Here is a 97,573-nt window from a genome sequence, read left to right as displayed (position 1 = left end):
CGTGGCAGATCAGCAGGAACAGGCGGCTTCGCCGTCTGACCTGCAAATCAGCCCTGATTTTCCAGAAGGGGAAGTCAGATCAACGCAACAGGCCGCACGGGTAAAAACGGGAATTGGGTCACGTTATGACACTTGGGTCAGGTTCGTATGACATTCAACAAAAGTTGTGGAACGTCACAAACCTTTGACTCTTTTGGCATCCAAAACATCAGGAAACACGAAAATCACGTCATTCAATATTGACCCAAACGTCAAGCAATTCTGACCCAATACTAAAAGCGGCCTTTAGTGCATAGCGCAGCGAAGGTCCAGAACGAGCCCACAGCCGACATGCCGATTTCTCGCTGCGTGCGCTCGCAGCGGAGAGTATTCTGCAATTGCACAGAATTCCATGACGCAGCGCGGCGGTGGTTCCGGTCATTCGTGCATAGTGTGAAAATTCTGGAGGGGTGAATCTACAGGACTCGCAACTTAGCTGACCTCAGAAATGTGCACCCATGCCCGGATTCAAGGCGCGCTTTGCGCGCCGCCGGTCAGCGCCCGACCGCCCCGATGGCAGGGCGCTTCTGCAACGTATCCGCATTGAACAACCACCCGATGTGGCGGAAAGATTGGAGAGCAAACCATGCCAAGCGTCCAACTTCCCGCTCTCGCCACGAAACGAAGAGCCTGGAACAAGGGGCGGATCATCGGCCAGAAACGGCCTCTGTTACCAAAACAGGTCTGGGCGATCCGCGCGCGGCTCGAACTGGCACGCAACCTGCGCGATCTTGCTCTGTTCAACGTGGCGATTGATAGTAAGATTCACGAATGCGATCTGGTGAAACTGGCCGTCAATGACCTGGTGAGGGACTATTGCATTCGCAAAAGGGTCTCCGTGTTTCGGAGTGAAACACAGCGGCCCGTTCAGTTCGAACTCTCTGAAAACACGCGGGATACCATTGCCGCGTGGATCATGTCGCCTGAAATGCTCGGCTGCCGTATCATGTTTCCCAGCCGGTTTCATGACCGCCCACATATCTCAATGCGCCAAAATGGCCGGCTTGTACGGGATTGGGTGGCCGCTATCGGCCTGAAACCCAGCGGATACGGCACACATTCGCAACGCCGGACCAAGGCGGCGGAGATCTGCCGCAAGACCGGAGATCTCAGAGCTGTTCAACTGCTGCTCGGACACACTAGTTTTGACAGCCCTGTCAGATACCTTGCCGTCGAACATGAAGATGCGCTGAGCATCGCCGGGCAAACCGACATTTGAACCACGATGGCGGGCGGCGCTTGCCGTTCGCCAACCGGACCGGGCCTGAGTTCGCGCCGCAGCGGTAGTTCTGATCGACCCCAAAGCACCGAATGCTGCACTGTTAACACGATTTGACGATCGCCTGTACCGGTCATTGGGCATTGTCGAGACTTTGGAATGGAGGGAACAGACCGGCCGTTCCTTGCGCCTCGCAAGAACGGTGGTTTCGCGCCAGGCACGGATTTTAAAATGGGCGACATGATCTGCTTGTTTGCGAAAGCCAGAATAACAAAATCAAAATGACAGAACTATAAAATTGTTGACTATATGAAATATATCTTTCATTCCTTATGCTACTTATCCACTTGATTCCGAAAGGCCCGCCTTTGTCACTTCCAATAAAGACCCGCCTGTCCAATGCCCTGAAGGAGGGGACGAAAGCGGATAAGGCGATTGCCAGCTACATGAGCGGCGCCTTGGCGGATTTGCCATTCGAAACAGCCGCAAGCATCGCGAAAAAGGTCGGGGTCAGCGAGGCGACAGTCGGGCGGTTCTGCCGCTCCATCGGGTATACAAGCTTCAAGAACCTCAAGGATCACCTGAAGGGTGATATCGCGGACTATCCCTGGCTCATGAGCGACCGGCTGAAGGAATTACAGAAAAGCGCCGCGGCGGGTGACGCGCATCTGACACGTGGGATGGAGTTGGAAATCGCGGCAGTGGTGAGCGTCTATGAATGCGCCCGCATGCCCGAATGGCCTCGGGTGGTCAAACGGCTTGCCAGCGCGAATAACATCCATGTGGCAGGCTTTCAGACAGAACGAGGTATTGCCCAGTACTTCGCGAACCAGATGCAATATGTGCGCGACGGGGTGTCACTGGTCGACCTGGCGGGCGGTAATTTTGCCGAGGTTCTGGCCTCTGGCAAGGACTCTTGCCTCTTGATTTTCGAAGCGCGCCGGTATTCCCGGCTCGCCAAGGTTCTGGCCCAGGAAGCGCAGGCAACCGGTATTCCCGTGACCCTTGTCACCGATCCATTCTGCGATTGGGGCCATGACGTCGCGGACGAAGTTTTCGCTGTGCCGACCCAGTTCAACCAGTTCTGGGATTCCACGGCGCAGATGGCGAGCCTCTGCAATCTGCTGATCAACAGCGTGTTCATGGAGCTTGGAAGTGACGTCGAAGATCGACTGAGCAGATTCGCCGAGCTTTATGGGCGCTTTACCGGCCATGTGGGCGACCCTGTCGCGCAAGTGGCGAAATAACTACAATCAAGAACCAAGAGGAGGAAACTAGATGAAACTCAAGAACAAACTGGCCGCGGTGCTGGCGACGACCGCCATTGCCGCCTCGATGGCGACTTCGGCGTGGGCGCAGTCGCTGCGGCTCGGGACAGAGGGCGCCTACCCCCCGTTCAACTATATCGAAGCGGACGGAAAAATCGCCGGTTTCGACGTGGAAATCGGGCTTGAGCTGTGCAAGCGTATGGAAGTGGAATGCGAGGTTGTCGCGCAGGACTGGGACGGGATCATTCCCGGCCTTCTGGCGAACAAATACGACTTCATCATCGCGTCGATGTTCATCACCGAAGAGCGCCAGAAACAGGTGGACTTCACCGATCCCTATTACCTCGCGGCCATGACCCACGTTGTGCCCGTCGGGTCGGACATCACCGAATTCAGCAACGAGGCGCTGAGCGGCAAGGTCATCGGTGCCCAATCCGGCACCACTCAGGCCGATTTCATTGAAGCCACCTATCCAGACGCCGACATTCGCCTTTACCCGACCCAGGACGAGGTGAACCTCGACATGGCCAGTGGCCGGATCGACATGCAGGTGGGCGACATGCTTCCGATGCTCGATTGGACGACCAAGTCCGATGATGGTGCTTGTTGTGAACTTGCGGGTGACCCGATCACCGACCCGGCATTTGTCGGCGACGGCGTCGGCATCGCGGTGCGTCAGGAAGACGACGAACTGCGCGAAAAACTGAACGCTGCACTGATGGAAATCCGCGCGGATGGCACCTATCAGGCCATCAACGACAAGTATTTCGATATCGACGTCTACACGATGCAATGACGCGATACGTTCCCCCGACCGAAAGACTGACCCATGTTTGAACTCTTCTCATATGGCGATACCGGCTGGGGGGACGAAATCCTGCGGGGGTTGGCGATCACGGTGCAACTCGCGATCGTCACGCTTCCCGTGGGCCTGTTACTTGGATTTCTGGCGGCGTTCGCGTCGATGTCTCGCCTTGGCCCCCTGCGGTTCCTGGGTTTCGGCTACACCACCATCATGCGCGGCCTGCCCGAGATCCTGACGCTCTTCGTTGTCTACAACGGCGTGGGGTTGCTTTTGAACATGGCGCTGCGCTGGTGGAACCCCGAACGCGGGGCGACGGATTTCAGCCCCTTCGCCGCCGGTGTCATTGCGCTTGGCATGGTGTTCGGCGCATTCGCGGGCGAAGTGCTGCGCGGCGCGTTCCAGTCGCTCGACAAGGGCCAGACCGAGGCCGGGCGCGCCATCGGCATGACCCAGGGCCAGATTTTCCGCCGTATCCAGTTGCCGCAGCTTTGGCGGTTCGCGCTGCCGGGGTTGGGCAACCTCTGGATCAACATGCTGAAGGACACTGCTCTTGTTTCAGTTATCGCGCTTGATGACCTGATGCGCATGACCAAGGTCGCCGTCGGCGTCACCAAGCAACCTTTCACGTTCTATCTGCTGGCCTGCCTGATCTACTGGGTCATGTGCGTCTTGTCCGAGCTGGTGCTGTATTGGATGGAACGTCGCGCCAATCGCGGCATCCGGAGGGCCGTGTGATGAACCCGATCGAGATCATCGCCCAATACTGGCCCCGGTTGCTCGACGGCACGCTGATGACGATCAAGCTGACCTTCCTCGGCGCGCTTATTGCCGCGCTCGTATCACCAGGCTTCGCACTGATCCGCACCCATGCCGCGCCACTGGCTCAGGCCCCACTCAGGCTTTACATCTCGTTCATGCGCGGCACGCCGATCCTCGCGCAGCTGTTTCTGATATTCTACGGCTCGGGCCAGTTTCGACCCATCTTGCAGGACTGGGGGCTGTGGACCTTCTTCCGCGACCCGTTCAACTGTGCGCTGCTGGCTTTTGCGCTCAACTCCACCGCCTATCAGACCGAGATCCTGCGCGGCGGCATCATGGGTGTGCCACAAGGTGAAATCGAGGCCGCCAAAGCCATCGGCATGACTCGTTTCAAGACGCTCCGCCGCGTTGTCTTCCCGCACGCCTATCGTATCGCGTGGCCTGCGCTCGGCAACGAGGTGATCCTGTTGATGAAAGCCAGCGCGCTGGCAAGCGTCGTCACCGTTTTCGACATCATGGGCCGAACACGCCAGATCTTTTCGCGCACCTTCGATTTCTCGATCTACCTGTGGGCTGCCCTGATCTATCTCTGCATTACCGCGATCTTCGTCCTGATCTGGCGGCAGGCCGAACGCCGCCTTAGCCGGCACATCGAAGCCCATCACAAACCGCGCGTCGCTGCACAGCCCGCAAAGGAACCCCAGGCATGAGCCAGACGGAAATCATCTTGAAGGCCGAAGGCATCCACAAGTCGTTCGGCAGTGTCGAAGTCCTGAAGGGCATCTCGCTTGAAGCGCGGAAACACGACGTGATCTCGATCCTGGGCTCGTCGGGGTCCGGCAAGTCGACCTTCCTGCGCTGTCTCAACTTCCTTGAAACACCGACATCGGGCAAGGTGACCGTCCATGGCAACGAAATCCTGGTGCGGAATGGCAAGCCCCAGAACGTGCGCCATATCGAGGAAATCCGCGCCCGGCTTGGCATGGTCTTCCAGCAGTTCAACCTCTGGACCCACCGCACCGTGCTGGAAAACGTGATGGAGGGCCCTGTCCAGGTCAAACGTCAACCGAAGGCAGAAGCCCGCGACAAGGCCGAGGCGCTTTTGAAGCGTGTCGGGCTGGAAGAGCGCATGGGCATGTATCCATCGCAGCTTTCCGGCGGCCAGCAGCAGCGTGTGGCCATCGCCCGGGCACTGGCGATGGAGCCCGACGCAATCCTGTTTGACGAGCCAACATCGGCGCTTGACCCGGAACTGGTGGGCGAGGTTCTGAAGGTGATGCAGGATCTTGCCGCCGAAGGTCGGACGATGATCGTCGTGACGCACGAGATGGGTTTTGCCCGCGAGGTCTCCTCCGAAGTCGTCTTCCTGCACGAAGGCCGCATCGCCGAACAGGGCCCGCCCGAAGAGATGTTCACCAACCCCAGGACCGAGGTGTTCGAGCGGTTCATCGCCAAGGTCATGTGATCCACCAAAATCTAGGAAGTTGTCGAAATGCTGGAAAAACCCGAAACGCCGCCCGCCGGGGCGATGCACCAAGGCATCCTGATCGAATCCGCCGAGCTTCGCATCGTCAGCCTGCCACTTCTGACGCCCTTCGTGATCTCGACTGGCACGATGACGGCCAAGACCTTTCCGCTTTTGGTGCTGAAGGGCGAAGGGCTGGAGGGCATCGGCGAAGCGGTGATGGACCCGGCCCCGGACTATCTTGAGGAAACCATCCCCGGCGCGATGGCCTTCCTGCGCGACGTGCTGCTGCCGCAGATCGTCGGCAAACGCTTTGCCTCGCCTTATGAGCTTCAGCCGATCCTCGCCCCGTGGCGCGGCAACCGAATGGCCAAGGCGGTGGTCGAGATGGCATTCTGGGATCTCTGGGCCAAAAGCCTGAACATCCCGCTGAAGGCCGCGCTTGGCGGCGTCGGCGACAGCGTCGATGTGGGCGTCAGCCTTGGCATCGCGCCGGTCGAGAAGACGCTGGAACGCGTCGATGAGGCGGTCGCGAATGGCTACAAGCGCACCAAGCTCAAGATCGCGCAGGGCCATGACGTCAAGATCGTCGAAGCGGTGCGGGCGCGCCACCCCGACATCAAGCTGACCGTGGACGCCAATACCGACTACGGGATGGCCGACTTGCCGGTGTTGCAGGCGCTCGACGACTTCCGCCTCGACTATATCGAGCAGCCGCTGGCCTATGACGACATCCACGACCACGCGAAGGTGCAGGCGGCGCTGAAGACCGCGATCTGCCTTGACGAGAGCATCCGCAGCGCCAAGGACGCCCGCATCGCGCTCGAACTCGGTGCGGCGCGGGTCATCAACATCAAGGTCGGACGCGTGGGCGGGTTTGCCTCGGCCCGTGCCATCCATGACACCTGTGCCGCCTTTGATGCGCCGGTCTGGTGCGGCGGGATGCTGGAAAGCGGCATCGGGCGGGCGCACAACATCCATCTGGCGACGCTCGCGAACTTCACCAAACCCGGCGACACCTCCAGCGCCAGCCGCTACTTCAAGCGCGACATCATCAATGAACCGCTCGAAGCCACGAACGGCGAAATGCCCGTGCCCACGAACGGCCCCGGCATCGGCGTCACGCTCGACCAAGGGTTTCTGAAAACCGTCTCCGATCATGTCGAGGAGATCGGCGCATGAAGGTGGAACAGTCAGGCATCACAATACGCGAGCTGAACTCGGTCACAGAACTCAAACGGTCCGAGCGCTTTCAGAAAGAGGTTTGGGGCGAGGATGACCCGTCCGACAATTCAGACATCATGCTGGCGATCCAGCATGAAGGGGGGCTTGTTGCAGGCGCATTCAAAGACGGGCGCATGCTGGGTTTTCTGTTTGGCTTCCCAACAAGCCAACCCGACGCACAACACTCGCACAGGCTGGCCGTGCATCCCGACAGCCGAGGCATGGGGTTGGGGGCAAAGCTGAAATGGTATCAGCGCGACTGGTGCCTTCAGCGCGGCATAAACGTGGTGCGCTGGACCTATGATCCACTGCGCCGCATCAACGCAAGCCTCAACATAGCAAGGCTTGGCGCGACCGCGGGAATCTACCACGAAGATTATTATGGCGAGATGGAGGGCATCAATGCCGGTGTCCCCTCCGACCGCCTCGTTGCTGAATGGCATCTGAACGCACCTGAAGTCGTGCAGCGGCTTGACCCTTCGGTGGCGCAGCCTCATGTGCCCGAAGGCAGTCTGAAGATCACAATCCCCGCTGATTTCGCAGGCTTGCTGTCACATGACATGGACAAAGCCATATCCGAACGCCTGCGCGTGCGCGAAGAGTTGACCACAGCTTTTAAGGCGGGATATCGGATTGTCGGGTTTGACGTGGACACTTGCGCATATCTTCTGATCCAACAGTGATGCTATTGATCAGCATTTTCAGATTTCTGAACGACCGCCACGCTCAGCGCAACACTCCCTTGCCTTGATCAGAGACCGGATCAGGCTCAAGGACGAAGCCGCTCGCGCGGCAATGGCGCTTGTGGCTGATGTTTCGCATTGTTCCTGAATTACCGGAATGGGGAAATCTGCGATGCTGCCGAACTCTCGGTGCTGCAGATGCGAACTTCGATTTGGACTTTCTGCACGTGCATTCGCTGCTAACGAGCAGGTCCGCAATGTCCGCGTTGCAGTCATCGGCGACAGAAGACTCGAACGGCAGACTTTCGCAACCACTGGTTGATTGGTGGTGGCGTAGCGAACCATGAACTTCGTCTAAGGGGTGTTATGAAAACCGCCCTCTGGCTGTATCACTCCGCATCATCCGGCGCGGACCAATCCTCCAGCAGATCCTGCAATCCGGTCTTCTCCATCCGCCGGATTTCCACCACGCGGGCAAGTGCGTGGTCGATCTCGGACGCAACGCCCGTCGCGTAGGCGTCAGAGATCAGTGTCAGTTGCGCGGATATATCCCCGGCAAGGCGATCATCCCTCATTCTCTGTCTCATGCGTCTTCTCGCTCCTTGTGATGATGATGCGTTTGCAGCCCCTGCTCGCCGGGCAAGACGTCGTCACGCTTATACACCCGCACAAGCTTGCCACCGCAAGCCACCGGCCGGACGTCGTCCTGATCCAAGCGGCGGGCCAGGTGGATCGGGGCCACATTCCCGAGAGCCGCCAATTGGCCCAAGGTGACATAGGTCGCCTCGAAGCCTGCGATGCTGGCCCGGGAGATGTAGCTCTTTCGGTGATTGGTGTCTGGGTTGAGACGCTGGACCTGGCACAGGTATCCGTGATCTCGCAGATGGCGGATCGATCCCAAGCCGATTTTGAGATAGCTGGCCGTTTCCGGCAGCATCAGGTCCCGATCGAGTTGGAGAAGGCCTTTGCCACAAAACGCGTCCCAAGCCACCTCCATCGCTTGCAGCCCCGCCCCGTCGCCGCGACACAGTTTTCCGTCCAGATCGCCTTGGGCCCACAGATCAATCACCTGCTCCAAAGGCACCCCCTTGGCCCGGCAAAACGCCTTGAGTGGCACCACAGATTTTCCGGGCAGCCATTGCGGCAAGGCGTCGAGTTGGGCCAGCAGCGCCCTCACCTCGTCGTGCAGCAAGTAGCGCAAGGATGACGTGATCCTGACCGTCGACAGCACGTCGCGGTTCTGCAGGGCTTTAACCTGTTGGGGAAGGATCCCCAACTGCCCCGCCGCGTCCTTGAGATTGATGAGCGATCTCCAATAGGCCTTGGCCTGTGCAACCTCGTCCACATGCACGTCCGTCCGCTTGAGCGCCTCACCTTCCGGCACGCCCTGCATATGGCCGAGCAGGCGCTTGAGAAACACCGCACCAAAGCCCGAACGTTTGCGCGCATCCTCCATCGTGAGCCAGATCTCCTTGTCCGGCCTCTTCCCGAACACCTCCTTGTCCATCGGCGTCGGATAGGTGGCAAAGACATGTCGGCGCGTGACATCCGTCAGCTCATGCAGTGCCTCGTCGGCATAAACCTCGCGCAGCCAATGATAGAAAGGGCCCATATCCGCGCTGTAATAGGGCCGTTCAGATCGGCTCTGCGCGCGCAGTTTTTCCAACGCGCGGCGATAGGCATCGGGGCCCCCGGAAAGAGCCGCGAACCCCGTGTCGCACAAAGCACTCTGCTGTGCCGCAGGCATGTGTTGCAATGAGGCAGATACTTCCGCGTTGAGCCCTGCGCCCAAGGTGAAACTGGCGCGATGGATGTGGGTCAGATCCCAGGTGCGCAGCCAATCGTCTTGCGGCCCCTTCCAGATACGGCGCCTGACATAGGCCTCATAGCGGGTCCCGGCAATCGGCGTCTCACGGCAACGCGCACGGCGCAGCAGTTTCGCGTGCCGCAGCACCTGCCCCGCGAAATCATAGGTCGCATGTGAGTTTTTCGCAGGCGGCAAGGTGATGAGCGCGCATCCATGCGTGGGGCAGCGATAGAGCGCCAGCACCGACCATTCCAGCATCTGAACCACCCCCGCCGGTCCGCGCGCCTCAAGCGCGGATACGACGCAGCGCGGGCACAGGCGGGTCGCGGTCCGGCGAAACGCGCCGGTGGTCGAGAAAGCCTGCCCCACGCGGTAGCGGCCGATGTCGGATTTCGGGGCCGACCAGCGGGTCAGAGTTTCCAGGGGCGCCCCCGTGATCCAGGACAGTCGTTCGAGTTGATCGGGATGCGCCGAGCATAAGAATGGCCAGCGCATCCCCATATCGGTGCAGAAATCCCGGGGCGTGGTATGATGACGTTGCGCATTGCGGCTGACATAGCCATAGGGCGTCTCCCCCTCGATGAGGGGGAGCGCCAAGACAAGGGGCGCGTTCATTGCGGGTCCTCGTCATCATAGCGGCGATCAAAGATGCTTCGCGGATTGATCCGAACGAAATCCTCCGCAAGGAACGGGTTCAACGCATCCACCGCAGCGCTTCGATCATGGTACACATCGGCAAAACACCTGTGTGCGAGCGTTGCCCCCACACCGCCCTGCATCAATGCCTTGGCCACTGCCTGAACAGTAATCTCGACCATTAGGCCGAACTCGTAATCCGCAGCATGCATCAGGCGCTGCGCGAATTGCTCGGTCAGCAAACCGTCGGCGACCTCGATTTGGCCCCGTCGCGCATAGTTTTTGATGAGATCGAGGACCGGCGCGACGTGTTTGACGGCGTGCAAACGGTCAATCTCGACCGGGAAAAGCCTGCGCGCCAGCTGGGGGTCCTGGTTCACGATCCGCTTCAGGTCCGGCATACCGGTCAGGATCACCCCGGTCGGCCAATGCGAGTTCTCCATCAGGGATTTCAGCGTGTTGACCACGGATTGTCGCTCCTTGTCGGTCTGATAGCGCGCAAGGTCCTGTGCCTCATCAAGATGCAAAAAGAGCGTGCGCCGCAGCTTGAGCTGAACCTTCACCTGGTCCCAGATCACCGAGCCCTGCTTGTCGCCGGACAAGGGATAGCCAAGCGCGCGCAGCGTTGCTGAGCCCACGAATTTCATCGTCGCGGGGCTTGGCACCTGTAGGCTTATGAACTCGCAGTGTTCCTTGTCCGCATCGGTCGCGAGCATATGGGCGTTTTGCCGAACCAACTCACGGATGGCCGTGGTTTTCCCGCTGCCAGATTGCCCGACCAGAACGATGCCGCGCACGTTGCTTCTGACACCGTCCGCCATATCGGCGCGCCGTTGTTCAAGCAGGGACTGAAAATGCCCTTCGAGCTTTTTGTAGGCCGGTGTTGGCGCATAAGCGGCGCGGATATTCTGGATGATCTGCCGGATCTTGGGGTCACGCATCGTCATCGTCCTCCTCCTCGTCGCTGAATTTCCAGAATTCTTCGGGCGCCTCCTCGTCGCGCTGAAGCGGCTGGTCTTCTGGCTGGGACGCCGGGTCGTGTTTGATTTCATCGGAAAGCAAGCCGCCCAAAGTGCCTTCGCTCTCATCCTCTGTCGTCACCTGACGTTCGGGATCGAGCCCCAAAGACAGCCCCCAGAAGGTTTCCCGCTCGGCGCGTTTGATTTGATCGGTGGTCAGGGCAACAGGCCCCAGTTGCCGCATGGCACGTTGCTCGGCGTCGATCTCCTTGATGCGTTTGATCGCGCGATCAACAATGCCTTGGGTCAAGCCAGCAGCATTGCGGTTGGTCTGGCGCAGATCAAAGATCACCTGTTCCCAAGCGGCGAAGGACAGGCCTTCCAGATTGGGAATTTGGGCTTTCAAACTCGCCCATCCCGCGTCTTCACCCCCGTCGAACCAGACCGAGATGTGCCCCATGTCTTCCGGATCAATCCGCACATCGACCGTTTGAGGCCCAAACTTCAGGAAATGTTTGGCAAGCCGTTCCGAATGATAGTTCACGCCTCCCACCAAAACACCGTGCCGGCCTGTTTCACGGCTTAGCGCGACGCCGAGGATGTGGCGCAGCTTGTGGTTGCTGAGGGCAGGCGACCAACCGAACTTCCCGTTGAGGCGCTCCCAAACAATGTTCGGTGTCGCCCAATCAAGCGCTCGGTGTTCGCGGTTGTGATACCGATCAACGGAAAACCGTACCAAAAGCTCAACAATGCTTTCCGCCGTGTGAACGGCATAGTCCTGCGATGGATAGTCGCCCCGCTCCTGAGGATTTGAATGTGTCCGTCCTGTCAGAAAAGGCATGAGCTGTGTTGCCACCGAACGGAAGACCCGCTCAACGCGCCCCCGCAGCTTTGGAACACCTGCTGGAAGAACCGAGTAGTCAATACTCAGGTCCGACAGTGCTGCCTTGAACTCAGCGTTCACAAAAGCCGGGCCATTGTCGACGGTCACGTGATAGATATGGCCGTGTTGCCGCCAATCCGCCTCGCACCCAAGCCGACGGGCAAGGTCAGTCTTGTCCCGCATGGCCATCCACAGCACGGCCTTGGCCTCACCCGATGATGGCTTGCGCGACAGTTTCAGCCCCAGGATACTGCGGCTTGCCGTGTCAAAGGCCACGCAGACCCAATACCGACCTGTCTCGATCTCGCGCAGGCTGCCTGACGTGATGTCGATGTTGGCCGACTTGAGGATCGCCATCAGGTCGATCTCCCATTCATCCATTTCCACTCGGTGCAGCGGCGCCTCAACCTTCAGGCCACCTCCATGTGCGCCAAGCTTGTTTTTCGCAAAGGCAACGCCCTTGCGCGCGGCGAGAACTTCAAATCTGTCCAACTCATTGATCCGGCGCTCGATCGTGCTCTTCGAGACCTCCGCAAGCGGTGGATCGCCTGACAGCGCACGTGCCCGGTTTTTCTCCCGGACCTCTCCATTGACGGCATCCAGAACATGGCTGGGAAGAATTTGGTTCGGGTGCAGGTAGTCTTGAAGGTTGCGCTGGATAATCGCTTCAACCTCGGCACTCACGCGCTTTGCGTTCGACCCGTTGAAAATCGATTTCTTGACGAAGACCATCGGATCCTTGACGCCTTCCCAATCGCGCAACCACGCCATTGCCGATGTGCGGCACGGTGATCGTCGCAAGGAAACGCTATCAAACGCGGCTCCCGGATTGGCTCGTTTCAAGCCCAGTTTGAGCTTTTCGGTCACCCGTCCTTCCAGCTCGGGCAAGAATGCTGGCCATCGTTCGGCGGAACGGTTGAATTTCCCCTCCTGTTCCGCCTCAAGCATCGCTTCGCACCAGCATTCTTTCCAGAAGGCTTCCAGTTGCGACTTGGTCGACAGCCGCGACAGCAGCGATCGCCCGGCACGCGCGCGCCGCGCCACCTGACGGCTTTCGAAGTAACCGTATTCGATTGCATAGCCGCCCCCCGCGACAAGCTCGGACAACTCCTGATGCGTAAGCGAGAGCGGTTCCGCATGACCGTGCAGCGCTCGGATCTGCACGCATAGGTCATTCACTTTTTCGACGGTGTGGATATCGCCGCCCGCGATCACCGCGTCGCAAGGCGTGATACCAAGTCGGATGTTCATCTTGTTCATGGGGTTCCCTTTCGAGGTGAAATGATTGTGTTTGGTGTGATCCGCTCCTGCTTTTCCGCGTTGAAAACGCCCGCATAGATCGCGCGGAACACCGCCCTGAAAGCGCGCGCGCCAAGACCCGATTTCTCGATCAGCTGGTGGATTGGCATCTCACCGGCAAGCCTGCGTCCCAGATCGAGAACAACCTGATCCGCCTCATCATCCGGCGAGCGGCGAAAGAAGTTCAGAAGCTCGGCATTCTGGACCTCTACCCGGTGGCGTTGTCGCTCTGTGACCAGAACAACCTTGTCCGCAAAGCCCTGGGGCAAGTCCCGTTCGATTGCCCGAAGCGTTGCCCGGAAATTGAGCTTCTCCGCGCGCTCCATCGGCTTCACGGCGATGGCCACGCGGCTGCCGTTTCTGAACTCCGCCAGATAGTCGAAACGATGGGAGCGCAGCTTTCCATCGTGATCGACAAAAGAGACCGTTTCCGGCTGATCATGCAGATTCCAGATATCCGGCATTGCAAGGCACAGCAGGCAGGTCTCGCGTTCGCCCTGACTGGCACTGATAATCTGCCGCCAGTGCTCTTCTGCCGGCAGCTTGGCAAAGGTGAACCCACGAACGGTCAACTTGGACCGCGCAGGGAACATCAGCCCAGCCGTGGTCGGCCGCGGCGGACGATAGAAATCGTCGTCAAAGTAGTTGGTCATGATGTTTGCATCAGCCGCCAGGGAACCCGGCGCCGATGACACTCCTTGATGTTGAGACAAACGAGACCCGTCCGCAGAAACGCTCTGCGCGGTTGACGAGTCTCGGAATTTGGGTCATGAAGGGGGTGCAAAGGGCTCCAATCTTTTGCACCAAGGCCTTGTCGGAAGTTTTCAGCTTCCTTCGAGGTCTTTGTCTTTTATGGGATCACTGTTTTTTCCTCCCGTAACTGCGTTCCGGAAAGAGCGCTTCGGGTGTCGTTCCCAAAGCTTCCGCCAGAGCTCTTTCCACTCGTTGGGACCGCCGGTGCCCTTGGCTGACAGCGGTGACACTTCCCGGCGTTATGCCAAGAGCACGTGCGATCTGTGCAAACGAAAGCTGCCTCTGTCGCAATCGGAACTTTAGCAGTTCATGCTTTTCGAGATCCGCGTGCATTGCCCCATCAAACAGTTTTGATTTTGGGAAATCTGTTCTCCCGTTGTGGAAGGGTCAAGAAATTCTTGTTTGTGCGGGTGATTTACTCAACTTTGCTTGAGTAATAGTGCATCAAACTGAGAGTTAACGGAGTTTTCCCACCCCTGCATATCGCGACAGCCGGGAATCGAAGGATCACACCAGAGATAGAGCCAGCTCATGTGTCATCTTACTGAAGCAGAACAACGCCTCTTGTCTGAGGCAGAAGACAACTTGAGGCGTGCTCAAGCCGCCTATGACAAACTTGCTCCACTCCGGCTTAAGGAAACGTTCGATGTAACTTCTCCGCGAAAGCTGGCCCATCGTCAGAAAGGACGTACACTTGCCCCGGTTGAAAGCAATTCACAGCCGAAGGACGTGACGAAAAACCGCGAGACGCGAAAGTTTGAGCAACACAGTACAGCTCGACTTCGCGCCTTGATTTATGGCGAACCATCAAGACCCTCTCCATCGATGGAGCCCGCCGAATTGCTGGAACTCTATCAGAAAGTGGTCTCCATTGATTTGTTTGCAAGTCGGTTGGAGGTTACCCGGCAAACGGCCCTTTCCTTGCTGAAATCTGCAGGAAAGGATGTTGTCGAAGAGATTTCGCAGGAATGGCAAAATGGCAGTTCGCTACGAGATCTGAGCTCTAAACACGGCCCTCTACCCCAAACGATCTCCAGATGGATCAAGTCAACAGGACGCCAGATCAAACCTCGAAACTCTAACCCAAAATATGATCAAAGCCTAGTACTCAAACTAAGTGCGGAAAAATGGTCGATCAACAGAATTGCGACGCATATGGGGATTTCATGGGCGACGGTTAGGCGGACCATTGTTTCAAATATGTAAAGGGGCGGAAAGCTGTCGTTCTCTGCAGTTGAGAAGAATTGATTGGTGTTTCTCAAGAGCGGACTTTCAATAGTTGATCGCTTAGGGACCACCAGCACTACTGAACCACCATTGAACGACGCTTGCCGTTAAGCTTCCGACGATGCCCAGTAAAAGCGCGACCAAAACGTAGATGCCAATGATCATTGAGCTGGTCTTTCTCGTCTGTAGTTTCACGAATGCCGAAAAGCCTTGTAACGCATTTTGCCCATTGCCTTCGAACTCTTTCCGCCAGTGATAAACGACCATGCCGACTTCTAAGCCGTGTGGGACATAGTCCCTCCATATTTGGGTCTCGAGCAAACGGCTCTTGTGCCACTCGGCATGGGATGACGTAATCGACGACGCTACGGGAACCACAGCAAGGAATACAATACGAGAAACATCGGCAAGACCATGTGGTGCGGCATCTGCTGCCGCTTCGACTGATGTTGGAAGCGTGCGTGCCTCGTTTAGGCGACAGTCGATGTATTCTATCTCTTCAAAGCCGCTGGTCCAGGCCCTGTCTTTTGGTTTGATCGCGGTTACAAACGGACGTGCGACGTCCTTTGGCGGCAAGAGACGAAGACGGAAGTAACCAAACTCTGGGTTACCATCGCACTGTCTTGCAAGCGACTCCAATGCTATCGAGGTAATCGAGATCATAGTGCCCCCGTCCTTCTCTATGAGCTCGAGTTCGGAGGGGTCGATTGAACCGTTTTCAGGCGAGAAAAGATGGACGTGGCAGTATGTGTTGGCACCGGCCTTCAGCTCAACCGATTTGCCATTCGGCTTTTTTGTCGACGACAGAATCTCGTTGAAAATACCTTGGGCCAGCTCAGTCGACGCAAACTCGGGCCCAAGGTCTTCAATGTTTTCACGTTGCAACTTGAAGGGAACAAAAATTCGGATCGCCGACAAGGCCGACGGGTCGCTTGGCATCACGCCAATCTCAATGAAGTCGCGGCGTTTCGTGCCCGAAAAATGCCAAAGGTTGACGTGAAATTCCGTCTGGGCTTCTGCGTTGGCGGCTGCGCGTTCGCACCAGAATGCAATGGATTTGTTGTCAGACATCGGTTTCAGCCTCTTGCACCAAGCGCAACACTTTGGCCAGCGCCTCGTCATCGCCACCGTCTACAAAATGAATAGGTATGCTCAAGCTATGTGCGATGTTCTGCGCAGCCTCAATCGCAATCTCTTGCTGGTGGGCTAGAGAACTGACGCTCCGTTCTGGTCTTTCCCGCTTCGCATCGCGTTCACGGTTAAGGTGGATCCTTCGCGGATCATCTTTGATAAATACGATAAAATCAGGATCAATCTCGTCGAAAACGTCTGAGCCGACATGAGCCAACCCATCAGGTGTATCAATGACTACATGTGCATCAAGAATGACAAGGTTCCTATCAGGATCAAGGTGTCGTTTGAACGCTTCAAGCAGAGCAGCTTGGTTGTCGTCAATGCTGCGAGCGCGAAGGTGATCCTGAGACTTTTGTTGTTTCTCGGTCTGGAAGAGTGAGTCTCGGATCAGACTACTTGCAGAGAGAACCTGCATGGGAATGGCTGCGCCTACTTTTTCGAGTAGCCACGTCTTCCCAACTCCGGAAATGCCGGCAACAATCCCAACTTTAGGCGTCAAAGCGGGAACCCAAAGTTGCACCGCTTCAAGGCTTCGCGAAGTCGCTTGCCTCTTAACTCAACGATGGATTGTGGCGGGTGTCCGGAAAAGATCTCTGTATCTTGCAACTCGTCCAGTGAGATCGGCGGATCAATATAATCGACGAGCAGGTAATTGATGACCTTCACAGGATCATCGACTGTAGCTTGATAGTCCTCCAGTTCTTTTTCGCTGTAAACAGACCGTCCACCAGTCAGCTTCATAAGGTCTTTGGTTGACGTTGCGAGTGAGACATCATCAAGAATACCAACCGCCGTCAGTGCTTGCGACGGGTTTTCAATAGATTTGCCTTTGTAAAAGAAAAGGACTGATCCGGGCGCACCAAGGTTGGATGGCGCGCGGCAAAGGTAAACCTTTCGAATGGTGTTACCTGGACGTTTTGGACCGGAGGCATGACTGGTATCGCGAAACATGTCCGGCTGACGCGCATCGCGGAGGTCTGGATAAAGAACGTCGTGGTAGTCTTCTTTGATTGGAATGACAAAACCACGTACGCCCGCATCGGCAACGAAACGCGGATAGCTTTTTCGGTCCGTTTCGTAAACCGAGGTGCCATTGATACGGGTCAATTGTGTATTGGAGAACGAGCGTTCGAGAACAAGTTCGCCATCCGAACCCTTGGTTCCAGTCTTCTCGAACCCATAGAACTCTAACAGCGCGATTAGAGCATCTTGATCCGGGTAGGCCGTCAAATAAGCCAAATCATAATCGTTCTTTTGCGCGAACCACAGTACCTTCTTGAGCAGCAGCTCGCCCAGTTTGATTCCCCTTTTTTCTGGACTGACCTTGAAAGTACAGATTTTCAAGATCTTTTCCGCCTTGTGCGTTGCGTCGGTTTTGGCTCCAGTTTCGTCCTTACGGACAATCAGACCGGCAATCTCATCGTTATCGTAGACCACCCAGCATGGGCGCCGTTCTGCTACACATTTCGTCTTCCACCAGTCATTGAACTCAGGATACCCCTCACGAAGACTGTCGAAAAAACTGTCTGTAATAGGTATCGTGTGTGCAGAAACATCCGCCACGTGCCGGATGGGTACGGCGCGCGGTTCGTAGGTTGTTGTGAGGAGTTGAGCCGCATCGGCAATAAACAACACGCGGTTTGCGAGGTCTGGTGCGTGTTTTTGCGCCCGTTCGTGTAGCCCTTGATCCTCTGTGACAAGAAAGTCTGAGGCATTAATGGAGAGCGCATGCAGCAGGGTGGCATCGACCTCATCATTGTGTTTTCGGATTCTTCCGAAAGCTTGCTGGAGGTCGTCTTTGCTGACGCCCTTAACCTTTTCGAGGATCTGAAACTTGTCGACCTTGCTCAGTGAAATGGCGCGGCGCGCAACATCTTTGTCGCGATTGATATCATCGCGCGCAGCTTCGTGAACCAGAACATCAACTTTGTGCTTTGCCGCCAGCTGAGAAAACTTGGCGTAGGCGGGTTTGACGGTGTGATTGTCTTCAAGGCCGATGATGATGTTCGTATCAATGAGATACGACTGAGTGCTCATCTTTCAGCGCCTTTCTAAGATCGCGTTTCGCATACAAAAATGATTGGGGCGGCTCAAAGCCAAATCGTTCTCTTAGGTCAGTAAGTTCTACAGGTGTTTCGAACGGTCGGGCGTTTGCGAACTCCAGAGCAAAACCCTCATCGAGACCTTCAAAGTAGCGGTCGAATTCCGGCCGCTCGATAAATGCCACATCCGCGTAACGTCGCCAAATCTCTTCGATGGCCAATTTCTTGACAGACGAAATCTCCGCTACGCCAACCATCGCGCGCTCTGGAGATGTCGAGTAAATGTAAGCAACTGTGCCCTTCGGTGCAGACGCAGGGAACCTACGTCGGAGCTCAACAGTCTTCTCACCCGACATGATACGGCTACTAAATTTTGGCCGAATGCTAAGTACCACATCTCTGTGAGGCCGAAACGGCACTTCCGTGAAAATCGGAAGTACAAGTTGGTCTTCATGGTCAAGCTCAACGTCAAATGCCTCGCGCACGTGCAGACACAACGAACTACTGGCATCAAAGGCTGCGCTCACTTGAAGTGTTCCGCCAAGCGCTTCCACATACTTTTGGACTGTAGAGAGCTGCATGTCAGTGCGGCCCTTCTCGAACTTTGATACGGAAGCCTGTCCAACATTTAGCAGTTCGGCCATATCGGCTTGCGTCAAACCAGAGAGTCTCCGAATCTCTTTGAGTGCCTCACCTATCTTCGGCGATTGCTCATCCAGGCTCGATTCACAAACCTCTACGACTTTTCCCTGCAACTTGCCCATTCTGCTCACCTCTCTTTTTCCTCCAGCTTGTAGTAGAAACGAGTATGCCTTACAAGGAATATTCGGGAAAAGCGTCAAGATGTTGTGGGCATCTGCTAAAATGCCAGCACTCCTAGTTGGATTGTGCACAGCTTTGGCTGCTCAACGGCTGCAATGACGGGCCGCCCTGCAGCACTCGAGAGCCTCATCGGAAGGCAGCTTTGGGCCGGGGGGGTCATAGACCACTGGCAGTGCCACCCAGCAGTCGGTTCTGAGCCTCTCAGATACCATCCAGTGTAAACGTGGTGCGAAAAATCGCTGAGAGTGCACTTATGCAAACTCTTCACCTGCGGTTCCGAGCTTTGCGTGCGATCTCCTTGAGGCGGGGCCTCAGCCGATGGCGAACTCCGTCCGGCGCGCATCACGCCGGAATGGGAGCGGCCTTCGCCCTCCCAAACCCTCCTGAACCAACCTGCGCGGAATGACAGTCGCGGGCCTGTCTTTCCTCACCGGGTTTGCCTCCGGCAAACCGCCATTGATCTGCCCCCAAATCCCCAGCCACATGGGGGGCGGGATATGGGGACAGATCAATGGCAAGCCCGTGCCTCAGAGAGCCGTTGGCTCGCTTCGGACGGGCTGTCTTTTCCCCTCCGGCCCCAGCGTTGTGGGGCGCGGGCCGGAAGGAAAAAGACGGCTGACCCGGTGACCCATGTCGGGGCATGGGTCGGGGTCAGCAGCGCGCGTTATGGCCGTCTGCATCACCGGGCGAGGTAGAACGCATGGCCAGCTACCACCTTTCTGTGAAGACGATCAAACGCAGCGCCGGGCGCTCTGCCACGGCGGCGGCAGCCTATCGTGTCGGGGAACGCATTGAGTGCCAGCGAGAAGGTCGTGTCCATGATTACACCCGCAAGCAAGGCATCAAGGAGACCTTCATCGTCACCCCGGAAAATGCCCCGGCCTGGGCGCAGGACCGCTCGAAACTCTGGAACGAGGTTGAGGCCAGTGAGACTCGCCGCAACTCCGTCACTGCCCGCGAATGGGAGCTGGCTCTGCCGTCCGAGATCAGCGACGAAGACCGGTCCCAGATCACCCGCCAGTTTGCCAAGGAGTTGGTCAGCCGCTACGGCGTGGCCGTTGATGTGGCAATCCATGAGCCGCACCATGAGGGCGACCAACGTAACCATCACGCACACGTCCTGGCCTCCACCCGAAAGCTGGAACCGGAAGGATTCACGGCCAAGACTCGGGTTCTCGATGCCAAGCAGACCGGCGGTCCAGAAGTCGATCACATGCGCGAACTTTGGGCCGATTTGCAGAGCCGCGCCCTGGAACGGGCAGGGGTGGCCGAGCGTGTCGATCACCGGTCGCTTGAAGCACAACGGGAAGCGGCGCTGGAGCGAGGCGATCAACTCTCCGCCGAGGAGCTGGACCGCGATCCGGAGCTAAAGCTGGGGCCAGCGGCTAATTCTATGGAGCGCCGGGCCAAGGCGATGGCCGAGCGTCAGGGCCGCGAGTATGAGCCGGTCACGGAGCGCGGGGCCGTGGTCAACGCCGCTCGCCAGGCCCGTGTCGCCTTCCGTGAGATGCGCGAGCGCCTGGATATTGCGCGTGGGACCTATGAGGCCGAGCGTGAGGCGGGGCAGGGACGTGTCTCTGCGGGACTGGCCGCACTCAGGGCCGCGACTGCCAAAGATCGCGACCGCACCCCGGAGGATTTCCGGGAGCGGCTGGCGCGCGTTGTGGGCCGGTCACGGGACCAGGACGCCACGCCAAAGCCGGAAGGCCGCAATTATGCGCGTGAGCGGCTGAAGGAGATCATGGAGAAGGACGCCGGGCGTGATGGTCAGGCAGCGGTTCACAAGCTGGATGGTCACAGCGATTCGGAGCTTGGCGAAGACACCGGGCGCGAGGAACGCAAGCCGTCAGTGAACGAGCGGCTGAAGGACGTGCTGAACAAGCCGCGTGAGAAGCTGGAGATCGAAGAGGAGCGCGACCAGGAAAAGGATCAGGAGGTCGAGAAGGACCACGATATCGACCGGGGGCCGACGCATGGGCTTTAGCCTCATTTCTCGGCGAAAGGTCCAACAAGTAAAGAAACCGCAATCAAGCTCAACTCCCGCACGATTGACACAATATGGGTTGGAAGACTAGCGTGATAGAGATGCCGCGTTTAACAACGCTGGCTGGGGGATTTAAGATAGATTGGTTCAAGCATGAAATTTCGGGTGTTAGCTGCATTCTCGATGATAATCATTCCGTCAATCGCGTCATCTCAAGGAAACAATATTGTTTGGATAGAGTACCCTGAATCTGGGGTTGTTCTAGGGCAGGGATATAACATGCTGGAGCATGAGCCAACGTATGGAACATGTGTTGACTTTGTTCCAGTCCAGGACCCTTCGCAAGAGATATCCTATAAGTTTGAAGAAGTATCTTCGACTACCGACATCAAAAATAAACTAGACATAAGCGCTTCCGGTAGCATGAAGATGGCCATCCTAAAAGCGACTGCACATCTGAATTTTCTAGCGGATGAAAAGTTCAGGCTGGATACAAAAAAGTTCTTTCTCCGAGCAACCGTTACAAACTCAGCATTGTTTACCGCGCCGTCGGTGAGTTTCAAAAAAGGAGCGACAGTACTGGGCAAGGAGGAGATTGAGGCCAATTTTTTGGCGGAAAACCGCGTTGGTGCAATAGAAATTCCTGGGGCAGGGGATCAGTTTAACGTTTCGAAATGTGGACATGGATTTGTTGCCGCAATAATCAGTGGCGCTAGCTTAGACTCGTTCCTGACTTGGAGTAAGAGCGATGCCGAAAGCCTTGCGAAGATCACTGGTGGCTTAGAAGCCAATATTGGTGGGATTTTTACCGTAAAAGGCAGTCTTGAGTCTCGGCAAGAAGCACACAATATCCAAGAGAATACGAGCATCTCTGTGTTCAAGAGTGGTGGTGCAGGAGGCAGCATCGCATACAATCTGGATTCCCTAAAGCAATCACTGAGCAATCTTACACAGGAAGCAACCACCGTACCCAAGCCTATACGCATTGGCGTACTGCCCTATTCGGCACTGAACCAAGCACCACCTGGCCATGACGCCAATGCCTTGATATTCCAAGATGCTGTAGCGGCCTATTTTCTAGCCAAAGATGTTTTTGACAACACTTCTGCCGTGATCGAGGAATATTTCAACTTCTCAAATATAGCGAAGCCAGCAGATGCCAACATTAAGAGAAGAGAAGCGTTAGTCGTTTTCGATATCAAAGATTATGTCAGCCTAAATCAAAGGGCTATGAATACCGCTAACGAATTATCAAACTTCCTCTCTCTCTGTAAGGACGCATTAACCGAAGAAATCAATGAGCTCCCTGAGAGTCCAGAAGAAGGTGAAGAAGCCGCAGAAGGAATTTTGAACAACCTGTTGACGGGCAGTGCGCCTCGATATTCGGCAGAGGTAAATCCCTCCGACGTCGATAGCGTAGCACAACGCCGGGATGTTTTGATTGCCAAAGTGCAGGGCCTGAATCCAGCACTTCTGGCAACTGCGGACGTTCTGGAGGAGTGCGCTGTCACGGAAGGTTCGAATTTTGAAACTCTCATATCTAGCAGTATTTCGCTTACGGCCGAGAATATTTCGAAGCAACCGATCTATTGGAATGAGTTAGCGAACCGCTTCAAACAAGATATAGTAGATATCAAGGCTCAGCATATTGGGGGGGATACGAGCAAGATCGTATCGGAGAGCGCCTTGGTTTTGAAAGAGTTCGTAGAAGTTTTCAGGTCTACGCAAAGGCTTCGAGATATATGCAGCCAATCCTTTGCTCATCCAATCTGCTCGGTAAACGCAGAAAGTTTTGTTGCTCAAGCAATGCCGGAAATCTCACAAGCCTCTCTAAACACCGCGACAATCCCGAACTGAGGTGAAGGAGATGAGACAAACCTTGGTTGAGATGTGCAAACATCGCGTTGGTTCCTTTACTTTGCGGGGCTGGCTTACACTTGCTTTCTTTGTCGCTTCTTTGATTGTTAGCTCAACTGCGCACGGGCAAGACAGCGAAGAGAAACCTGTCGAAAAGACCTATTTGCCGACTGCTGAAGTGACATGCAAAATTGGATCGAAGGAGCGTGTGGAGATGTCTGCAACGCAAGCAGCTGGCGGCGAGCTGCTAACTGTGATCCTGTCGAATTGTCGCTATTCAGATTCTTCTTCTTCGGGGACACGAGTATCAGTCGATATGGAGGTTCGTCTGAACCGAGCCGCGGACATTTCGTTGTGTTCGAGTTTTTCAACGGCATTTCTATTCAGATTAAGTTCGACTACCCCTGATTTAGATTGGGATGGAAAAATTTTTCGAACGGACGAATTGCCAATTAAGAACCTCAACCAAGACGTATCGGACTTAAGCAACTTCTTTATCTATGCAGGGAAAGCGCCGGGCACGAGCTTAGGGGAAGCACTGTTTCCGAAGGGGGCGATCCCGGATTTCAGAGAATACTTCTGGGGGAAAGTTGTGGTTTTGAAAGAGGACTCCCAGGGTGCGTTGGGTGGCGCCATCTTTGAACATCTTCCGATCTCGGTCGATGTGGCCGACAAAAAGTTTCCAATCGAGCTGAGACTAGACGTATTCCAACCTAAAGGCTGGTGTGTTGTGCCTGAAGGTGCGCCAGCGCCTGCAGTGCGCGATCTCGTATTTTCGGAGAAGTAGATCGAAGGAGGCTATTTGTGAACATCTCGCTGCCGGTGGCTTGCCTGAGTTTAGCATCACTCTTGATTGCTGCTTTGTGCTCCGCAGCTATCGCTCAAACAACTGAAATGCCTAGAGTATTAGATGACACTGAAGAAGTTGCGCGTTTGAAACTCAGGAATGCAGGAATAGAATTTGAGATAGAATACTTTAACGACTGTCCGCGAACCAAGGGAATTATTACTTGGCAAAGCGAAGAACCGGGGGCGGAACTAGCGGTTGGGTCAGAGGTGATTTTGCGTGCCAACTCTGAAAAAGCACTGGTTGTTCCTGACCCAGGCAATATGAACCATGAGGCATTCTTGGATCATCTTTTGAGCATTGGCTTTGCTAACGCAAAGTTAGCTCAAACTACCACCTTTCAGAAAGGTTGTTTTTCGCCAGGCACATGGAAGACGTACTTTGATGGACCGTCTCCAGACGTTGGTTCTACCGTTTGTCCCAAGGACGCTGTGGAGGTCAAGGTGCGAAAAATCGAAACGGGAACAGGAGAATGTCTCGGAATTGTTGTGAAAGGCGGACTATGTGTATGTAACATCGGAGAGAACTTTGACTTTGGAGAATAGGCATGGATTAAGTGCCCTGATGCGCTGGGTAGATATTTGCATTGAATGGATAATTCTCGGGTCTAAGAGATCAAATGTGTTTGTGTTTCTATTGATGCTTTGTTGGAATCCTACTTCATCATGGGCTGAGCAAGTCACGATTCCAAATGTTATTGGCAGCACAAGAGAGCAGGCAAGGCTCAGCTTGAAGAACTCTGGCTTGCTCTATGAAATTGAGGATTTTCAAGGATGCCCAAAGCAACGAGGCACTGTCACATTTCAGAATCCTGAAGCGGGAACGGTGGTGGATTTACCCTATGAAGTATTTATGAGAACGAATACGCTCGAGCTATTAGAGGTCCCTCAAGTTGGAAATCGAAGTCACACGCAGTATGCAAGTTTTTTGCGTGATCAAGGGATAAATTCTCAGGTAGAGTCGCAGTACATACCCATACGCGGACCGTGCCCACTTATCAGAGAAACCGTTGAAAGATTTGTTGGAACCCGGCCCGAGCCTGGTGCTTTCATTTGCCAAAACGAGAGTCTCACGATTCTTGTGGAAAGGCGCGAGTTCGGTGATGCTTGTCATGGCAGGCAGACTCGAAACGGGTGCATTTGCTTCTAAGAGTTGCCAGGGGAATCGCATGGAATCGAAAGTACTGTCCTCTAGCGAGATCGAAGAACGCCGTAGGGACTTTGGTATGGAGTCAGCGGTTGGGCTTGTCCTTGTAGCGCGCAGCCCGGTCAAGGACAAACTCAGGTACGATACTTCAAAAACCAACGCTTACCTCACCGAGTATTGTGGGGTGAAGGATAATGACTGTCCGGATAGCGCCTTTGATCTCGATTGCACGCATTTTGTTTGTCACGCGCTCAACAAGACTGGCGTTTTTGTTCAACTGCCGTCTACAAGTTGTGACAGCGGATTGTGTATCCGTGTAAATGATTTGGCTGAGTCGTTCCTTGCTTCCACGAAGCGGTACAGCAATGTGTCGGTTGTAGATAGCCATTCGAAAACCCGAAGCGGCGACTTTTGCTTTATCCCTGGCTGGTTTGGCCTGTCCAAGAACCATGTAATGGTTTTGTCGGATACAGCTTCATCAACGGGAGCAAAAGTTTATGGTCATACAAACGAACGATGCGGTGAATTTGCTGAGTTTGAGGGTGAGGACTGCATTTACTATAGAATTGAGGATACATAACAAGGGCTATCAGTGCCGGTTCCCTCAGCTATCGCAATCATGGCTCTGCTCTCCCAAGGGTCACCCTGTTGATGGTCAAAATTTCCTGCGATGCGGTAGTATTGTCCCCAGCGTGAGCCTCAAGGCGCACTGAGAACTCTCCGGTTCTGATCCTCTCGAGAATGTTTTGGCGAGATTGATCATCTCCAGGCAACTCAAATGCAAAGGATAATTCACCTTGCTGACCAGGTAAGATGGCAAAGTTGCCAAGCCGTATCCGAGAATCGTTTGATTGATCTGTGAGCTCAACATCTACTGACACAAACGGCGGCTCAACGTTTGCGCGCCCGGTGGCATCAATAAAAATCACTTCAGGGAACGCCGTGGCTTCATCAACGAATGTGATTGGCGATGATACTACACCGCCAACCTGAAGAGAGTCGATGACATCCTCTGAACGCTCGCATGCAACGATTTGGCTGGACCAGGCCGCCATAAAAACCGTGGCAAGTAACAGTAAGAGGCTAGATCGCAGCGATTTCAATCTCACCAATTTCTATGGCTCCATCGTAAACTTGCCCGTCATACGTGAGAGGCACCAGTTGCACATTGAATTGATCGCTATCCAGTTCATTTTCAAGCGCTAGTCGCCTGATCGTGTTCGTAAGGTCAATGGCAAATGATAGATCGCCATGGCTTGAATGCTCAGAATCTACGAAGAAGGTGAAGCTACCCGCGTAATGCGGATCGTCCACTGGAGTCACCGGTGTAAGGTATGGGCAGTTTAGGAAAACGCGGACCCCAATGCCCAGTTCATCTGGAGGAGTGACCCCGTTAACGAATGCGACAATGCGTTGAGTTCTTTCCTGGCTAAATGCAACCTCTTGGCTTAGTGCCATAAACTCTTCTGTGGCCAACTGGGGGAAGTCAGTCGCGGCAGCAATCGATGCCTGTTGGGCGAAGGTTTGCTGCAATAGTGTACGAGGTTGCGGGGAGAGTACATTCTGGCTCGCGGCGCCGATGTTAACCACACCTAGCCCAGTATCGTATACGAATCCCAAGTTTTCGGGGACTTCCGTATCGGACACTGTAACATCCGCAGAAGCCGACCCATCGGCTAGAGGGAAGTTTTGGACGAAAACGAAGTCTCTCCAATTGACATCTGCTTCGTTAGGATTGCCCGCTTTGTTCCAAAAGTCCCACAATCTATCGAGATTACAATGGTGCAGGTAAAAAATAGGGTCGTTTGGAGAAACAGAAGGGTTTCCCATATCTCCCCCGACTCCACCGTGAGCGTAGTCATGAGGTTCGCGTTCGAGCTTAGCACCGGTTCCCCGACGCCGTTGCCAGCTTGGGTCAGTATCGTTTTGACCGGCGTTCTTGAAGCTGCCGAACAACTGAAAAGTGTCGGCAGATAAAATATCGTCAATGTTCCCCTGTCCGAATATCTGTTCAGCATCAACACCAAAAGGCATTAGAACCGTCGTTAGAGTGTCGTTCGGCCCCATTCTACGCCCACTATGAAACAGAGGATTTTCAACGCCTTGGTGTTGTTCTTGGACAAATTGTGGGGGAAGCTGACGATATGAGGTCCAATCCCAGTATGGCACAGCAAAATCGGGTTCTCCGAGTAGTTCGGCACCGATTGACTCCAGCGCTACTAAGTAAGCTCGATGCCACGGCAGGAAGTACCAATTATGATGAGGGCAAAAATCTCGATGAATGCGGGATAGGCTGCCCCACGATCTGATATCACTATCTGGAAGGGCCTTCATTGCTCTGACCGCTTCGCGATACATTTCAACTGCATCGGCGGCTGAAGGATCGGTCGCGCTCCTGCGCACCTTTAGGGGCGAACGTCCTAAGACCTGTGCGGCCACGGAACTTGCACTGAGTGTATGCGTTGCGCTCAAAGTGCTACTAACTACGAGCGATTTTACGAAACAACGTCTACTAAGCGATGAAATTCTCATATTAGGAATGCCTCAAAAATTGGGTCTAATTCTTTAAAGGTAACATGTTTCGCTCAAGCTGCATATGCACCGGGCGACGTCGCCGACAGCGAAACACTCCTGATCTCGACAAAAAAGATGCCGCCACAATCTATCTGTCTATCTGTCAAAAACGGCCGTTCTTGTCCAAGCCCCTTGCCCCGCCCGAGATCAACCGCTTAGTCAGGACAAAAACCCCCGGCAAAACCATTACGGTTTTGCCAGGTTTTTGTCTCGGTTAAGGAGGGGCGGACACAACCTTTTATCAATGTCCGCTTCCGAGAAGCTGCGATGCAGCATTGAATCGCACTCTCAGCGTCCGGTATGGGCCGTCCTCGTGAGTTTTCGCGCGGCTATCGGCTCCACCGCTTTCGTTTCGTGAGCCAGCGGGATTTGGACAAGCCAAACGCCCCTGGCCGTCAGGGTGAGGGCGCGGCCCTCCCCCTCGGGCAATGCGATTAGACAGGGCCGTGTCCTCGGCTGTGCCTGCGGGCCGCACCATCCCTGTCGAATAGCATTGCCTCGCCCCCTCCCGCGTTCGCCACGTGGCAGATCAGCAGGAACAGGCGGCTTCGCCGTCTGACCTGCAAATCAGCCCTGATTTTCCGAAAGGGAAGTCAGATCAACGCAACAGGCCACACGGGCAAAAATGGGGATTGGGTCAGTTTATGACGCAAAGGTCAAATTCGTCTGACGTTCTACAAAAGTGAAATGGCGCTCTGGGGAGGATTCGAACCCCCGACCCCTTGATTCGTAGTCAAGTACTCTATCCAGCTGAGCTACCAGAGCGCGGTAGGCGGGGATTTAGCGGTCCCACGCGGGGTTTGCAAGGGGCAAATTGGGAAAACCGGAAGTCTTTTCTGTCGCTCACCGGGCAACACAGAAGCCGGTGAGCGTGTTGGTAACTACTGCGACCAGCGCGCCAAAACATCTTCGATTTGCATAGGAGCATGTTCTCGTCCCATGGTCGCGTGTGGGTGTGTGTTTGACAGTTTCGGTGCCGCTTCGGGCTGTATCACTTCGCTGACCGTCGCAAAACTATTGCGGGCTCGATTATGCGGGTGGTCAGGGGCTTCCTGCAGGGACAGGACGGGCGCACAACATGCGTCGGTGCCTTCCAGCAATGTCGCCCATTCATCGCGGGTTTTCTGTTTGAAACGTTCGGTGAAACGGGCGCGCAGCACCGGCCAGCCCCCGACATCCATCTGAGCCGGAAGGTCGGCATCCCCAAGCCCCAGCCGTGACAGTAGCTCGGCATAGAATTTCGCCTCGAGTGCGCCAACCGATATGTGCCCGCCACAGGCGCATTCATAGACGGTGTAGAAGGGCGCACCTCCGTCCAGAAGGTTCGCCTCGCGCTCATCCGCCCAGATCCCCGCGCCGTGCATGGAATAGATCATCGCCATAAGATGTGCGGTGCCGTCGGTGATCGCGGCATCCACCACATCGCCTTTGCCCGTTGTGTGCGCGGCGTGTAGAGCTGCCAACATTCCGGCGACCAGATACATGCCGCCGCCACCAAAATCGCCCAACAGGTTCAACGGTGGCACCGGACGACCACCCCCGATGGCGTGTAGCGCGCCGGTGATGGCGATGTAGTTGATGTCATGCCCCGCGGCCTGAGCCAGCGGCCCGGTCTGCCCCCAACCGGTCATGCGACCGTAAACCAGGCGTGGGTTGCTATCTGTGAACGCCTCGGGGCCAAGGCCAAGACGTTCCATCACGCCGGGGCGCATCCCTTCAATCAGCATGTCTGCGCGATTGATCATGGCGCGGGCGGTGCTGCGATCTGCGTCGTCTTTCAGATCCAGCTCGACAAAGCCGCGCCCACGGTTCAGCACGTCCACCTTCTGCGGGATCAATGGCTTGAGGTTCGGTCGCTGGATGCGCACGACCTCCGCGCCCATGTCCGCCAGCCACATCGCGGCGAAAGGCGTCGGGCCAAGCCCTTGAATTTCAATGACTTTGACCCCTTTGAGAGGGCCGTTTCGAACAGCGTCAGACATCAATCGACCGCGCGATCAGTTCCTTCATGATCTCGTTCGTGCCGCCATAGATCATCTGCACGCGGGCGTCGGCATAGAGCCGCGCGATGGGGTATTCCATCATGTAGCCATAGCCTCCGAACAGTTGCAGGCATTCGTGCATGACCTCGTTCTGCACCTCGCTGCCCCAGTATTTCGCCATTGAGGCGGTGGGCGCGTCCAGTGTGCCATCAATCAGCCGCGCGATCCCGTCATTGACGAAGCTGCGCAACACCTCGGCCTTGGTTTTGCATTCGGCCAGCTTGAACCGGGTGTTCTGGAAATCCATCACGCGTTGCCCGAACGCTTTGCGTTCTTGTGTATAGGCGATGGTTTGTTCCAGCGCGAAATCAATGGCGCCAAGGGCTTGAATGGCGATCAGCAACCGCTCCCACGGCAGTTGCTTCATCAACTGATAGAAGCCTTGGCCTTCCTCGGCACCGAGCAGGTTGGTCTGGGGGACTTTCACGTCTTCATAGAACAACTCGGACGTGTCATTGGCCTTCATGCCCAGCTTTTTCAGGTTCTGACCGCGTTTGAAGCCCTCGCACTGATCAGGTTCGACCACGATCAATGACACACCCTTGGCCCCTGCATCCGGGTCGGTTTTGCAAACGGTGATGATCAGGTCGGCGGCCTGCCCATTGGTGATGAAAATCTTCGAGCCATTGATCTTGTATTGGTTGCCGTCCTTTTCGGCCCGTGTGCGCACGGCCTGAAGGTCGGACCCGGTGCCCGGCTCGGTCATGGCAATCGCGCCCACGATCTCGCCCGAGGCAAGGCCGGGCAGCCAACGCGCCTTCTGTTCCTCGGTGCCATAGGCGGTGATGTAGTGCACCACGATGGACTGGATGCCATAGCCCCAGCCGCAATCGCCGGTGCGGGTTTGTTCATAGATCACGACGCTTTCAAATCCCATGTCACCGCCCGCGCCGCCGAACGCCTCGGGGATGGCGCCGCCCATGATACCCGCCTGACCGGCTGTGTGCCAAAAGTCGCGGTCAACAATACCCTGATCGACCCAGCGTTCGATATTGGGGGTCAGCTCGTCAGCAAAAAAACGGTTGGTCATATCCGCAAACATGCGGTGCTCGTCGCTGACCCATGCGGCGGATGGTGTGAAAAGTGTCATGATCGGCTCCGACATCTAAGGGCTTTTCTTAACTATAGCCGACCGCGTTTTGTTAGGGCTGGTAACGTCGCGTTACAGACGCTAGACGGACCGGAGATCATTTGTGCATTTGCGCGACAATCCACTGCAAACCGCTGTTCCGTGTCGGTTTTAGGTGATTTGTCCGCAAGGATCGCGTATTTGAACAAAAAAAGATGTTGAACGGAGATGGCAGTGAGCATTTCTCGGGTGGATTTTTGTAAGCTTGTGGCCTTTGGCTTTACGGCCGCGACGGCAACACCTGTCGTGGCAGAGGTCGGCACGCTGACCTCCAGCTATACGATTTACGGGACGCCCGGCTTGATCGCGATGCCAACCGCCGAGGCCGCCGCTGATAGCGAACTGGCGTTCACCTATTCACAGTTCGGTCCCAACGCCAATGGCACGTTGAGCTTCCAGATTACGCCCCGCCTGTCGGGCAGCTTCCGGTATGCGAAGATCGCCGATTTCCACCCGGTTGTCGGGGATTACTTCGACCGGAGCTTCGATGTTCGCTATCGTGTTCTGAACGAAAGCAAATATTTCCCGGCCGTGTCCGTCGGTATTCGCGACTTCATCGGCACCGGAATTTATTCCAGCGAGTATATTGTTGCCACGAAAACCATCGGTGACCGCCTGCGGGTAACGGGTGGTTTGGGTTGGGGGCGTATGGGCAGCTACAAGCCGATCGGAGCGACAGGTTCGCGGCCCCCGTGGAATTTTGGTCAGGGCGGCACGTTGAATGCAAGCCAATGGTTCAAGGGCGATTTCGCGCCATTTGCCGGCGTCTCTTACAAGGTCAACGACAAGCTGACCCTCAAGGCGGAATACAGCTCTGACGCTTATGTTCAGGAGGTGGCGGCAGGGATAATGGAGCATAAGTCTCCGTTTAACTTCGCTGTGGACTACCAGGTTTCGCCTGCCATTCACCTGAACGCATTTTATCTTGCAGGTGATACGATCGGGGCAAATGTTGTCATCCGCCTGAACCCACGGCAGCCCATTGCCCGCTCGGGGAACGAACGTGCGCCTTTGCCAGTCAAGCCGCGACCGTCGCGCAGCAACACGGAAGCGTGGAGCACCGGGTGGATCTCTGATCCAACCAATGAAACCGGCATCCGCAAGGCTGTCGGGGATGCGCTAAACAAGGATGGCATCAGCCTGGAATCCCTTGCGCTGGGCGCAACTCGGGCCGAACTGAAGGTCGACAACCGCAAGTACTACTCGCCGGCGCAAGCTATTGGGCGGACCGCGCGGGTTCTGACCCACGCCTTGCCGCCGTCGATTGAGACATTTGTCATCACGCTGGTGGACCGGGGCATTCCGCTGTCCAAAGTCACCATGCGACGTAGCGATATCGAACGGCTGGAGCACGCCCCGGCAGTCGATATGTTCCAGCGCGTTTCCATTGACGAAGCAACACCACGTGCTGTGCGCAATTCTGAACTTGCCTATCCCGATAGCCGGTTCCGCTGGGCGTTGGCCCCGTATATGGGTCTGAGCTTCTTTGACCCCGCAAGCCCCATCCGCGCAGATTTCGGGCTGAAACTAAGCGGATCTTATGAGATCGCGCCTAACATCTTCCTGTCCGGATCTGTTTCAAAAAGCATCTGGGGCAACCTGAAGGAAGGCGTCCCAGGCTCGTCCAAGCTGCCGCCGGTACGGACGCAGGGCGCGTTGTACTCCTCTCAGGGTGATCCAGCGATTTCGCACCTGACCGCAAGCATGTATGGGCGGCCCGGAAAGAACCTCTATAGCCGCGTTACTATCGGCTACCTTGAAAGCATGTTCGGCGGTGTTTCGGCCGAAGTTCTTTGGAAGCCAGTCGACAGCCAGCTTGCCATTGGCGCAGAAGTGGCTTGGGTGAAACAGCGGGAATTCGATCAGCTGTTCAGCTTCCGGGATTACAGCGTCGTTACCGGGCACGTGTCCGCGTATTACGATTTTGGAAATGGATTTACCGGTCAGCTTGACGTTGGTCGATATCTGGCCGGTGACTATGGTGCTACGTTGTCTATCGACCGGACCTTTGACAACGGCTGGAAGATCGGCGGCTTCGTGACCAAGACGAACGTTTCAGCCGAGGATTTCGGCGAAGGCTCTTTTGACAAGGGCATCCGACTGTCGATCCCGTTCGAATGGGCGTTTGGCACCCCGTCGCGCGGAGCATCGAACGCAGAACTGCGGTCGCTGTCGCGTGATGGAGGGGCGCGACTGGAAGTGGACGGGCGCCTGTTCGAATGGGTGGACGAAGGTCACGGAGATGCCTTGGCATCCCGCTGGGGCAAGTTCTGGAGATGAGTGTGAAAGACGGTTTCACAAGACGCGCCATGCGCGTTGCCGGGTGCGTTCTGGCCGCCTCGATCGTGCTAAGTGGATGTGGATCAGATACGGACGCTGTTGAGCTTCCGAAAATCACCGCCAGCCTTCTGAAAAGCTCGGGCAAGCAACTGGGCAAGAAACTCGGCGGCGGGAAAGAAACTAAGCCAGCTGCCGCGACGCCCGCAGCCACCGATCCAAATGCCATCGTGGCCAAGGCCTTGGCCGCAACAAAAGGGCCAATCGCGCTGGTCGTACGTATCAACACCAAAGCGGTGCTGGCGATCAGTCCGGTCGGCAGAAATGGTGACTACGTCACGTGGGGCAGTGCGCCCGGTCAGGGCCTGACCTTCCAACGCGGGGTTCTGGCAAACACACGCGGGCTTGGTGAAGACCTTATGGCATCGCGTATCGACACAGCCGTGTCGGCCATCACCGCGCGGCGCAATGCCAACTATAAGCGCGAACATTTCTATCTTGGCAATCTCGGCCAAAGCACCAACCTTATTGTCGATTGCACGTTGACACGCGACAAGTCCGAGCGTGTCAGCCTGGGCGCGATCAATGCCGACGCCGTGATTATGAAGGAAAGCTGCAAGCGTGGCGAGATTGCGTTCAACAACGTTTACTGGGTCGATGGAAATGGTCGTATCCTGAAGTCCAGCCAGTGGGTTGGTCAGCGGATCGGTAGTCTGGCTGTTCAGAACCTGCGGCTGTGATCCGCATACCCGTGCCGCCTAGCAGCGTGCGTATGCGTCTTCGTACCGGACAATATCATCCTCGCCCAGATAGGAGCCAGTCTGCACCTCGATCAGGACGGCATCGGTATGGCCGTTGTTTTCCATGCGATGAACATCGCCTTTTGGGACATATGCAGATTGGTTTGCCGACAATTCCAGTGTTTGATTTCCGATGGTCACGCTGACAGATCCTTCAACCACAACCCAGTGTTCAGCGCGTTGGGTATGTGATTGAAGGGACAGAACTCCGCGCGGATGTACGGTAATCATTTTCACCTTGAACCCCGGACCGGCGACCAGTTCTTTAAACCAACCCCAAGGTCTGAAGTCCTGAGATCGGATCGTGGCTTGCGGCGCGCTCCTGGCTTTGAGGTACTTAACCACCGTTCCGATCTGGTCCGAACGGTTTCGGTCTGCGACCAGTACGGCGTCGTTCATCGCGACCGCCACCAGATCTCGTAATCCCAGGCCCACTATTGTCTGATCCGCGCTTTCGGTCATCAGCAAGCTGCTTTCACAATCTATGCCATGTGCATTCCCGATTGTTACGAGGCCGTTTTGCGCGGTCTCTGATTTGCATTCTTCACGCCAATATCCCTGCCAGCTGCCCAGATCAGACCAGTGCCCGTCGAACGGCACAGCGCAGATGTTGTCGGCGTGTTCCATCACGGCGTAGTCCAGCGACACATCCGGCAAAGCCTGCCAAGCCTTCCGATCCAGTCGGGTAAACCCAAGGTCGAGCGTGAACCCGGCAAGCGCTTCGTCAACCTGTGTGGCTATGTCCGGTGCATGTTGTGTGAATGCGGTCTGCATGTCCGTGGTCCGAAACAGGAAGATGCCGGCGTTCCACAGGTGACACCCACTACATATCATCCGGGCTGCCGTGGGCAGGTCTGGCTTTTCGGTGAAGGACACGACAGGGGCAGGTTGACCGCTGTCATTGGTTTCTCTCTCAACCTCAAGATACCCGTACCCGGTTTCGGGCCGGTCCGGTTTAATCCCGAACGTCACCAGCTTGCCAGACACGGCTGCCGACACTCCCTGTTCGATGGCAGCAGTGAACGCGGCGCGATCCGAAATCAAATGATCCGAAGGCGCAACTATGCACAGTGATGACGGTGCCCTATTGGCTTGCATGTTCACCGCCGCCAGAACAGCACCAGCGGTGTTTCGCGAACAGGGCTCAAGCAATATCAGCTCTGGTAATGTGCCGATTTCCCCCATCTGCTCGACGACATGAAAACGGTAGTCTTCGTTCGTGACGATGATCGGGCGTGTGAATCGGGCCTGTTGAAAGCGCTGCACGGTTTGCTGAAACAAACTGGGCGCACCTTCAATCTTTAGAAACTGCTTGGGAAAACTTTCACGGGATACTGGCCAAAGACGCGAACCAACGCCGCCTGCCAGAATGATCGGCGTGATTTTTTGCAATTCAAAGCGCCCTTTGCACCGCTGGGTGATTGTTCATCCAATGGTGGAATCATGGCCTTTGAAAACAAAAACGGCAAGCCCAAAGGACTTGCCGTTCCAGTTTGAATGCTTCTTACGAAGCAGACAAATTATTCTGCGGAATCGTCGGTCGAGTCGTCCGAAGCAGCAATGATGCCAGCCACAACAGCCAGACCCAGCAGAGCCAGACCGGTGTTGCCCAGCGAGCTACCAGCTTCTTCAACAACTACAACTTCTTCTTCAACAACTGCATCGCCGTATGCGCCAGCGAAAGCAGGTGCGGACAGAGCGATCATGCCAGCAGCGGCAAGGGTCATCACTTTTTTCATGTTTCATACTCCATAATTAATTAGCGGGCAGCGCCAATGTAGCGTACCGTCCCTGTTTGTTTTGCATACCACGAACGCTATTGGAAGTCTGTTCTTGCATTCAACACCCCGTACACGCAGAACTTCGCCGCTCTGTGGCAGCGATGCAATAGTCCCCATTATCCGGCAAAGATATGGGTAAGGAATACCGAACCACAGTGTTTCGAAGCGGGCTGGACGCCGGCTCCGACACCGCTGTAACGCAGGTTTTTCCGCAGGATGTTCTTTCTATGTCCGGGCGATTCCATCCATTTTCGAACAATCAGGCTGGCCAGACTGTTATAGCTGTGCCGCCCGATCCTGCGACCGCCATTGGTCGTAAAGTGACATTGTTGGGATGAGCGAATCATGAACCGGCTTCCGTCGATGCCATATAGATGCACCCAACCGATGTTCTCGGCCCCGGTACGGAAACGCACGCCAGATGCCTTCAGACGGTCGGTAAGCGAGCGTTTGAACGACCCACTTGCCTTGTGGCTGAGTTTTTGGCTGCGCGCCATCCACTGCGAATGCCGCGCCGCCTGCTTCCGCAGACCGGACGCGGTGGTCAGGGCGGGAAGGCCGCGCCGACACCGTTCGGCGTTCACTCTGGCAACGACTGCCCTGTCAAGCAGGCCTTGGTCTAACCCTTTGTTAGGAATTGCCTTTTCGGCGCCTGCTACATTTTTGATGGAACAAGCCGCTGTTGCTGTTCCGGGCAGCGCGGCAAGCGACAGAAGCGTCACGACGCCGAGTGTTCTTAGTGTGTTTCCAAACATGATTCAGTCCTAAACAGCCAGTTTCACCCCGCAGCGTGCAAACTTGCCATGGCATAGACGTGACGGGAATAGGGCGATGTCTGGATGGGCGAAGGTTCGCCGTCCGTTGACAGCGTTTGCGTGATGCATCATCCCGTCGTAGATTATTTAAAAAAAGAGGTTTCGAGCCAATGAAAATTGCGATGATCGGCACCGGGTATGTGGGCCTGGTTTCTGGCGTTTGTTTTTCAGATTTTGGACATGAAGTTGTTTGCGTGGATAAAGATCCCACGAAAATCAAGATGCTTGAGGGCGGGCAAGTGCCGATCTATGAGCCTGGCCTTGAAGATTTGATGGCAAAAAACGTTGCCGCAGGCCGGCTTTCTTTCACCCAGAACCTGAAGGAAGCAGTGCAGGGCGCCAAAGCAATTTTTATTGCAGTTGGCACACCAACGCGGCGCGGCGATGGCCATGCCGACCTGACATATGTCTATGCAGCGGCCGAAGAGATTGCTGATTCGCTTGAAGATTATGCTGTTGTCGTCACGAAATCGACCGTTCCGGTGGGCACGAACCGCAAGGTGAAGCAACTGATCCAGAAATCTCACCCCGACCTTGAGTTTGACGTGGCCTCGAACCCGGAGTTTCTGCGCGAGGGGGCGGCGATTGATGATTTCATGCGGCCTGATCGCGTTGTCGTCGGTGTGCAGAATGAACGGGCTACCGAAATCATGGCTGAAATCTATCGGCCGCTCTTTCTGCGCGATTTCCCGATTGTTACGACGGATCTGGAAAGCGCCGAAATGATCAAATATGCGGCCAACGCGTTCCTGGCGACAAAGATCACGTTTGTGAACGAAATAGCAGCGTTGTGCGAGCGCGTTGGGGCGGATGTTAAACAGGTCTCGAAAGGGATCGGGCTGGACGGTCGGATCGGGAACAAGTTCCTGCACGCAGGCCCCGGTTATGGCGGAAGCTGCTTCCCGAAAGACACCAAAGCATTGGCGCGGATCGGGCAAGAAGCTGGAATGCCGATGCAGATCACGGAAACCGTGATCACCGTCAACGACGAAACCAAGCGTCGCATGGTCGACAAGATCATCGATCTGTGCGGCGGGTCGGTGTCGGGCAAGACCATTGCCGTTTTGGGGGTCACTTTCAAACCCAACACCGACGATATGCGCGATGCGCCCAGCCTGACCATCGTTCCGGCCTTGATAGGTGGCGGTGCGAAGGTCCGTGTGGTTGATCCGCAAGGGCTAAGCGAAGGCGAAGCACTTTTGCCGGGTGCACATTGGTTTGAAGATGCGTATAAGGCTGTGCAGAACGCAGATGCAGTGGTGATTTTGACCGAATGGAACGAGTTTCGAGCCTTGGATTTGAAACGCCTTGCCCGACGTATGGAAACTGCCAGAATGGCTGATCTGCGCAATATCTATTCGCCGAAAGACGCAAAGAAAGCTGGCTTTGTCTCGTATTGCGCTGTTGGTCGGCGTGGATTTGGGCCGGATGGTTGGGATGGTTGAAGTTTCGTATTCTAAAATCGAACAAGATGAGCGGAAAGAACCGGGGATGAAGCGCCTTTTCGACATAGGTCTTGCACTGGCCCTTTGTGTTCCAGTCATCCCGACGCTGTTGGTGCTGTATGTCATTGTCACGCTGCGTGACGGTCGGCCTTTCATCTATCGTTCGGAACGGAATACAACCTTCGACAGGACGTTCGACCTGTTGAAGATCCGCACCATGCGCACCGTACCGGATCATGAGAATGTCGGCATTACGGGTGGCCATAAGCAAAACCGCATCACACCGATGGGGAAATTCCTGCGTGCCCACCGTTTGGATGAGCTGCCTCAGATCTGGAACGTATTGAAAGGCGAGATGAGTTTCGTTGGGCCACGCCCGCCCGAGCCGCGCTATGTTCAGGCAAGGCCGGATATCTATAGGCAGGTTCTGCTGGATCGCCCCGGAATCACCGGCCTGGCATCAATTATTTTTCATAGCCATGAAGAAAACATGCTTGCAGCCTGCAAATCATTAAAAGAAGCAGAACGCGTTTATTTGCGGCGTTGTGTTTCGCGCAAGGCGGCGCTGGATCATATCTACCACGTCAACAAGTCGCTAAGACTGGATCTGTATATTCTTTACCTGACCGCCGCCAAACTGTTCCCCTTACCCGGTCGTCGCGCAAAACGCATTCGTGGGTGAGCCATTGCTGGCTCATAAGCCGGAGTTGACAGCCCCGCACTGACGCGCCCAAAAACCTGATGGAGCTAGTTCCGTGAAAATAGAAATGACCAAACTTGAGGGCTGCGTAATCGTGACGCCAGCACGCTACGGCGACAATCGCGGATTTTTCAGTGAAACCTTTTCAACTCGTGCGATGGAGCATGCAGGTCTTCCGAGCACTTTCGTCCAGGACAACTTGTCCCGTTCAGCCACCAAGGGCACGGTTCGCGGATTGCACTGCCAAGCCCCGCCCCATGCACAGGCCAAGCTGGTGCGATGTCTGCGCGGCGCAATTCTGGATGTTGCGGTTGATGTTCGCCACGGCTCGCCCACCTATGGCGAATGGGTGGCGGTCGAATTGTCGGACGATAACGGGGCAGCGCTTTTGGTGCCAGAAGGGTTCTTGCATGGCTTTGTCACGCTGACCGACAATGTGGATGTGTTCTATAAGTGCTCGGACCATTACGCGCCCGAGACCGAGATGTCGGTGCGGTTTGACGACCCCGATATCGGTATTGATTGGGGGATATCCTCGGATCAGGCAACGCTGAGTGGCAAGGATGGCGAAGCAGGATCAATGGCCGCGTTTGTTACGCCATTTGGTCGGGATGGTGGGCCACGATCATCATAATGTTTCGCCCGCAGTTTGAACCTGCGGGCGTTAACTTACTCTCGGGGGTGATCAGATGGCGGTTCCGTCACTCACCTTCAGCCATGAAGCCCCGTCGCAATAGGCCAACTGCGCCCCGCCTGCGGCATCCGAGACAAAGGCGACACCTCCTGCGCCAACACTCGCCGCTGGGGGCAGGCTTGCACTCGTTGTAGGTGTCAGGCGCATGACGCCATCCACATCCAGTTTCGCAGCCGGGGTCTTGCCGATCCCCACATCGCCTGTGCCAGTTGCGACAATAGCCTCGTTCCAGACACTTCCATCAGGGCTGGTTTTGACGTGAAAGTCGTCATCTCCGGTCAATCCAAACTCGGCCCGTCCCGACCAATTGGACTGAAACAGAAGTGATGCGGTATCTCCTGTGGCTGCCTTGTTGATCTTCAACTGATGAGACGTCCCGTCATGCGTCAGCAACGTGGCATCTGCCGCAACCGCCAGCTTGTTGGTGGCATCTGCCGTGGTGTTCACGCCAACCAGGTCAAGATTGTCGGTCGACATCGCCGTATCGATCCATTGGCTGCCATCAAACCGCAGCTGCTGTGCAGTCGATGCGACATCTGCGCGCCAGCCTTCTTGCGGGGTAATGAACTGCCAGACCCCATCTTGAAGCCAGGTAATGGATTGATCCTGCCCGGCCCAATCCCCGATGGCACCGCCCGGCACGATGTGGCGGTCGCCGTCGGTTGCCGCCGGGGGCGGGCTGATCGTATCGTCAGTTGAGACCGACAACTGAACCAATATGTCCAGAAGGCGCAGTGCTTCGTTATGGGTAACATGCTTCTGCGCCTGAGCGACTTGGATCAGGGGAAGGGAAAGTACTGAAGAGGTTTCGGGCATTTGGATCTCGGCTTTGTTCGGGTTTCCAAATGATTGATCGTTTGAAATGCTTAAAGAGAGGCAACGGGTGCGTACGGTGCCCTGCAACAGCGGCACGTCGGTTTTTAATACCACTCAACGGAGTTTTGCAGATCGGCCAGGTCATGAAGGTTTTCAAGAAACAAAGAGTGCCCGCCACCAAAATCAAGGTATATGCCGTCATCGCGGACGTCAGCGATGTCTGTCAATGCGTTTGGGTCCATGACGTCGATACTCCAGGTCGCGGCATTTAGGCGAAGCGTGTCCAGAGCAATCTGAAAGTCCTTGATCGTGTCTGCGCCCTCACCAAAATAGAAGGTGTCTGAACCTGATCCTCCGAACATGATGTCGTCGCCCTGGCCCCCATCCAGGACGTCATCACCCCGTCCGCCATGCAACAGATCGGCGCCGTTGCTGCCGTAAACGCGGTCGTTGCCAAGATTGCCGTACAATTTGTCGTTGCCGGCACCGCCTTTCAAAGTATCACGGCCTCGCCCGCCGCGCAGCAGGTTGTCGATTTCGTCGCCGTAAAGAATATCGCTGAACTTGGTGCCGATGATGTTTTCGATTTGGAATATTTTGTTACCCTGCATGCTGCCCCCACCTTTGTTCGAAGATAGCCACACATCGGCCCCCGAGCTTAGGTGCGAGAGGTAGAGCGTATCTGTTCCGGATCCACCGTTGTAGTGGTCTGACCCGGCGCCCGCGATGATCTTGTCGTTTCCTTGTTCGCCGTAAACTCGATCGTTTCCACCTCGACCTCTGAGATAGTCGTCGCCCCTCCCTCCGCGTAAAGTGTTCGTGCCGTTGTTGCCAATCAGTTGATCGTTCCAGTCCGACCCGACAACCGCCTCGATCGAGAACAGCTTGTCGCCTTGGGCAGCACCTTTGTTGGAGTTGGTTGTCAAATTGATCGATACTCGGGACGTCGCATCAGAGTAGTTGGCTGTGTCGTAGCCCGACTGGCCGTACAGGCGGTCTGCATCTTCTCCACCGTGTAAGATATCATGCCCGCTTCCTCCTTTCAAAGTGTCGCGACCGCGACCTCCATGGATCACGTCATGGCCAGAACCGCCATGGAGCCGATCCCAGCCACCATCGCCACTGATCGTGTCATTGCCCTGAAAACCATAAATTCTGTCGCCGCGGTTCTGACCAGAGATGATGTTGTTGCCGGCATTTCCGTAGATGGTGTCGTTGTGTTGCCCCCCGATCACGCCTTCAACCGAGCTGTAGGTATCACCGGCGGCTGCGCCCGACCCTTTGCCGCTTCTCAGATCGATATATATGCCAACGTTCTGCGATGAGTAATCGACGATATCCAATCCCTGTCCGCCGTAGTATTTGTCCCGTCCGCCAGAATCTATCATGAGGTCGTTGCCATTGGAGCCATAGAGAATGTCATTGCCCCTACCGCCATTCAATGTGTCATCCCCCGAATTTCCATACAGGACATCATTGCCGTTCCCCCCAGACAGAAGGTCGTTGCCTTGTCCTCCGTAAAGCCGGTCGTGGCCGTCGAAGCCCATCAGATAGTCGTTACCAGTATTGCCGCGTAGAAAGTCGTTGCCACGACCGCCCGAGAGCGTGTCATCACCGTCCATACCCGAAATGTCGTTCGCGCCATCGTCGCCATGAATTTCGTCATTATGGGCGCTTCCATAGGCGTTCTCGATCGAGATCAATGTGTCGCCTGATGCACCCCACCCGGTCACATTTGATGCGAAGTCCAAAAATACTTGAGTGGTGGCAGCTCGGTAATCCACCCAATCGATCCCCACGCCACCATCAAGGATGTCAGCACCAGACCCGCCAGACAAAGTGTCAGTCCCGCTGCCGCCGTAAAGCATGTCGTTCCCTTCACCGCCCGAAAGATTGTCATTGCCTTGGCCACCCCACAACGTATTTGACGCGTCGTCTCCTTCGAGAATATCTTGATATGCGGTTCCCATGATATTCTCGATGTTTATCAAGATATCGCCCAACGCCGCGCCTGCCAGATATCCCAAACCGAGTTGAACGATCGCTGCCTTCTGGGCTGTTGCATAGGTTACAGTGTCCTGACCTGCACCTCCGTCAAGCGTGTCTCCTCCCAGACCTCCATCAAGTGTGTCGTTGCCATGGCCACCCACCAGCATGTTGGAATACGAATTTCCAATCAGCGTGTCATCAAGCGCTGTACCGATGATATTCTCAATCGAATGGTAAACATCGCCATCCGCTGCTCCGGTCGCGTGCTGGTTGTTCAGATCAATCCAAACCGGCACAGATGCCGTGTCGTAAGTGACGGTATCGGTTCCATCACCCCCATGGAAAACATCCGCGCCCAAAGACCAATGAAACTGATCGTCACCGCCAAGCCCAAACAGATTTTCAATTCCTTCGTCACCGCCCAGAATGTCGTCAGCCTCGCTTCCCACGATGGTCTCCGGAATGTACTGAAAACCATTTGGCGGGCGGTCCAGGTATAAGGAGTCATATGTCGTGAAATGTGATTTCGACAAGCTCTGCCCGTTTGCGCTGTGAACATGGGTGATTTCGTTGCGAAATATTATTTCAGCGCCCCAAGACCGGCTGATGACCTGTAACTGGGACGCGTCGTACAGCATGTGAAATTCGGATAGGTTCAGTTTGTCGACACCGGGCTGGAAGTCTGTGACAATATCCAGCATGTCATCGGCGGTCAGCACGAAGATGTCCGCACCTGCGCCACCGGTTAAGATGTCCTCGCCCACGCCATCGCGCAGAATATCGTTTCCCGCGCCCGCGGATATGATCTCGCTCCAGATGCCGCCATCAATCTGGTCGTCTGCGCTGGTCCCTTGCAATGCTTTGGTTGACCCGTCGCCACAGAGCGTTTCCCCCAGACCGCTCAGATCGTATTCAACCTGAGTGATTCCGCGCTCGGTTTCGCTGGTTGCGAAAATTTGCAACTTGCCACCGGTGTACTCCATCTCCAAAGCCGAAACATTTTGAAGGGCTGTCTGATGTGTGTCCCAAATCGTGTCCAGATGCACCAGCTTTCCACTGGGCAGCAAAGTAAACAAAGATAGGCCATCATCGCCCCCCCCGCTTACGACAAACAAGCTGTCGCCAACCTGTGCCGAAGCGATTTCCGTGGCGTTGGAGAACCTGGTCCATGTGTTGTCGATGACATGGTCGGTCGGATTCAGGGACCCGTCTGCCCCGACCTCGACCACAGTCAGGGACGAGGTGCCTGCGCTTGAAATGATGGCAAATGTCTTATCCAACACCTTCCCAGTCGCAAGGGCGGTGGGGTTGGATATCGGCAGAAATTCCGCAGCAGAAAGGTCGTCGGCCTTGGTTGGGTTGCCGTTCCCATCCAGCCGATAGCTGGAGATTCCTTGCTGATCTTGCGAAAGCGCGAGCAAGACGTTGCTCTGGTCTGCGGAAACGATTTCAAGATCAACCATATCGACAGTGTTACTCGCTGACGGCTGACTGAACCCATTGGCAAGCTCCAACGTGTTCTGGTCACTAATGGTGTAATGGTTGAACCCAGCACTTTGTGAATTCGCAGCGTAAACATGCGTCTGACCGTCAATGGTGTCTGAGGCCAGCGCACTTAGGTTGCCCAGACCACCGGTTCCCCACGTGAAACTTTCAGGCTCGCCGAACCTGTCGGGGGCTTCGAGAGTAATGGCATTGAGAGACCAGTCATACCGCCCGAATGGAAGAAGATAGGTTGCGCCATCCACTTCAAGAACTTCGATCTGGACGGTGGGTGATGCCACAACAGATAGCGGAAAGGCGATCTGCGCGACGGCAACGCAGGTTCCTGTCTCCGAAAGGTCGAAGACTGTTGCCCCACCACCGCTGCCGGTCGCGGCGTAGAGATAGGCGTTGTTGCCCGACCAGAATAGTTCCAGATCTGACACATTCGCCACATAGGCTAAACTGCCACTCGCGTGAGTGACTTTGGCTACCAGACTGGCCACCCCGACCCCCTGTGTTGCGGCTCCCCCGAGCCAAATGTTTGTTCAGGGTGAGGATCAGGCGTTAAGGATCGCTTTAAGTCTGATGAATAGAAATGTGGATTTTAGGTAAACGACCAACAGATCGGAAGCTTGCCTCGTACCAATCAGTTGTTGTTCAGCAGCTCACGATGGTACCGCCCCAAGAAGACCAGGCCCAAAACCGTCAGTATCAAGGATATGCCATAAACATAGAGAGGATTGACCCAGGTTGCGTCGTAGGTGGCATAGAAGCCGCGCCGCATTTCTCCTACAATCTGCACCAGAGGGTTGAAAGCAAGGTACTCGCGAAACGGTTGCGGAATGCTTTCCAGCAGAAAGAAAATAGATGAAATGATAAACAAAGGGCGTGTTACGATGCCCCAGACGCGCTCCCAGATTGCAAAGCGCGTGAGCAGGAAACAGTTCATAACGCCAACACCGAATGACACTGCCATAACCATGCAAAGTGAATTTAGAATGGCGGCATAGTCAAGAATATTACCGGTGTCGAACCACGTCATGATGCCGAACATCAGGATGTAAAAGACAAGGAAATGGGTGAGCGCATTCAGGAAGAAGCGCGCAAGAATTGCATCAAGATATGTGACTGATGGATAGAACAGCAAAGGTCGCGAGAATCGAATTGACTTCGAGATCTTGTTGGACAGATCCAGATACATCATGAATGGCAAATAGCCCGTGGCGTAGAACAGTGCAAAGTTATTGCCCAAGGCCGGTGAAGCGAAGGCCATCGAAAACGCGACCGTCATGACCGTTAGTCCACCGATGGGTTCAAGAACCGCCCAAAGGTATCCGCCCGGTGAACGGCCATAGCTTGTTGCCATCTCGCGCAGCATCAATGCAACGATTGTGCGCCACGTTTTGAAACTGCGGGCGTGTAGGCCCTGTGCCTTAAAGCTCATGAGCGTCTTTTGCCTTTAGATTCATGTTTTTGGCAAGCTGAATCCGTGAAAATGGTGATAAGAATAGCTCTTTTAACCGAAAATGGATCAATGCTATAAGCCATGCGTCCATACTGCCGTAGAGGCTGCCCGACTTGAGGTCCGTAAAGGTCACGATATACATCAAAACGACTGACGAACGAGCCACGATAGGAAAGAGCGGTAGCTTGCCTGCATGAAGTTCGACCGCCTGACGTTAGCGAAGGATAATCTATGAACAAACCAGATGACGTCAAGACCGTTACTGCCGAGGCACAAACCGCCCCGGCTGAGGCCGCGACTGTCCCACTGGCCCGCCCCGCGGGCATCAAGCCCCGCCATAAAGCTGTTCTTCTAAGCTTTTTTGCCGCTGTTCTGTTCCCGCTGCTGCTTGGCGCTTGGTATTTGTACGCGCGCGCGTTGGATCAATATGTTTCATACGTCGCTTTTACGGTTCGATCTGAAGATGTCAGTTCCGCGACTGATCTGCTGGGCGGGTTAAGCGCATTCGGGACGGGCGGATCCGAAGACACTGATATTCTTTACGAATTCATTCAGAGCCGTGAATTGGTCAAGCTCATCGACGAAGAAATCGACCTTAGATCCATCTATTCGGAAGGGTCCGATGTTGATCCGATCTTTACCTTTAGCAGTGATGGCACAATTGAAGACCTGACCGAATATTGGTCAAGAGTTGTAAAGATCTTCTACGATAGCGGAACTGGCTTGATAGAGTTGCGGGTGCATGCTTTTGACGCCGAATCCGCGAAAGATATCGCTGAGCGGATATTCAGCAGAAGCTCTGCGATGATCAACGACCTGAGCGCTGACGCGCGGGCGGACGCGACCCGATATGCCCGCGAAGAGCTGGACTTCGCTGTCGAACGGTTAAAGGTAGCGCGACAAGCAATCACTGAGTTTCGATCACGAAATCAGATCGTCGATCCGGCCGCTGAAATCGGCGGGCAGGCGGGGCTCATGACAGCGTTGCAGACAAAACTGTCAGATGCACTGATTGCTTTTGACTTGCTTCGGGAAAGTGCGGGATCCAATGACCCAAGACTGACGCAAGCCGAGCTTCGAATCGAGGTCATTCGCGAAAGGATCGAAGAAGAAAGACTGAAGTACGGTGCTGACAACCGGGATGATCGGGATTTTTCAACGCTCGTCGGTGAATACGAACGGCTTGCGGTAGAACGTGAGTTCGCCGAGCAAACCTATCTTGCATCACTAGCTGCCTTGGATTCGGCAAAGATCGAAGCACAACGTCAAAGCCGCTATCTGGCGGCGTATATCAAGCCTACACTTGCCGAAAGGGCCGAGTATCCGCAAAGACTGCTGTTGCTAGGGGTATTTGGCGCATTCCTCGGGTTTATCTGGGCGATTGGTGTTTTGGTCTTTTACGCGATCAAGGATCGCCGCTGATGATCGAGGTGCAGAATCTCAAAAAGACATACTACGTGAAAGGTGTCGGTAAAACGGTTGCCAACAATATCAGCCTGACCTTCCCGACGGGAAAATCTGTCGGTTTGTTCGGGCGAAACGGTGCTGGTAAATCGACTTTGCTCAGGATGATCGCGGGTGTGGAAGACCCCGATGATGGGTCAATTGTTTCCGACGGTACGATATCGTGGCCCGTTGGCTTTTCGGGCAGCTTTCACCGTGAACTGACTGGCGCCCAGAACACACGGTTTGTTGCACGGGTTTATGGCGTCGATACTGACGAACTGGTCCGATATGTAGAGGATTTTGCAAATCTCGGTCCGCATTTTCATGCACCGTTTCGGACTTATTCTTCGGGTATGCGTTCGCGTCTTGCGTTCGGTGTGTCTATGGGGATCAAGTTCGACACCTACCTGGTTGATGAGGTCACATCGGTTGGCGATGCGGCGTTTCGCAAACGAAGTACGGGTTTGTTGCGACAACGGATCGGTGAAAGTGCAGCGATCGTTGTGTCACATTCCATGCACCTGATGCGCGAATTGTGCGATGCTGGGGTTGTGTTGATTAACGGCCACGCGCAGTGGTTTGACGACGTGGATGAAGCCATATCAACGCATGAAGACGCTATGAACGGCATTCAGCCTTCATGGTCGATCTAGCGAACCTTGCGGTTATACATGCTTGGAACGCTCTAAAGGATGTGACTGTTGGTGCCCCGCCATCCAACGAACACGTCTGATCCTGTCGCTGGCAGGTCTGATTCACACGGGGCGGCGGAAATCATCCGCGACCCCAGCGCGTTTTTACGAAGCGCTTTATTCTGGTTGAGAAATTCTCTTGGTCAGATTGCATCTGGTACGCCGCCCAGACCATTTGCGCCAATGCCGCTCGGCTGGCACGTTCTCGGTCCCGCAGACGTTCGGGGATCGCCGCGCGTATGTTGGCTTCGCGATCAATCTCTGCGCGGATCGTTGGTAAATCAATACGTTCATCAGGCACGAAATAGTCCGCTGGAAGGTTTAAGGCCCCTGCCAGTTCTACATTCCGTTTTTCAAAGACCGTATCTATGTGAGCTTTGAGAAGCGTGACGAACGGTGCTTCTGGGCCAATTGTCTGAACCTCAGGAGAATTGATGAGGTCGAAGAAGTCGTTAGCCTCATGAGGGCCCGGCATTGGGTGACCAGCTTCGATTGCGTTGACCACAGCCTCTATCAAACTTGGGTGGAATGACGGGTTCCTGACACGATCAACCTCAGCGCCCGCTTCCGGATCAAGGCCTGCGCGGCTTAGGAAGTCAGAAATCAGGGGCATGCTAAACCCGGCTCTTGGCAAAACCCCAATAGACACCTTCGCGCCTGTCGGAGCCAGCGCCGCAGTTCTTTTGGGGATGCTCTTGGACCAGTTTAGGTAGAGATGACCGCTAAGTTGTCGTCCGACTTTCCACCCACCAAGAATGGCCGCGATCAGATGACGTTCGACACCCCAGAAAAGCGAGGGGTCAATACCGTTATCGGTTAAGATCTCGGCCGTTTCAGATATCCGTTTGGGCGATCGGAATAGAAACTCACTGAACGAAGAGATCAGGAAGTCCGATTGCCGCCTGATATACGCTATCACGATCACCTCATCGGCATACTCGTGAGAGATATTTGAAAGGTGCACCAATACGTTCGTCATTTTGAACATCATTTCATGGCTCAAAACCAACGTTTTTCCGGGATGCGCAGCTATCGCGCCTTTGATGATCTGCCGGAAACGGGCGATGTCTTCTTGCGCTGGGCTATCCGTGTTCAGTTTCCGTACATCATCCGGTACCAGCTTTACTGCATGGACTATTTCGTCCAGCTTTTCAGAGCCGCTGCTAAGGGCGTTCTGAATTGAAGACGACCCGCATTTTTCGGGGCCGACATGTAGAACAATACGATTCATCTTATCCAACCCGCCAAACAGGGAAACAGGATTTTCTGCCGGGGCGAGACAACCTGTTGTTGCCACGATCTGAGCATTCATCAGCAGTCAGGTAGATTATACGCGCAGAGTGAAGAGCAGGCGTGAACCTGCTTTCAGATCGTACTTCTGTTCTCGTCACTCATGCTCCTCCTGTGACTGGTTATGCCGCAATTGACTAATGCATGCCGCAGTCTTTGCCGCAAACCAATACCAGATTTATCGTGGCTGGAACCGAGCTTCACGGTACCTACTCAATGCGGACCTGGACGATATGCTCCGAATTTGTCGGGCTTTATCCTGCCGCAGCTGAACAGCAAATCCAACTATCCCGGTTGCTCGATAGTTGACCAATATCTGATTGCTCCATAGAGACGCATAGATATGGTCAATATCCATGGACCCGCCGCCTGTCATGAAACTACTCAAGAACCTTACTCGTCTATTTGCCCTTTACAGGTCGGGTGAAGCACTGAATTTCGGTCGCAAGGTTCTTAATCGTCAGATCTATATATTCAGATCCAGCAAACCCCAAAGTGATTGGGAAACCCCTGTTGACGAGCGTTTCTATTTGAAAACCCACCGCGACGCACAATCAGCGGGCAGCTCGGGCCACGATCATTTCGTGAAAGATGGATATAGAAACCTGTGTAATCCGCGATTGGACTTCGACCTTTGTTGGTACACCCAGACTTATCTGCTCGGGACACCTGATCAAAACGCCAATGCACTGGAGCATTACAATCGGGTAGGAGCTTCAAAGGGATACCTGACCCGACCACCGGTTCCGGTTTTATTTGACCAGAAATATTCGAAGCCACTTGGCAAGACGCCCCGACGGATCTGTCTTTTCGCCGCCTATGATCCTGATGGCTTGGTCGACGAAACCGTCGTTACTTACTTGCGTGATTTGTCCAAGTTCGCGGATGTCTACTACCTTGCGGATTGCCAGATTGCCCCGCAGGAATTGACGAAGTTGGATGGCTTGGTCAAAGGGGCCTGGGCGCGGCAGCATGGAAAATATGACATTGGGTCTTATTCCATTCTGGCGCGTGATCTGGTCGGTTGGGATGTGGTCGAGACCTATGACGAGCTCATCCTGGCCAATGATAGTTGTTACTTGGTGCATTCGTTGCAAGAGACATTTGAAAAGATGTCGAAACGCCCCTGCGCATGGTGGTCACTTCAGGCAACCAAGGGCATGATTTCGACCATGCACCAGAACAAGATCCCAGAAGGTGCACCGATCCCGATTTCCGAGATTAAAGAACAACACCTTACGGATTTTGAAAACGATGCGACGTATGATTTCCTTTTGGGGTCGTATTTCTGGGCGTTCCGAAAGGACGTTATCAACGATCCGGGCTTTCGACGCATCTTGGACACCGTCGAGAAGGAAGAGAACAAGCTCAATATCATTCGCAAGTATGAGATTGGTATCACACGTTTCCTGATCGGGAAGGGTTACGAGTTTGACACCTTAGTTGGGTCCGTCTCAAAGGAACAACCCGTTTTCACGATGCGCGCCTTTGACCTGATTGACGAAGGATTTCCGCTGCTCAAGCGATACTTTCTGAGCAACAATCATTATCAGCAAAAAGGGCTTTACCGCTGGAAGGCGCGCGTGGAACGTGCCAATCCAGATGTCGATCTATCCGCCATTGAACGTAACTTGTTTCGGGTATCCGACGCTGACCTGCTGTATGCCAGCTTGCGTGGGACACAAGATAACAAACTGTCACGATCGTCACGATCTTCCATAGAAGTGTTTGTCAAAGATCGGATTACGCCGAAATATGATCACTGGTGGGCATTTCCCGTTTGTGCCTACAGCGATCTGTTCTCGGATAACACACGTGCGGTCTTCGAGCGCGTCAAGAACGATCCCAAGATAAAGAAAATTATCCTGACACGGAGCGTCAATGTCGACGTAGGTGGTGTGAACGTCGTTGTCGCCCCGTTGGACAGTTATGAGGGTCAGAATTACTTGCTGCGGTCGCGGCAAGTATTTCTTCGACATGGTGTGCGCTCGAATGCCCGGTACTTTTTATCAAGCAAGCAACACAATTTTTTCAATCTTTGGCATGGTATCCCATTAAAGCGTATCGGTTATACGTCACTGGATCGCATGGATATTCTTAAGTCCACTGCAAGAGAGAGCAATCGGCTTCGATCGGTCATCTCTGCGTCGGACGTTGATCGACTTGCTATGGCGGCGGCCTTCTGGCCTTTGACCTATCACGACATCTGGGTGACGGGGTTGCCGCGGCACGACTTTATCATGGCAGATGAAGCGGACCTTCCCACGGATTTTCACCCCCGACTCAGGCGATTGCGCGGCCAATTGGACGGAAAGAAGTTCTTACTTTTCGCGCCGACCTTTCGTGCTGACCAGAAGGACGGATACTATAAATTCTCGGATGAGGAAGTTCAGCGTCTTACCAAGTGGCTGACCAAGCACAACATGGTCATGGGTGTGCGCGAACATATGGCCGACACAGCGCGATTGTATAGCTCTCAGCTTCAGGGCGACTGCTTCTTCGATGCTTCTGAACGGTACTACCCAGATATTGAGCTGTTGTACCGGGAAGCTGATATGTTGTTGACCGACTACTCCAGCTGTTTCATCGATTTTATGCTAACCCGCCGTCCTGTGATTAGTTTTGCGTTTGATCAGGCAAACTATGCGAACAGCCAACGTGGGTTGTTCTATGAGCAGGAGCTTGTTTTCCCGGGACCAGTCTGCACAGATTTCGACGGTCTGATAGACGCCTTGGATAAGTCGGTGGCACAGGGCTCGGATTTGGATCGTGCGTCCTATGACTGGAAGGTCAAATTCTTCCACAAGTATGCAGACACGAACAATTCCCAACGCGTGGTTAGAAGGGTGAAAGAGACCTTTGAAGGATCGAAAACACCTTGGAGGATCAGGAGAACTCCCTCCCAAGTGGCCAGATCAATGAGTTTGGTGATGCCTTCGAAGCAGAGCCGAGCAAATGAGCATCGTCTTAACAACTTGCTAGGTGATTTACCCAAGATGGGATGGGCATGTCAGGCGATAGCGCGAGAACGGCTTACGCCAAGGCGGTTACGTGAATCCGATGTGCTGATTGTTTGTGGATTGCCCGCAGACGAGAAACTGCTGGATATATGCGAAACGTTTAGGTTGCAGGGTGGGCGGATCATTTATGATGTCGGCGAGTTGATCCACGATATTGATGAGTTTCGCCAGTCGGACAGGTTTTTGAGCCATCTGGATCATGCCAGTGATTTTATGGTGATATCAGAGCGTGTGCGACACATGATAGACACCGCAGATCAGGTTATCGTGGCCAATGATGCTTTGGTCGAAACTCTTCCAGATGCTGACAAGCCAATTGATGTTGTTCCAAATTCCATCGCTTCCGAATGCGTTACCAGATACAGCGAGCTGCCGGACCGTACTTCGCAAGACGGAAAGGTCCGTATTGTTTACATGGTCGAAAGTGCTGGATGCTCCGGCAACTTCGCGCAATGCCGAGATGCTGTTGCCAGTGTCTTGGAAAGGCATCCTCAGGCCGAATTGCACATCATTGGTGACGCTGATCTGACTGCGGAACATACGGCTTGTGAGCTGCCACGGATCGTCAGGCATGACGTGATGACGGGGCAGGATTTACACGACCTGCTCAGAAAAATGGACATCAACTTGGCGCCGCTCGCACCAGTGCGTTACAACGATTGTGCAAGCGAAGCGACAATCCTCCAAGCCGCATTGCATGGTGTCCCATCTATTGCATCGCCGGCCAAAAGCTATGTCCAAGCCATCAAGGACAACCGCAATGCGATGATTGCGCATTCGCCGGACGATTGGGATGCGGCGCTTGAGAAGCTGATCACAGATACCGATTATCGGCGGCACTTGGGGGCCACTGCTTTTAAGGATATAGTCCCGGCGTATTCCACGGCCCGTTCGGCGAGGCTGTTGGTTGATATTCTGAACGCTACGGTTCAAGAGCAGTAACAAAGAAAGAGCCCACCACTCTGGAAAGAGGAACCTAACCTTGCGAGTTATCACCTACGGAACGTTTGATACCCTGCACTATGGCCATATCCTGCTATTGGAACGCGCAAAGGCCATGGGTGACTATCTAATCGTTGGGCTCTCCTCGGATGAGTTCAATGAGACGAAGGGCAAAAAGGCAAACTTCGACTATCAGACGCGCAAGAAGCTTCTGCAGAGCTTGCGCTGTGTGGACTTGATTATACCCGAGAATACCTGGGAACAGAAAACCCACGACATCCAGAAATACAAGGCTGATATTTTTACAATGGGAAGCGATTGGGAGGGAAAGTTCGATGAGCTCAAGCAGTATTGCGAAGTGCGATATCTTCCGCGTACCCCCCGCATCTCAAGCACGGCTATTCGGGAAGTTATGGTAAAATAGATCGACCTGACCGTTGGCGGGTTCGACTTTGTTTCGGGTCGGTAACGCGCCACCTCGACATCAAGGGTATGTTCATACACGATACTATGGCTCCGGCGACCACGGTGCGATACGGAGTATTCTGATTGATTAAGGGCTTTGGCATGAAACTCATTATCACCGGCGGCGCGGGCTTTATCGGTTCGGCTGTAATTCGACAAGCAGTCCACAAGAATTTCGAAGTGGTGAATGTTGATGCGCTAACCTATGCTTCGTGCATCGAAAACGTGGCCAGCGTGTCAAACAGCCAGGCATACGCTTTCGAACATGTCGACATACGTGATCGTGGCGCGCTTGACCGTGTGTTTTCAGAGCACCAGCCCGATGCCGTGATGCACCTTGCAGCAGAAAGTCATGTGGACCGATCCATTGATGGACCATCTGATTTTGTCGAAACGAACATCACGGGCACGTTTAACATGCTCGAAGCTGCGCGTGCTTATTGGATCGGTAAGGGCAAGCCGGTTGATTTCCGGTTCCACCACATTTCTACCGATGAAGTGTTCGGTTCGCTGCCTAAGGACAAATCTGCACTGTTTACCGAAGACACGCCGTACGATCCGCGCAGCCCCTATTCTGCATCAAAGGCGTCATCTGACCATCTGGTGCGCGCGTGGCACGAAACATACGGCCTGCCGATCGTCATAACGAATTGTTCGAACAACTACGGCCCTTACCACTTCCCGGAAAAACTGATCCCTGTGGTTATTTTGAACGCGCTTGCTGGTAAAGAGCTTCCAATCTACGGCGACGGTTCAAATGTCAGGGATTGGTTGTATGTCGAGGATCACGCCGATGCGCTGCTGAACGTAATCACACGCGGCGAAGTTGGTCGGTCATACAATATTGGGGGCGAGAACGAGCGCACCAATCTGGAGCTGGTGAATACGGTGTGCAGCATTCTGGACGAACTGCGCCCCCGTGATAACGGATCCTATTCTGACCTCATTACATTTGTTGCGGATCGTCCGGGTCACGATGCGCGCTATGCGATTGACCCATCTCGGATCAGAAACGAACTTGGCTGGCGTCCCTCGGTGACAATAGAAGAGGGATTGCGCAGAACAGTACAATGGTATCTGGACAACGAAGACTGGTGGCGCGCGCTTCAAAACCGCGACGGGGTGGGCAAACGGCTGGGGACCGGATAAACCTGCGTTTCAAAAGGGGCTTTAAAATGAAGATCCTCGTGTTCGGGAAAACTGGCCAAGTCGCGACTGAACTTCAACGGCAAGCTGATGTTCATGCCTTAGGCCGAGGCGAGGCTGACCTTTCCGACCCTCAGGCCTGCGCCAAAATCATCCGTGATTGCGATGCTGACGTTGTGATCAATGCAGCCGCGTACACGGCCGTTGACAAAGCCGAGCAGGAAGAAGCGCTTGCCACGATCGTGAACGGGCGGGCACCTGAACAGATGGCAAAGGCCGCGGCTGACCGTGGCATTCCATTCCTGCACATCTCAACGGATTATGTGTTCAGCGGATTGGGAGACAAAGCCTGGACCCCGACCGATCCGCTGGCCCCCTGCAACGCGTATGGGCGGTCAAAGCTGGAAGGCGAGCGGGGGGTCATCGCTGCAGGCGGTAATTTTGCGATTTTGCGGACCAGTTGGGTGTTCTCCCCTCACGGGAATAACTTTGTGAACACCATGCTTCGACTGTCGGAAACACGCGACGCCCTTGAGATTGTTGATGACCAGATTGGCGGACCGACATCGGCAGCTGATATTGCCAGCGCTTTGTTGGTTATGGCGAACGCTATGGCAAGCGGGCAGAAGGGTGGCATTTTCCACTTTTCCGGCACGCCTGCTGTAAGCTGGAAGGACTTCGCGACCGAGATTTTTTTGCAGGCAGATAGGGCGGTAACGGTTACCGGTATTCCAACCGAGAGGTTTCCGACCCCAGCGACACGCCCGCTGAACTCGCGTATGGATTGTTCGGATTTGAAAAAAGTGTTTGGTATTCAGGCGCCATCTTGGAAAAAGTCGTTGGCAATTGTTCTGGATGATTTGAGAAACGCCAGCTAAGGCCGGCGCGAGATGGAAGTGAGCGCAAAGATGAAACGTAAAGGTATTATTCTGGCAGGTGGATCGGGTACAAGACTTTATCCGATCACAATGGCAGTGTCGAAGCAGCTGCTTCCGGTCTATGACAAACCGATGATTTATTACCCGATCAGCGCATTGATGCTGGCTGGTATCCGCGAAGTGGCGATCATTACGACCCCTCAGGACCAATCTCAGTTCCAAAGGCTGTTGGGTGACGGGTCCGAGCTGGGTATGTCGTTTACGTATATTGAGCAGCCATCACCTGACGGACTTGCACAAGCCTTTATCCTGGCCGAGGATTTTCTTGCAGGCGCACCGTCTGCCCTTGTGCTGGGCGACAACATATTCTTCGGACAGGGACTTCAGGAATTGCTGACCGAAGCCTGCGAAGAGAAAACGGGTGGCACCGTGTTTGGCTACCGCGTCGCCGATCCCGAACGTTATGGCGTTGTTGGGTTTGACGATGAAGGCAAGGTAAACGTAATCATCGAAAAACCACTATCTCCTCCGTCAAGTTATGCGGTGACTGGGCTTTATTTTCTTGATGGATCGGCGCCCGAACGGGCAAAGAAAGTGGTTCCGTCCGACCGCGGTGAGCTTGAAATAACCACCTTGCTCGAGATGTATCTTCATGAAGACCTGCTGTCGGTAAAGCTGATGGGGCGCGGATATGCTTGGCTCGACACCGGGACACATGGCAGCCTTCTCGACGCGGGAAACTTTGTGCGCACACTTGAAAAGCGGCAGGGGCAGCAAGTCGGTAGCCTTGAGGAAATTGCCTTCTCAAACGGGTGGATTACGAAAGACGAGTTGAAAGCACGTGCAAAGGTTTTTGCCAAAAACGATTATGGGCGGTATCTGTCGCAATTGTCCGTCTAAGAAACCGATTGAAAAGAAGTCACGTTGATGAAGTCCGCACCCCATATTGCGATACTGCTTGCGACATATAATGGCGGCCAAAATCTTAAAGAGCAGCTGGCCAGTATTGCCAACCAGGACCACGATAGCTGGTCTTTGATTGTCAGCGATGACGGGTCACAGGATGATACGCGGAAGGTCTTGACGGAATTCGCAACCGAAGGACATCCGGTGACCATTCTGGACGGCCCCCAACAGGGGGCGGCGGCCAACTTCATGTCGTTGCTCAGACGTTTTTCAGACCATGCTCCAGATGGTGCGTGGGTCGCCTTTTGCGATCAGGATGATGTATGGCTTGCGGACAAGCTGTCGCGAAGCATACGTGCACTGGAAGGCTTCGACGGTGATGTGCCCGCGTTGTATTGCAGCCGGACATGGATAACCAATGACGCCCTTGAGGGCCGTCGCCTTTCCGTCCCAAGGCCGCGCCCCTTGGGGTTTCGCAATGCGTTGGTTCAGAACGTCGCTTCAGGAAACACCATTCTCCTCAACGCTGCGGGCACCGAACTTGTCAGCATGGCCGCCCGAGAAACATCTGAAGTGGTCGTTCATGACTGGTGGACCTATCAAATTCTGGCGGGTGTTGGTGGTCATCTGGTGCATGACGATGAGCCAACGTTGTTATATCGCCAGCATAATGGCAACGAGATTGGCGCCAACGACAATACCAAGGCGAAACTCGCTCGTATAGGAATGCTGCTTAGCGGCCATTTTGCCGAATGGAATCGACTCAATGCACGTGCCCTTGCGGCGTCCGCGCATCTGTTCGTGCCAGAAAATCAGTTGCTGTTGGAAGATTTTCGCCGAGTGCTCAACATGCGACGGCGCAAAAGCTGGCGTATTTTGAAAAGAATGAAGCTGTACCGGCAAACGAGGGCAAGCACCGCTGCATTGTGGTTTGCACTGATGTTGCGGCGGTTATGACCTAAGGTTTTGATCATAGGAAATTGATCCCCTGCCAAGCCGATGAATGCGCCAGAAATATTCTCTGTTGCGGGGCCGTATCAGGCAAGGTCAAATGCCAGAATAAGGCTTGTTCCATTTGGTCCCACAGCATAGGGTGGCCGCCAGAAATTGATCTGTTTCCGGGGGCGCAATGCGTTTTATTCTCACCGCTCTTTTGTTGCTGAGCATGGCAAGTTGCGGCCTGCCACGGGGCGGCGCGCTTCAGAGCGAGATCATCGGAAACGAGTCTCAGAAGCAGTCTGACATCGCAGTCTATCGGGTTTCTCGCGAAACGTTGTCTTCGATCTCGCGTTGGCCTGCCCCCAACACCAACGGTTCCTATTCGTGGCCAAATCGCGGAACCCCGGCGGCAGACAAGCCCATTCGTCCATTTGATCTTGTGGACGTAGTTGTTTGGGACAGCGAGGAGAACTCGCTTCTGGCGTCGCCCGGACAGAACACCGTTCGTATGCAGGATATGCAGGTCTCGCCAGCCGGGACGATATTCTTGCCCTTCGTCGGGACGCTTCATATCGCAGGATTGCCACATTCAGCCGCGCGGGCGCGGGTTCAGCGGAAATACGAAGAAGTGATCCCTTCGGCGCAGGTTCAACTGAATGTCAAACAGGGAACTCGCGGCACCATCTCGATGGTTTCAGGTGTCAATCGCCCCGGTCCGATACAGGTCGACGATCCGAATTTCACGGTTCTGAATGCCATATCTGCCGCAGGTGGCCCTGCCGCACAGATATTGAACCCGCAGATCAAGTTGATCCGCGGCAGCACAACCTACCGCCGCCCGCTTGAGCAGGTGCTGGCCAACCCACAATACGATGCTTTGTTGCTACCAGGCGACAAGGTCGCGGTAGAGAAGGATGATCGCTACTTCCGTTCGCTCGGGGCGGCCAGCCGTGAAGCGATCGTGCCATTCGATACGGCCGACATATCCGCACTCGATGCGATGTCATTGATTGGCGGCCTGACCGATTTGCGGGCCAATCCAAAGGGCATTCTTGTTCTAAGGGAATATTCGCCGAAAGCAGTTCGGTCTGACAGTTCAGGGCCAGATAAAACGCGCAGCGTGTTCGTCATCGACCTGACCACAGCAGACGGTTTGTTCAGCGCCGGAAAATTTCCGATCTATCATCAGGACACCGTTCTGGTTACCGAAAGCTCGGTTGCATCGGCCACGCTGCTGTTTGGTTTGATAAAACAGATGACCGGCGCTGCGTTTGACGTTAGCCGACTCTGATCGCCTCCAATCCAGCACCGTCCGTTTCTGGGGCGGTGTTCGGAGCCTATGCCTCCCGACCTAAGTGACGTTCGCCACGCGCGCGGGCCAAAGCCATTTGTTTCTGCCGCTCACGGAACCTGTCGCGCCGGGCTTCGTCGAACTCATCAATACATTGGTGGCAGCTGACGCCGTCTTCGTATTCAGGGCGAGCCTTATCGTCAGGCAGGATTGGGCGGCGACAGGCGTGACAGAGTTCATGTGGACCTTCGGTCAGCCCGTGTTCAACCGACACGCGGTTGTCAAAAACGAAACACGCTCCGTCCCACTTGCTATCCGTGGCAGGCACGTCCTCAAGATACTGAAGGATGCCGCCTTTCAGGTGATACACGTCCTCGACCCCCTGACTGATCAGGAAGTTGGTCGATTTCTCGCAGCGGATACCACCGGTGCAGAACATCGCGACCCGCTTGTTGTGAAACCGGTCCTTGTTGTGTTCCCACCAGTCGGGGAATTCCCGGAAGGTTTTGGTTTTCGGATCGACCGCGCCTTCAAACGTGCCAATGGCAACCTCGTAATCATTGCGGGTATCGATCACCACGACATCATCCTGCGAGATCAGATCGTTCCAATCCTCGGGTTTCACGTAGTGCCCGACCGAGGCACGAGGGTCCACATCCGGAACCCCCATGGTCACGATTTCTTTCTTCAGGCGCACTTTCATTTTGCCGAACGGCTGGTCCTTTGCCGTGGATTCCTTCCACGACAGATCGGCGCAGCCGGGCAGGGCGCGGATATGGGTCAGGATCGCGTCAATGCCTGCGCGCGATCCGGCAATCGTACCGTTAATGCCTTCCTGCGCCAGCAGAAGCGATCCCGAGATCCCTTCGCGCTGGGCAACATCCAGCAATGGAGCCTGCAAGGCCGCCGGATTGTCGAAACGGGTGAAGTGATAGAGTGCAGCAATCGTATACATAGTGGCGGCATACGCCCCTATTTTCAAAGGATCAAGCCTGCCAATTGCTTGACCCGCCCCCAAGCGATCCTTACCCATTGAGTTTCAAGGAGGATCACCCATGCGTGACGCAAATGAAGCCCTGATCGTGATCGACGTGCAGAACGACTTCTGTCCCGGCGGCGCGCTCGCAGTGTCGCACGGGGATGAGATCATTCCCCTGATCAACGAACTGTTGCCCGATTTTCCTGTGAAAGTCTTCACGCAGGACTGGCACCCGGCGGGCCATAGCTCTTTCGCATCCTCGCATGACGGGAAAGACCCCTATCAGACCGTCCAGATGCCATATGGCACCCAAGTGCTGTGGCCCGATCACTGCATTCAGGGCAGCATCGGGGCCAGGTTTCACGACCACCTGCACCGCGACAGGGCTGATCTGATCATCCGCAAAGGGTTCCGGCCTGAGATCGACAGCTATTCTGCGTTCTTCGAAAATGACCGCACCACGCCGACGGGGTTGGAGGGATATCTGCGGACGCGTGGGGTCGAAAAGCTGACGCTGGTTGGTTTGGCGACGGATTTCTGCGTGGCCTATTCGGCCATCGACGGCGCGCGTCTGGGGTTTGACGTAACGGTGCTGGAACGCGCATGCCGTGCAATTGATCTTGACGGGTCACTGGATGCCGCCCGCGCCGATATGCGCGCGGCGGGCGTGACGTTGGAGGCATAGATGCCGGATATCGCAAGCCGGGTGTATAACCACCACTGGAAGATTGATCCTATCGTGCGGTCGCTGATCGACACGGATTTCTATAAGCTTCTGATGTGCCAATCGGTGTTTCGCAACAAGCCCGACACCAATGTCACCTTCAGCCTGATCAACCGCACCAAGTCGGTGCCGCTGGCCGATCTGATTGACGAGGGCGAACTGCGCGAACAGCTGGACCACATCCGATCCCTGAGCCTGTCGCGCGGGGAAAGCACATGGCTGCGCGGCAACACGTTTTATGGCAAGCGCCAGATGTTCCGCTCGGATTTCATGGAGTGGTTCGAGGGGATGCGCCTGCCCGATTACCACCTTGAACGCGTCGGCGACCAATACGAACTGACCTTCGAAGGGTCGTGGCCCGAGGTCATGCTGTGGGAAATTCCTGCCCTTGCCGTCCTGATGGAATTGCGCGGCCGGGCTGTTCTGCGCGACATGGGCCGGTTTGAACTGCAAGTGCTCTATGCCCGCGCCATGACCCGGATCTGGGAGAAGATCGAGCGCCTGCGCGAGCTGGACGGGCTGCGCCTTGCCGATTTCGGCACCCGCCGTCGGCACAGCTATCTGTGGCAGGATTGGTGCGTGCAGGCGATGATCGAGGGGCTGGGCGAGCGTTTCGTCGGCACCTCGAACTGCTCGATTGCGATGAAACGCGACATCGAAGCCATCGGCACCAACGCCCATGAACTGCCCATGGTCTATGCCGCGCTGGCCGGGGACGACGCGGAACTGGCGCAAGCGCCCTACGACGTGCTGGCCGACTGGCACGAGGAACACGACGGCAACCTGCGCATCATCCTGCCCGACACCTATGGCACCCAGGGCTTCCTGGACCGCGCGCCCGACTGGCTGGCAGGCTGGACCGGCATCCGCGTCGACAGCGGCGACCCCGCCACGGGCGCCGAGATCGCGATCAAATGGTGGAAAGAGCGTGGCGAAGACCCGAGCCAGAAAATGGTCATCTTCTCGGACGGGCTGGACACCGACAAGATCATCGAACTGCACCAACAATTCGCCGGCCGCGTCCGCACCAGCTTCGGCTGGGGCACGCTGCTGACGAATGATTTCCGCGGCCTCGTCCCCAACGACGCCCTCGCCCCGTTCTCACTGGTCTGCAAAGCGGTCGAGGCGAACGGACGCGCGACGGTGAAACTGTCCGACAACCCGAACAAGGCGATGGGACCAGAGGACGAGATTGCTCGCTATAAACGGGTATTTGATGTTGGGAATCAATCTTCTATGGAAGTAGTCGTTTGACAAGGCGAAAGAACATATATAGAACATAGCTGATTGAGGAACACCTCCATGCGAGAGACTATTGACGAAATTGTCGATATTGCAGGCGACTACAGAGAAGACGACGGTTTCGATTTTTCCGCCGAACATGTACAGCGTTGGGTGGAGCAGTTTGATGAAGGCTCTCGTGCCTCCATTCTAAACACTGTTTGCTCTTCTCTTAAAGAAACATACTTTTCTAAGCAGAGTGCGAAAGATTTTTTGGCAAACCTACCGGTCCAAGAGAAACTTGTTGGTGGGGAGCCTAAAGAGTTCTGGGAAACCGCGAACTTTCTCGACATTCAGGGACGCGGACGCAGTCAAAGAGAGATGTTGGCGATTTTGGGTGAAGAACTCAAAAAACAATTTGGTTTTTCGTTTGCTGAGTGTGGGTGTGAAGACGGTCCATACATTTATCTAGATGATGGCTTGTTTTCCGGCGGGCATGTTATCGCAGACTTGAAGAAATGGCTTCCTGATGCGCCAACCAAAGCAGAAATTCATGTCATTACGGTCGCGCTATATTCATCAGGGTGTTATCGAGCTGCGCAAGAAATCGAACGGGAAGCAAAATCCCTAGGGAAAGAGATAGTACTTAAATTTTGGAGAGCTGTGGAACTCGAGAATCGTCTCTTCAAGGCTGCATCTTCGAATGTGTATTGGCCCTCATCTATTCCTGAAAAAGCACTCGGGTACTTTGATGGATTCACACATGATCTGAAGCTGCGGCCAATTGGTTCCTACCCTAGAAACAAAATATTTCCTGACAAAGATGCTCGAGATGTTACAGAGCAAGCATTCCTTGAGCATGGTGTTTGGATTCGAGAGCAATGCCCAGGTTTGAATAAATTTCAGCGACCATTAGGCAACTCTGTATTGGAGACACCGGGTTTTGGCGCTACCTTTGTTACATTCAGAAACTGTCCAAATAACGCGCCGTTGGTCTATTGGGCGGGAGATCCTTGGTATCCACTGTTCCCAAGGAAAACAAATACAGACACGGCTCTGTTGAATGCATTCGAAGAGTTGTGGGAGTGAACCCATGCAGACGGAAGTTGGAATTCGTCACTATGAACCAAGTCAAAGTGCGGTTTTCTTCAAAACACGCGAACGGTTTGGTGCGTTGTCTAACATGGCTTCCGGATTTCCGCTGACGATCGGAAATGTGCAGATTAGATCATCAGAAGCGCTTTATCAGTCACTCCGGTATCCCGAAAATCCAGAGTATCAGAAAGAGATCCTAGCTGAAGCGAGCGCTATGACTGCTAAGATGAAGAGCAAAAAATACTATGCTCATTCGAGGGCGGATTGGATGAGCGTTCGTGTTCCAATTATGCGTTGGTGTTTGCGTGTGAAGCTGGTCCAAAACTACGAACTTTTTTCGGAAGCCTTGCTAAGCACAGGGTCCTTGGCAATCGTTGAGAAGAAAGTTCGGCGCGAAGATTTTTGGGGCGCCAAGTTACAAGCTGACGGAAGTTTTGTAGGCAGAAATGTACTCGGTCGGTTGCTCATGGAGCTAAGGGAGGAAGTTAAAGCAGGATTGCTTTTTCAAGAAACTGTAATTGAGTCTCCAAATATCTCTAACTTGATCCTGCTTGGCTGCAAGATTGGTCCGACAACTAGTCGATCTAGCCAACAACGGAGGCTGGTTTGAAGCCGATCTAAGAACGTTTGTACCTTAGAGTGCGAATTCCATCTGCAAATCTATTAAACACTTCCACCCATCAAACTCCCCCTCACCCCCCAAGCACCCTCCGCGCCGCCGTCACCGCTTTCTGCGTATAGCTCACCACCTCCGGCCCGGTTGGGTCGTATCGCGGTACCGCCCAGCCCATCGAGGCGAAGCGGCGGATCATGATGAACAGGGGCAGCAGGTCTTCCGCCTCCTGGCTTAACGCGCGGCGGGCGCGGTATCCGGCCAGCGCGGCGGTGCGGATGGCGTCATAGGCGGGTTCGTCCTCGTTCTGGGTCATCATCACCGCAAGGTCGTAAAGCCGGAAGCCGAAGCCTGCGTCGTCGAAGTCGATCAGGGTCAGTTCTCCGTCCTTGACGAAGATGTTTTCGCGCAGGGCATCGGCGTGGATCAGCCCGAAATCGGCGCCCGCATCGGCAAAGGCCGTCACCCGGTCATGTGCCACTGCGCGGGCGCGTTGGATCAGGCTTCGGTCGCCGTCCGACAAGGCCGGGCTTTCCCAGAACCGGCCCCAGAACGGATCATCGCCCAACAGGCCGGGGATGTCCCAGCGGTGGCGGGTGAAGCCCGTGGGCAGGGTCATGGCGTCGGTCAGGTTGTGCAGCCGGGCAATCTCGCCCCCCACCTTGTGATACAGCGCAGCCTGTTCGGCCTCGCTGCCGGTCAGCGGCACGCCGCCTTCACCGATGGGCGCGCCGTCGACCCATGTCACCACGGTGGCAATCTGCCCACCGCCCAGATCGGCCACCGTGTCGCCGGAGCGGGTGGGAATGGGGGCCGGCACGCGCATTCCGGCGGCTGCCAGCGCGGCCATCCAATCCAGCTCCGAGCGGATCGCGTCCTTGCTTTGATAGCCTGGGCGGTGCAGGCGCAGCGCCGCAGGGCGGCCGCCAACGCGCACCTCGTGCACCACGTTTTCGCGGTTCTTGATCATGCGGATGTCTTGCGCGCCCCAAGCCTCAAGCGCCTGTTTCAACGCGCTCATACCGGCATCGCCTTCAGCGCGGCATCTAATGTTTCAGCCAACATGTCAGCCTGCGCGCGGTCAAAGCACATGGGTGGGCGGATCTTGATACCGTGATAATACCGCCCGACCGAGTGCAGCAGGACACCGCGATTGCGCATTTCGTCCACGAGCTTGGCACAGAAGGGCGCGGCGGCTTCGGTGTCGCCGTCCTTGGCAAACTCGACGCCCAGGAACATGCCCGCCCCGCGCACATCCGCGATCATCGGGTGGTCGAGTTCTTTGAGAAGCCCCAAAGCATAGTCGCCCGTGTCGCGCGCGTTGTCGACCAGCTTTTCCTCCTCCAGCACCTCCAGCACCGCCATCGCGGCAGCGGCCGAGACCGGGTTGCCGCCGAACGTGTTGAAATAGCCGAAGCGGGTGCGGAACTCCGTCATGATCTCGGGCCGGGTGACGACTGCAGCGACCGGGTGTCCGTTGCCCATAGGTTTGCCCATCGTCACGATATCCGGTGCCAGCCCGATCCGCTGATGCCCCCAGAAATGACGCCCCGTGCGGCCAAAGCCCGGCTGCACCTCATCCGCGATGATGATACCGCCCGCGCGTCGAACCACCGCGACAGTCGGATCAAGGAACCCCTGGGGCAGATCCGGGAAGCCCTCATTGGCGAAGAACGGGTCGAGGATCAGGGTGCCAAAGCCATGACCCGCAGCCTCCAATTCATCAATCGCGCGCTGGATTTCGTCCGCAAAAGCCTGCGCCTGCGCCTCGGCGCTGCCGCCAAGCGGGGACAGCGTATCAGGGGACGGCACTTTCTTCACCCAGTCCACAGGCCCGCCAATGGGTGTTCGTTTTGCTGACATGTGGCTGACCAGATCGGTGTTGCCGTGATAAGTGTTGTCCGAACAGATGATGCCAATTTTACCCGTCATCGCACGGCCCATTCGCAGGGCGATGTCGTTGGCTTCGGACCCGGTGCAAACCATGATCATAGTATCCAGATCATGATCCATGGTGCCGGTCAGGCGTTCGGCGTAATCCAGTATCCCCTCGTGCAGGTAACGGGTGTGGGTGTTCAATGTCGCTGCCTGCCGGGTGATGGCATCGACCACTTTCGGGTGTGCGTGGCCCACATGCGGTACGTTGTTGTAGCAGTCGAGATACCGGTTGCCGTCCGCGTCCCACAACCAAGCACCTTTGCCGCGCACGATGTGGACGGGATCGCTGTAAAACGTTGTCATGTTAGGGCCGAGAAGGCGCGCGCGACGCTGCAGAAGGGTGGGGGTGTCCGACATTGGAGTGGCTCCGCTATGGTTAATCGTCGTCAATGCGCCCGCGCAGGGCTTTGATTTGGCCACGGCGCGATTTAGCGTCCAGCCTGCGTAGCTTAGATCCTAAGGTAGGTTTCGTCTCTATGCGACGCTTGGGGGCAACCAACGCCCGGCGGATCATTTCGATAAGCCGGTTCTGCGCAATTTCACGGTTGCGCGCTTGGCTGCGTGTATCTTCCGCCCGGATCACAATCGCGCCGTCCTGGGTCCATTTCCGGCCGGCGATCCGCTTCAGCCGGGTCTTTACGGGCTGGGTCAGGTTGGGTGATCTGGCGGCTTCAAAACGCAGCTCAACGGCTGTGGAGACCTTGTTCACGTTCTGGCCGCCGGGGCCGGAGCTGCGGGTGAAACTTTCACTTAGCTCCCAGTCTTGCAGGGTGATATTATCAGTCACACGGATCATGGCGGCACCCTAGCGAATTGGATCCAAAACGGAAATCCCGGAAATGCCAAAAGAAAAGGGTCGCCCGCTTTGGGACGACCCTTTCGAGAATTAAGGAGGTGGGACCGGTTAGGCCAAGGCCAAAATGGTCCGCATTCCAGATCGGGGGCTGCCCCGATAAGTCGCGACCTAGATTGTCCCGGCACCTCGCTCCGTTGTATCTCTTGACATGGACACCTCCTTTCTCGCTGTTTCTATATCTAGGAGGTTGCCACAGATTTTGCGTTTGTCAAAACTTTTCACGCAGGATTTGGTGAAAGTTTCGTGACGATGAGGCGAAATGGAATCAGTGCGACAAGTGCAATCGCCATTTTCACCAGCCAATCGGCCACCGCGAGCGACATCCAGAGCGGGGCATTCGGGCCGCTGCCAAGCATGGGCAGCACCTCGTTTGCCCAGCTAACATCGTTGCCGGGTTCGATGAAGGACAGGCTTGCCGCGAACGCGATGGTGAAGAAGATCGCCGTGTCCACCGACCCTCCGATGATGGTGCTGGCCACGGGTGCGCGCCACCATTTGCCGCCCCGAAGACGATCAAAGATCGCAACGTCCATAAGTTGCGCCGTCAGGAAAGCAAGGCCGGACGCCACGGCGATGCGCAAGGTCACCAACGGCCCGAACTCGCCCATGATCTGCGTGCCAATGAAGCTGCAGATAACGCCGGTGACGAAGCCTGCAAAGACAACCTTGCGTGCAGCCGACGGTCCATAGACGCGGTTCATAACGTCCGTGACAAGAAAGGCGAAGGGATAGGTGAAAGCGCCCCAGGTCAGCCATTGGCCGAACAAGTGCTGCACCAGAATATTTGACGCCACCACGATGGTGGCCATGGCGATTACGCCAGGAAGGATACGGGTCATGTTGTTGGTCCGTTTTTGCAAGGTTGCGGAGACTTGGTCCCCAACTGCCGGGAACGGGCTGCGTTTAACGGTTCAATCGTGTGTGATCAAGAGTTCTGTTCTGACACCGGCGCCATCAGGCACAACGTACTCGACGATTTCCGTGACCTGAAAGAACTTGAAATTGTCGTCTGACACCATGGTCAAACGAATCTGCCCCTCCTGATCCTGCCAGACTGCCAACCCCTCAAGATTGTCATGCGCGCCAACTTCGGTTTGCAGCAAGATGGTCTCGTTCGTTAGGCTGTCGTCGTTCATGTCGAACCGGCGGATGCGATTGGTGAATCCAAAGATGCTGCTCAGGTGGCGCTCAAGAACATAGAGGCGTCCGTCGGGTCCAACATCTGCCCCGACGGGCACATAGGGACGATAGCGCGGAAGGGTGAAAGGTTTCTCCCAGGTCATCGCACCCGGACGCAGGCGATAGACAGGGTGCGGTGTTTTCTGGCTTCCATTTCCTTCCGGGATCACAAGGATCGTGCCATCCGGCTGCACGGCCAATGCCTCGAGCGCCGAGTTGGCAACCATTTTTCTGGTCGCGGGGTTCGGTGGCAGGTCGCGGCCTTTTTTCTGCCCCGTCTTGTATTCAACGATGCGGTGGCGAATTTCGAAACTGACATAGACCGTGCCATCGGGTGCCACTGCCAGACCTTCGCTGTCCGTCCATATACCCCTGAGCGGGTCGCCGCGCGGTGATGTCAGCGTTTTCAGCGGACCATGCGCGACTTTTTCGATCGTGCTGTCCTTGCGCAGAAATCGGCCGCGCGTGATATGACCGCGATCGGTCAGCGCGACAAAGGTTTCACCATCTTCGCTGACCTCTATGGCCGAGAAGCCGCCAAACACAGGATCATCGCCGCCATACCACCGGGTGGCCGACAGCAATTTGGCCTCGGACACTGTTTGTGCGCCAAGATCTACGGTGAAGAAACCGACAAGCGTTACAAGCGCGCCTAGCGCGACGACAAGACGGAGCGGCATTGATCTGGCAGTTGGGCAAGTGTCAGTGGGCCACGCGGTTTGCTTGGCTTCGGCGGGTTGGGGGGCGGCGGTTTCGGATGCAGAATGTCATTGACCCAGTTCACCGCATCCTGACATCCGTCACCGGGGGGTGGCGGCGCTTGATTGACGCAGCCGCGCATCCCCTTCGGGCACTTCAGGCGCACATGGAAATGATAGTGATGTCCGTACCACGGGCGAATTTTCCTGAGCCAGTTGCGGTTGCCCTTCTCGTCCTTGCACATCTGAACCTTGGCACCCGGGAAGACGAATATCCGCGCCACGCGTTTGTCTTTTGCAGCGGCTTTCAGAATCTCGTGATGCGCGCGCGTCCACGAGTTGTTGACGAATGCGCCCTTGGCGCGTTGCATTGAAATTGACGAGATGCTTTCGCGCTGGCTTGCCGACAGGTTCAGCCGCTTGGCCGGAAGCATCCAGATATCCGCGTCCAGCCCGATTTGATGCGATGCGTGGCCAGACAGCATCGGACCGCCACGGGGTTGGCTGAGATCACCGACATACAGACCATTCCAACCCGGCTGCCGCGCGGCTTTGCGCGACAAATCCTTGACGAAGTCAATCAGCTCCGGGTGCCCCCAGTTTCGATTGCGTGACAAGCGCATGGCCTGCCAGGTGGGTCCGCTTTGTGCAAGCTGTTCGCCTCCGGCAAGACATCCCTTTGCATAAGACCCATAGGGCGCGGATTTCTGGGCAGAGCCCGCCCGCTTTTCTCCAAACAACTGCTTTGCGGGCGTATCAGCCAGCGCGTTGGTCGAAGGCACAACGCCTCCGGCAAACAACAGCGCGCCGATCACAAGTGAACCACGAATGAACCTTCGAACCATGACTTCGTTGCCTTTCACCGCTCACCTTCTGGTTTAACCCAGATCAAAAGGAAAAGCCCTAGTGCAAACAACCCGATCAGCGGAGACACGCCGAGCCGCGCGCTGCCCGTCATCGTTGTGAACCATGCGATCAGGGCCGGGGCCATGAACGCGGTCGCCCGTCCCGACAGCCCGTAAAGCCCGAAGCTTTCGGTTGGAGCCGAAGGGTCGGCGTGGCGCACCATCATTGACCGGCTGGCCGATTGCAACGTGCCACCCATACCGCCGATCAACATGCCGCAACCGAAGAAAATGATGTCCGGGATGTTTGACCCTTCGGGCAAGGCGATGCCAAAGATCGCCTCGCGCGTCATGTTCACAATCAAGAAACAGACGGTCATCAAGATCAGGATCGATCCGATAATCACGGGCTTTGGCCCCCGCCTGCGATCAACGCGCCCGCCAAGCCAACTGAATGCAGCGGCGGCAAGGCCCGAGATGATGCCGAAGATCCCAATCAGGACAATCGACCAGTTCAGAACAAGGCTCGCGTAGACCCCGCCAAACCCGTAAAGGCCGTTCAGGGCATCGCGATAGAACATCGAACTGCCCAGATAGGCAGCAAGGCTTTTCTTGTTTTTCAATCCTCGGACGGTTCGACCAAGGATCGCGAACGCCCCTGAAAGACTGTGTTTTGCCCGCGGGCGTGGAACATCTTTTACCCAAAGCGCATAGGGGATCATGAACACCACGAACCAGATCGCAACAAACGGGCCGACAATCCGCGTGCCTTCACGCGCGTCTGCATCCAGCAGGCCCAGACCGGGGGTGAGGCCGATCAACGTCTTTCCGTTGGGCTGTTCGACGAACAGCGTCAGCATGATCGCCAATGCCACCAGACCACCGATATAACCAAAGGCGAAGCCCGAGCCCGAAATCTCGCCCACCTGATCCTGATCGGCAAGGCTGGGCAGTTGCGAGTTTGTAAAGACCAATGCGAACTCGGCCCCGATGAAACCCACGGCAAACATCAGCATCATGGCCCAAAGATTCGATCCATCGGGTTGGGTCCACCACAACGCTCCTGCGCCGATGACATAAAGAAGACTGAAGGCGGCCACCCACGGGCGGACACGCCCCGCGGTGTCGGCAAGCGCGCCCATGACCGGCGCACCAAACCCGACAATCAGACCTGCGGCAGCCAAACCCCACGACCAGATGCTTTGCGCTTTTGCATCTGCGGCTTGTTCGGCCAGCCCCAGCCCCATGTAATACTCGGTGGCGATTGCTGCGAAGAATGGTCCGAAAATGAATGTCAGAAGCAGAGTGTGATAGGGTTGACTGGCCCAATCGAACCAAAACCAACCCCAGATGCGCTTGCGCGTTGAAATTTCTGCCATGCCTGCCCCCTGTTTTCGATGATCAAACAGCGAAACCAGCGCTTGGGCAAGTGTTGTCATGCGTCAGGTGGCCACGGCCTTTGAGCGTCGGCGTCGATCCAGGCCTGCACCCAATGCGGTAAGGTGGGGCGTGGGCCGTCATATCCCAGTGCTTCGACAACACGGGCAGTGGGCACGATTCCGTTACGATCCGTCACCGCCGAGCGGTATACGATCTGGTTCGCGCATTCCCCGCCCAGCCACATGCTTTGTTCGACATAGATAAACCTGTCATCCCAGCCCACCACGCGGCTACGCATTTCGATCCGGACAAAGGTGCGCACCCTTTTGCGATATCGAACCGATGCCCCCGCCATGGTTAACCCCCAGCGGTTCTTGATCAGCATCCGGGACAGCCCGGTTCGCCCGGCCAGCGGAATGCGCCCCAGATCATAGAGTGTCAGCGTGCGCCCATTGTTTAACTCGCGCCACAGGTCGATGTCCCATGGCCAGCACATGTGATGGCTGACATGTGTGCCGGTGATCGGCAGGGGCTTGGCCCGTGCGTTGATGATCAGTTCTTTGGTCATGCGGATGAACGGATACATGGCGGTTCCTTCTGGTTGTGTTTGACCTGCCCATGAGCTTTGGAAACGTCAATCGAAACCACGCGTCACCCTTGCCCTGTGCCGCAACCTTCCCTAGATGGAACGGACAACCCGAAAGGAACGCTTATGCAGTCGCTGTTTCAAATCCTGATGCTGATCGTGGATATCGCCTGGTTCATCCTGATTGTGCATATCGTGATGTCGTGGCTGATCAATTTCCAGGTTCTGAACCTGCGGCAACATATTGTGGCGCAGGTCTGGTACGGGTTGAACCGGCTGCTGGAACCAGTCTATTCGCGTATCCGGTCTTTCCTGCCTCAGATGGGTGGATTGGATTTTGCGCCGCTGGTCGCCCTGATCGCGCTGTATGCGATCCGGATCATTCTGATCAACAACGCGTCGGCCTTCTACTAATCCCCTTGTTCCCAACCCGCGCGCGTGGGATTGTGCCCTCAAAATAATGAGCAGCACAGAATGCCCCGCGATCTGGACCTTTTGAAATCCGTTTTCGGCTTCGATGAATTTCGCCCCGGACAGGCCGAGATTGTCGAGGCCGTGTCGCGTGGCGAAAACACATTGGCAATCATGCCAACCGGCGGTGGTAAGTCGCTGTGCTTTCAACTGCCTGCCCTGATCCGCGATGGTGTGACGGTGGTCATTTCCCCTTTGATTGCCCTGATGCGCGATCAGGTGCGCGGGCTTCAGGCGGCGGGGGTGGATGCTGGCGCGCTGACGTCAGGCAACACGCAGGACGAAACGGATACCGTTTTCGATGCGCTGTCGCAGGGTGCGCTCAAGCTGCTTTACATGGCGCCTGAGCGGTTGGCGTCAGGGGGCACGCTAAATCTGTTGCGCAATGCGGGCGTCACGATGATTGCCGTCGATGAGGCCCATTGCGTCAGCCAATGGGGCCATGATTTCCGGCCGGATTATCTGCGGATCGGGGAATTGCGCCGCGCCCTTGATGTGCCTCTTGCCGCTTTCACCGCCACCGCAGATGAAGAAACCCGCGCCGAGATCGTGCAAAAGCTGTTTGACGGCACCCCGCCGCGCAGTTTCCTGCGGGGCTTTGACCGCCCGAACATCCACCTTGCTTTCGCCGCCAAGGACAGCCCCCGCAACCAAATCCTGAATTTCGCAGCCGCCCGAAAGGGACAATCCGGCATTGTCTATTCCGCCACCCGCGCGCGCACCGAAACGCTGGCCAAGGCGCTGCGCGACGCGGGCCACCCGGCGGTGCACTATCACGGCGGAATGGAAGCGGATGACCGGCGCGAGGTCGAACGCCAGTTTCAACAGGAAGACGGGTTGATCGTCGTGGCAACCGTGGCCTTTGGCATGGGCGTCGACAAACCTGACATTCGCTGGGTGGCCCATTCCGACCTGCCCAAGTCGATCGAGGCCTATTATCAGGAAATCGGTCGCGCCGGGCGGGATGGGGCGCCCGCCGATACGCTGACCCTGTTTGGCGCCGACGATATCCGGCTCAGGCGGTCGCAAATCGACGAAGGTCTGGCACCCCCCGAACGGCGTGCGGCAGATCATGGTCGGCTGAATGCACTGCTGGGTTTGGCCGAGGCACATGGATGCCGCCGCCAGCAACTTCTTGCGTATTTCGGGGAAGACACCGCACCGTGCGGAAATTGCGACCTGTGTTCCACACCGCCGGATCTGTTTGATGGCACGGTTGACGTGATGAAGGCACTATCGGCCATCTTGCGAACCGGCGAGTATTTTGGATCGGGTCATCTGATCGACATTCTGCTTGGAAACCCGACCGACCGCATCCGGGGCCGAGGCCATGACGACCTTCCTACATTTGGTGTCGGCAAGGACCACGACAAGCGCCTGTGGCAGGCGATATTCCGGCAAATGCTGGGGCTTGATCTGGTGCGGCCCGACCCCGAGCGTCACGGTGCATTGCGTATCACGGAAAAGGCGCATCCCGTGCTGCGCGGTGAAGCGCAGGTCGAACTCAGGCGTGACACGCTGAAATCTGGAAGCCGCCGACCTGCAGCCAAGATGCTGGTGGCGGAAGAGGATGCGCCACTCCTGTCGGCCTTGAAGGCAAAGCGCCGCGCCCTTGCCGAAGCCGCCCGCGTCCCGGCTTATGTGGTGTTCAATGACCGGACGTTGATCGAAATGGCAGAAAAGCGGCCCTCTGATCTGGATGATATGGCGCGCATCGGTGGTGTCGGCGCCAAGAAGCTGGAAAGCTATGGGCGCGCATTTCTTGAGGTTATCAACGGCGACACACCAGACCTTCACCCGCATCGGCGCAAGCTGGCAGGCCGCGCAGCCGGAGGGTTGTTCGACCAGTTGCAAGTTGTCGCGACCGATCTGGCCCGCGGCGAGGATGGGACCGGAAAACATCTGAGTGTGACAGCCACCACCCTGCGCCAGATTGCGGAGCGCAAGCCGATGACCATCGGCGAACTGGGCCGCATCTCGGGGATGGGCGACCAGAAAGCCGAGCGATTTGGCGCCGCTTTCATAGATGTACTGACAAAAGGGGAATGACATGTTGGTTGTCGTGTCGCCAGCCAAACGGCTGGACGAAAAACCTGCCAAAAGGACAGACGGAACACACCCTGTTTTTCAGGATCAAGCAGATATTCTTGCCCAAACGGCACGGGAACTGACAAGCAAAGATTTAGAGCGCCTGATGCACATCTCGCCTGCGCTGGGGGCGTTGAATGTCGAAAGATTCGCCGCTTTTGGCGGTGGAGCGGGCGAGAAACCGGCGATCGAGATGTTTGCAGGCGACACCTATGCCGGGTTGGATGCCGGGAGTCTGGACGAAGATGAACTGCGATACGCGCAGGAGCACCTATGTATTCTGTCCGGACTTTACGGTCTTTTGCGTCCTAAGGATCAGATCGCACCCCATCGGTTAGAGATGGGCACGCGAATGAAAAACCAGAAGGGCAAAAACCTGTATGATTTCTGGGCCGACCAGATCGCGAAAGAGCTGAACCGAAGGGCAGAAAACACCTCCAGCAACATCCTCGTTAACTGTGCGTCGGTCGAGTATTTCTCGGCAGTCGATCTGGATGCGCTGGGCTTGCGCGTGATCACGCCTCAATTTCTGGAAATGAAGTCGGGCGAGCCGAAGGTGGTCAGCTTCTTCGCGAAAAAAGCGCGCGGGTCCATGGCGCGTTTCATTGTACAGAATCGCGTGCGTGATCCGGAAGCCCTGAAAGACTTTGATCTGGGCGGCTATACCTATCAGCCGCACATGAGTGAAGGCGACAAACTGGTCTTTCTGCGCGACGCGATTTAGCAACAGCTGCCCGGCAGGGGGCATCGCGCCTCGTCCGGGCAATGGGTCAGAATCTCGTGCAAGATCTCGGGTTTCTTGAGTGGTTTGGTCAGGTGTTGATCCAGCCCATGCGCCAGGATGTCGCGATCATCCCCGGTCAACGCATGTGCCGTCAGGGCGACAACACGGGTCCGCGACAGGCCGTGGTCCTGCTCCAGCGTTCGAATGCGCCGCGTGGCTTCCTTGCCGTCGACCTCCGGCATCGAGATGTCCATGAAGATGATATCGGGTTGAAACACCTGAAACGCTTCGACCGCTTCGATACCGTTACTGACAAACCGAAGGTCGATATCCAGATCTTTCAACAGCTTTGTAAAGACCAGCTGGTTGGTCTTGTTGTCCTCGGCCGCAAGAACACGCATCCGTCGAAGGTCGGTTCGGTCCGACGTGGTCAGCAGTAAAGGCGCGTCGCTGCCGGCTTGGGTTGCAATGGGTTCCGGACCAGACGGCGGGGCGCCGATCTGGTTGATAATTTCAAACACCGTGCTTCGCGTCAGGGGCAGCTGCAAAACGCGCGTGGCGCTGGCGATGTTATTGCTTTGCTTTGCGGTCGAGTTGGGTGCGGTCAAGAAGATGATTGGTGCGGTTGGATTCTGGGCGCGCAGCATCTGAACAAATGGCGTTCCGTCCTGAGTTTGCGTTTTGGCGCTCTGTTCGTCGACCAGTATCAGGGCAGCCCCCTGCACGGACGCGCAGGAAGGGCTCAGCGGGTCGTATGTTTTTGTGCGCAACCCGGTTGCTTCGAACCGCTTCTCAAGAATGGCTCGGTTCAGGTGGTCTTCCATCGCCATGACCACCCACCCGGCGCACCGGGACAGTTGCGGCGGCTCGGTGGTTTCTTTCACGGGAAGCGGGATGTGAAATCCAAAACATGATCCGACGCCTTCTTGACTGTCGACCCAGATTTCACCCCCCATCAGCTCAACCAGCTGAGACGTGATGGCGAGGCCAAGCCCTGTTCCTTCGAATTTCCGGTTGCGTTCCGTATCGACCTGATTGAATTCCCCGAAGATGTGACGCTGCATGTCTTCGGGTATGCCGATCCCGCTGTCTTCGACGGTGATGTGAACCTGCTGCGTGTCGCTGTCACTTAATGGCAGCCCGATGGCGCGCACCAATACATGACCTTCCGACGTGAATTTGACGGCGTTGCCAATCAGGTTTGTCAGGATCTGACGGATCCGCACGACATCTCCGACAAACTTCGAAGGCATGAAAAGGTCAAAATCGACGATCAGCCGAATGCCTTTTTCCTGCACGGCGGGATGCAACAGGGTCACGACATCCAGAATAACGCGCTCCAGATCGAACTCTTCAAGCTGCAAGGTCAGTTTGGCAGCCTCGATCTTCGAGTAGTCGAGCACGTCATTGATAATGGTCAGCAAAGCCTCGCCAGATTGTCGGATCGTATCAACGTACAAACGCTGCTCGTCATCCAGATCGCCTTCGGCCATGATTTCCGCCATCGAGACAACACCATTCATGGGTGTGCGAATCTCATGGCTCATATTGGCCAGAAAGGTTGACTTCGCGCGGTTTGCAGCCTCGGCCCGGTGGCGCGCTTCGCTTAGCTCGGCCTGATATTTCACTGTTTCGGTGATGTTCAGGCCAAGGCTGACCATATCGCCATCGCGCGAGCGTCGGTCGACCATCTTGATATGTGTACCGTCCCACAGTCGCAGCACGATTGAATCGCGCGACGGTGCGTGCCAGCGGTCCAACATCATGTCCCGCCAGGCAAGCGGGCGCATATCGCCGATATCGACGATCCCTTCATCCGTCGCAATGTGCAGAATGTCTGTATAAGGGATGCCCGGAACCACGCAGCTTAGCCCGTCGAACGGTTCCAGATAGGCGCTGTTGGCGGCGATCATCCTGTCCGACTGGTCGAACACGGCGAATCCGTCTTCGATGGTTTCCAGTGAATCCCACAGCCGCCGCTTGGCGATCACCACCTCTTCATTGGCTTTCTCTAGATCTGCACGAACCTGCGAGTTCTCGCCTTTGATTTCTTCGACGGCGACACGTGTTTCGATGATTTCGTCTGACAAGCTCAGCGCGTGCTGTGACAAAACGCGATTCGCATTGGTCAACTCGGCCTGTTTCTGTGCCAGAAGCCGTTCAGCGGCCATTCTGGCGCGCCGTTCCTGTGCAAGAATATCTTCGATCTTCATCCCCGGTTCTCCGAGTCACCTGTTGTGTGAGAGCCAGCATCAGCGAACAGGGTGAACAGGGTCTTAACGGTGGATCAGAAAAGTGCAGCCCACAAAAAAAGCCCCGGCGCCGGGCCGGGGCTTCGCTCAATCCAGATCGGATCAATTGTCGTCGTCGTCATCGCTGTCCGGCAAATTGAAGAAACTGTCCGCGTCGGGCAATGCTTCTTCTTTTTCGTCGTCTGGCGCGCCTGACAGAGTAAACGTCTCAAGCCCTTCGATGGCGCTGGGGATCTTCGGCTCTGGGTCCATGCCAAGGCTCTGCTCGGTCGAAACCAGCTTGCGGCGTTCGTCATCCGACATTACGCCACCTTCCTTGGCTTTCTTGGCAGCGGCCTTCTGAACCGCAAGATCCAGCTCGCTTTGTTTGCACAGGCCCAAGGCAACCGGGTCAATCGGTTCCATGTTCTGGATATTCCAGTGGGTGCGTTCGCGGATCGACTGGATGGTCGGCTTGGTGGTGCCCACCAGCTTGGCGATCTGGCTGTCGGCCAATTCCGGGTGGAACTTCACCAGCCACAGGATCGAATTCGGACGGTCCTGACGCTTGGACAGCGGGGTATAGCGCGGCCCGCGGCGTTTTTCTTCACCAGCGGCAGCGGCATAGAATTTTTGCTTCAGCTTGTGCAGCGGGTCCTTCTCGGCCTTGTCGATCTCTTCTTGATCCAACTGGTTGTTGGCCACGGGATCGAAGCCCTTGACGCCGGTGGCGACATCGCCATCCGCAATGCCCTGCACTTCCAGCTCGTGCAGACCACAGAAATCCGCGATCTGCTTGAAGCTGATCGTCGTGTTGTCCACCAGCCAAACAGCGGTGGCTTTTGCCATGATCAGTTTGCTCATCTGAACACTCCTTCGAAACTGACCCCGGATACAACTTTCCCGCGCCCTGGCTGGGCTGCCTGTGTCGCGTGGACTTTCTCAGGCGGGTTTCCGTTGTCGGGGAACTTGGGGTCTATATAAGGGGGAAGAAGGCAAGAGGGAAGGCAAAATGCGACAACTGCTTTTGGGCGGCATACTCTGGCTGTTCGCCGCGGTCTCGGCATGGGCCGATGGCGAGGCGGCAGGTGACTTCGACTACTACGTTCTGGCGCTCAGCTGGTCGCCCAACTGGTGCGCCGTCGAAGGCGACGCGCGCGGGTCCGAACAATGCGACCCCGACCGCGATCTGGGCTGGGTCGTGCACGGGTTGTGGCCGCAATACGAAGACGGCTGGCCAAGCTATTGCCGCACATCGGCGCGCGCGCCATCCCGCAGCCTGACCAACGCGCAGGCGGATATTTTCGGCGCAGGCGGGGCGGCCTGGTATCAGTGGAAAAAGCACGGCGTCTGCGCGGGGTTGGAGGCCGAGGACTACTATGCCCTTGCCCGACAGGCGTTCAACATGGTGAACCGGCCCGAGGTGCTGCGCAAACTGACCTCCCCTGTCCGCCTGCCCGCGTCGGTGGTCGAGGAAGCGTTCCTGCAAGCCAATCCTGACTGGAAACCCGACATGCTGACCATCACCTGCCGCGCCGACCGCATACAAGAGGCCCGCCTGTGCCTGACCCGCGACCTTGAACCCCGCATCTGCGCCCGCGACGTGCGCACGGACTGCCGGGCGGGGAAGGCGTTGCTGGAACCGGTGAGATGAGGTCATGGTGTTCGGTTTGCCATCATGTCTATCAGCAAAAAGATTCGGGAGCATAAATTTCCAAAAGGAGTTGGTTTACATGATTAGAGTTTTTGGATTGTTCTTGGCTGTTTCTGGCGGACCGGCAATGGCGGACCTTCAATCCTGCAAAGACCTTTTTGCAGCCGCCCCCCAAGTCTTGAGCGATCTGAACGAGGGCGAATCCCACATCCATGAAGATGAGAACCCCGGCCTTGGTTATTCGATCAGTTTTGTTGATCCTTCGTCAAAGTTTACGGTGTTCTTTTATGACTATGAAAAGGAGACCATATCGGCTGAAACGGCACTTGCCAGTTTCAAGCAATCCGCCCGAGATATGCGCGACAAAATGGCCAAGGACGGTTCGGGGCCGAGTGAATTCGAGACATACGAGTTAACAGAACAGCCACAACTTTTTCGTTTGAGAGCTGAAGCCGTGTCACAAGATGGCGTATCACAGCTTCTGGCGTTGGGTGTTGTCAACGATTGTATCGTCAAAGTTCGGTTTACCGCGAAGTTTGCTATGGACGAAGCGAAGGTTTGGATGAGCGTCTTTCTCGAGTATCTGAACAAGGGTTTTGGGTAGACTCAATCCTTGGCCCAAGGGCACACAACAGACTGGAAGGCCCGATGAAGGCGCTTTCTGAGGAAGTCACCTGTGTAAACACAAGTGGCTCGCTATAAAGGCCAACCCTACGCCCCAACCTCCAACACGATCTTCCCGATATGCTGGCCGGTCTCCATCCGTGCATGCGCCTTGGCGGCGTCCTCCAGCAGGAAGGTCTGGTCCATCACCGGGGCGACGCGGCCTGCATCCAGCAGCGGCCAGACCTTGTCAGCCAGTTCCTCGGCGATGCGGGCTTTGGCAAGGTCGGATTGCGGGCGCAGGGTTGATCCTGTGACGGTTAGGCGTTTGGCCATGATCATGGCGAAGTTGACCTCGGCCTTGGGGCCGGACAGGAAGGCGATGTGGACCATGCGACCTTCGACGGCGAGGGCCTTGATGTTGCGCGCGATATAGTCGCCGCCCACCATGTCGAGGATCAGGTTTGGCCCGCCTTCGGGCTTCATCACCTCAACAAAATCTTCGTCTTTGTAGTTGATCGCTCGCTCAGCCCCCAGATCGGTGCAAACGGCGCATTTTTCGTCTGATCCGGCGGTGGTGAAAACCCGCGCACCGAAGGCGTTGGCAAGCTGGATCGCGGTCGTGCCGATGCCGGAACTGCCGCCATGAACCAAGAACCGCTCGCCCGCCCGCAGCCCACCGCGCATGAAGACGTTCGACCAGACGGTGAAGAAGGTTTCGGGCAGGCAGGCGGCCTGTTTCATACCCATGCCGTCGGGCACGCGCAGGGCGTGGGCGGCAGGGGTGGTTACATATTCGGCATAACCACCGCCGGGCAGAAGGGCGCAAACCTTGTCGCCCACGGCCCATTCGGTGACGCCTTCGCCCAGCGCCGCAACCTCGCCCGAGGCTTCAAGGCCGGGCAGGGGGCTGGCGGTCGGGGGCGGGGCATAGCTTCCCGCCCGTTGCAGCGCGTCGGGGCGGTTCACCCCCGCAAAGGCCACGCGGATCAGGATGTCGCCGGGGCCGGGTGTCGGGATCGGTTGTTCTGAGAGTTTCAAAACCTCGGGCCCGCCGGGCTTCGTAATCTCGATTGCGCGCATGGTTTTAGTCATTCTTGCCCCCAGCCTTGTTGTCTGTGTCTTCCGGTTCCCAGCGGCCGGGATAATTCGGGTTCGGTCCGCCCGGCGCCTTGATCGTATCCAGTATCTTGCCCGGCCCGGACATGAAGGCCTTGTAAAGTGCGGTCTCTCGGGCCTGACCCTTGATCTTCTCGATCTTCATCACATCGTCGATCCGGCGGTCAAGGAACGCCCATGTCGCCGCGTGCCCCTCGCTGTCATCGCCCAGCCAGAACAGCACGACGGACGAATAGACCGCCGACAGTGTGGCGCGTTTCGTATACCAGTTCAGATCGGTCGAGCTGTCGCCCAATGTCTCCCAGATCAACCCGCAGGTCTGCCACAGCGCAGCCGCCCCGTCGCCCGCGTTCTGGGGCAGCGCAAAGAACGCCATGCCCTTGCGCACCAGTTCCTTGTCAGCGACTTCCAGCCGATACCGCACGCCTGCCGCGATCTTGTCGCGAAACCGCATGTTGTCCAGATCGGCCGTGGTCAGGCGGGCCACCATATCCTCGTCCCCCTTGCGGTGATAGGCCAGCGCAAGGTCCAGCGCGCCACGCGGAAACATGGCGCGGGCCTCGGCCTCGGTCAGGTCGCAATCCTGCGCGGCGGCGGCCAGGGTCGCATCGCTCCACCCGTCGAAGGGGACGTGGGCAATGGCGGCTTCCAGCATTTTCTCTTTCTCGATCATATGTGGGCCTCGTGTGTGAGGGTGAACTGGACAAATGCGGTCATGAGTGTTAGATGAGCGCTTCCTGCAATTCTGCAAACTCTAACTTAGAAAGGTGGTGACAACCACATGCAGGTTTCGGTTCGCGATAACAACGTAGACCAGGCGCTTCGTGCGCTGAAGAAGAAACTTCAGCGTGAAGGTGTCTTCCGCGAAATGAAGCTTCGGCAACATTTCGAGAAGCCCTCCGAGAAGAAAGCGCGCGAGAAGGCTGAAGCGATTCGCCGTCAGCGCAAGCTGGCTCGGAAAAAAGCGCAACGCGAAGGCATGATGTAAATCACGCCCAAGTGTTTCGGTGAGTGGGTTGTCAACCGCTCGCCATGACGACCCCCGCAGCCTGGCTTCGGGGGTTTGTTGTTTCTGGGGGATACTGCGGGCCTACTGTACGGCCCGCCATGCTTCAAGAATATACCGGCTGGTCATCAGGTCCAGATGCGCGCCGCCGCCGTTTTTATACAGCGTGATGTCATCGGGTTGTCGGGTGAACACGCCGTCCTTCTGGTCATAAAGATCCCCCACCACGTCATCGCGGGCAATCACGCCGCGCGTCAGCGGGTCTTTGAATTCACCGATATGGTCCAACACCGTGTCGCGGCTGTCCATGAACAAGCGAGCGCGGGTCAGGGCGGTATCGTCCGCCTCGCGCATGTCGGGTCGATAGGCGCCGATCAGGTCCAGATGCTGGCCCGGTTGCAACCACTCCCCTTTGATCAGCGGGTCGGTGGTCATGGTGGCCGAGGTGATGATGTCGGCCTGCGCCACACCATCGGCAAGCGAACTGACGGCTTCGGTCTTGTCACACTCCGAGGCGAATTTCTTGGCGCCGTCAGGGCTGCGGTTCCAGATCAGGAACCGGGCATCGGGAAACAACGCGCCATAGGCTTCACGCAGGTTGCGCCCCACCGTGCCTGCGCCGACAATCAGGATCACCTTGCTGTTGGGCCGTGCCAGCAGTCGCGCGCCCAGCACACTGTCACCGGCGGTTTTCCACTTGGTGACCAGATGGAAATCCACAATGGCATCAAGCAGGCCGGTCACATCGTCATAAAGGTTCACCGCGCCATGGATCATCGGCTCGCCCCGTGCCGGATTGCCCGGCATGATGTTGGCGGTCTTGACCGCAATGCCCAACCCGTCGATCCAGGCGGACCGGGTCAGCATCGTGTCATCGCCCCGATACAGGAAGGTATCGCCGATCTCGGCTTTCGGGCGGGTGTGACCCTGCAAGATTGCATCGGTCAGCGCGCGCCAATCCAGCAGAGTTTCGGCATCGAAGGGGATCATGGCAGGGGTCATAGGTCGGCCTTGTCTATCAGCCCGCAAGCGATCAGGTGATCGGCCCAGTTGCGTGGCGCAGTGAAGTGGTGGGTTTGCCAACCGCGCTTTGCGGCGGCGGCGATGTTTTCAGTACGGTCGTCGACGAACAGAAGCGTTTGCGGATCGTGTCCGCAATCGGCCTCGACCATCTGGTAAATCTGCTCATCGGGTTTCGCCACGCCCATGTGGCCCGACAGGTATCGGCGGTCGAAATCTGACAGGAACTCGAATTTCTCTTCGGCCAGAACAAACGGTTCCCGACCGAAGTTCGACAAGGCGAAAACGGGAATGTTGCGGCGCTTCAACGCTTTCAACGTCTGAACAGACAAGTCGATGGCAGGCTGTGCCATCTCAAGCCAGCGGTCGTGCCACCAGCGGATTTCATCGCGATAGGCCGGGTTCTGCTCGGCAAAATCATAGATGACCTGCTGAAATGCCTCGCCCCGGTCGACCCGGTCGTTCATTGCGTGCAAATCCACGGTGGCGAACATCTGTCGACGGCGCTCGGCCCCGATCCACTGGTCATACAGATCTTCCGGTTGCCATCGGATCAATACGTTTCCGATGTCAAACACGACAGCGCCGATGGTTGGGGCAGATGCAGTTTCCTTGATCATGCCCAGACCCTAACGAAGCCAGATCACGGCGCAAGCAGGTTTGCACCCGGGTTTGTGCGGGTCGCCCACTGCGCTGCTGCTTCATTCCGGCGAATGCCGCATTGCGTCGGCCCGATGCCGCATCCGCCATTGTGTTTCGCATGATTTTCCGGTTCAAACCCCGACAGGACAAGGAGCGCGACATGACCACCTGGATCACGATCTGTGACACCTGCAAACGCGAAGATTGGGATGCAGCCCGCAACCCTCTGACCGACGGCGAGGTGCTGGCCGCGCTGATCGAAGAGCGCGCATCGGGGACAGAAGTCAAAACACGTCGGGTGTCGTGCCTGATGGGATGTGACAACAGCTGCAACGTCGCCATTCAGGCAGAGGGCAAGCTTGCCTATACGCTGGGCAAGTTCGACCCAACCGACGAGGCCGCTCAGGGTGTCGTCGATTATGCGAAAGCCCATGCAGAAAGCGCGTCTGGTCAGGTGCCCTATCGCGAGTGGCCGCAGGCGGTGAAAGGGCATTTCGTAACCCGCCACATGCCGTTGCCTGACAGCGAATGACCCAGACGGCCCCGATACGCGACCACGGTGGCGGGCTGGATGCCGCCATGGCCCGATATGGTGGGTCGCGTTCCGATTGGCTGGACCTGTCGACGGGGATCAACCCCGCGCCCTATCCCGTGGGCACTTTGCCGGATCACACATGGGCGACCCTGCCGGATCAGGCTGCGTTCGAACGGCTTGAGCGCGCCGCGCGGCGGTTCTGGTCGGTGCCCGATGGTGCGGCGGTTCTGGCTGCCCCCGGCGCCTCGGCCCTGATCGCGCGAATCCCGAGCTTGCGCGGCGCAGGTCGGGCCGTGATCCCCGGCCCGACATACAATGAACACGCCGCCGCCTTTCGCGCGCAGGGATGGGCCATTGCCGAGGATGGCAGCGGTGACGCCCGCGTGATGGTGCATCCGAACAACCCTGACGGCCATCTGTGGACGCAGCCAGACTTTGATCAGCCCCTCACAGTGATTGATGAAAGTTTTTGCGACGTCACGCCGGACGCCAGCCATGTTCAGGCCGCAACGAAACCCGGTGTCCTGATCCTGAAGAGCTTTGGAAAGTTCTGGGGGTTGGCGGGGGTGCGGCTTGGCTTTGTCATCGGTGACCCCGTACTGATTGCCCGACTGCGTGAAACCATCGGCCCCTGGCAGGTGTCCGGCCCTGCACTGTCCATTGGGGCGCGGGCTTTGGGAGATCTGGACTGGGCCAAGGATACCCGGACCCGACTTGCCACCGATGCCGCGCGGCTGGACCTGTTGATGACCGGCAAAGGTGCCGCACCGATCGGGGGGGCGACGCTGTTTCGGCTATATGATGTCGACGACGCAGCGTCCTGGCAGCAACGTTTGGCCAATCAACACATCTGGTCGCGTATCTTTCCGTATTCCGACAGGTGGCTGAGGCTGGGACTGCCGCCCGCCCACGGATGGCCGCAGCTGGAGCGTTCGCTGTGAGCGCCCCCCTGATCCTTGCTCTGGCCCTGCTTCTGGATGCCCTGTTCGGTGAACCAGAGTGGCTTTGGAAACATGTGCCACACCCGGCTGTCCTGATGGGGCGTGCAATCGGATGGCTGGACGAGACGTTCAACAAGGGTGACAAGCAGATGGCGCATGGGGCCTTGGGCCTCATGGCGTTTTGTCTGATCGCGGCCATGATCGGTTGGGTCATCGCAGATCTGTCTTTCGGCGGCGTGCTCGAGGTGATCGTGGTCGCCATCCTGCTGGCGCAGAAATCGCTGGCACAGCATGTGCAGGCGGTGGCGGATTCGCTGCGGCAGTCAGTGGAACAAGGGCGCAGCGCAGTCAGCCAGATCGTCGGGCGGGACACGGCGCAGATGGACGGCCCAGCCATTTCGCGCAGTGCCATCGAAAGTGCGGCGGAAAACTTCTCGGACGGCTTGGTTGCGCCTGCCTTCTGGTTTCTTGTTGCGGGGCTTCCGGGCATCCTGATCTACAAGCTCGTGAATACGGCGGACAGCATGATCGGCTATCGCACCCCGCGCCACGAGGCGTTCGGCAAGTTTGCCGCCCGGCTGGACGATGTGATGAACTGGATACCCGCACGGTTGTCCGCGCTGCTGTTCATGATCAGCCGACGGGCTTGGGCGGCTTGGCGTGTGATCCGTCGCGATGGGCCCTTACACCGGTCTCCGAATGCTGGTTGGCCCGAGGCCGCAATGGCCGCGACGTTGGGTGTGGCTCTGTCCGGCCCACGATCCTATGAGGGGGAAATGCGGGACTTTCCTTGGGTCAATGCATCGGGCGCGCGCGACATTGGCCCGAAGGAGATTGACCAATCTGTCGATCTGTTGTGGTCCGGTTGGTTGCTGATGTTCGGATTTGTGATGCTGCTTGTGGTTGTCACCTAAGGCTATTCAGGTAACCTGCCGCCAAGTTCCAAACGAGGTTGCACCATGCCCAAGATCCCGACCGCCGCCGCAATGGCGATTATTCTCAGCGCCGCGCCGACCTATGCCCAGCTTGTGAAATGTGGCGGCGGGTTCAACAGTTTCACCGCCGCGATGAAGGCCGAAGCGATCAATCGCGGGCATTCACAATCCACGGTCGACGCCTTCTTCGCATCTGTCCGGCACGATCCCGCGACGATCAAGGCCGACCGGGCACAGGGAATATTTCAGAGACCCTTCATAGATTTCTCGCGCCGCCTGATCAGCAGCGACCGGATGGCGCGGGGCAAATCAATGATGAAAAAATACGCCAGCGTCTTTGACAGGATGGAACAGACCTATGGCGTCAGCCGGGGTGTCCTGACGGCGTTCTGGGCCTTTGAAACCGACTATGGTGCGGTGCAGGGGGACTTCAACACGCTGAACTCGCTCATGTCACTGTCGCATGACTGCCGCCGCCCCGAACTGTTCCAACCGCAGGTCTTTGCCGCGCTCGAGCTGTTTGAACGCGGCAACTTCAACCCCAGAACCTCGAAAGGGGCGTGGGCAGGGGAAATCGGCATGGTGCAGATGTTGCCCGGCGACATTATCGAAGCGGGCGTGGACGCCGATGGCAACGGCACGGTTGATCTGCGCACGTCGCCCGCTGATGCGCTGCTGTCGGGGGCGAATATGCTGCGCAGACTGGGCTGGCGTGCGGGCGAGCCGTGGTTGCAAGAGGTAACCGTTCCCAAAGACCTTGATTGGTCGAAAACCGGGCTGAACAGCAGACTCAGCGTTGCAGAATGGGCGGGTCTTGGTGTGTCGCCACGGCACGGATCGCTGGGGCCGTCTGACCTGCAGGCGTCGATCCTTCTGCCGCAGGGGCGCAAAGGGCCAGCCTTTATCGCCTATCCGAATTTCAACGTGTATTTCGAATGGAACAAAAGCTTCGTCTACGTGACAACCGCCGCCTATTTCGCTACGCGGCTGGAAGGGGCACCGGTGTATAATGCTGGCAATCCCGATCCGGCTTTCACCGGCCAGCAGATGAAGGCGCTTCAGAAAAAGCTGCAGGCGCGGGGGCATGATGTGGGCAAAGTCGATGGCATTCTGGGCGCAATGACCCGCGCTGCGGTCCAGAAAGAGCAGGTCAGGCTTGGCTTGCCCGCCGACGCATGGCCCACGGCGAAGTTACTGAACGCATTGTAGTTTCACATCACGACACAGGCGCCGGTTGGCCGGTCAGGAAAGCTGGGCTTCGAAGCTTTTGACAAGTTCGGTCCAGATATCGAACATTTCGTCGAAGTCACCTGAATCGACACCGGCATTTCCGGTATAGATATCGTATTCCAGCTTCTTCCGACCGTCGGCATCTTGGTAAACACGACCATAGCGCTGGTCAGCATTCCAAGTGTTCATCGCTTCGGGCGAAATCTCGTTCTCGGCCGTGTAGCCAGCATAGAACTGAAGGGAATTGCAGTTGATGTTGTCCGAGCAGCCATAAAAGAAGACGACGAACGTCGTGCCGTAATATTGAAGCTCGATCATGGGGTCGCCCACGCTGTCTTCGGTCAACGTGGCAGGAGCGCCAATATCTTGAAAATAGGCAAGCACGGTTTGAGGATCAGACGCCTTGATCGGTTCGGCATAGGTTGCGGTTGCCAGACTTGTTGCAAGCGCCGCAGATGCTGCAAGCATTTGAAAATTCATAATATTGCTCCTGAAACGTTTTGCTGACCCTAAAAGAGATTATCGTGTCGCGCAATGGATCGCTTAAGCCACCAGGGCTTCGGCTTTCTTCAGATCGACACTGACCAACTGGCTCACGCCCATCTCGGCCATGGTGACACCGAACAGACGATCCATCCGCGCCATGGTGACGGCATGGTGCGTGATGATCAGGAACCGCGTGTCGGTGCGGCGGGTCATTTCGTCCAGCAGATCACAGAACCGGGTGACATTGGCGTCGTCCAAAGGCGCGTCGACCTCGTCCAACACGCAAATCGGGGCCGGGTTGGCCAGGAACACAGCAAAGATCAGCGCCAGCGCGGTCAAGGTCTGCTCGCCGCCTGACAACAGGCTGAGCGTCGACAGTTTTTTGCCCGGTGGCTGGCACATGATTTCAAGCCCGGCTTCCAGCGGATCGTCGCTTTCGACCAGCACCAGCTTTGCTTCGCCGCCACCAAACAGATGGGTGAACAGGTTGCCAAAGCTGGCATTCACCTGCTCGAACGCGGTCAAAAGACGCTCGCGCCCTTCTTTGTTCAGACTGGCAATACCCGCGCGCAGCTTCTTGATCGCCTCTTCCAGATCGGTCTTTTCCTTGAGAAGCGTGTCATGCTCTTCCTGAACCTCTTTTGCGTCTTCCTCGGCGCGCAGGTTCACCGCGCCCAAGGCATCGCGCTGGCGTTTCAGGCGGTTCACGTCATGTTCGATCTGTTCAGACGACGGCATTTTCTCGGGGTCGGCATCCAGACTTTCCAGAAGTGCGTCCGGTGTGGTCTCCATGTCTTCGGCGATCCGCTCGGCGGCATGGGTGACGGTTTCGCGGGCAGCCTCGGCGCGGGCTTCGGCGCGGGCGCGCGCTTCGCGGGCTTCACCCGCCGCGCGTTCAGCATCGCGTTCGGCGGTGGTGGCCTCACGCTCTGCGGTTTCCGCCTCGGCCAGCGTGTCGGCGGCGGCTTTGCGCCGCGTTTCGGCTTCGCCGATCGCGTCTGCCAATTCGTCCCGTTTGGCCGCCAATGCATCCGGCGCGGCGCTGGCTTCGCCCAGTTCCGTCTCGCTCTCGGACTTGCGCGCTTCCAGCTCGGCTATTCGTTTGCCCGCCGTTTCAAGGCGATGCTTCCAGCCCGAGATCTCCTTGGTGATCTCCTGGCTTCTGCGGGTCCGGGCCTCACCCTCGCGCCGCAATTCATCGTGGGCCGAGCGTTTGGTCATCATCGTCATGCGTGCGGCTTCCACCGCCATCTTGACGTCTTCCACCTGCCCGCGTGCGGCATCCAGATCACCCAGATCGGCCACCCCACGTTCAGCCTCGACCAACCTCTGGCGTGCGCCCATGGTTTCTTCTTCATGGCGGCTCAGCGCCATGCCAAGGTTTTCCAACTTGCCGCCAGCAATGTTCCGGTCCGCTTCGGCGCGCGACAGGGCGCGGTTCGCGTCTGCCATGGCGCGGTCGGCGTCGCGGCGCACATCCCGTGCCTGCTTGTCGGCCTCGGTCGTTTCAACCAGACGCGCCTTTAGCGTTTCATGTGCAGACCGCGCGCCATCAGCCCGGGCAGAAGCATCTTCCAGATCCTGTTTCAGCTCTTGCAACCGGTTCAGTTGTTCAAGACGCAGAGCGGCAGTCGACGGCTGATCTTCCGCACCGGCGCGGAACCCATCCCAGCGCCACAGATCCCCTTCCATCGAGACCAGGCGTTGACCGGGTTTCAACTTGGCTTGCAGGCCTGCGGCATCTTCGGTTTTGACCAGGCCAATCTGGCTCATCCGGCGGGCCAGCACCTCTGGCACGGTCACATAGTTTGACAGGGCGCTGACACCGTCGGGCAGCGATTGTGCCTGCGCATAGGCTGGCAGCGAAGCCCAGCCTGACGGCGCATCCCCATCTATCGCGGGCGCGCGCAAGTCATCAGCCAAGGCCGCGCCAAGCGCCTTTTCGTATCCCGGTTTCACCCGCAGATCGTCCAGCACCTGCCCACCTTCGGACGCGTCGCGCTCCACCAATCGTGCAAGCGCCTGCACTTCAGCGTGCAGGGCATTCACTTCACCCTCCGCCGCGGATCTGGCGGCGCGGGCGTCAGCTTCGCGGGCCTGAGCATCCGCACGGGCATCATCGGCCGCAGCCAAGGCAGCTTCGGCATCTTCGGCCGCTTTGGCAGCGGTCGCTTCTGCGGCCTTTGCGGTCTCGTAATCTGCTCCGGCTTTGTCGAGCGCGGTCTTTGCATCATCCATCGCGGTGCGGGCGCGGTCCGCCTCGCCTTCGCTTTTTTCAAGCGATTTGCGGCTGTCGTCCAACAGGCGATGTGCCGATTGGTGACGCGCGGCCAGACGGGCAACGTCTTCGGTCAGTTGCGATAAATCGCCTTCGCGCTCCTGCAAGATCGCCGCGCTGTCGCGGGCCTCAGTGCTGGCGGCATCCAGCGCGGCCTCATGCCCGTCGGATGCTTTCGCGATCTGCGCTTGCTCCCATTCCAGCCGTTCGATCGTCTCGCCCGCATCCTTGTTCAGCCCGCTTTCCCGCTCCGTATCACGTGTCAGCTGCTCAATGCGGGCGGTCAGCGTTTCGATACGCTGCCGGGCCTGTGCCTCTTGGTCTGATAACTGGTCACGCTGCACCTGAAGGCGCTGCAAAATCGCGGCAGCGACGGCTTCTTCTTCCCGCAAGGGTGGCAGGCGGTCCTCGGCCTCTTGCCGGGCTTTGGTCGCAGTCCGCGATGCCCCTTCGGCCGCCGCCGCGGCCTTCACGCGTTCGGTCAGTTGGGCTTCTGCCTCTGCACGGGCGGCATCGGCTTCTTTCCAGCGGCGGTATAACAGCAGCCCCTCAGCGCGGCGCAGATCATCCCCAATGGTGCGATAGCGCGCGGCTTGGCGGGCCTGTCGTGCCAACTGCCCCAGTTGTGAAGCGAGCTGTTCGATCACGTCGTCAACACGCGCCAGATTCGTCTCGGTGCCCTTCAGCTTCAACTCGGCCTCGTGTCGCCGCTGATACAGACCTGAAATTCCCGCAGCTTCTTCCAGAATACGGCGCCGCGCCTTGGGTTTGGCGTTGATCAGTTCTGAAATCTGCCCCTGCCGCACCAGCGCGGGCGAATGCGCCCCGGTCGAGGCATCGGCGAACAGCATCTGCACGTCTCGCGCGCGCACATCCTTGGTGTTGACCTTATAGGCCGACCCCGCGTCGCGCGTGATCCGGCGCACGATCTCAAGGTTGTCGTTGTCGTTGAAGCCGGACGGGGCCAAGCGTTCGCTGTTGTCCAGCAGCAGCGCAACCTCGGCAAAATTCCGGGCAGGCCGGGTCGAGGCACCGGCGAAGATCACATCCTCCATCCCGCCGCCGCGCATGGCCGTCGGGCGGTTTTCGCCCATCACCCAGCGCAGGGCTTCCAGAAGGTTTGACTTGCCGCAGCCGTTCGGCCCGACAACACCCGTCAGCCCGTCCGCGATCACCAGATCGGTCGGGTCCACGAAGCTTTTGAAGCCATTCAGTCGGAGTTTCGAAAACCGCAAGCGGTCTGCCTCATCATTGATTCTTCTTGAAGACAGAGTTTTCCGGGGGATTGGGGGCGAGTCAACGGCAGTCGTCGATATATGGATGCAATTGGCGGGTTATCCACAAGATATTGCATTCCGCTGTGGGGCTTGGTCGCTCAATTGCCGCCAAACCCGCCGATCGGGTCGGTTTCCGTCTTGACCCCGCCAAGCCCCGCGCGGCAAACAAGTCCGGCATGGTTCCCATTGGGACAAAAGGGAATGCAGCGGAGGCGACCCAATCCGGGGCCTGATGCTGCAGCCGCCCCCGCGACTGTAAGCGGAGAGCACCTGCACGATGCCACTGGTCTGATCTGACTGGGAAGGCGGCAGGCGCTTCGACCCGCGAAGCCAGGAGACCTGCCATGCAAGAACGCAACCCACCCGTCGGGGAGACGGAGTTTGGAGGACAAGATGCAAGCAAAGATACCGGCCACCGTTGTCACGGGCTTTCTGGGCGCGGGCAAGACCACGCTGATCCGCCACATGCTGGACAACGCAAACGGCAAACGCATCGCGCTGATCATCAACGAGTTTGGTGATTTGGGCGTGGATGGGGACATCCTCAAAGGCTGCGGGGACGAGACCTGCTCGGACGACGATATCATGGAGCTGTCGAACGGCTGCATCTGCTGCACCGTGGCCGAGGATTTCATCCCGACGTTGGAAAAGCTGCTGGACCGTGACCTGCCGCCCGATCATATCGTGATCGAAACCTCGGGGCTTGCGCTGCCGCAACCGTTGGTCCGCGCCTTTCAGTGGCCTGAAATCTCGACCCGTGTGACCGTCGATGGCGTTGTCACCGTGGTGGACGGAAAGGCCGTCGCAGACGGACAATTCGCGTCGAACCTTGCCGCTGTCGAAGCGCAGCGCAAGATGGACGACAACCTTGACCACGAAACCCCGCTGTCTGAACTGTTCGCCGATCAGGTGGCCTGCGCCGATATGATCGTCGTGAACAAATCCGACCTGCTGGGCGAGGACGAGGCCGAAACGCTGGTGGGCAAATTGTCGGGTGAGGCGCGTCAGGGCGTGCAGGTCGTGCGCACGTCAATGGGCGCACTGCCGGTTGAGGTTCTGTTGGGGCAGGGTGTCGGTGCCGAAGACGATATGGCCGCGCGCCACGAGGTGCATCATCACCACCATGACGACGATGATCACCATGACGACGACCATGATGACCATCACGATGATGATCATCGCCATCACGATCACGACCATGATGCGTTCGAAAGCTTCGTGGTCACGCGGGCCGAGGTGCCCGATCCGGCAGCCTTTGCCGAACAGGTCGCCCAGACGATCCGCGACCATAACATCCTGCGCCTGAAAGGGTTTGCCGCCGTGTCGGGCAAGCCGATGCGTCTGACCCTGCAAGCCGTTGGTCCGCGTGTCGACACCTATTACGATCAGCCCTTTGGCGCGCAGCCGCGCGAAACCCGTCTGGTGGTGATCGGTCAGTCCGGTCTGGATCGCGCCGCCATCGAAAAGGCCTTGGTGGCATGACCATCGACGTGACCCTCGGTGATCCCCGCGATCCGGGGGCCACGGCTTTGCTCAGGCAAAGTCATGCGTTGATGGAAGAACTGTTCCCGCCCGAGGATAACTTCTTCCTCGATATCGACCAGCTTTGCGTGCCTGAAATCTCTTTCTTCGTGGCGCGCAAGGACGGGCAGGTGCTGGGCACCGGCGCACTGGCCGACAAGGGCAGCTATGGCGAGGTGAAGTCGATGTTCGTCGCACCCGATGCGCGGGGCAAGGGCGTGGGCGAGGCGTTGCTGGCACAGCTCGAAGCGACGGCGCGGCAGAAGGGGTTTGCCGCCCTGAAGCTGGAAACGGGCAACGTGCTTCACGCCGCGCACCGTCTTTACCAGCGTGCGGGGTTCGACCTGTGTGGCCCGTTCGGGGATTATCCTGAAGCCAACAGCTCGATCTTCATGGAGAAGGCGTTGTGATCCGCGCTTACCCTTTCCGGGCCTTTTCCGCCGCCGCCTTCATCCGCGCCAAAAGGGCGGTCTTGTCGTCCTTGCGGTTCAGCGGGTTCTTCTCGGTGCCGCGGGCATTATGCTCGGAATGGCGCGGGGCGCCCTTGGCGGGTTTCGGCGCGCCGGCTGCTTTGTAATCCATGGGTCTACCTTGATCGGGCAACTGTTTGTCCGATCACTTACCACCAATTCGCAAGGGACGCGATATGCATCTTCTGGCAGCCACACCTGGTTCGATAGACGACGGAAAGGAACCCGTCGATCTGGGGCAGACGCCGTCTGACGTCGTATTCATCTCGGCGGCGGATACGGAACTGGCCGGGTTGGCACAGGCGCGGGCCGAGATGGACAATCCCCCCGGTCTGCGTCTGGCCAACATGATGCATCTGGCGCACCCCATGTCGGTTGACCTGCATATCGACAATTGCGCGACCAAGTCGCGTCTGGTGATCGCCCGCGTGCTGGGCGGCGTCGGGTATTGGAAATACGGGGCCGAACAATATGCCGCACATCTGCGCGCGGCGGGTGTGCCGCTGGTCCTGCTGCCCGGCGATGACAAGCCGGATGCCGAGCTGCGGGCGCTGTCCATGGTGTCCGACGAAGACTACGATGCACTTTGGGCCTATCTGGTCGAAGGCGGGCCGGAAAACGCGGTCGGGTTCCTGAATTACACCCGCGCCATGCTGGACGGTGGCGACAGGCCCGAAGCCGCGCGCCCTTTGCTGCGGGCTGGTGTCTATTGGCCCGGTGCCGGGGTGGCCGATCTGAATACAGCGCGGGCCGACTGGACCGATGGCGCCCCGATCGTGCCCATCGTCTTTTATCGCGCGCTGGTGCAGGGTGCGGGGTTGAACCCGATCAACCGTCTTGTGCGGGCGTTGCTCCGGCAGGGGTTGAACCCGCTACCTGTGTTCGTCGCATCGCTGAAAGACCCGGTCTCGGTAGCGACGATGGAGCATTTGTTCACCGAGGCCGCCCCTTCGGTGATCCTGAACTGCACGTCCTTCGCGGTGGGATCGCCGCATGAGGGCGAGCAGGCGCAATCTGCAAACCCCTTCCAGATGCCGTGGTGCCAAGCTGCGCCTGTCTTTCAGGTTGTCCTTGCCGGGTCGAGCGAGGAGGCATGGGCCGAAGGTCTGACCGGCCTGTCCGCCCGCGACATCGCGATGAACGTGGCGCTGCCCGAAGTGGACGGGCGCATCCTGTCCCGCGCGATCAGCTTCAAGGGCGAGGCGTTCTTTGACGACGCCACCGAATGCCCCATCGCCACCTATCGCGCGCGCGGCGACCGGGTGCAATTCGTGGCCGAACTGGCGGCAAGCTGGGCTAGGCTGCGGGGGGCAGAGGCGAAGGACCGGCGCGTTGCGCTGATCATGGCGAACTATCCCAACAAAGATGGGCGGCTGGCCAATGGGGTGGGGCTGGACACGCCCGCCGCCGTGGTGCATGCGCTGGGTTTGCTTGATACCAACGGTTATCGCGTCACCAACCGGCCTGCCGCCAGCGATGACCTGATGCAGGCGGTGATGAAAGGGCCGACCAACTGGCTGACCGACCGGGCCGCACGCACGGGTGGTGTGACCCTGTCGATGGCGGATTACCAGATCAGCTATGGCCAACTGCCATGGGCGCTGCGCGAGGCGATTGAAACCCGTTGGGGTAGGCCAGAAAAAGACCCGTTCTACACCGCCGGAGAGGTTGATTGCGGGTCATTTGCGCTTTCGGTTCTGGAATATGGAAATGTGGTTGTCGGGGTGCAGCCCGCGCGGGGCTACAACATCGACCCGACCGACACCTATCACAGCCCTGACCTTGTGCCGCCGCACAACTACCTCGCCTTCTATTTCTGGCTGCGCCACACCTTCGGGGCGCACGCAATTGTGCATATGGGCAAGCACGGGAACCTTGAATGGCTGCCGGGGAAATCCGTGGCATTGTCTGGCGAATGCTGGCCCGAGGCCGTGCTCGGCCCGGTGCCCCATATCTATCCCTTCATCGTCAACGATCCGGGCGAGGGCACGCAGGCCAAACGCCGGGCGCAGGCGGTCATCATCGACCACCTGACGCCGCCGCTTACACGCGCCGAGACCTATGGGCCGCTGCGTGATCTGGAGGCACTGGTGGACGAATATTACGAGGCGGCAGGCGTGGATCCGCGCCGCATCGACCACCTGCGGCGTGAAATTCTGACCCTGACGTCGGCCACCGGGCTGGATCTTGATGTGGGCATGTCGGGCGAGGACGAGGAGCAAGACCTTGCCAAGCTCGACGCCTATCTGTGCGAGTTGAAAGAAGCGCAAATCCGCGATGGGTTGCACATCTTCGGGCAGTCCCCAACCGGTCGCTTGGAACGCGATCTGGTGCAGGCGCTGGTGCGTGTGCCGCGTGGCACAGGGAAGGGGGGCGATGCGTCGTTGGTCCGGGCCTTGGCGCAGGATCTGGGTCTGGCCTTCGACCCGCTGGATTGCGATATGGCCGCGCCGTGGGATGGCCCACGGCCCGAGGCGCTGACCGGCGATGGCGCATGGCGCAGCCATGGCGACACGGTTGAGCGGCTGGAAGAGTGCGCGGGCCGCATTCTGGACGGCAACGCCCCGACTCCCGGCCCGGCCAGTGCCGAGGTTCTGGCCGAGGTTGACGCCCGCGTGCGCCCCAATGTGGCAGCCTGCGGGCCGGGCGAAGAAACGGGGCTTCTGACCGCTCTTGCCGGACAGTTCGTCGCCCCGGCGCCGTCTGGCGCGCCGACCCGTGGGCGACTGGACACATTGCCCACCGGGCGCAACTTTTATTCCGTCGACAGCCGCGCTGTGCCGACCCCGACCGCATGGGCGCTGGGCTGGAAATCGGCCAGCCTGCTGATCGACAAGCATCTGCAAACCCATGGCGACTGGCCGCGTGCCATGCTGGTCACGGCATGGGGCACCGCGAATATGCGGACCGGCGGGGATGACATTGCACAGGCATTGGCGTTGATGGGTGTGAAGCCGAAATGGGACAGCGCCAACCGCCGCGTGACCGGGTTCGAGGTCATCCCGGCCACCGCCCTTGGCCGCCCGCGCGTCGATGTGACCTTGCGCGTGTCAGGCTTTTTTCGCGACGCCTTTCCGCAACTTATTGCGCTGGTCGACAGCGCCGCCCGCGCGGTGCAGGCGCTGGACGAACCTGATGATGTGAACCCCGCCGCCGCCCGTGCGCGGGCAGGCGAGGCTGCACACAGGGTCTATGGTTCGAAACCCGGCGCGTATGGGGCGGGGCTTCAGGCGATGATCGACGAACGGCTCTGGGCGGACAAGGCCGACCTTGCCGATGCCTATCTGGAATGGGGCGGCTATGCCTATGGCGCAGGCAGCGAAGGCACCCGCGACCGCGACGGGTTCGAGGCGCGGCTGGGCCAGGTCGAAGCCATCGTACAGAATCAGGACAACCGCGAGCACGATCTTCTGGACAGCGATGATTATTACCAGTTCGAAGGCGGTGCTGCCGCTGCCGTGTCGACCCTACAAGGGCGCGACCGTCCGATCTATCACAACGACCATTCCCGCCCGGAGCGCCCGGTCATTCGCACGCTGGATGATGAGATTGGGCGCGTCGTGCGGTCGCGTGTTGTAAACCCGAAATGGATCGATGGGGTGAAGCGTCATGGCTACAAGGGCGCGTTCGAGATCGCGGCGACCGTCGATTACCTGTTCGCCTTCGCCGCCACCACCGGTGCCGTGAAAGGCCACCATTTCGATTTGGTTTACACCGCCTTCATCGACGATGACGACACGCGGGAATTCATCGAGGACCACAATGCGCCTGCTTTGAAGGAAATCGCCGAACGCCTGATCGAGGCGATGGAGCGCGGGCTTTGGATGCCCCGATCAAACTCGGCGCGCGCACGGCTGGATGCGCTCAGATGAAACCCCGTCGAGTATCGCCCGACGAAGACATGGCGCCGATCCTTGCGCTTCTTCACCGCGCATTTGCCGGGATGGACGGGCGTATTGATCCACCCAGTTCGCTGCACCGTCTGACGCCTGAAGGGATCGCCGATCAGGTCCGAACCGGAGAGGTGTGGGTGATTGACGGCGCCGCTTGTGTGTTCCTGACACCCCAACCTGACGCAACGCCGCCCTCGCTTTATGTGGGAAAGCTCGCGGTGGATCCGTCTGCGCAGGGGCGGGGGCTGGCCCGTGCACTGATGACGCTCGCCGAACAGCGCGCCGCCGATCTGGGTCTGTCGCGTCTGGTGCTGCAAACGCGGATCGAGCTGGTTGAAAACCACGCGATCTTCGAAAAGCTTGGCTTCGTGAAAACCGCCGAAACCGCGCATGAGGGGTTCGAGCGTCCCACCTCATACCGTTTTGAAAAGAGCCTGCGCGGCGGCTAGCTGCAATCAATCTCGGCCCGTTGGATCGTCTGATCGCCCGACAGGGATCCTTCGACGACCTTGCATCCGGTCGCCTGCTCAATCGCGATTTCAGCGCGGGCAAGGATGACGGGGATGCGCGGCAAGGCTTCGAAACTTGTGCGATAGACCTCGACCCAGTTTTCACGCCGGTGGATTGAGAAGGTTGAACCTTCGACCGTCGCCTTTCTGACAGAGGTATCTGCCGACATGAATTGCGGGCTGGGGCTGTCACAGGCGGTGGTGAACAGGCCGGTTGCAAGAATGGCAGCGCAGGAACGGATGGATTTCACAATGTCTCTCCTGTTTATGGGCAGGTTGCGCGGCCTTGGTTAACAATTGGTTAAAACAGATGCGGTCACAGGTGCGACAACGTGTTCGCGGCTTTCACTTGCCTTGCAGGACGCCAATCTCTATTAATATTCACAAATATGAATATGAATGGAGAAATCCAATGCAACCCAATCGCCCTGCGGACAAATATTCTCCGCTTTATTTCCTGGCCTCGGTCGGGGCTGGTGGCCTGTCGGTCACGTTTTTCATGTATCTGATGTTCTGGGTGCCGCATCCGGGGCAGCCGGTGCCGGTGTTTGAAGACATCATGGCCGCCTTCACCACCGGATCGGCTGGTATGAAGGCCGCCATCATCGCGGCGTGGCTTGGTATTGCCGTGATGGTGTTTCTGAACCTGAAATACCTGATCTGGAACCTGAAAAGCTTCTCGGCTTTCCGCAAGACCGAGGCTTATACCACCCTCAAGAACTCAAACGCCGAAACGACCATTCTTGCCATGCCGCTTGCCCTGGCGATGAGCGTGAATGGCATGTTCGTTGCCGGTCTGGTCTTCGTGCCCAAGCTGTGGCTGATCGTCGAGTATCTGTTCCCGTTTGCCATGGCGGCGTTTCTGGCCATCGGTGTTCTGGCGCTGATCTATATCGGGGACTTCCTGGGGCGCGTGCTGACCAAGGGCGGCGTGTTCGATGTCACGGCACATAACAGCTTTGCCCAAATGCTGCCGGCCTTCGCCCTTGCCATGACAGCTGTCGGCTTCTCGGCCCCAGCGGCGATGAGCACGAACACCGTGGTTGTCGGCGTGTCGCTGGTCGGCTCGACCTTCTTCGGCATCGCCGCAATCATCTATGCGGCGCTGGCACTGTTCACCGCTTTCAATTCGATGCTGCACTACGGCACCTCGAAAGAGACCGCGCCGACCCTTCTGATCATCATCCCCCTGATGACCATCCTTGGCATCATGGCGCTGCGTCAGGATCACGGCCTGCACGCCACGTTCGAAGTGCACGGCTCGGCCGGGGAAACCATGATCTTCCTTGCTCGTCTGATTGCCATTCAGGTTCTGTTCGGCCTGCTGGGGCTGGTGATGCTGGCCCGCCATGGGTACTGGAAAAGCTATGTATTCGGCAACGAAACCTCGCCCGGCTCCTATGCCTTGGTGTGCCCCGGCGTGGCCCTGTCGGTGCTGTTGCACTTCTTCATCAACTCGGGTCTGGTAAAGGCGGGCGTTCTGGACAAGTTCTCGGTCATGTATTGGGTGATCACAGCCATCGCCATCGCCTTCCAGTTCGCCATGGTCGCCCTTGTGGTTCGCCTGAACAGACAGCATTTCGGGCGCGCGACGCCACAGGTGGTTCCGGCCGAGTGATCTGATCCCTGCCGAAAAAAGAGAGGGCGCGCCTGAAACGGTGCGCCCTCTCTTGCATCTGGGCCTCATGACCCGCACAGTGATGGACGAGCAATTCATGAGGACACCATGACCGTAGATCCCGATCGTCACGCCACCAAGATGGCCAAGAAGAAAGCCGCCCGTGACAAGATCATGGCGACGAAGACCGATAAGAAAGGTCTGATCATCGTGCACACGGGCAAGGGCAAGGGCAAAAGCTCGGCCGCGTTCGGGATGATCTTCCGCTGCATCGCACATGGAATGAAAAGCGCCGTGGTGCAGTTCATCAAGGGCGGAATGGA

The 97,573-nt window shown here is 56.9% G+C and carries 88 protein-coding genes, 1 tRNA gene and 1 riboswitch (1 of these 90 only partly in view); of the genes, 48 read left to right on the top strand and 41 right to left on the bottom strand.

Annotation, left to right across the window (positions count from 1 at the left end):
* The first annotated feature begins 625 nt into the window (after nucleotides 1–625).
* The 8 genes from J3R80_RS13765 (at nucleotide 626) to J3R80_RS13730 (ending at nucleotide 7,462) form a co-directional block, all read left to right on the top strand.
* Nucleotides 626–1,258: a tyrosine-type recombinase/integrase gene (locus tag J3R80_RS13765; protein WP_067547908.1), complete on the top strand. Its 633-nt coding sequence runs from the start codon at nucleotides 626–628 to the stop codon at nucleotides 1,256–1,258.
* A 332-nt stretch (nucleotides 1,259–1,590) separates the two neighbouring features.
* Nucleotides 1,591–2,505, top strand: a complete 915-nt coding sequence (locus J3R80_RS13760; RefSeq protein ID WP_143152106.1) for a MurR/RpiR family transcriptional regulator — start codon at nucleotides 1,591–1,593, stop codon at nucleotides 2,503–2,505.
* Between the two features lie 31 nt (nucleotides 2,506–2,536).
* Nucleotides 2,537–3,322, top strand: a complete 786-nt coding sequence (locus tag J3R80_RS13755; RefSeq protein ID WP_067547902.1) for an ABC transporter substrate-binding protein — start codon at nucleotides 2,537–2,539, stop codon at nucleotides 3,320–3,322.
* Between the two features lie 33 nt (nucleotides 3,323–3,355).
* Nucleotides 3,356–4,066 (top strand): ABC transporter permease, encoded by a 711-nt coding sequence (locus J3R80_RS13750; protein ID WP_072704670.1) that lies wholly within the window; start codon nucleotides 3,356–3,358, stop codon nucleotides 4,064–4,066.
* A complete protein-coding gene (locus tag J3R80_RS13745) occupies nucleotides 4,066–4,800 on the top strand; it encodes an ABC transporter permease (RefSeq protein ID WP_072704673.1) in 735 nt (244 codons plus the stop codon). The genes J3R80_RS13750 and J3R80_RS13745 overlap by 1 nt, the downstream gene beginning before the upstream one ends.
* On the top strand, nucleotides 4,797–5,555 hold the full coding sequence (locus tag J3R80_RS13740) for an amino acid ABC transporter ATP-binding protein (RefSeq protein ID WP_067547897.1): 759 nt from the start codon (nucleotides 4,797–4,799) through the stop codon (nucleotides 5,553–5,555). Before J3R80_RS13745 ends, J3R80_RS13740 begins: the two co-directional genes overlap by 4 nt.
* Nucleotides 5,556–5,582: 27 nt before the next feature.
* Nucleotides 5,583–6,737 (top strand): o-succinylbenzoate synthase, encoded by a 1,155-nt coding sequence (gene menC, locus J3R80_RS13735; RefSeq protein ID WP_231014192.1) that lies wholly within the window; start codon nucleotides 5,583–5,585, stop codon nucleotides 6,735–6,737.
* Complete coding sequence (locus tag J3R80_RS13730; protein WP_067547894.1) at nucleotides 6,734–7,462, top strand: GNAT family N-acetyltransferase; 729 nt, start codon at nucleotides 6,734–6,736, stop codon at nucleotides 7,460–7,462. The genes menC and J3R80_RS13730 overlap by 4 nt, the downstream gene beginning before the upstream one ends.
* 389 nt (nucleotides 7,463–7,851) lie before the next feature.
* Here the strand turns inward: J3R80_RS13730 and J3R80_RS13725 are convergent, their stop codons facing one another.
* The 6 genes from J3R80_RS13725 to J3R80_RS13700 all read right to left on the bottom strand — a co-directional run bounded on the left by J3R80_RS13725 (nucleotide 7,852) and on the right by J3R80_RS13700 (nucleotide 14,132).
* The gene (locus J3R80_RS13725) at nucleotides 7,852–8,049 is read right to left on the bottom strand and encodes a hypothetical protein (RefSeq protein ID WP_275394354.1); all 198 of its coding nucleotides are present in this window, start codon (nucleotides 8,047–8,049) and stop codon (nucleotides 7,852–7,854) included.
* On the bottom strand, nucleotides 8,046–9,884 hold the full coding sequence (locus J3R80_RS13720) for a TniQ family protein (protein ID WP_275394353.1): 1,839 nt from the start codon (nucleotides 9,882–9,884) through the stop codon (nucleotides 8,046–8,048). The genes J3R80_RS13725 and J3R80_RS13720 overlap by 4 nt, the downstream gene beginning before the upstream one ends.
* Nucleotides 9,881–10,852 carry a TniB family NTP-binding protein gene (locus tag J3R80_RS13715; protein ID WP_275394351.1) on the bottom strand — a complete coding sequence of 324 codons (972 nt, stop codon included), beginning with the start codon at nucleotides 10,850–10,852 and terminating at the stop codon, nucleotides 9,881–9,883. The genes J3R80_RS13720 and J3R80_RS13715 overlap by 4 nt, the downstream gene beginning before the upstream one ends.
* Nucleotides 10,839–13,007 (bottom strand): Mu transposase C-terminal domain-containing protein, encoded by a 2,169-nt coding sequence (locus J3R80_RS13710; RefSeq protein ID WP_275394350.1) that lies wholly within the window; start codon nucleotides 13,005–13,007, stop codon nucleotides 10,839–10,841. The genes J3R80_RS13715 and J3R80_RS13710 overlap by 14 nt, the downstream gene beginning before the upstream one ends.
* On the bottom strand, nucleotides 13,004–13,699 hold the full coding sequence (locus tag J3R80_RS13705; RefSeq protein WP_275394349.1) for a hypothetical protein: 696 nt from the start codon (nucleotides 13,697–13,699) through the stop codon (nucleotides 13,004–13,006). Before J3R80_RS13705 ends, J3R80_RS13710 begins: the two co-directional genes overlap by 4 nt.
* Before the next feature lie 205 nt (nucleotides 13,700–13,904).
* Entirely contained in the window at nucleotides 13,905–14,132 is a 228-nt protein-coding gene (locus tag J3R80_RS13700) for a helix-turn-helix domain-containing protein (RefSeq protein ID WP_191287208.1), read from the bottom strand.
* 198 nt (nucleotides 14,133–14,330) lie between these two features.
* Between J3R80_RS13700 and J3R80_RS13695 the strand changes: the two genes are divergently transcribed.
* Complete coding sequence (locus J3R80_RS13695) at nucleotides 14,331–15,005, top strand: helix-turn-helix domain-containing protein (protein WP_275394348.1); 675 nt, start codon at nucleotides 14,331–14,333, stop codon at nucleotides 15,003–15,005.
* Between the two features lie 81 nt (nucleotides 15,006–15,086).
* Here the strand turns inward: J3R80_RS13695 and J3R80_RS13690 are convergent, their stop codons facing one another.
* From J3R80_RS13690 to J3R80_RS13675, 4 genes are read right to left on the bottom strand one after another with little or no spacing between them, the layout of a single operon-like run.
* Entirely contained in the window at nucleotides 15,087–16,097 is a 1,011-nt protein-coding gene (locus tag J3R80_RS13690; protein ID WP_275394347.1) for a hypothetical protein, read from the bottom strand.
* A complete protein-coding gene (locus J3R80_RS13685) occupies nucleotides 16,090–16,659 on the bottom strand; it encodes an AAA family ATPase (protein WP_275394346.1) in 570 nt (189 codons plus the stop codon). The genes J3R80_RS13690 and J3R80_RS13685 overlap by 8 nt, the downstream gene beginning before the upstream one ends.
* Nucleotides 16,656–18,197, bottom strand: coding sequence for a GNAT family N-acetyltransferase (locus J3R80_RS13680; protein ID WP_275394345.1), 1,542 nt, complete (start codon nucleotides 18,195–18,197; stop codon nucleotides 16,656–16,658). Before J3R80_RS13680 ends, J3R80_RS13685 begins: the two co-directional genes overlap by 4 nt.
* A complete protein-coding gene (locus J3R80_RS13675) occupies nucleotides 18,172–18,966 on the bottom strand; it encodes a helix-turn-helix domain-containing protein (protein WP_275394344.1) in 795 nt (264 codons plus the stop codon). The genes J3R80_RS13680 and J3R80_RS13675 overlap by 26 nt, the downstream gene beginning before the upstream one ends.
* Before the next feature lie 758 nt (nucleotides 18,967–19,724).
* Between J3R80_RS13675 and mobQ the strand changes: the two genes are divergently transcribed.
* From mobQ to J3R80_RS13650, 5 genes are all read left to right on the top strand, one after another.
* Nucleotides 19,725–21,008 (top strand): MobQ family relaxase, encoded by a 1,284-nt coding sequence (gene mobQ / locus J3R80_RS13670; protein WP_275394343.1) that lies wholly within the window; start codon nucleotides 19,725–19,727, stop codon nucleotides 21,006–21,008.
* Nucleotides 21,009–21,161: 153 nt separating this feature from the next.
* Nucleotides 21,162–22,865, top strand: a complete 1,704-nt coding sequence (locus J3R80_RS13665) for a hypothetical protein (RefSeq protein WP_275394342.1) — start codon at nucleotides 21,162–21,164, stop codon at nucleotides 22,863–22,865.
* A 10-nt stretch (nucleotides 22,866–22,875) separates the two neighbouring features.
* On the top strand, nucleotides 22,876–23,652 hold the full coding sequence (locus J3R80_RS13660) for a hypothetical protein (RefSeq protein WP_275394341.1): 777 nt from the start codon (nucleotides 22,876–22,878) through the stop codon (nucleotides 23,650–23,652).
* A 17-nt stretch (nucleotides 23,653–23,669) separates the two neighbouring features.
* Nucleotides 23,670–24,257, top strand: coding sequence for a Stk1 family PASTA domain-containing Ser/Thr kinase (locus J3R80_RS13655; RefSeq protein WP_275394340.1), 588 nt, complete (start codon nucleotides 23,670–23,672; stop codon nucleotides 24,255–24,257).
* A 623-nt stretch (nucleotides 24,258–24,880) separates the two neighbouring features.
* Nucleotides 24,881–25,438, top strand: coding sequence for a hypothetical protein (locus J3R80_RS13650; protein ID WP_275394339.1), 558 nt, complete (start codon nucleotides 24,881–24,883; stop codon nucleotides 25,436–25,438).
* 37 nt (nucleotides 25,439–25,475) lie between these two features.
* Here the strand turns inward: J3R80_RS13650 and J3R80_RS13645 are convergent, their stop codons facing one another.
* The 5 genes from J3R80_RS13645 to J3R80_RS13625 form a co-directional block, all read right to left on the bottom strand.
* The gene (locus J3R80_RS13645) at nucleotides 25,476–25,913 is read right to left on the bottom strand and encodes a hypothetical protein (RefSeq protein WP_275394338.1); all 438 of its coding nucleotides are present in this window, start codon (nucleotides 25,911–25,913) and stop codon (nucleotides 25,476–25,478) included.
* 28 nt (nucleotides 25,914–25,941) lie between these two features.
* On the bottom strand, nucleotides 25,942–27,297 hold the full coding sequence (locus J3R80_RS13640) for a tyrosinase family protein (RefSeq protein ID WP_275394337.1): 1,356 nt from the start codon (nucleotides 27,295–27,297) through the stop codon (nucleotides 25,942–25,944).
* Between the two features lie 823 nt (nucleotides 27,298–28,120).
* Nucleotides 28,121–28,197, bottom strand: a tRNA-Arg gene (locus tag J3R80_RS13635).
* 116 nt (nucleotides 28,198–28,313) lie between these two features.
* Complete coding sequence (locus tag J3R80_RS13630; protein ID WP_275394336.1) at nucleotides 28,314–29,414, bottom strand: CaiB/BaiF CoA-transferase family protein; 1,101 nt, start codon at nucleotides 29,412–29,414, stop codon at nucleotides 28,314–28,316.
* Nucleotides 29,407–30,564, bottom strand: a complete 1,158-nt coding sequence (locus J3R80_RS13625) for an acyl-CoA dehydrogenase family protein (protein WP_275394335.1) — start codon at nucleotides 30,562–30,564, stop codon at nucleotides 29,407–29,409. The genes J3R80_RS13630 and J3R80_RS13625 overlap by 8 nt, the downstream gene beginning before the upstream one ends.
* A 213-nt stretch (nucleotides 30,565–30,777) precedes the next feature.
* Here J3R80_RS13625 and J3R80_RS13620 point away from each other — a divergent pair, with 213 nt between their 5' ends.
* A complete protein-coding gene (locus tag J3R80_RS13620; RefSeq protein ID WP_275394334.1) occupies nucleotides 30,778–32,883 on the top strand; it encodes a YjbH domain-containing protein in 2,106 nt (701 codons plus the stop codon).
* Nucleotides 32,880–33,620, top strand: a complete 741-nt coding sequence (locus tag J3R80_RS13615) for a YjbF family lipoprotein (RefSeq protein WP_275394333.1) — start codon at nucleotides 32,880–32,882, stop codon at nucleotides 33,618–33,620. The genes J3R80_RS13620 and J3R80_RS13615 overlap by 4 nt, the downstream gene beginning before the upstream one ends.
* 18 nt (nucleotides 33,621–33,638) lie before the next feature.
* Here J3R80_RS13615 and J3R80_RS13610 read toward each other — a convergent pair whose 3' ends face one another.
* The 3 genes from J3R80_RS13610 to J3R80_RS13600 all read right to left on the bottom strand — a co-directional run bounded on the left by J3R80_RS13610 (nucleotide 33,639) and on the right by J3R80_RS13600 (nucleotide 36,216).
* On the bottom strand, nucleotides 33,639–35,072 hold the full coding sequence (locus tag J3R80_RS13610) for a mannose-1-phosphate guanylyltransferase/mannose-6-phosphate isomerase (protein WP_275394332.1): 1,434 nt from the start codon (nucleotides 35,070–35,072) through the stop codon (nucleotides 33,639–33,641).
* Nucleotides 35,073–35,200: 128 nt separating this feature from the next.
* A complete protein-coding gene (locus J3R80_RS13605; protein ID WP_275394331.1) occupies nucleotides 35,201–35,419 on the bottom strand; it encodes a hypothetical protein in 219 nt (72 codons plus the stop codon).
* 158 nt (nucleotides 35,420–35,577) lie between these two features.
* Nucleotides 35,578–36,216: a CAP domain-containing protein gene (locus J3R80_RS13600; RefSeq protein ID WP_275394330.1), complete on the bottom strand. Its 639-nt coding sequence runs from the start codon at nucleotides 36,214–36,216 to the stop codon at nucleotides 35,578–35,580.
* A 170-nt stretch (nucleotides 36,217–36,386) separates the two neighbouring features.
* Between J3R80_RS13600 and J3R80_RS13595 the strand changes: the two genes are divergently transcribed.
* The 3 genes from J3R80_RS13595 to rfbC all read left to right on the top strand — a co-directional run bounded on the left by J3R80_RS13595 (nucleotide 36,387) and on the right by rfbC (nucleotide 39,055).
* The gene (locus J3R80_RS13595) at nucleotides 36,387–37,721 is read left to right on the top strand and encodes a UDP-glucose/GDP-mannose dehydrogenase family protein (protein WP_275394329.1); all 1,335 of its coding nucleotides are present in this window, start codon (nucleotides 36,387–36,389) and stop codon (nucleotides 37,719–37,721) included.
* Complete coding sequence (locus J3R80_RS13590) at nucleotides 37,714–38,403, top strand: sugar transferase (protein WP_275394328.1); 690 nt, start codon at nucleotides 37,714–37,716, stop codon at nucleotides 38,401–38,403. Before J3R80_RS13595 ends, J3R80_RS13590 begins: the two co-directional genes overlap by 8 nt.
* A gap of 85 nt (nucleotides 38,404–38,488) precedes the next feature.
* Nucleotides 38,489–39,055, top strand: coding sequence for a dTDP-4-dehydrorhamnose 3,5-epimerase (rfbC, locus tag J3R80_RS13585; RefSeq protein ID WP_275394359.1), 567 nt, complete (start codon nucleotides 38,489–38,491; stop codon nucleotides 39,053–39,055).
* 51 nt (nucleotides 39,056–39,106) lie between these two features.
* Here rfbC and J3R80_RS13580 read toward each other — a convergent pair whose 3' ends face one another.
* The 3 genes from J3R80_RS13580 to J3R80_RS13570 form a co-directional block, all read right to left on the bottom strand.
* Complete coding sequence (locus J3R80_RS13580) at nucleotides 39,107–39,931, bottom strand: DUF2793 domain-containing protein (protein ID WP_275394327.1); 825 nt, start codon at nucleotides 39,929–39,931, stop codon at nucleotides 39,107–39,109.
* Nucleotides 39,932–40,035: 104 nt separating this feature from the next.
* On the bottom strand, nucleotides 40,036–43,908 hold the full coding sequence (locus J3R80_RS13575) for a calcium-binding protein (protein ID WP_275394326.1): 3,873 nt from the start codon (nucleotides 43,906–43,908) through the stop codon (nucleotides 40,036–40,038).
* A 143-nt stretch (nucleotides 43,909–44,051) separates the two neighbouring features.
* Nucleotides 44,052–44,783 (bottom strand): ABC transporter permease, encoded by a 732-nt coding sequence (locus J3R80_RS13570; protein WP_275394325.1) that lies wholly within the window; start codon nucleotides 44,781–44,783, stop codon nucleotides 44,052–44,054.
* Nucleotides 44,784–45,101: 318 nt separating this feature from the next.
* Between J3R80_RS13570 and J3R80_RS13565 the strand changes: the two genes are divergently transcribed.
* Nucleotides 45,102–46,292, top strand: coding sequence for a hypothetical protein (locus tag J3R80_RS13565; protein WP_275394324.1), 1,191 nt, complete (start codon nucleotides 45,102–45,104; stop codon nucleotides 46,290–46,292).
* Complete coding sequence (locus tag J3R80_RS13560; RefSeq protein WP_275394323.1) at nucleotides 46,292–46,969, top strand: ABC transporter ATP-binding protein; 678 nt, start codon at nucleotides 46,292–46,294, stop codon at nucleotides 46,967–46,969. Before J3R80_RS13565 ends, J3R80_RS13560 begins: the two co-directional genes overlap by 1 nt.
* A gap of 121 nt (nucleotides 46,970–47,090) precedes the next feature.
* Here J3R80_RS13560 and J3R80_RS13555 read toward each other — a convergent pair whose 3' ends face one another.
* The gene (locus J3R80_RS13555) at nucleotides 47,091–48,320 is read right to left on the bottom strand and encodes a hypothetical protein (RefSeq protein WP_275394322.1); all 1,230 of its coding nucleotides are present in this window, start codon (nucleotides 48,318–48,320) and stop codon (nucleotides 47,091–47,093) included.
* A 334-nt stretch (nucleotides 48,321–48,654) separates the two neighbouring features.
* Here J3R80_RS13555 and J3R80_RS13550 point away from each other — a divergent pair, with 334 nt between their 5' ends.
* The 7 genes from J3R80_RS13550 to J3R80_RS13520 all read left to right on the top strand — a co-directional run bounded on the left by J3R80_RS13550 (nucleotide 48,655) and on the right by J3R80_RS13520 (nucleotide 57,885).
* On the top strand, nucleotides 48,655–52,260 hold the full coding sequence (locus tag J3R80_RS13550) for a CDP-glycerol glycerophosphotransferase family protein (RefSeq protein WP_275394321.1): 3,606 nt from the start codon (nucleotides 48,655–48,657) through the stop codon (nucleotides 52,258–52,260).
* 40 nt (nucleotides 52,261–52,300) lie between these two features.
* The gene (gene tagD / locus J3R80_RS13545) at nucleotides 52,301–52,684 is read left to right on the top strand and encodes a glycerol-3-phosphate cytidylyltransferase (RefSeq protein ID WP_275394320.1); all 384 of its coding nucleotides are present in this window, start codon (nucleotides 52,301–52,303) and stop codon (nucleotides 52,682–52,684) included.
* Between the two features lie 143 nt (nucleotides 52,685–52,827).
* The gene (gene rfbB, locus J3R80_RS13540; protein WP_275394319.1) at nucleotides 52,828–53,874 is read left to right on the top strand and encodes a dTDP-glucose 4,6-dehydratase; all 1,047 of its coding nucleotides are present in this window, start codon (nucleotides 52,828–52,830) and stop codon (nucleotides 53,872–53,874) included.
* A 26-nt stretch (nucleotides 53,875–53,900) separates the two neighbouring features.
* Entirely contained in the window at nucleotides 53,901–54,749 is an 849-nt protein-coding gene (rfbD, locus tag J3R80_RS13535) for a dTDP-4-dehydrorhamnose reductase (protein ID WP_275394318.1), read from the top strand.
* A 30-nt stretch (nucleotides 54,750–54,779) separates the two neighbouring features.
* Nucleotides 54,780–55,649, top strand: a complete 870-nt coding sequence (gene rfbA, locus J3R80_RS13530; protein ID WP_275394317.1) for a glucose-1-phosphate thymidylyltransferase RfbA — start codon at nucleotides 54,780–54,782, stop codon at nucleotides 55,647–55,649.
* Nucleotides 55,650–55,676: 27 nt separating this feature from the next.
* A complete protein-coding gene (locus J3R80_RS13525; RefSeq protein WP_275394316.1) occupies nucleotides 55,677–56,612 on the top strand; it encodes a glycosyltransferase family 2 protein in 936 nt (311 codons plus the stop codon).
* A 172-nt stretch (nucleotides 56,613–56,784) separates the two neighbouring features.
* Nucleotides 56,785–57,885: a polysaccharide biosynthesis/export family protein gene (locus J3R80_RS13520; protein ID WP_275394315.1), complete on the top strand. Its 1,101-nt coding sequence runs from the start codon at nucleotides 56,785–56,787 to the stop codon at nucleotides 57,883–57,885.
* 46 nt (nucleotides 57,886–57,931) lie between these two features.
* Here the strand turns inward: J3R80_RS13520 and J3R80_RS13515 are convergent, their stop codons facing one another.
* Entirely contained in the window at nucleotides 57,932–58,840 is a 909-nt protein-coding gene (locus tag J3R80_RS13515) for a rhodanese-related sulfurtransferase (RefSeq protein ID WP_275394314.1), read from the bottom strand.
* A 100-nt stretch (nucleotides 58,841–58,940) separates the two neighbouring features.
* Between J3R80_RS13515 and pncA the strand changes: the two genes are divergently transcribed.
* Genes pncA through J3R80_RS13495 form a run of 4 tightly spaced genes read left to right on the top strand, consistent with a single transcriptional unit; the run spans nucleotide 58,941 to nucleotide 62,514 of the window.
* The gene (pncA, locus tag J3R80_RS13510; RefSeq protein WP_275394313.1) at nucleotides 58,941–59,549 is read left to right on the top strand and encodes a bifunctional nicotinamidase/pyrazinamidase; all 609 of its coding nucleotides are present in this window, start codon (nucleotides 58,941–58,943) and stop codon (nucleotides 59,547–59,549) included.
* Nucleotides 59,550–60,842 carry a nicotinate phosphoribosyltransferase gene (gene pncB, locus J3R80_RS13505; RefSeq protein ID WP_275394312.1) on the top strand — a complete coding sequence of 431 codons (1,293 nt, stop codon included), beginning with the start codon at nucleotides 59,550–59,552 and terminating at the stop codon, nucleotides 60,840–60,842.
* Nucleotides 60,843–60,890: 48 nt separating this feature from the next.
* Nucleotides 60,891–61,898 (top strand): hypothetical protein, encoded by a 1,008-nt coding sequence (locus tag J3R80_RS13500; protein WP_275394311.1) that lies wholly within the window; start codon nucleotides 60,891–60,893, stop codon nucleotides 61,896–61,898.
* A gap of 4 nt (nucleotides 61,899–61,902) precedes the next feature.
* The gene (locus tag J3R80_RS13495; protein ID WP_275394310.1) at nucleotides 61,903–62,514 is read left to right on the top strand and encodes an NADAR family protein; all 612 of its coding nucleotides are present in this window, start codon (nucleotides 61,903–61,905) and stop codon (nucleotides 62,512–62,514) included.
* Between the two features lie 82 nt (nucleotides 62,515–62,596).
* On the opposite strand, the gene J3R80_RS13490 is transcribed toward J3R80_RS13495, so the two are convergent.
* The 8 genes from J3R80_RS13490 to J3R80_RS13455 all read right to left on the bottom strand — a co-directional run bounded on the left by J3R80_RS13490 (nucleotide 62,597) and on the right by J3R80_RS13455 (nucleotide 69,999).
* Nucleotides 62,597–63,538 carry a phosphotransferase gene (locus J3R80_RS13490; RefSeq protein WP_275394309.1) on the bottom strand — a complete coding sequence of 314 codons (942 nt, stop codon included), beginning with the start codon at nucleotides 63,536–63,538 and terminating at the stop codon, nucleotides 62,597–62,599.
* Nucleotides 63,535–64,812, bottom strand: a complete 1,278-nt coding sequence (locus J3R80_RS13485; protein WP_275394308.1) for an aminotransferase class III-fold pyridoxal phosphate-dependent enzyme — start codon at nucleotides 64,810–64,812, stop codon at nucleotides 63,535–63,537. The genes J3R80_RS13490 and J3R80_RS13485 overlap by 4 nt, the downstream gene beginning before the upstream one ends.
* Before the next feature lie 19 nt (nucleotides 64,813–64,831).
* A complete protein-coding gene (arfB, locus tag J3R80_RS13480) occupies nucleotides 64,832–65,251 on the bottom strand; it encodes an alternative ribosome rescue aminoacyl-tRNA hydrolase ArfB (protein WP_275394307.1) in 420 nt (139 codons plus the stop codon).
* Nucleotides 65,252–65,529: 278 nt separating this feature from the next.
* On the bottom strand, nucleotides 65,530–66,150 hold the full coding sequence (locus J3R80_RS13475) for a queuosine precursor transporter (RefSeq protein WP_275394306.1): 621 nt from the start codon (nucleotides 66,148–66,150) through the stop codon (nucleotides 65,530–65,532).
* Between the two features lie 72 nt (nucleotides 66,151–66,222).
* Entirely contained in the window at nucleotides 66,223–67,170 is a 948-nt protein-coding gene (locus tag J3R80_RS13470; RefSeq protein WP_275394305.1) for an esterase-like activity of phytase family protein, read from the bottom strand.
* A complete protein-coding gene (gene mepA / locus J3R80_RS13465; protein ID WP_275394304.1) occupies nucleotides 67,143–68,033 on the bottom strand; it encodes a penicillin-insensitive murein endopeptidase in 891 nt (296 codons plus the stop codon). Before mepA ends, J3R80_RS13470 begins: the two co-directional genes overlap by 28 nt.
* A gap of 14 nt (nucleotides 68,034–68,047) precedes the next feature.
* Nucleotides 68,048–69,412, bottom strand: coding sequence for an MFS transporter (locus J3R80_RS13460; protein ID WP_275394303.1), 1,365 nt, complete (start codon nucleotides 69,410–69,412; stop codon nucleotides 68,048–68,050).
* A gap of 56 nt (nucleotides 69,413–69,468) precedes the next feature.
* Nucleotides 69,469–69,999, bottom strand: coding sequence for a thioesterase family protein (locus tag J3R80_RS13455; RefSeq protein WP_275394302.1), 531 nt, complete (start codon nucleotides 69,997–69,999; stop codon nucleotides 69,469–69,471).
* A 126-nt stretch (nucleotides 70,000–70,125) separates the two neighbouring features.
* Between J3R80_RS13455 and J3R80_RS13450 the strand changes: the two genes are divergently transcribed.
* The 3 genes from J3R80_RS13450 to yaaA are packed head-to-tail and all read left to right on the top strand — an operon-like array spanning nucleotide 70,126 to nucleotide 73,282.
* Nucleotides 70,126–70,413: a YggT family protein gene (locus J3R80_RS13450; RefSeq protein WP_275394301.1), complete on the top strand. Its 288-nt coding sequence runs from the start codon at nucleotides 70,126–70,128 to the stop codon at nucleotides 70,411–70,413.
* A 60-nt stretch (nucleotides 70,414–70,473) separates the two neighbouring features.
* Nucleotides 70,474–72,519, top strand: coding sequence for a DNA helicase RecQ (gene recQ, locus J3R80_RS13445; RefSeq protein WP_275394300.1), 2,046 nt, complete (start codon nucleotides 70,474–70,476; stop codon nucleotides 72,517–72,519).
* Between the two features lies 1 nt (nucleotide 72,520).
* Nucleotides 72,521–73,282, top strand: coding sequence for a peroxide stress protein YaaA (gene yaaA, locus J3R80_RS13440; protein ID WP_275394299.1), 762 nt, complete (start codon nucleotides 72,521–72,523; stop codon nucleotides 73,280–73,282).
* Here yaaA and J3R80_RS13435 read toward each other — a convergent pair.
* Together J3R80_RS13435 and J3R80_RS13430 are read right to left on the bottom strand one after the other, a co-directional pair.
* Nucleotides 73,279–75,495 carry an ATP-binding protein gene (locus J3R80_RS13435; protein ID WP_275394298.1) on the bottom strand — a complete coding sequence of 739 codons (2,217 nt, stop codon included), beginning with the start codon at nucleotides 75,493–75,495 and terminating at the stop codon, nucleotides 73,279–73,281. The two genes, yaaA and J3R80_RS13435, sit on opposite strands and share 4 nt — an antisense overlap.
* 141 nt (nucleotides 75,496–75,636) lie before the next feature.
* Nucleotides 75,637–76,377: a cell cycle transcriptional regulator TrcR gene (locus J3R80_RS13430; protein WP_275394296.1), complete on the bottom strand. Its 741-nt coding sequence runs from the start codon at nucleotides 76,375–76,377 to the stop codon at nucleotides 75,637–75,639.
* A gap of 148 nt (nucleotides 76,378–76,525) precedes the next feature.
* Here J3R80_RS13430 and J3R80_RS13425 point away from each other — a divergent pair, with 148 nt between their 5' ends.
* Together J3R80_RS13425 and J3R80_RS13420 are read left to right on the top strand one after the other, a co-directional pair.
* Nucleotides 76,526–77,167: a ribonuclease T2 gene (locus J3R80_RS13425; RefSeq protein ID WP_275394295.1), complete on the top strand. Its 642-nt coding sequence runs from the start codon at nucleotides 76,526–76,528 to the stop codon at nucleotides 77,165–77,167.
* A 79-nt stretch (nucleotides 77,168–77,246) separates the two neighbouring features.
* The gene (locus J3R80_RS13420) at nucleotides 77,247–77,771 is read left to right on the top strand and encodes a hypothetical protein (protein WP_275394294.1); all 525 of its coding nucleotides are present in this window, start codon (nucleotides 77,247–77,249) and stop codon (nucleotides 77,769–77,771) included.
* A gap of 107 nt (nucleotides 77,772–77,878) precedes the next feature.
* Here J3R80_RS13420 and J3R80_RS13415 read toward each other — a convergent pair whose 3' ends face one another.
* Both J3R80_RS13415 and J3R80_RS13410 read right to left on the bottom strand, forming a co-directional pair.
* Nucleotides 77,879–78,865, bottom strand: coding sequence for an NAD(P)H-quinone oxidoreductase (locus tag J3R80_RS13415; protein ID WP_275394293.1), 987 nt, complete (start codon nucleotides 78,863–78,865; stop codon nucleotides 77,879–77,881).
* Nucleotides 78,858–79,562 (bottom strand): COQ9 family protein, encoded by a 705-nt coding sequence (locus J3R80_RS13410; protein ID WP_275394292.1) that lies wholly within the window; start codon nucleotides 79,560–79,562, stop codon nucleotides 78,858–78,860. The genes J3R80_RS13415 and J3R80_RS13410 overlap by 8 nt, the downstream gene beginning before the upstream one ends.
* A gap of 108 nt (nucleotides 79,563–79,670) precedes the next feature.
* Between J3R80_RS13410 and rpsU the strand changes: the two genes are divergently transcribed.
* Nucleotides 79,671–79,877, top strand: a complete 207-nt coding sequence (gene rpsU, locus J3R80_RS13405) for a 30S ribosomal protein S21 (RefSeq protein WP_091427324.1) — start codon at nucleotides 79,671–79,673, stop codon at nucleotides 79,875–79,877.
* Between the two features lie 102 nt (nucleotides 79,878–79,979).
* Here the strand turns inward: rpsU and J3R80_RS13400 are convergent, their stop codons facing one another.
* The gene (locus J3R80_RS13400; RefSeq protein WP_275394291.1) at nucleotides 79,980–80,897 is read right to left on the bottom strand and encodes an ornithine cyclodeaminase; all 918 of its coding nucleotides are present in this window, start codon (nucleotides 80,895–80,897) and stop codon (nucleotides 79,980–79,982) included.
* A complete protein-coding gene (locus tag J3R80_RS13395) occupies nucleotides 80,894–81,535 on the bottom strand; it encodes an HAD family phosphatase (protein WP_275394290.1) in 642 nt (213 codons plus the stop codon). The genes J3R80_RS13400 and J3R80_RS13395 overlap by 4 nt, the downstream gene beginning before the upstream one ends.
* Nucleotides 81,536–81,717: 182 nt before the next feature.
* Between J3R80_RS13395 and J3R80_RS13390 the strand changes: the two genes are divergently transcribed.
* From J3R80_RS13390 to J3R80_RS13375, 4 genes are read left to right on the top strand one after another with little or no spacing between them, the layout of a single operon-like run.
* Complete coding sequence (locus J3R80_RS13390) at nucleotides 81,718–82,089, top strand: DUF1636 domain-containing protein (RefSeq protein WP_275394289.1); 372 nt, start codon at nucleotides 81,718–81,720, stop codon at nucleotides 82,087–82,089.
* Nucleotides 82,086–83,033, top strand: a complete 948-nt coding sequence (locus tag J3R80_RS13385) for a threonine-phosphate decarboxylase (RefSeq protein ID WP_275394288.1) — start codon at nucleotides 82,086–82,088, stop codon at nucleotides 83,031–83,033. Before J3R80_RS13390 ends, J3R80_RS13385 begins: the two co-directional genes overlap by 4 nt.
* A complete protein-coding gene (gene cbiB, locus J3R80_RS13380) occupies nucleotides 83,030–83,947 on the top strand; it encodes an adenosylcobinamide-phosphate synthase CbiB (protein ID WP_275394287.1) in 918 nt (305 codons plus the stop codon). Before J3R80_RS13385 ends, cbiB begins: the two co-directional genes overlap by 4 nt.
* A 45-nt stretch (nucleotides 83,948–83,992) precedes the next feature.
* The gene (locus J3R80_RS13375; RefSeq protein ID WP_275394286.1) at nucleotides 83,993–85,177 is read left to right on the top strand and encodes a lytic murein transglycosylase; all 1,185 of its coding nucleotides are present in this window, start codon (nucleotides 83,993–83,995) and stop codon (nucleotides 85,175–85,177) included.
* Between the two features lie 33 nt (nucleotides 85,178–85,210).
* Here the strand turns inward: J3R80_RS13375 and J3R80_RS13370 are convergent, their stop codons facing one another.
* Nucleotides 85,211–85,678, bottom strand: a complete 468-nt coding sequence (locus J3R80_RS13370) for a YbjN domain-containing protein (RefSeq protein ID WP_275394285.1) — start codon at nucleotides 85,676–85,678, stop codon at nucleotides 85,211–85,213.
* Nucleotides 85,679–85,741: 63 nt separating this feature from the next.
* Complete coding sequence (gene smc, locus J3R80_RS13365; RefSeq protein WP_275394284.1) at nucleotides 85,742–89,197, bottom strand: chromosome segregation protein SMC; 3,456 nt, start codon at nucleotides 89,195–89,197, stop codon at nucleotides 85,742–85,744.
* Between the two features lie 202 nt (nucleotides 89,198–89,399).
* Nucleotides 89,400–89,601: riboswitch (cobalamin riboswitch) on the top strand.
* A 31-nt stretch (nucleotides 89,602–89,632) separates the two neighbouring features.
* Here smc and cobW point away from each other — a divergent pair.
* Together cobW and J3R80_RS13355 are read left to right on the top strand one after the other, a co-directional pair.
* Complete coding sequence (cobW, locus tag J3R80_RS13360; RefSeq protein ID WP_275394283.1) at nucleotides 89,633–90,721, top strand: cobalamin biosynthesis protein CobW; 1,089 nt, start codon at nucleotides 89,633–89,635, stop codon at nucleotides 90,719–90,721.
* Nucleotides 90,718–91,170, top strand: a complete 453-nt coding sequence (locus tag J3R80_RS13355; protein ID WP_275394282.1) for a GNAT family N-acetyltransferase — start codon at nucleotides 90,718–90,720, stop codon at nucleotides 91,168–91,170. The genes cobW and J3R80_RS13355 overlap by 4 nt, the downstream gene beginning before the upstream one ends.
* A gap of 7 nt (nucleotides 91,171–91,177) precedes the next feature.
* Here J3R80_RS13355 and J3R80_RS13350 read toward each other — a convergent pair whose 3' ends face one another.
* Complete coding sequence (locus tag J3R80_RS13350) at nucleotides 91,178–91,342, bottom strand: hypothetical protein (RefSeq protein ID WP_275394281.1); 165 nt, start codon at nucleotides 91,340–91,342, stop codon at nucleotides 91,178–91,180.
* A 64-nt stretch (nucleotides 91,343–91,406) separates the two neighbouring features.
* On the opposite strand from J3R80_RS13350, the gene cobN reads away from it, so the two are divergent.
* Together cobN and J3R80_RS13340 are read left to right on the top strand one after the other, a co-directional pair.
* Complete coding sequence (gene cobN / locus J3R80_RS13345; protein WP_275394280.1) at nucleotides 91,407–95,102, top strand: cobaltochelatase subunit CobN; 3,696 nt, start codon at nucleotides 91,407–91,409, stop codon at nucleotides 95,100–95,102.
* Nucleotides 95,099–95,572, top strand: coding sequence for a GNAT family N-acetyltransferase (locus tag J3R80_RS13340; protein WP_275394279.1), 474 nt, complete (start codon nucleotides 95,099–95,101; stop codon nucleotides 95,570–95,572). Before cobN ends, J3R80_RS13340 begins: the two co-directional genes overlap by 4 nt.
* On the opposite strand, the gene J3R80_RS13335 is transcribed toward J3R80_RS13340, so the two are convergent.
* Nucleotides 95,569–95,883 (bottom strand): hypothetical protein, encoded by a 315-nt coding sequence (locus J3R80_RS13335; protein ID WP_275394278.1) that lies wholly within the window; start codon nucleotides 95,881–95,883, stop codon nucleotides 95,569–95,571. The two genes, J3R80_RS13340 and J3R80_RS13335, sit on opposite strands and share 4 nt — an antisense overlap.
* 161 nt (nucleotides 95,884–96,044) lie before the next feature.
* Here J3R80_RS13335 and J3R80_RS13330 point away from each other — a divergent pair, with 161 nt between their 5' ends.
* Complete coding sequence (locus tag J3R80_RS13330) at nucleotides 96,045–97,250, top strand: hypothetical protein (protein WP_275394277.1); 1,206 nt, start codon at nucleotides 96,045–96,047, stop codon at nucleotides 97,248–97,250.
* Between the two features lie 108 nt (nucleotides 97,251–97,358).
* Nucleotides 97,359–97,573: the 5' portion of a cob(I)yrinic acid a,c-diamide adenosyltransferase gene (gene cobO, locus J3R80_RS13325; RefSeq protein WP_275394276.1), read on the top strand. The gene runs 394 nt beyond the window's last position; the window shows 215 of its 609 coding nt (coding positions 1–215); the start codon lies at nucleotides 97,359–97,361; the stop codon falls past the right edge of the window.

Origin of the sequence: Aliiroseovarius sp. Z3, from assembly GCF_029105185.1 — a bacterium.
Lineage (GTDB): Bacteria > Pseudomonadota > Alphaproteobacteria > Rhodobacterales > Rhodobacteraceae > Aliiroseovarius.
The sequence above is the reverse complement of the archived record's forward strand: the minus strand, read 5'-3'. Positions and strand labels throughout refer to the sequence as shown.

What these genes read in the sequence shown, in the direction of transcription:
- J3R80_RS13765 (WP_067547908.1), top strand. Translation starts at nt 626, where the DNA reads ATGCCAAGCGTCCAACTTCCCGCTCTCGCCACGAAACGAAGAGCCTGG.
- J3R80_RS13760 (WP_143152106.1), top strand. Translation starts at nt 1,591, where the DNA reads ATGCTACTTATCCACTTGATTCCGAAAGGCCCGCCTTTGTCACTTCCA.
- J3R80_RS13755 (WP_067547902.1), top strand. Translation starts at nt 2,537, where the DNA reads ATGAAACTCAAGAACAAACTGGCCGCGGTGCTGGCGACGACCGCCATT.
- J3R80_RS13750 (WP_072704670.1), top strand. Translation starts at nt 3,356, where the DNA reads ATGTTTGAACTCTTCTCATATGGCGATACCGGCTGGGGGGACGAAATC.
- J3R80_RS13745 (WP_072704673.1), top strand. Translation starts at nt 4,066, where the DNA reads ATGAACCCGATCGAGATCATCGCCCAATACTGGCCCCGGTTGCTCGAC.
- J3R80_RS13740 (WP_067547897.1), top strand. Translation starts at nt 4,797, where the DNA reads ATGAGCCAGACGGAAATCATCTTGAAGGCCGAAGGCATCCACAAGTCG.
- menC (WP_231014192.1), top strand. Translation starts at nt 5,583, where the DNA reads ATGCTGGAAAAACCCGAAACGCCGCCCGCCGGGGCGATGCACCAAGGC.
- J3R80_RS13730 (WP_067547894.1), top strand. Translation starts at nt 6,734, where the DNA reads ATGAAGGTGGAACAGTCAGGCATCACAATACGCGAGCTGAACTCGGTC.
- J3R80_RS13725 (WP_275394354.1), bottom strand. Translation starts at nt 8,049, where the DNA reads ATGAGACAGAGAATGAGGGATGATCGCCTTGCCGGGGATATATCCGCG.
- J3R80_RS13720 (WP_275394353.1), bottom strand. Translation starts at nt 9,884, where the DNA reads ATGAACGCGCCCCTTGTCTTGGCGCTCCCCCTCATCGAGGGGGAGACG.
- J3R80_RS13715 (WP_275394351.1), bottom strand. Translation starts at nt 10,852, where the DNA reads ATGACGATGCGTGACCCCAAGATCCGGCAGATCATCCAGAATATCCGC.
- J3R80_RS13710 (WP_275394350.1), bottom strand. Translation starts at nt 13,007, where the DNA reads ATGAACAAGATGAACATCCGACTTGGTATCACGCCTTGCGACGCGGTG.
- J3R80_RS13705 (WP_275394349.1), bottom strand. Translation starts at nt 13,699, where the DNA reads ATGACCAACTACTTTGACGACGATTTCTATCGTCCGCCGCGGCCGACC.
- J3R80_RS13700 (WP_191287208.1), bottom strand. Translation starts at nt 14,132, where the DNA reads ATGCACGCGGATCTCGAAAAGCATGAACTGCTAAAGTTCCGATTGCGA.
- J3R80_RS13695 (WP_275394348.1), top strand. Translation starts at nt 14,331, where the DNA reads ATGTGTCATCTTACTGAAGCAGAACAACGCCTCTTGTCTGAGGCAGAA.
- J3R80_RS13690 (WP_275394347.1), bottom strand. Translation starts at nt 16,097, where the DNA reads ATGTCTGACAACAAATCCATTGCATTCTGGTGCGAACGCGCAGCCGCC.
- J3R80_RS13680 (WP_275394345.1), bottom strand. Translation starts at nt 18,197, where the DNA reads ATGAGCACTCAGTCGTATCTCATTGATACGAACATCATCATCGGCCTT.
- J3R80_RS13675 (WP_275394344.1), bottom strand. Translation starts at nt 18,966, where the DNA reads ATGGGCAAGTTGCAGGGAAAAGTCGTAGAGGTTTGTGAATCGAGCCTG.
- mobQ (WP_275394343.1), top strand. Translation starts at nt 19,725, where the DNA reads ATGGCCAGCTACCACCTTTCTGTGAAGACGATCAAACGCAGCGCCGGG.
- J3R80_RS13665 (WP_275394342.1), top strand. Translation starts at nt 21,162, where the DNA reads ATGAAATTTCGGGTGTTAGCTGCATTCTCGATGATAATCATTCCGTCA.
- J3R80_RS13660 (WP_275394341.1), top strand. Translation starts at nt 22,876, where the DNA reads ATGAGACAAACCTTGGTTGAGATGTGCAAACATCGCGTTGGTTCCTTT.
- J3R80_RS13650 (WP_275394339.1), top strand. Translation starts at nt 24,881, where the DNA reads ATGGAATCGAAAGTACTGTCCTCTAGCGAGATCGAAGAACGCCGTAGG.
- J3R80_RS13645 (WP_275394338.1), bottom strand. Translation starts at nt 25,913, where the DNA reads ATGGCGGCCTGGTCCAGCCAAATCGTTGCATGCGAGCGTTCAGAGGAT.
- J3R80_RS13630 (WP_275394336.1), bottom strand. Translation starts at nt 29,414, where the DNA reads ATGTCTGACGCTGTTCGAAACGGCCCTCTCAAAGGGGTCAAAGTCATT.
- J3R80_RS13625 (WP_275394335.1), bottom strand. Translation starts at nt 30,564, where the DNA reads ATGACACTTTTCACACCATCCGCCGCATGGGTCAGCGACGAGCACCGC.
- J3R80_RS13615 (WP_275394333.1), top strand. Translation starts at nt 32,880, where the DNA reads ATGAGTGTGAAAGACGGTTTCACAAGACGCGCCATGCGCGTTGCCGGG.
- J3R80_RS13605 (WP_275394331.1), bottom strand. Translation starts at nt 35,419, where the DNA reads ATGAAAAAAGTGATGACCCTTGCCGCTGCTGGCATGATCGCTCTGTCC.
- J3R80_RS13600 (WP_275394330.1), bottom strand. Translation starts at nt 36,216, where the DNA reads ATGTTTGGAAACACACTAAGAACACTCGGCGTCGTGACGCTTCTGTCG.
- J3R80_RS13595 (WP_275394329.1), top strand. Translation starts at nt 36,387, where the DNA reads ATGAAAATTGCGATGATCGGCACCGGGTATGTGGGCCTGGTTTCTGGC.
- J3R80_RS13590 (WP_275394328.1), top strand. Translation starts at nt 37,714, where the DNA reads ATGGTTGAAGTTTCGTATTCTAAAATCGAACAAGATGAGCGGAAAGAA.
- rfbC (WP_275394359.1), top strand. Translation starts at nt 38,489, where the DNA reads ATGACCAAACTTGAGGGCTGCGTAATCGTGACGCCAGCACGCTACGGC.
- J3R80_RS13580 (WP_275394327.1), bottom strand. Translation starts at nt 39,931, where the DNA reads ATGCCCGAAACCTCTTCAGTACTTTCCCTTCCCCTGATCCAAGTCGCT.
- J3R80_RS13570 (WP_275394325.1), bottom strand. Translation starts at nt 44,783, where the DNA reads ATGCTGCGCGAGATGGCAACAAGCTATGGCCGTTCACCGGGCGGATAC.
- J3R80_RS13565 (WP_275394324.1), top strand. Translation starts at nt 45,102, where the DNA reads ATGAACAAACCAGATGACGTCAAGACCGTTACTGCCGAGGCACAAACC.
- J3R80_RS13560 (WP_275394323.1), top strand. Translation starts at nt 46,292, where the DNA reads ATGATCGAGGTGCAGAATCTCAAAAAGACATACTACGTGAAAGGTGTC.
- J3R80_RS13555 (WP_275394322.1), bottom strand. Translation starts at nt 48,320, where the DNA reads ATGAATGCTCAGATCGTGGCAACAACAGGTTGTCTCGCCCCGGCAGAA.
- J3R80_RS13550 (WP_275394321.1), top strand. Translation starts at nt 48,655, where the DNA reads ATGGACCCGCCGCCTGTCATGAAACTACTCAAGAACCTTACTCGTCTA.
- rfbB (WP_275394319.1), top strand. Translation starts at nt 52,828, where the DNA reads ATGAAACTCATTATCACCGGCGGCGCGGGCTTTATCGGTTCGGCTGTA.
- rfbD (WP_275394318.1), top strand. Translation starts at nt 53,901, where the DNA reads ATGAAGATCCTCGTGTTCGGGAAAACTGGCCAAGTCGCGACTGAACTT.
- rfbA (WP_275394317.1), top strand. Translation starts at nt 54,780, where the DNA reads ATGAAACGTAAAGGTATTATTCTGGCAGGTGGATCGGGTACAAGACTT.
- J3R80_RS13525 (WP_275394316.1), top strand. Translation starts at nt 55,677, where the DNA reads ATGAAGTCCGCACCCCATATTGCGATACTGCTTGCGACATATAATGGC.
- J3R80_RS13520 (WP_275394315.1), top strand. Translation starts at nt 56,785, where the DNA reads ATGCGTTTTATTCTCACCGCTCTTTTGTTGCTGAGCATGGCAAGTTGC.
- J3R80_RS13515 (WP_275394314.1), bottom strand. Translation starts at nt 58,840, where the DNA reads ATGTATACGATTGCTGCACTCTATCACTTCACCCGTTTCGACAATCCG.
- pncA (WP_275394313.1), top strand. Translation starts at nt 58,941, where the DNA reads ATGCGTGACGCAAATGAAGCCCTGATCGTGATCGACGTGCAGAACGAC.
- pncB (WP_275394312.1), top strand. Translation starts at nt 59,550, where the DNA reads ATGCCGGATATCGCAAGCCGGGTGTATAACCACCACTGGAAGATTGAT.
- J3R80_RS13500 (WP_275394311.1), top strand. Translation starts at nt 60,891, where the DNA reads ATGCGAGAGACTATTGACGAAATTGTCGATATTGCAGGCGACTACAGA.
- J3R80_RS13495 (WP_275394310.1), top strand. Translation starts at nt 61,903, where the DNA reads ATGCAGACGGAAGTTGGAATTCGTCACTATGAACCAAGTCAAAGTGCG.
- J3R80_RS13490 (WP_275394309.1), bottom strand. Translation starts at nt 63,538, where the DNA reads ATGAGCGCGTTGAAACAGGCGCTTGAGGCTTGGGGCGCGCAAGACATC.
- J3R80_RS13485 (WP_275394308.1), bottom strand. Translation starts at nt 64,812, where the DNA reads ATGTCGGACACCCCCACCCTTCTGCAGCGTCGCGCGCGCCTTCTCGGC.
- arfB (WP_275394307.1), bottom strand. Translation starts at nt 65,251, where the DNA reads ATGATCCGTGTGACTGATAATATCACCCTGCAAGACTGGGAGCTAAGT.
- J3R80_RS13475 (WP_275394306.1), bottom strand. Translation starts at nt 66,150, where the DNA reads ATGACCCGTATCCTTCCTGGCGTAATCGCCATGGCCACCATCGTGGTG.
- J3R80_RS13470 (WP_275394305.1), bottom strand. Translation starts at nt 67,170, where the DNA reads ATGCCGCTCCGTCTTGTCGTCGCGCTAGGCGCGCTTGTAACGCTTGTC.
- mepA (WP_275394304.1), bottom strand. Translation starts at nt 68,033, where the DNA reads ATGGTTCGAAGGTTCATTCGTGGTTCACTTGTGATCGGCGCGCTGTTG.
- J3R80_RS13460 (WP_275394303.1), bottom strand. Translation starts at nt 69,412, where the DNA reads ATGGCAGAAATTTCAACGCGCAAGCGCATCTGGGGTTGGTTTTGGTTC.
- J3R80_RS13455 (WP_275394302.1), bottom strand. Translation starts at nt 69,999, where the DNA reads ATGTATCCGTTCATCCGCATGACCAAAGAACTGATCATCAACGCACGG.
- J3R80_RS13450 (WP_275394301.1), top strand. Translation starts at nt 70,126, where the DNA reads ATGCAGTCGCTGTTTCAAATCCTGATGCTGATCGTGGATATCGCCTGG.
- recQ (WP_275394300.1), top strand. Translation starts at nt 70,474, where the DNA reads ATGCCCCGCGATCTGGACCTTTTGAAATCCGTTTTCGGCTTCGATGAA.
- yaaA (WP_275394299.1), top strand. Translation starts at nt 72,521, where the DNA reads ATGTTGGTTGTCGTGTCGCCAGCCAAACGGCTGGACGAAAAACCTGCC.
- J3R80_RS13435 (WP_275394298.1), bottom strand. Translation starts at nt 75,495, where the DNA reads ATGAAGATCGAAGATATTCTTGCACAGGAACGGCGCGCCAGAATGGCC.
- J3R80_RS13430 (WP_275394296.1), bottom strand. Translation starts at nt 76,377, where the DNA reads ATGAGCAAACTGATCATGGCAAAAGCCACCGCTGTTTGGCTGGTGGAC.
- J3R80_RS13425 (WP_275394295.1), top strand. Translation starts at nt 76,526, where the DNA reads ATGCGACAACTGCTTTTGGGCGGCATACTCTGGCTGTTCGCCGCGGTC.
- J3R80_RS13420 (WP_275394294.1), top strand. Translation starts at nt 77,247, where the DNA reads ATGATTAGAGTTTTTGGATTGTTCTTGGCTGTTTCTGGCGGACCGGCA.
- J3R80_RS13415 (WP_275394293.1), bottom strand. Translation starts at nt 78,865, where the DNA reads ATGACTAAAACCATGCGCGCAATCGAGATTACGAAGCCCGGCGGGCCC.
- J3R80_RS13410 (WP_275394292.1), bottom strand. Translation starts at nt 79,562, where the DNA reads ATGATCGAGAAAGAGAAAATGCTGGAAGCCGCCATTGCCCACGTCCCC.
- rpsU (WP_091427324.1), top strand. Translation starts at nt 79,671, where the DNA reads ATGCAGGTTTCGGTTCGCGATAACAACGTAGACCAGGCGCTTCGTGCG.
- J3R80_RS13400 (WP_275394291.1), bottom strand. Translation starts at nt 80,897, where the DNA reads ATGACCCCTGCCATGATCCCCTTCGATGCCGAAACTCTGCTGGATTGG.
- J3R80_RS13395 (WP_275394290.1), bottom strand. Translation starts at nt 81,535, where the DNA reads ATGATCAAGGAAACTGCATCTGCCCCAACCATCGGCGCTGTCGTGTTT.
- J3R80_RS13390 (WP_275394289.1), top strand. Translation starts at nt 81,718, where the DNA reads ATGACCACCTGGATCACGATCTGTGACACCTGCAAACGCGAAGATTGG.
- J3R80_RS13385 (WP_275394288.1), top strand. Translation starts at nt 82,086, where the DNA reads ATGACCCAGACGGCCCCGATACGCGACCACGGTGGCGGGCTGGATGCC.
- J3R80_RS13375 (WP_275394286.1), top strand. Translation starts at nt 83,993, where the DNA reads ATGCCCAAGATCCCGACCGCCGCCGCAATGGCGATTATTCTCAGCGCC.
- J3R80_RS13370 (WP_275394285.1), bottom strand. Translation starts at nt 85,678, where the DNA reads ATGAATTTTCAAATGCTTGCAGCATCTGCGGCGCTTGCAACAAGTCTG.
- cobW (WP_275394283.1), top strand. Translation starts at nt 89,633, where the DNA reads ATGCAAGCAAAGATACCGGCCACCGTTGTCACGGGCTTTCTGGGCGCG.
- J3R80_RS13355 (WP_275394282.1), top strand. Translation starts at nt 90,718, where the DNA reads ATGACCATCGACGTGACCCTCGGTGATCCCCGCGATCCGGGGGCCACG.
- J3R80_RS13350 (WP_275394281.1), bottom strand. Translation starts at nt 91,342, where the DNA reads ATGGATTACAAAGCAGCCGGCGCGCCGAAACCCGCCAAGGGCGCCCCG.
- cobN (WP_275394280.1), top strand. Translation starts at nt 91,407, where the DNA reads ATGCATCTTCTGGCAGCCACACCTGGTTCGATAGACGACGGAAAGGAA.
- J3R80_RS13340 (WP_275394279.1), top strand. Translation starts at nt 95,099, where the DNA reads ATGAAACCCCGTCGAGTATCGCCCGACGAAGACATGGCGCCGATCCTT.
- J3R80_RS13330 (WP_275394277.1), top strand. Translation starts at nt 96,045, where the DNA reads ATGCAACCCAATCGCCCTGCGGACAAATATTCTCCGCTTTATTTCCTG.